At 65.1% G+C, this 112,108-nt stretch carries 110 protein-coding genes, 2 tRNA genes, 1 other RNA gene and 1 pseudogene (2 of these 114 running past the window's edge); 31 read left to right on the top strand and 83 right to left on the bottom strand.

Annotation, left to right across the window (positions count from 1 at the left end; genetic code table 11):
• Positions 1-1,127, bottom strand: the 5' portion of a protein-coding gene (locus tag NUH86_RS01710; RefSeq protein ID WP_267250978.1) for a phage portal protein. The gene continues 553 nt to the left of window position 1, outside the view; the window shows 1,127 of its 1,680 coding nt (coding positions 1-1,127); the start codon lies at positions 1,125-1,127; the stop codon falls past the left edge of the window.
• A gap of 16 nt (positions 1,128-1,143) precedes the next feature.
• Positions 1,144-1,383 carry a hypothetical protein gene (locus NUH86_RS01705; protein WP_267250977.1) on the bottom strand — a complete coding sequence of 80 codons (240 nt, stop codon included), beginning with the start codon at positions 1,381-1,383 and terminating at the stop codon, positions 1,144-1,146.
• Positions 1,384-1,701: 318 nt separating this feature from the next.
• Between NUH86_RS01705 and NUH86_RS01700 the strand changes: the two genes are divergently transcribed.
• A complete protein-coding gene (locus NUH86_RS01700) occupies positions 1,702-1,986 on the top strand; it encodes a zinc ribbon domain-containing protein (RefSeq protein WP_267250976.1) in 285 nt (94 codons plus the stop codon).
• Here the strand turns inward: NUH86_RS01700 and NUH86_RS01695 are convergent.
• The 19 genes from NUH86_RS01695 to NUH86_RS01605 form a co-directional block, all read right to left on the bottom strand.
• Positions 1,983-4,124: a terminase gpA endonuclease subunit gene (locus tag NUH86_RS01695; protein WP_267250975.1), complete on the bottom strand. Its 2,142-nt coding sequence runs from the start codon at positions 4,122-4,124 to the stop codon at positions 1,983-1,985. The genes NUH86_RS01700 and NUH86_RS01695 overlap by 4 nt on opposite strands.
• The gene (locus NUH86_RS01690) at positions 4,117-4,716 is read right to left on the bottom strand and encodes a hypothetical protein (protein WP_267250974.1); all 600 of its coding nucleotides are present in this window, start codon (positions 4,714-4,716) and stop codon (positions 4,117-4,119) included. Before NUH86_RS01690 ends, NUH86_RS01695 begins: the two co-directional genes overlap by 8 nt.
• 204 nt (positions 4,717-4,920) lie before the next feature.
• Entirely contained in the window at positions 4,921-5,601 is a 681-nt protein-coding gene (locus NUH86_RS01685) for a hypothetical protein (RefSeq protein ID WP_267250973.1), read from the bottom strand.
• Positions 5,602-5,898: 297 nt separating this feature from the next.
• Positions 5,899-9,150 carry a DNA primase gene (gene dnaG / locus NUH86_RS01680; RefSeq protein ID WP_267250972.1) on the bottom strand — a complete coding sequence of 1,084 codons (3,252 nt, stop codon included), beginning with the start codon at positions 9,148-9,150 and terminating at the stop codon, positions 5,899-5,901.
• Positions 9,147-9,710, bottom strand: coding sequence for a DUF1643 domain-containing protein (locus tag NUH86_RS01675; RefSeq protein WP_267250971.1), 564 nt, complete (start codon positions 9,708-9,710; stop codon positions 9,147-9,149). Before NUH86_RS01675 ends, dnaG begins: the two co-directional genes overlap by 4 nt.
• Before the next feature lie 71 nt (positions 9,711-9,781).
• Positions 9,782-10,219 (bottom strand): hypothetical protein, encoded by a 438-nt coding sequence (locus NUH86_RS01670; protein ID WP_267250970.1) that lies wholly within the window; start codon positions 10,217-10,219, stop codon positions 9,782-9,784.
• Positions 10,216-11,568, bottom strand: a complete 1,353-nt coding sequence (locus tag NUH86_RS01665; protein ID WP_267250969.1) for a DNA-methyltransferase — start codon at positions 11,566-11,568, stop codon at positions 10,216-10,218. Before NUH86_RS01665 ends, NUH86_RS01670 begins: the two co-directional genes overlap by 4 nt.
• Entirely contained in the window at positions 11,565-11,771 is a 207-nt protein-coding gene (locus NUH86_RS01660) for a hypothetical protein (protein WP_267250968.1), read from the bottom strand. Before NUH86_RS01660 ends, NUH86_RS01665 begins: the two co-directional genes overlap by 4 nt.
• Entirely contained in the window at positions 11,771-12,088 is a 318-nt protein-coding gene (locus tag NUH86_RS01655; RefSeq protein WP_267250967.1) for a hypothetical protein, read from the bottom strand. Before NUH86_RS01655 ends, NUH86_RS01660 begins: the two co-directional genes overlap by 1 nt.
• Positions 12,089-12,090: 2 nt before the next feature.
• The gene (dnaN, locus tag NUH86_RS01650) at positions 12,091-13,299 is read right to left on the bottom strand and encodes a DNA polymerase III subunit beta (RefSeq protein WP_267250966.1); all 1,209 of its coding nucleotides are present in this window, start codon (positions 13,297-13,299) and stop codon (positions 12,091-12,093) included.
• Positions 13,299-13,601, bottom strand: a complete 303-nt coding sequence (locus tag NUH86_RS01645; protein ID WP_267250965.1) for a hypothetical protein — start codon at positions 13,599-13,601, stop codon at positions 13,299-13,301. Before NUH86_RS01645 ends, dnaN begins: the two co-directional genes overlap by 1 nt.
• Complete coding sequence (locus NUH86_RS01640) at positions 13,598-14,506, bottom strand: hypothetical protein (protein ID WP_267250964.1); 909 nt, start codon at positions 14,504-14,506, stop codon at positions 13,598-13,600. Before NUH86_RS01640 ends, NUH86_RS01645 begins: the two co-directional genes overlap by 4 nt.
• Positions 14,503-16,533, bottom strand: coding sequence for a DNA cytosine methyltransferase (locus NUH86_RS01635; protein WP_267250963.1), 2,031 nt, complete (start codon positions 16,531-16,533; stop codon positions 14,503-14,505). The genes NUH86_RS01640 and NUH86_RS01635 overlap by 4 nt, the downstream gene beginning before the upstream one ends.
• Positions 16,530-16,883, bottom strand: a complete 354-nt coding sequence (locus tag NUH86_RS01630) for an acyl carrier protein (protein WP_267250962.1) — start codon at positions 16,881-16,883, stop codon at positions 16,530-16,532. Before NUH86_RS01630 ends, NUH86_RS01635 begins: the two co-directional genes overlap by 4 nt.
• Entirely contained in the window at positions 16,880-17,218 is a 339-nt protein-coding gene (locus NUH86_RS01625; RefSeq protein ID WP_267250961.1) for a hypothetical protein, read from the bottom strand. The genes NUH86_RS01630 and NUH86_RS01625 overlap by 4 nt, the downstream gene beginning before the upstream one ends.
• Positions 17,219-17,403: 185 nt before the next feature.
• Positions 17,404-17,685: a hypothetical protein gene (locus NUH86_RS01620; RefSeq protein WP_267250960.1), complete on the bottom strand. Its 282-nt coding sequence runs from the start codon at positions 17,683-17,685 to the stop codon at positions 17,404-17,406.
• Positions 17,686-17,687: 2 nt separating this feature from the next.
• Positions 17,688-18,164 (bottom strand): phage regulatory CII family protein, encoded by a 477-nt coding sequence (locus tag NUH86_RS01615; protein ID WP_267250959.1) that lies wholly within the window; start codon positions 18,162-18,164, stop codon positions 17,688-17,690.
• Positions 18,157-18,345, bottom strand: a complete 189-nt coding sequence (locus tag NUH86_RS01610; RefSeq protein WP_267250958.1) for a hypothetical protein — start codon at positions 18,343-18,345, stop codon at positions 18,157-18,159. Before NUH86_RS01610 ends, NUH86_RS01615 begins: the two co-directional genes overlap by 8 nt.
• Positions 18,342-18,623: a hypothetical protein gene (locus NUH86_RS01605; RefSeq protein WP_267250957.1), complete on the bottom strand. Its 282-nt coding sequence runs from the start codon at positions 18,621-18,623 to the stop codon at positions 18,342-18,344. The genes NUH86_RS01610 and NUH86_RS01605 overlap by 4 nt, the downstream gene beginning before the upstream one ends.
• Between NUH86_RS01605 and NUH86_RS01600 the strand changes: the two genes are divergently transcribed.
• Entirely contained in the window at positions 18,612-19,331 is a 720-nt protein-coding gene (locus NUH86_RS01600; RefSeq protein ID WP_267250956.1) for a helix-turn-helix domain-containing protein, read from the top strand. The two genes, NUH86_RS01605 and NUH86_RS01600, sit on opposite strands and share 12 nt — an antisense overlap.
• On the opposite strand, the gene NUH86_RS01595 is transcribed toward NUH86_RS01600, so the two are convergent.
• The gene (locus NUH86_RS01595) at positions 19,328-19,552 is read right to left on the bottom strand and encodes a hypothetical protein (protein WP_267250955.1); all 225 of its coding nucleotides are present in this window, start codon (positions 19,550-19,552) and stop codon (positions 19,328-19,330) included. The two genes, NUH86_RS01600 and NUH86_RS01595, sit on opposite strands and share 4 nt — an antisense overlap.
• A 151-nt stretch (positions 19,553-19,703) precedes the next feature.
• Between NUH86_RS01595 and NUH86_RS01590 the strand changes: the two genes are divergently transcribed.
• From NUH86_RS01590 to NUH86_RS24795, 11 genes and pseudogenes are all read left to right on the top strand, one after another.
• Positions 19,704-20,150: a hypothetical protein gene (locus tag NUH86_RS01590; RefSeq protein WP_267250954.1), complete on the top strand. Its 447-nt coding sequence runs from the start codon at positions 19,704-19,706 to the stop codon at positions 20,148-20,150.
• Positions 20,147-20,329 (top strand): hypothetical protein, encoded by a 183-nt coding sequence (locus tag NUH86_RS01585; RefSeq protein WP_267250953.1) that lies wholly within the window; start codon positions 20,147-20,149, stop codon positions 20,327-20,329. Before NUH86_RS01590 ends, NUH86_RS01585 begins: the two co-directional genes overlap by 4 nt.
• Positions 20,326-20,799 (top strand): hypothetical protein, encoded by a 474-nt coding sequence (locus NUH86_RS01580; RefSeq protein ID WP_267250952.1) that lies wholly within the window; start codon positions 20,326-20,328, stop codon positions 20,797-20,799. The genes NUH86_RS01585 and NUH86_RS01580 overlap by 4 nt, the downstream gene beginning before the upstream one ends.
• Entirely contained in the window at positions 20,799-20,945 is a 147-nt protein-coding gene (locus NUH86_RS01575) for a hypothetical protein (RefSeq protein WP_267250951.1), read from the top strand. The genes NUH86_RS01580 and NUH86_RS01575 overlap by 1 nt, the downstream gene beginning before the upstream one ends.
• Positions 20,938-21,219 carry a DUF4326 domain-containing protein gene (locus NUH86_RS01570; protein WP_267250950.1) on the top strand — a complete coding sequence of 94 codons (282 nt, stop codon included), beginning with the start codon at positions 20,938-20,940 and terminating at the stop codon, positions 21,217-21,219. The genes NUH86_RS01575 and NUH86_RS01570 overlap by 8 nt, the downstream gene beginning before the upstream one ends.
• Positions 21,212-21,838 carry a hypothetical protein gene (locus NUH86_RS01565; protein ID WP_267250949.1) on the top strand — a complete coding sequence of 209 codons (627 nt, stop codon included), beginning with the start codon at positions 21,212-21,214 and terminating at the stop codon, positions 21,836-21,838. Before NUH86_RS01570 ends, NUH86_RS01565 begins: the two co-directional genes overlap by 8 nt.
• Positions 21,831-22,811: a phage Gp37/Gp68 family protein gene (locus tag NUH86_RS01560; protein ID WP_267250948.1), complete on the top strand. Its 981-nt coding sequence runs from the start codon at positions 21,831-21,833 to the stop codon at positions 22,809-22,811. Before NUH86_RS01565 ends, NUH86_RS01560 begins: the two co-directional genes overlap by 8 nt.
• Complete coding sequence (locus tag NUH86_RS01555) at positions 22,808-23,224, top strand: hypothetical protein (RefSeq protein WP_267250947.1); 417 nt, start codon at positions 22,808-22,810, stop codon at positions 23,222-23,224. The genes NUH86_RS01560 and NUH86_RS01555 overlap by 4 nt, the downstream gene beginning before the upstream one ends.
• Entirely contained in the window at positions 23,221-23,586 is a 366-nt protein-coding gene (locus NUH86_RS01550) for a hypothetical protein (RefSeq protein ID WP_267250946.1), read from the top strand. Before NUH86_RS01555 ends, NUH86_RS01550 begins: the two co-directional genes overlap by 4 nt.
• A complete protein-coding gene (locus NUH86_RS01545) occupies positions 23,583-24,707 on the top strand; it encodes a Nin-like protein (protein WP_267250945.1) in 1,125 nt (374 codons plus the stop codon). Before NUH86_RS01550 ends, NUH86_RS01545 begins: the two co-directional genes overlap by 4 nt.
• A gap of 96 nt (positions 24,708-24,803) precedes the next feature.
• Positions 24,804-25,874: pseudogene (locus NUH86_RS24795) on the top strand (recombinase family protein); the annotation flags it as partial.
• Positions 25,875-26,009: 135 nt separating this feature from the next.
• Here the strand turns inward: NUH86_RS24795 and NUH86_RS01535 are convergent.
• From NUH86_RS01535 to ssrA, 17 genes are all read right to left on the bottom strand, one after another.
• A complete protein-coding gene (locus tag NUH86_RS01535; RefSeq protein WP_267250943.1) occupies positions 26,010-26,222 on the bottom strand; it encodes a hypothetical protein in 213 nt (70 codons plus the stop codon).
• 172 nt (positions 26,223-26,394) lie between these two features.
• A tRNA-Met gene (locus tag NUH86_RS01530) sits at positions 26,395-26,471 on the bottom strand.
• Between the two features lie 107 nt (positions 26,472-26,578).
• The gene (locus NUH86_RS01525; RefSeq protein ID WP_267250942.1) at positions 26,579-27,340 is read right to left on the bottom strand and encodes a prepilin peptidase; all 762 of its coding nucleotides are present in this window, start codon (positions 27,338-27,340) and stop codon (positions 26,579-26,581) included.
• Positions 27,337-28,059, bottom strand: coding sequence for a type II secretion system protein N (gene gspN / locus NUH86_RS01520; protein WP_267250941.1), 723 nt, complete (start codon positions 28,057-28,059; stop codon positions 27,337-27,339). The genes NUH86_RS01525 and gspN overlap by 4 nt, the downstream gene beginning before the upstream one ends.
• Positions 28,056-28,544 (bottom strand): type II secretion system protein M, encoded by a 489-nt coding sequence (locus NUH86_RS01515; RefSeq protein ID WP_267250940.1) that lies wholly within the window; start codon positions 28,542-28,544, stop codon positions 28,056-28,058. Before NUH86_RS01515 ends, gspN begins: the two co-directional genes overlap by 4 nt.
• On the bottom strand, positions 28,541-29,653 hold the full coding sequence (gene gspL, locus NUH86_RS01510; RefSeq protein ID WP_267250939.1) for a type II secretion system protein GspL: 1,113 nt from the start codon (positions 29,651-29,653) through the stop codon (positions 28,541-28,543). Before gspL ends, NUH86_RS01515 begins: the two co-directional genes overlap by 4 nt.
• Positions 29,650-30,639, bottom strand: a complete 990-nt coding sequence (gene gspK / locus NUH86_RS01505) for a type II secretion system minor pseudopilin GspK (RefSeq protein WP_267250938.1) — start codon at positions 30,637-30,639, stop codon at positions 29,650-29,652. The genes gspL and gspK overlap by 4 nt, the downstream gene beginning before the upstream one ends.
• Positions 30,632-31,270 carry a type II secretion system minor pseudopilin GspJ gene (gene gspJ / locus NUH86_RS01500; protein WP_267250937.1) on the bottom strand — a complete coding sequence of 213 codons (639 nt, stop codon included), beginning with the start codon at positions 31,268-31,270 and terminating at the stop codon, positions 30,632-30,634. Before gspJ ends, gspK begins: the two co-directional genes overlap by 8 nt.
• Positions 31,267-31,650 (bottom strand): type II secretion system minor pseudopilin GspI, encoded by a 384-nt coding sequence (gene gspI, locus NUH86_RS01495; RefSeq protein WP_267250936.1) that lies wholly within the window; start codon positions 31,648-31,650, stop codon positions 31,267-31,269. The genes gspJ and gspI overlap by 4 nt, the downstream gene beginning before the upstream one ends.
• Positions 31,643-32,050, bottom strand: coding sequence for a GspH/FimT family pseudopilin (locus NUH86_RS01490; protein ID WP_416365352.1), 408 nt, complete (start codon positions 32,048-32,050; stop codon positions 31,643-31,645). The genes gspI and NUH86_RS01490 overlap by 8 nt, the downstream gene beginning before the upstream one ends.
• A 133-nt stretch (positions 32,051-32,183) precedes the next feature.
• On the bottom strand, positions 32,184-32,657 hold the full coding sequence (gspG, locus tag NUH86_RS01485) for a type II secretion system major pseudopilin GspG (protein WP_267250934.1): 474 nt from the start codon (positions 32,655-32,657) through the stop codon (positions 32,184-32,186).
• 10 nt (positions 32,658-32,667) lie between these two features.
• Positions 32,668-33,885: a type II secretion system inner membrane protein GspF gene (gspF, locus tag NUH86_RS01480; RefSeq protein WP_267250933.1), complete on the bottom strand. Its 1,218-nt coding sequence runs from the start codon at positions 33,883-33,885 to the stop codon at positions 32,668-32,670.
• A complete protein-coding gene (gspE, locus tag NUH86_RS01475) occupies positions 33,878-35,416 on the bottom strand; it encodes a type II secretion system ATPase GspE (RefSeq protein ID WP_267250932.1) in 1,539 nt (512 codons plus the stop codon). The genes gspF and gspE overlap by 8 nt, the downstream gene beginning before the upstream one ends.
• A 120-nt stretch (positions 35,417-35,536) precedes the next feature.
• The gene (gspD, locus tag NUH86_RS01470) at positions 35,537-37,720 is read right to left on the bottom strand and encodes a type II secretion system secretin GspD (RefSeq protein WP_267250931.1); all 2,184 of its coding nucleotides are present in this window, start codon (positions 37,718-37,720) and stop codon (positions 35,537-35,539) included.
• On the bottom strand, positions 37,717-38,532 hold the full coding sequence (locus NUH86_RS01465) for a type II secretion system protein N (protein ID WP_267250930.1): 816 nt from the start codon (positions 38,530-38,532) through the stop codon (positions 37,717-37,719). Before NUH86_RS01465 ends, gspD begins: the two co-directional genes overlap by 4 nt.
• A 189-nt stretch (positions 38,533-38,721) precedes the next feature.
• Positions 38,722-40,164 carry a CHAD domain-containing protein gene (locus NUH86_RS01460; RefSeq protein WP_267250929.1) on the bottom strand — a complete coding sequence of 481 codons (1,443 nt, stop codon included), beginning with the start codon at positions 40,162-40,164 and terminating at the stop codon, positions 38,722-38,724.
• Positions 40,165-40,363: 199 nt separating this feature from the next.
• Positions 40,364-40,709, bottom strand: a transfer-messenger RNA (tmRNA) gene (gene ssrA / locus NUH86_RS01455).
• Positions 40,710-40,732: 23 nt separating this feature from the next.
• Between ssrA and NUH86_RS01450 the strand changes: the two genes are divergently transcribed.
• The gene (locus NUH86_RS01450) at positions 40,733-41,503 is read left to right on the top strand and encodes an NRDE family protein (protein ID WP_267250928.1); all 771 of its coding nucleotides are present in this window, start codon (positions 40,733-40,735) and stop codon (positions 41,501-41,503) included.
• Positions 41,504-41,523: 20 nt separating this feature from the next.
• On the opposite strand, the gene NUH86_RS01445 is transcribed toward NUH86_RS01450, so the two are convergent.
• The 4 genes from NUH86_RS01445 to NUH86_RS01430 form a co-directional block, all read right to left on the bottom strand.
• Positions 41,524-42,906 (bottom strand): sensor histidine kinase, encoded by a 1,383-nt coding sequence (locus NUH86_RS01445; RefSeq protein ID WP_267250927.1) that lies wholly within the window; start codon positions 42,904-42,906, stop codon positions 41,524-41,526.
• Positions 42,906-44,003 (bottom strand): DUF2336 domain-containing protein, encoded by a 1,098-nt coding sequence (locus tag NUH86_RS01440; protein ID WP_323748998.1) that lies wholly within the window; start codon positions 44,001-44,003, stop codon positions 42,906-42,908. Before NUH86_RS01440 ends, NUH86_RS01445 begins: the two co-directional genes overlap by 1 nt.
• 89 nt (positions 44,004-44,092) lie before the next feature.
• Positions 44,093-45,259: a hypothetical protein gene (locus tag NUH86_RS01435; protein ID WP_267250925.1), complete on the bottom strand. Its 1,167-nt coding sequence runs from the start codon at positions 45,257-45,259 to the stop codon at positions 44,093-44,095.
• A gap of 71 nt (positions 45,260-45,330) precedes the next feature.
• Positions 45,331-45,639 carry an Hpt domain-containing protein gene (locus tag NUH86_RS01430; RefSeq protein WP_267250924.1) on the bottom strand — a complete coding sequence of 103 codons (309 nt, stop codon included), beginning with the start codon at positions 45,637-45,639 and terminating at the stop codon, positions 45,331-45,333.
• A gap of 81 nt (positions 45,640-45,720) precedes the next feature.
• Here NUH86_RS01430 and NUH86_RS01425 point away from each other — a divergent pair, with 81 nt between their 5' ends.
• Positions 45,721-48,393 (top strand): hypothetical protein, encoded by a 2,673-nt coding sequence (locus tag NUH86_RS01425; protein WP_267250923.1) that lies wholly within the window; start codon positions 45,721-45,723, stop codon positions 48,391-48,393.
• Positions 48,394-48,830: 437 nt separating this feature from the next.
• On the top strand, positions 48,831-49,214 hold the full coding sequence (locus tag NUH86_RS01420) for a VOC family protein (protein ID WP_267250922.1): 384 nt from the start codon (positions 48,831-48,833) through the stop codon (positions 49,212-49,214).
• A 125-nt stretch (positions 49,215-49,339) separates the two neighbouring features.
• Here NUH86_RS01420 and groL read toward each other — a convergent pair whose 3' ends face one another.
• Both groL and groES read right to left on the bottom strand, forming a co-directional pair.
• The gene (gene groL, locus NUH86_RS01415; protein ID WP_267250921.1) at positions 49,340-50,986 is read right to left on the bottom strand and encodes a chaperonin GroEL; all 1,647 of its coding nucleotides are present in this window, start codon (positions 50,984-50,986) and stop codon (positions 49,340-49,342) included.
• A 112-nt stretch (positions 50,987-51,098) separates the two neighbouring features.
• The gene (groES, locus tag NUH86_RS01410; protein WP_066698138.1) at positions 51,099-51,386 is read right to left on the bottom strand and encodes a co-chaperone GroES; all 288 of its coding nucleotides are present in this window, start codon (positions 51,384-51,386) and stop codon (positions 51,099-51,101) included.
• A gap of 354 nt (positions 51,387-51,740) precedes the next feature.
• Between groES and yghU the strand changes: the two genes are divergently transcribed.
• Positions 51,741-52,610 (top strand): glutathione-dependent disulfide-bond oxidoreductase, encoded by an 870-nt coding sequence (gene yghU, locus NUH86_RS01405; protein ID WP_267250920.1) that lies wholly within the window; start codon positions 51,741-51,743, stop codon positions 52,608-52,610.
• A gap of 24 nt (positions 52,611-52,634) precedes the next feature.
• On the opposite strand, the gene NUH86_RS01400 is transcribed toward yghU, so the two are convergent.
• Complete coding sequence (locus NUH86_RS01400) at positions 52,635-53,405, bottom strand: NUDIX domain-containing protein (protein WP_267250919.1); 771 nt, start codon at positions 53,403-53,405, stop codon at positions 52,635-52,637.
• Between the two features lie 342 nt (positions 53,406-53,747).
• Between NUH86_RS01400 and NUH86_RS01395 the strand changes: the two genes are divergently transcribed.
• On the top strand, positions 53,748-54,623 hold the full coding sequence (locus NUH86_RS01395; RefSeq protein ID WP_267250918.1) for an OmpA family protein: 876 nt from the start codon (positions 53,748-53,750) through the stop codon (positions 54,621-54,623).
• 134 nt (positions 54,624-54,757) lie between these two features.
• On the opposite strand, the gene NUH86_RS01390 is transcribed toward NUH86_RS01395, so the two are convergent.
• Positions 54,758-55,351, bottom strand: a complete 594-nt coding sequence (locus NUH86_RS01390) for a YeiH family protein (protein ID WP_267250917.1) — start codon at positions 55,349-55,351, stop codon at positions 54,758-54,760.
• Between the two features lie 94 nt (positions 55,352-55,445).
• Here NUH86_RS01390 and NUH86_RS01385 point away from each other — a divergent pair, with 94 nt between their 5' ends.
• Both NUH86_RS01385 and NUH86_RS01380 read left to right on the top strand, forming a co-directional pair.
• Positions 55,446-55,610 (top strand): Lrp/AsnC family transcriptional regulator, encoded by a 165-nt coding sequence (locus tag NUH86_RS01385; RefSeq protein ID WP_267250916.1) that lies wholly within the window; start codon positions 55,446-55,448, stop codon positions 55,608-55,610.
• Positions 55,611-55,615: 5 nt separating this feature from the next.
• Positions 55,616-55,876 (top strand): Lrp/AsnC ligand binding domain-containing protein, encoded by a 261-nt coding sequence (locus NUH86_RS01380; protein WP_267252197.1) that lies wholly within the window; start codon positions 55,616-55,618, stop codon positions 55,874-55,876.
• Positions 55,877-55,928: 52 nt separating this feature from the next.
• Here the strand turns inward: NUH86_RS01380 and NUH86_RS01375 are convergent.
• From NUH86_RS01375 to NUH86_RS01355, 5 genes are all read right to left on the bottom strand, one after another.
• Positions 55,929-56,004: transfer RNA gene (locus NUH86_RS01375), tRNA-Ala, on the bottom strand.
• 53 nt (positions 56,005-56,057) lie between these two features.
• Positions 56,058-56,894: an HpcH/HpaI aldolase/citrate lyase family protein gene (locus tag NUH86_RS01370; protein WP_267250915.1), complete on the bottom strand. Its 837-nt coding sequence runs from the start codon at positions 56,892-56,894 to the stop codon at positions 56,058-56,060.
• Positions 56,891-57,343 carry a MaoC family dehydratase gene (locus NUH86_RS01365; protein ID WP_267250914.1) on the bottom strand — a complete coding sequence of 151 codons (453 nt, stop codon included), beginning with the start codon at positions 57,341-57,343 and terminating at the stop codon, positions 56,891-56,893. The genes NUH86_RS01370 and NUH86_RS01365 overlap by 4 nt, the downstream gene beginning before the upstream one ends.
• Positions 57,343-59,241 (bottom strand): acetyl/propionyl/methylcrotonyl-CoA carboxylase subunit alpha, encoded by a 1,899-nt coding sequence (locus tag NUH86_RS01360; protein WP_267250913.1) that lies wholly within the window; start codon positions 59,239-59,241, stop codon positions 57,343-57,345. Before NUH86_RS01360 ends, NUH86_RS01365 begins: the two co-directional genes overlap by 1 nt.
• Entirely contained in the window at positions 59,238-60,839 is a 1,602-nt protein-coding gene (locus NUH86_RS01355) for a carboxyl transferase domain-containing protein (RefSeq protein ID WP_267250911.1), read from the bottom strand. The genes NUH86_RS01360 and NUH86_RS01355 overlap by 4 nt, the downstream gene beginning before the upstream one ends.
• Before the next feature lie 45 nt (positions 60,840-60,884).
• Between NUH86_RS01355 and NUH86_RS01350 the strand changes: the two genes are divergently transcribed.
• The gene (locus tag NUH86_RS01350) at positions 60,885-61,223 is read left to right on the top strand and encodes a DMT family protein (RefSeq protein ID WP_267250910.1); all 339 of its coding nucleotides are present in this window, start codon (positions 60,885-60,887) and stop codon (positions 61,221-61,223) included.
• 10 nt (positions 61,224-61,233) lie between these two features.
• Here the strand turns inward: NUH86_RS01350 and NUH86_RS01345 are convergent, their stop codons facing one another.
• Entirely contained in the window at positions 61,234-62,379 is a 1,146-nt protein-coding gene (locus tag NUH86_RS01345) for an isovaleryl-CoA dehydrogenase (RefSeq protein WP_267250909.1), read from the bottom strand.
• An 87-nt stretch (positions 62,380-62,466) separates the two neighbouring features.
• Between NUH86_RS01345 and NUH86_RS01340 the strand changes: the two genes are divergently transcribed.
• Positions 62,467-63,330, top strand: a complete 864-nt coding sequence (locus NUH86_RS01340; protein ID WP_267250908.1) for a LysR family transcriptional regulator — start codon at positions 62,467-62,469, stop codon at positions 63,328-63,330.
• A 321-nt stretch (positions 63,331-63,651) separates the two neighbouring features.
• Positions 63,652-64,107 (top strand): IS630 transposase-related protein, encoded by a 456-nt coding sequence (locus tag NUH86_RS01335; RefSeq protein ID WP_267250907.1) that lies wholly within the window; start codon positions 63,652-63,654, stop codon positions 64,105-64,107.
• Here the strand turns inward: NUH86_RS01335 and NUH86_RS01330 are convergent.
• From NUH86_RS01330 to wecB, 4 genes are all read right to left on the bottom strand, one after another.
• On the bottom strand, positions 64,092-66,191 hold the full coding sequence (locus NUH86_RS01330) for a GumC family protein (protein WP_267250906.1): 2,100 nt from the start codon (positions 66,189-66,191) through the stop codon (positions 64,092-64,094). The two genes, NUH86_RS01335 and NUH86_RS01330, sit on opposite strands and share 16 nt — an antisense overlap.
• Positions 66,191-66,901: a polysaccharide biosynthesis/export family protein gene (locus tag NUH86_RS01325; protein WP_267250905.1), complete on the bottom strand. Its 711-nt coding sequence runs from the start codon at positions 66,899-66,901 to the stop codon at positions 66,191-66,193. The genes NUH86_RS01330 and NUH86_RS01325 overlap by 1 nt, the downstream gene beginning before the upstream one ends.
• A 135-nt stretch (positions 66,902-67,036) precedes the next feature.
• A complete protein-coding gene (gene wecC, locus NUH86_RS01320) occupies positions 67,037-68,332 on the bottom strand; it encodes a UDP-N-acetyl-D-mannosamine dehydrogenase (protein WP_267250904.1) in 1,296 nt (431 codons plus the stop codon).
• Between the two features lie 95 nt (positions 68,333-68,427).
• A complete protein-coding gene (gene wecB / locus NUH86_RS01315; RefSeq protein ID WP_267250903.1) occupies positions 68,428-69,570 on the bottom strand; it encodes a non-hydrolyzing UDP-N-acetylglucosamine 2-epimerase in 1,143 nt (380 codons plus the stop codon).
• 172 nt (positions 69,571-69,742) lie between these two features.
• Here wecB and NUH86_RS01310 point away from each other — a divergent pair, with 172 nt between their 5' ends.
• Together NUH86_RS01310 and NUH86_RS01305 are read left to right on the top strand one after the other, a co-directional pair.
• Positions 69,743-71,062, top strand: coding sequence for a UDP-glucose dehydrogenase family protein (locus tag NUH86_RS01310; protein ID WP_267250902.1), 1,320 nt, complete (start codon positions 69,743-69,745; stop codon positions 71,060-71,062).
• Positions 71,062-71,187 carry a hypothetical protein gene (locus NUH86_RS01305; protein ID WP_267250901.1) on the top strand — a complete coding sequence of 42 codons (126 nt, stop codon included), beginning with the start codon at positions 71,062-71,064 and terminating at the stop codon, positions 71,185-71,187. The genes NUH86_RS01310 and NUH86_RS01305 overlap by 1 nt, the downstream gene beginning before the upstream one ends.
• A 28-nt stretch (positions 71,188-71,215) precedes the next feature.
• Here NUH86_RS01305 and NUH86_RS01300 read toward each other — a convergent pair whose 3' ends face one another.
• Positions 71,216-72,064, bottom strand: coding sequence for an ABC transporter permease (locus NUH86_RS01300; protein WP_267250900.1), 849 nt, complete (start codon positions 72,062-72,064; stop codon positions 71,216-71,218).
• Positions 72,065-72,182: 118 nt separating this feature from the next.
• On the opposite strand from NUH86_RS01300, the gene NUH86_RS01295 reads away from it, so the two are divergent.
• Positions 72,183-72,857 carry a GcrA family cell cycle regulator gene (locus tag NUH86_RS01295; protein ID WP_267250899.1) on the top strand — a complete coding sequence of 225 codons (675 nt, stop codon included), beginning with the start codon at positions 72,183-72,185 and terminating at the stop codon, positions 72,855-72,857.
• Between the two features lie 68 nt (positions 72,858-72,925).
• On the opposite strand, the gene NUH86_RS01290 is transcribed toward NUH86_RS01295, so the two are convergent.
• A complete protein-coding gene (locus NUH86_RS01290; protein WP_267250898.1) occupies positions 72,926-73,351 on the bottom strand; it encodes an organic hydroperoxide resistance protein in 426 nt (141 codons plus the stop codon).
• Positions 73,352-73,485: 134 nt separating this feature from the next.
• Here NUH86_RS01290 and NUH86_RS01285 point away from each other — a divergent pair, with 134 nt between their 5' ends.
• From NUH86_RS01285 to NUH86_RS01275, 3 genes are all read left to right on the top strand, one after another.
• Positions 73,486-73,923 carry a MarR family winged helix-turn-helix transcriptional regulator gene (locus NUH86_RS01285; RefSeq protein ID WP_267250897.1) on the top strand — a complete coding sequence of 146 codons (438 nt, stop codon included), beginning with the start codon at positions 73,486-73,488 and terminating at the stop codon, positions 73,921-73,923.
• A gap of 60 nt (positions 73,924-73,983) precedes the next feature.
• The gene (parE, locus tag NUH86_RS01280; protein WP_267250896.1) at positions 73,984-75,960 is read left to right on the top strand and encodes a DNA topoisomerase IV subunit B; all 1,977 of its coding nucleotides are present in this window, start codon (positions 73,984-73,986) and stop codon (positions 75,958-75,960) included.
• A gap of 296 nt (positions 75,961-76,256) precedes the next feature.
• The gene (locus NUH86_RS01275; RefSeq protein ID WP_267250895.1) at positions 76,257-77,261 is read left to right on the top strand and encodes a transglutaminase-like cysteine peptidase; all 1,005 of its coding nucleotides are present in this window, start codon (positions 76,257-76,259) and stop codon (positions 77,259-77,261) included.
• A 29-nt stretch (positions 77,262-77,290) separates the two neighbouring features.
• Here the strand turns inward: NUH86_RS01275 and NUH86_RS01270 are convergent, their stop codons facing one another.
• From NUH86_RS01270 to recO, 12 genes are all read right to left on the bottom strand, one after another.
• Positions 77,291-78,565, bottom strand: a complete 1,275-nt coding sequence (locus tag NUH86_RS01270; RefSeq protein ID WP_267250894.1) for an HlyD family type I secretion periplasmic adaptor subunit — start codon at positions 78,563-78,565, stop codon at positions 77,291-77,293.
• Positions 78,562-79,560: a cell wall hydrolase gene (locus tag NUH86_RS01265; RefSeq protein WP_267250893.1), complete on the bottom strand. Its 999-nt coding sequence runs from the start codon at positions 79,558-79,560 to the stop codon at positions 78,562-78,564. Before NUH86_RS01265 ends, NUH86_RS01270 begins: the two co-directional genes overlap by 4 nt.
• Complete coding sequence (locus NUH86_RS01260) at positions 79,557-81,716, bottom strand: type I secretion system permease/ATPase (RefSeq protein WP_267250892.1); 2,160 nt, start codon at positions 81,714-81,716, stop codon at positions 79,557-79,559. The genes NUH86_RS01265 and NUH86_RS01260 overlap by 4 nt, the downstream gene beginning before the upstream one ends.
• A gap of 53 nt (positions 81,717-81,769) precedes the next feature.
• Positions 81,770-83,164: a TolC family protein gene (locus NUH86_RS01255; RefSeq protein ID WP_267250891.1), complete on the bottom strand. Its 1,395-nt coding sequence runs from the start codon at positions 83,162-83,164 to the stop codon at positions 81,770-81,772.
• 12 nt (positions 83,165-83,176) lie between these two features.
• A complete protein-coding gene (locus tag NUH86_RS01250; protein ID WP_267250890.1) occupies positions 83,177-83,884 on the bottom strand; it encodes an OmpA family protein in 708 nt (235 codons plus the stop codon).
• Between the two features lie 52 nt (positions 83,885-83,936).
• Positions 83,937-93,617 carry an Ig-like domain-containing protein gene (locus NUH86_RS01245; protein ID WP_267250889.1) on the bottom strand — a complete coding sequence of 3,227 codons (9,681 nt, stop codon included), beginning with the start codon at positions 93,615-93,617 and terminating at the stop codon, positions 83,937-83,939.
• Positions 93,618-94,344: 727 nt separating this feature from the next.
• Positions 94,345-95,034, bottom strand: a complete 690-nt coding sequence (locus NUH86_RS01240) for a tetratricopeptide repeat protein (protein ID WP_267250888.1) — start codon at positions 95,032-95,034, stop codon at positions 94,345-94,347.
• A gap of 70 nt (positions 95,035-95,104) precedes the next feature.
• Positions 95,105-95,896, bottom strand: a complete 792-nt coding sequence (locus NUH86_RS01235; RefSeq protein ID WP_267250887.1) for a LysR family transcriptional regulator — start codon at positions 95,894-95,896, stop codon at positions 95,105-95,107.
• Positions 95,893-96,291, bottom strand: coding sequence for a Co2+/Mg2+ efflux protein ApaG (apaG, locus tag NUH86_RS01230; protein ID WP_013846339.1), 399 nt, complete (start codon positions 96,289-96,291; stop codon positions 95,893-95,895). The genes NUH86_RS01235 and apaG overlap by 4 nt, the downstream gene beginning before the upstream one ends.
• 33 nt (positions 96,292-96,324) lie before the next feature.
• Positions 96,325-97,533 carry a trans-sulfuration enzyme family protein gene (locus NUH86_RS01225; RefSeq protein ID WP_267250886.1) on the bottom strand — a complete coding sequence of 403 codons (1,209 nt, stop codon included), beginning with the start codon at positions 97,531-97,533 and terminating at the stop codon, positions 96,325-96,327.
• A 10-nt stretch (positions 97,534-97,543) separates the two neighbouring features.
• Entirely contained in the window at positions 97,544-98,590 is a 1,047-nt protein-coding gene (gene leuB, locus NUH86_RS01220; protein ID WP_267250885.1) for a 3-isopropylmalate dehydrogenase, read from the bottom strand.
• A gap of 61 nt (positions 98,591-98,651) precedes the next feature.
• The gene (gene recO, locus NUH86_RS01215; protein ID WP_267250884.1) at positions 98,652-99,386 is read right to left on the bottom strand and encodes a DNA repair protein RecO; all 735 of its coding nucleotides are present in this window, start codon (positions 99,384-99,386) and stop codon (positions 98,652-98,654) included.
• A gap of 186 nt (positions 99,387-99,572) precedes the next feature.
• Between recO and NUH86_RS01210 the strand changes: the two genes are divergently transcribed.
• Positions 99,573-101,282, top strand: coding sequence for a sensor histidine kinase (locus tag NUH86_RS01210; protein ID WP_267252196.1), 1,710 nt, complete (start codon positions 99,573-99,575; stop codon positions 101,280-101,282).
• On the top strand, positions 101,279-101,938 hold the full coding sequence (locus NUH86_RS01205) for a response regulator (protein ID WP_267250883.1): 660 nt from the start codon (positions 101,279-101,281) through the stop codon (positions 101,936-101,938). The genes NUH86_RS01210 and NUH86_RS01205 overlap by 4 nt, the downstream gene beginning before the upstream one ends.
• A gap of 238 nt (positions 101,939-102,176) precedes the next feature.
• Here the strand turns inward: NUH86_RS01205 and NUH86_RS01200 are convergent, their stop codons facing one another.
• The 12 genes in view from NUH86_RS01200 to NUH86_RS01145 are tightly spaced (at most 22 nt apart) and all read right to left on the bottom strand, a layout consistent with a single transcriptional unit that may run on beyond the window.
• Positions 102,177-102,701: an A24 family peptidase gene (locus tag NUH86_RS01200; RefSeq protein WP_267250882.1), complete on the bottom strand. Its 525-nt coding sequence runs from the start codon at positions 102,699-102,701 to the stop codon at positions 102,177-102,179.
• Complete coding sequence (locus NUH86_RS01195) at positions 102,698-103,525, bottom strand: tetratricopeptide repeat protein (RefSeq protein ID WP_267250881.1); 828 nt, start codon at positions 103,523-103,525, stop codon at positions 102,698-102,700. Before NUH86_RS01195 ends, NUH86_RS01200 begins: the two co-directional genes overlap by 4 nt.
• Positions 103,522-104,304, bottom strand: a complete 783-nt coding sequence (locus NUH86_RS01190; protein WP_267250880.1) for a tetratricopeptide repeat protein — start codon at positions 104,302-104,304, stop codon at positions 103,522-103,524. The genes NUH86_RS01195 and NUH86_RS01190 overlap by 4 nt, the downstream gene beginning before the upstream one ends.
• 17 nt (positions 104,305-104,321) lie before the next feature.
• Positions 104,322-105,290, bottom strand: coding sequence for a type II secretion system F family protein (locus NUH86_RS01185; RefSeq protein ID WP_267250879.1), 969 nt, complete (start codon positions 105,288-105,290; stop codon positions 104,322-104,324).
• Between the two features lie 4 nt (positions 105,291-105,294).
• Positions 105,295-106,296, bottom strand: a complete 1,002-nt coding sequence (locus NUH86_RS01180; RefSeq protein ID WP_267250878.1) for a type II secretion system F family protein — start codon at positions 106,294-106,296, stop codon at positions 105,295-105,297.
• On the bottom strand, positions 106,296-107,657 hold the full coding sequence (locus NUH86_RS01175; RefSeq protein ID WP_267250877.1) for a CpaF family protein: 1,362 nt from the start codon (positions 107,655-107,657) through the stop codon (positions 106,296-106,298). Before NUH86_RS01175 ends, NUH86_RS01180 begins: the two co-directional genes overlap by 1 nt.
• Positions 107,657-108,868, bottom strand: coding sequence for an AAA family ATPase (locus NUH86_RS01170; protein WP_267250876.1), 1,212 nt, complete (start codon positions 108,866-108,868; stop codon positions 107,657-107,659). Before NUH86_RS01170 ends, NUH86_RS01175 begins: the two co-directional genes overlap by 1 nt.
• Positions 108,869-108,888: 20 nt before the next feature.
• Positions 108,889-109,506, bottom strand: coding sequence for a TadE/TadG family type IV pilus assembly protein (locus NUH86_RS01165; protein WP_267250875.1), 618 nt, complete (start codon positions 109,504-109,506; stop codon positions 108,889-108,891).
• Positions 109,503-110,030: a TadE/TadG family type IV pilus assembly protein gene (locus NUH86_RS01160; protein WP_267250874.1), complete on the bottom strand. Its 528-nt coding sequence runs from the start codon at positions 110,028-110,030 to the stop codon at positions 109,503-109,505. The genes NUH86_RS01165 and NUH86_RS01160 overlap by 4 nt, the downstream gene beginning before the upstream one ends.
• A gap of 9 nt (positions 110,031-110,039) precedes the next feature.
• Positions 110,040-111,605, bottom strand: coding sequence for a pilus assembly protein TadG-related protein (locus tag NUH86_RS01155; RefSeq protein WP_267250873.1), 1,566 nt, complete (start codon positions 111,603-111,605; stop codon positions 110,040-110,042).
• 22 nt (positions 111,606-111,627) lie between these two features.
• Positions 111,628-111,903, bottom strand: coding sequence for a hypothetical protein (locus NUH86_RS01150; protein WP_267250872.1), 276 nt, complete (start codon positions 111,901-111,903; stop codon positions 111,628-111,630).
• A gap of 14 nt (positions 111,904-111,917) precedes the next feature.
• Positions 111,918-112,108: the end of a type II and III secretion system protein family protein gene (locus NUH86_RS01145; RefSeq protein ID WP_267250871.1), read on the bottom strand. 1,318 nt of this gene lie beyond the right edge of the window; the window shows 191 of its 1,509 coding nt (coding positions 1,319-1,509); the start codon falls outside the window, past its right edge; the stop codon is at positions 111,918-111,920.

Below are 112,108 nucleotides of genomic sequence, written 5' to 3'. Positions count from 1 at the left end.
GGCGATTTGACATCGACTTCGGAGTCGGTGTCGATCTCCAGGACTTGCCCTGCCTCCATGCGAATATTGCTTTGCGGCTTCCTCGGCATGTCGAGACCGTCAAGCCGTCCATTTCCTTCCTCGTCGCCATAGTCGACTTCGGGCATGGAGGATGCCCCAGGCGACTTGTAGACGATCGCCAGCATCGCGGTCATGACCGCCGCGAACAGCTCCGCTTCCGTCAGGTCCGACACCTGACGCAGGATTTCGATCACCGGAGCGAGGACGGGAATGCCCCGCGTCTGCCCCGGTCGCCGCTTCGACTTCACCAGAACGACGGTGGGAAGACCGCTTCTCTCGCCCCACAAGGGCACCCGCACCGTATCCCCGCTCCGCCGGTTGAACCGGCCCGCGGAAGCGCCGTCGGGTGCCTTCCTCAGCACATGCACGGCGATAGGGGCGTTGTACCCATCGACCTCGACGCCATCGGATACGATATTGCCGGTCCCGTTTAGCGCCGTCCCTTCAATATGGCCGTGCGGAGAGACGATCCAATCCGCCTCGACGAGCTTCCACGCCGTGAAGTGATTCCGGCCCGCCTGGTCATCGGCCCAGCATCGGAACGCGGCGATGTCGCCGGATTCCAGCACACCGCGCATGACGATTTCCTGCAGGCCGTATCCGGTCGCCCCCCGCTCCGCGTCGGGATCGGTGGACGACATATAGTCGTCATAGTCCTTGGCGAGCTGCCGATTGAGCGCAGCGGCGGCTTCATCGTTCAGTCCGACTTCGCTCGCGACAATCTCAGGAATTGCCATCAGGCCCGAACCGACCGTGAAGTCGATCGGGCGCTCGATCGCCGCCGTCGCCAGCGGCATGTTCATCGCTGATTCGCGCGAACGGGCGATCAGGTCATCGCGCTTGGCCGCATCCTGATTCGGCGTGCGCAAGCGGGCGCGCCACCCCTGCGTCTGCCGCCGATTGGTCTGGCCGCCATAATAGCCGCCCTGCCCCGTTACCTTGCCACCCGGCGCAACGGGCGAGCCGCTGGCCATCATGGTCCCGGCAGAGAGCGCCGCACGCATCACCATGCGCCGCGCGCCCCGCTCCGGCGAAACCGCCGCTACCACGCGGTCGACCAGGTTCATGCGGACATCCATTGCCTCACTGCCCCATGATCACGCCGCGCCGCATGCGACCGCGCACGATTGGCGCGCCGCTGGCGTTCGCGATCTCATTGCGCAGCCCATCGATTGCCTTCCGAATCGTGTCGAGCGAAGCGCGGGTGAGTTCGCGCCCGTCGGGCATCTTGTAGGACTGGTTGCGCAGCACGGCCTTTTCGGCTTCGTAATAAGCGTCGAGCCGGTCCTGCAACCGTTCAAGCTCTGCCTGCGATAAGGCCATGACGATCTCCGGAAGCCAGCGGCACAAAAAACCCGCCGCCGGAATTCCGGGGCGGGTCGATCATGCACAACTCTTCTGACCTTCCGGCCTATGTCAAATAAACTAATCAGCCGTCAAGTTGGAGGCTGCGCACCGGGGTAATGTCGCATCATGCAAAGTTCTTGCTGATGATGCGACTAATAATTCGTCCATTTTTATGAGTTAACAGGCCTTAGCTCCAACCCGGCGGAAATGCCGGTCAGGACACCAGCGAGAAGGCTATGGACCAGTCCGGAGGAGCGGCATACATTAGGCGGCATTGGGGCTTGGGGGTAAATTATGGGTTTGTTGGTCTTTCTCGCCATCTGGATCGGCTTGATTGTGCTGTGCGCGAAAATGGCGAAGAAGCGGAATCGCGATGCTGCGCTTTGGGGCTTCCTCGGCGCGCTATTGGGAATTTTCGCGGTGCTGATCTTGCTGATCGCCGGAGAGGCTGATCCCGCACGCGCCGCCCAGCGCGGCAACCTGACCATGCGTAAATGCCCGCATTGCGCCGAGATGATCAAGGCCGAGGCGATCAAGTGCCGCTACTGCGGCAGCGAGCTGGAGCATGTCGCGGCTTAGCCTCGCGACACCCTGACGGATCGCCGTGGACGTTGCATGCGCGATGCCGCGCGCGCTGGGGCTGGTGGCCGCGGCGGCGCTGTTTCGGCGCCAATATCCTCCGCATCGGGTTGCGGTTCCGGCGTCAGTTGGCGTGGCGCATCCTTGGGCGGACGCGCCCAAACCGGCACCCAGGCGAAGCTGGCGTCATTCCCGCCGAAGCGCGTGACGACGGCGCAGGCCTGAATGTAAAGGTCCCATGTCTCGTTTGCGCGATGCGGCTCGCGGACCCACTGACCGTTGACGTTATGTTCGGCGCGCAGTTCCGCCAGATAGGGGAACGACCCGTCATCGGCCTGGGGAAGATTGTTCGGAAAGGCGATGTAACCGGGCCCTTCGTCGCTGCGTTTCAGCCTGACATCGGCAATGTCCTTGTATCGGTTGACATTGGGCATGAACAGCTCGGCTTGAGGGGCGCCCTTGATCTGGCGCTTGGCATCAACCGTCGGCGGCGGCAGCAGTCGGCCCTTGGGATTATTGCCACCTTTGAGAAGAGTGATGGCCGTCGCCGGCAGTGGCGGGCGTCCGGAGCCGACATCACCGGAGACCATCGCATGCCACCAGGCAAAGGCGTTGTCGGTCGCGCCATCCATGCCGCCCGTGTCGACCGAGGTGTTCATGATCTTCATCCGAAGGTGCGGCGCGCCCGCCATGGGATAGCTGCGAGACAGCACACGAGCATGAAGAACGGACCAGTCCTCCGGCCGATTGAACGGCTTCAACGGGCGCTCCCGCCCATTGTCCATGGTCGTCAACACGGCAAAGCGGTCGATCAGCCAGCAACGAAAGCCCGCGCCGAAGCCCCACACCGCAACCTCGAAGCGGTTGCCTTGCTGGTCAATCGTGGCGATCAGACACAGGACGCCAGGCGGGACCTCGCCCATGCGGTAATAGCTGTTGCGCGCCCGCGTGTAGAGCGCATCCTCTGTCACCGCTGGCTCGCCGTCTTCGCGCGGCACATAGTTGCGGCCGATGATGGTATTGTCGAACGACACCAGCGGCGCAGGATCCTGCTCGATCGCAAAGGCGATTTCAGCCTCCCGCGCCAGCTTTGCGATTTGCGCCCAAGGACGGAAGCCCATCAATCCTTCCAGGCGGAAGGTGGCGCGATCGGTTCGGATCAGCTCGCCGATTTTGCCGATATTGCTTTCGCGCAATGACACCGCGCGCTCACCACGTCCGACCCAGCGCCCCGTCGACATGATCATGCGCTTTTCGGACTGACGGTGGACGCCGCCACATTCGAGGCACATAACTGCAGCGCTCGCGGCGGCATCCTCCGGTGTGCCAGTCTTGTCATAGTCCAGGTGATCGAAGCTCAGGCGGAACGGGGTCGAACATTCGAGACAATCGACATACCAGCGCTCATCTGTTCCGCTGGCGACCAGCGCCTCGATCCCCTTGGTCCGGCCCAGCATCGGGCTTGAGTTGGCGTAGATCTTCGTTCGACCGTAGGCCGCGAAGCTGCCCATGCGGCCTTCCATCAAGCCCAGCGCGCTACCTTGATCGGCAACGTCCTTCGCGAACTCATCATAGTCGTCCATGCGTCCGCGGGGGAACGGCTTGGCGCGGAAGGTGGGACCGCCAGGCCAGAGGAAATGGAAGTCGCAGCCCAGGAAGCGCTTGAGATTGATATTGTCCGCCGACACGCCGCCGAGCTGGCGGTCGCGCAATATTCCCGCCTTGCCATCGGTATAAACGGCTAAGTCCAGCATCTTGTCGAACTGCGTCGTCACATAGACATTGGTCAGGTCGCGCGTCGGCGCCACGAACAGCAGATCGGCCTGGTCATAAAGGACGGTGTGAAGCTGCCAGTTATTGCCGATCTCCGACTTGCCCGTCTGGCTCGGCCCCATGACGCCCACGACACTGTACGGAGAATCGCCGTGCAGGCAGTCCATAGGGCGGTCGAGGCAACGCATGTCATGCGGGCTCTCATCCCATGGGCCGGAATAGGCGCCGGGGTTCATCAGGACACGGTGCCGGCGCGCAGCTTCGGAGATCGAGACCTTTTCGGGAAAGCGTAGCGCCTCCAGTGCATTCGCCAGCACCGCGCGGGCGTCGGCAAGCGATGGAGGCGGTAACGCGGCTTCAAGCATCGGCTTCGGAATCCCCTGCTGCAATTATCTCGATCTTCGTTCCTTCGGCAATGGCGCGTAGAAAATCATCGACGGCGCGCCCCAACATGCCCTCCAGAGGTGTGACGCTCTGCGGAGACAGTCCTTCCCGTATCGCGAATTCGCCGGGGACTTGCAGCAGGCGACGGCGAAGGGTCGCTGCTGCCGATGACAACTCATGAACCATTTCGTTTCGGTCGATGAGATCGCCCATCATCTTGCGATATTTGAGCGCGGCTTCGCCGGCAGCGTACTCCTCGCGCCGCTGCTTGCCCGACATGCCAAGCTGCGCCGGCTGTTCGATCTGATCGCCAACCAGGTCGAGGCGCAATTGCGCGAGCTGGGCACGCCGCTCAGCACTCTGCTGTTCCTCTTCATCCCGCTTGGCCCGCCACCACGCCACGCCCCCGCGCGCTTCGATCTTGTATCCGCGCCCACGGTCGCCCCGCTCCAGCAACCATGCCGGCTCGCCTTCAACGACCTTCAGGTGCGCGCGCATCGTCTCGCCCGTCACGCCGCACAGGTCAGCGAACTCTTCCAGATTGACGATCAGTTCCTGCGGTTGCTCAGCCATGCCCATGCCCTAGTCGCGCAATTTTCTTTCGTTCAGTCCAAAACACCAATCAAAAACCCAAGCATTTCCGCCATTTCTGCTCCCCGCGCCGACTGCGCTGCCGCACCGCAATCGCGGCGAATCGGCCGGGAGGACCCAAGGGGGTGGGGGTCGAGGGGGTCAGGCCGCGGTCAATCGAAATCGGAGGGTTGCGAACCGATTGCATCAGGCATCCCCCTCGCCTTCGACTTCCCACGGCGCCTGCGGGGCCGAGGGGCGGCGCACGGTGAAGCCCATCGACCGCATCGACAGCCTCCACGCCAGTTGATCGAGCGCGGCCCACCAGTTGAGATAGGTCAGTCGACGCCGTGCCAGTTCCTCGCGGGTGATCGTCGGGATCACACTGCAAAAGGTGGGCGAGGTGCCCCGGCCCGTGCGCTCCGTCTGCGCTTCCCGCCAGGGCTTCACCCATACCGTCGCCCGATACCAGTGCGTCGGCTCCTCCCACCCGTCGGGTCGACCGCCAAGGCGCGCATGGAAGGCGACGAGGCGACCATGATCGATGTCGGCCAGCACCGACGCCACGATCTCGGCGGCACGATGCACGCTGTCCTTCACCATGCGGCCCGAATAGTCGATCCGGCATCCCATGTGGTTGATATCGGCAATCGCCGCGCATCCATCGGCAGAGCGCCCTCCGGCCTCCATCCCCGACGCCTCTATCTCGATCGCGTGCAGGCCCGTAGTGGCGAACCTGTCCACCTTCTGGTCCCGATAGGCCCATATCGCCAGTTGCTCGACATCGACCGAACCGGTGCGTTCCCAGGGGCGGGCCATAGGCGCGACGCCCTGTTCCCGCGTGGCCCTATGTTTGGGCAGAGAGCCCGAACGAATGACCGTCACCATGCGCCGCGCTCCCTTCCAGCGGTGGAAGGAAGGAGGAAGCGTGCGACGCCCCATCCTTCCTTTGCCAAGCCTTTGTTATTTCCCATTTCTTCTATCCTCATTCGATCATTTGGAAGGATTGGAAGGGTTATTGATATTCTTCTTTCGCACATGCCTGCGCACGCACGCGCATGTGCGCGGTGCCGTTTCGTCAATCCTTCCAATCCTTCCAAACCCGCACGACTCCGCCCTTTCTGCCTTCCGGCGATGCTTCCGCCACCCTTCCAAATGGAAGCATCGTCAACCTTCGCTCTCCGGTCAGAAGGGCACGAAATTGTCATCGTCATCGGGAGGCGGTCGCCCCGCGTCCGCATCGGTCGAAGGACCGTCGTCGCGGAAGGTGACGACCTCGCCCTTGTCGTCGACGAAATCATGCTTCTGCTTGACCAGTTTCAGCCCCAGCCAGTGGATGCCGTTCGACTGTTTGTTGGTGAACCCACGATCCTTCATCGCGCGGGTGAAGCCCTTCTGCTTCCACTCCGCCTCGCCAGCGGCCTTCGCCCATGCGCAGAAGACCTCATAGAGGTGGGACGACTGCACCCGCCCCGCATGGTCCTCGACCGTGCACATGCGCAGGAAGCTGGCCAGCGGGTCGCTGTCATCGCGATAGGCTTCGGACTGGAGCTTGACGTCCTCCGGCTCCACGAAGCCGTTCTCCATCCAGTCGATCAGTCCGCGCACCATCCAGGCAAGGATGCCGGGATATTCCTTCTTGAGCCGATTGGGTAAATCCCGATCCTTCTGATGCTCCTCCAGATGCGACTCCCACAGCAGCACCTTGACGCGCCGCCATATGCCCTCAGTCCCCTGCGGAATGTCGGGCTTGGCGTTGCACCAGAGCGTCCATTTGAAGGACGGCGTGAACCGGAAGAAGGAGCGGAAATTGTCGCGCGCCAGCATCGGATCGCCGCCCGTGACGCTGTTGATCAACGGCTCGTTGATCTTCGCCCCCTTGGCCGGTTCGCCGGAGGTGAGGAAGCGGACGCCCGGCAGGCGCACGATGTCGGGCGTCGCCTGGTCGCCGCGCTTCTTCTGCCCTTCGTCGAGAAAGGTCTCGACATTGGTGATGTCGCCATAATCCCCGGCGGCCTCGCGCATCGCGTTGCCGACGGTCGACTTGCCGTTCGCGGCCGTCGGGCCCCACCAGATATGGAAAATCTGCTCCCCCATATCGCCGGTCAGGTTATAGCCGCCCCACTGGCGTAGATAGCGGCGCCGATCCTTGTTCGGCTGCGCCCAGCGGACCAGCTTCTGCCATTCCGGCGCGGGCGCGTCCGGATCATAGTCGCAGGCCGCCATCTTCGTCAGCAGGTCGGCGCGATCATGCGGGCGCAGCTCGACCCGCGCCGGCCCTTCGTCGTCCGCGCGCAGGAAATGCAGCGTGCCGTTGCGACAGTTGAAGATCATCGGATTGGTGTCGAACGACGTGATCTCGACCGTCAGCCATCGCTTGGCGAGATTGGCGATGCAGCCGAGCCGCCCCGACGCCTCCGAAGCCCGACCCCATCGCCCGATCAGGTCGGACAGCAGGACCGGCCCCTTATTCTTGATGTCGACGATCATGTCGCGGCCATGATCGGGCCGCCCCTGCTGCTGCCAGAGGTTCCATTGCAACTGGTCGATCTTGGAAGCCGTCTCTTCCAGCCCGTCGAGGATGTCCGGACGCCGCACGCCGCTGTCGCGGATGAAGGCGGCCTCGCGCTGGATACCGCGCACCGTTTCGAAGACCGCCGCCTGCACCTCCGCCGGGGTCACGTCCTTTTCCTGGTTGAGCACCTGATAGCGGCGCCCGTCCCACCCCAGCCAGCCCTTGGCCGTCGTGTACAGATAGTCGCGCCCGAAGCGCGCCTCGAACCGCTCCGCATTGCCAAGATCGGTCCGCTCGAACCCGGAGCAGCGCAGGTCGAGCAGCATCGGCGCCAGATCGAAGCCCTTGCGATCCCCCGCGTCCCACGCCGCGCTGATGTCCTCGGCCTTCGCGTCCGGGCAGTTTTCACGCACCCGCGTCAGGGCATTCTGTCCCGCGAAAAAGTCGATCAGGCCCGCGCCGACACGCCGCCCGATGCTCCATGCGAAGCGGCAGACCTCCGCCGGGGTCGGGCCGGTCATGCGGCCGACCTCGCGCTCCATCCACGCCTCCGACACGCGGATGAGCGCCGATCGCTCCCCTTCCCCCAACGCCGAAAGATTGGCCGCCACGGTTCCAATCGGAAGCATGTCTTCTTCCGACAACCCCGGGGGCGGCGGGGGGAAGGCCTGCGCGTAGCGGGCATCCCATTCCACGCGATATTGGGCGCGCGTCTCTTCGTCCTGGATGCCGCCCGCCAGCAGCCCGAGCCGACGGCGCAGCGCGCTGCGGCCCTCCGGCGTCGACGTGTCAGCCGCCGCCAGCTCGACGTCCCACAGATATTCGAACATGGGCCGGGCAGCGTCGAGCACCGCCTCGATCGCAGCGCGCCCGCCTTCGCGCTCCAGATCGTCCGGATCCTGCCCCGCCGGCAACAGCGCGACCGTCAGTTCGCGGCCCCAGCCCACCAGCGGCAGTGCGCGTTCGCAGGCCTTGTGCGCCGCCTTTCGGCCGGCGGCATCGCCATCGAACAGCAGCACCGGCCGGTGATGGATGCGCCAGGCGCGTTCGAGCTGCGCCTCTGTCAGCGCCGTGCCCATCGGCGCGACGCATTCAGCTATCTCCGCCCGGTCCATGGCGATCACGTCGAAATAGCCCTCGACGATCACCAGACGGCGCGCCATGCGCGCGGCCGGCGCGGCGCGGTGATGGTTGAACAGCAGCCGCCCCTTGTCGAAGGTCTCGCTGTCGGCGCTGTTCAGATATTTGGGTTCGGGCGTTTCGCCATCGCGATTCGGCAGCGCCCGCGCGCCGAAGCCGACGACGCGCCCGCGCGCATCGTGAATCGGCACCATCAGCCGCCCGCGGAAACTGTCGCGGTACAGGCCCGCCGCCTGCCCCTGCTCCTCGCGCAGCAAGCCCACCGCCAGCAGCGCGTCGATCGGAGCGCCGCAGGCCGTGACCGATGTGCGGAAGGATGACAGGCCAAGGCCGAACGCCTCCGCCTGGGCCAGCGTCACGCCCCGGTCGATCAGCCATTGCCGGATCGCCGGCGACCGGCCGAGCTGTTCGGCGTACCAACGCGCCGCCGAGCCCAGCACATCGCTGGCGCTGGCTGCCCGCTCCTGTCGCTGCGCGACCTCCGGCGTCGGTGCCGGCACGTCCAGGCCCGCCTTGTCCGCCAGTTCCTTGACCGCATCGATGAAGCCCAGGCCGCGATGGTCGATCAGCCAGCGAATGGCGTCGCCATGCGCGCCGCATCCGAAGCAGTGATAGAATCCCTTTTCATCGTTGATCGTGAAGCTGGGCGTCTTTTCCCCATGGAACGGGCAGCAGGCCTTGAACTCGCGCCCGGCCTTTTCCAGCTTGAGCGACCCGCCGATCAGCGCGGACAGCGTCGTCCGGTCGCGAAGCTGGTCAAGAAATTGCGGCGACAGGCTCATTCGTCGATCCCGACAGGACGGCGGTAGATGATAGGCTGCTGGTCACGCGGGATCCGATGCGCGCCCCGCGCCATGGGATGCTTCGGCTTCCATCTATTGGTAGTGCCGAGGCAGATCAGGGTGAGTTGGTATTGCCGCAGCGCGCGGGCGCAGAACCATTCCGCCCGATCATCATGATCGCCACCATTGCCCCACGCTACGAGCAACTGCCCGCCATGGGCTGCAGCATATTGCATCGCTGACAGGATATATCGGCCATTTTCCGGGCCAAATGCGTCCGCCCGCGCCATCATCTCCGCGGGGCAACTGCTCCGGAAGGCGAAGAGGTTGACGACCAACAGACCGCCAAAGCCCCACAGCTTCGCGAAGTGGATCAGGGCGAGGATCGTCGGATCATTGATCCGATGGTCCGCTGTCGATGGATTCAGCATGCAAACGACGAGGAGCGGGCACCGATCATCCCAAATCCGCCGCAATTCATAGCGCCAGGTGCCGCACGGACTGATGACCGCCGCGCTTCGCATCGCCTGAAAACCGAAAAGATCGTCACCGAAGGACACGAACACCCACCCCGAAAATCAGGCAAACAAACGACATTTCGACAAGTCGCGGCCGTCAGGCCGACGGCCCGCTATTCCCCATCATGCTCGATCAGCATGGCCGCGATGTCGGCGCGGTCGCCCGTCAGAAACATCCATGGATGGCGATCTACAGCCGCCACCACGTCGCCGGGCGGCATCAACAAGACCGCCGCCACCTCCCCTACCGTGTAGTCAGCATGGCGCAGCCCGGTGAGAACCTGAATTGCATCTGGCACGTCGGCAATGCTTTCCTCCCCCATCGCATCCTCAGCCAGATGCAAGGGAAGATTGAACACGGACGCGACGACCTCCGCCGTGGGCTGCACCGGCTGCGCCGCCGCCCAAAACGCCACGGCCTCGCGAACCATGGTACGTCCCGGCATGTTGCTGCCGTCGCTGTCCTCATCATCTTCCGGATCATGAATGTTCCAACTGTCCGGATCAGCGCCCCAACGCGTCACCCATGGACCGTTCGTCTCTCCGATCACGCCGCCTCTCCCCTCATGATGTCGACCATGTCGCCCACGGCCTTGTGGACCGGCGCCAGTTCGCTTTCGACGCGCACCATGGCGGCGCGCAGCCGGTCCTGCGCGATCCGCGCATAATCGTGATTGAGTTCGATCAGGATGGCGTCGCGGCCGAGCCGTTCGGCAACCATCCCCGTCGTGCCCGCGCCGCCAAAGGGATCGAGCACCATGCCGCCTGCAGGGCAGCCCGCAAGGACGCAGGGCACCACCAGCGCCGGCGGAAAGGTCGCGAAATGCGCGCCGGAAAAGCCCTGTATGGCGATCTCCCAGGCCATGACGTCAGGCGGCACCATCTCCGCGACGTCGCTTTCGAAGTTGCGCAGCAAACGGCCTGATCTAACGCGGCCATCAGCCTCCATCGAATCCCACCTTGCATTGAAACCATTCATCCGCCGACCGCTGCTGCCACCTGCCCGATTAGCACTCGACGCAGTCAAATCCTGTTTCCGCTTGCCCTTCTCGCGCCCGCCGCGATGAAAGGCGCCATGCCCGCCGGGACCGGTGTCCCATCCATCCGGCTGCTTTCCATCGCTCGCCGTCGTGCGGGCAAGCATCACGGCATCGGCATCGAAATATGCCCCAAGGCGCACCCATCGCGGGCCGAGCTGCTGCGGCTTCGTGATCAGCGGACAACGTTCCGAAAGGTCGGGCGCGAAGCTGATTTCGCCGCTATCGCGGGCACGCCAGACATCGCCGTCGCCGGATTTTGTGAGAAGGAAGATTTTCTCATGCGAGACCGATGGCCGATAATTGCCGCTGCTGTCCGGCATCGCGTTGGGCTTGCCCCACACGATTTCCGACCGCACCCACCATCCCGCGTCCTGCAGCGCGATGGCGAGCCGGTTCGGCAGCATGCACAAATCCTTGGGCTTGAGGTATCCGCCAGCAGCAATTCGCCCTTGGGGCGCTGCCATATTCGGCCGCTTGCTGTCGCCGCGATAGCCGCCTTTGCCGTGCACCGCTTCATAGACCGGCCCGACCGTGCTGAAAGGCTTGTCCCGGAATGTCCGGTCGTCATTGCCCGCCGCCTTGGTATCCGCCGCGCTGCGCCCATTGGGCGCGGTCGCATAGCAATCGCCATAATTGACCCAGCAGGTTCCCGTCGGCTTGAGAACGCGCCGGACCTCCTCGAATATTTCGACCATCACCGCCAGATGCTCGCCCAGCGTCGGCTCCATGCCGATCTGTCCCTCGACATCATAGTCGCGCAGCCCCCAATAAGGCGGCGACGTGACGCAGCAGTCCACGCTATCGGCGGGAAGCCCGCGAAGAACCTGCAGCGCATCGCCCGTCAGCAGCCTGACCGTCATTCCTGTTCCCCCGGCCCGGCGATCGCCCCGATCTCGGCCATGATGCGCGTCGCCCGCGCCACATCCCGGCACCGCGCCCCGGCGCCGGTGCAGTCCATCACGATGCGCGCCAGCTCCTCGACCTTCCGCGCGCGCCGATACAACTCGCTGGCGGGCAGCAAGGCAGGCCCGTCGGCGGGTTCGAAGGAGCCGGCGACGCCCATCAGTTACGTACCCCGGCGTCGATCATCTCGGCAGTCTTGATAAGATTCACCGCAAGCTGCCGCATCAGATTGGCAGACATCGCATGATGCACGGACTGCTGCCCGATCCGCAAAGCTATAAGACCATAGGTGAGTCTGTCGTCCGCGCCAGTCGCGCAATACATGACCTCTTCCGCAGGGATACTCATCACCCTGGCATCACCCGCGTGGAACGGAATGAACTGGATCGAGGATGGGATCACGTCTTCCCCTTCCTCGACTTTCGACCAGTCAATCGAATATTCGCCGGCGCGATCTCTGACCTTTTTGAAAACCATCGTCACACCCGCATCGGCATAAGGACATAGAAGGCGGGCGCGTCGTCATCGGTCCGCCAGAGAGTCGGCCCCGCCTGGTCGCTCATCAGCACTTCGGCCGTGGTGCCTTTCAGATGCTCCAAGATCGCCAGCAGATAGCCGCCGTTGAAGCCGATCGTCAGGTCGTCGCCGTCATGTTCGACCGGCAGTTCCTCGGTGCCCCTGCCATTTTCCGGGCTGGCCGCCTCCAGCAGCACCGTCGCCGCCTTGAAATCCGCCTTCACCAGCCGGGTCTTTTCGGAACTGACCACCGTCACGCGGTCGACCGCCTCATGCAGCAGCGCGGGCGTGAAGGTGCAGCGCCTGTCCGTGGCCGACGGAATAACGCGGCCATAGTTCGGATATTCGGCGTCGATCAGCTTGGTCGTCAGCGTGACCGTCCCGAAATCGAACCGCGCCTTCGCGCCGTCGGTCGCGAACTCGACCGGCGGCGACACCCCGTCGTCGCCGGGCTTGAGTTCGTCCAGCATCTTGGCGACGATGCCGACCGCCTTCCGGCCGATGATGATTGGGCTCAGCCCGCCGCCGCCATCCGGCATGTCCATCCGGAACACCGCCAGGCGATGCCCATCGGTCGCCGCCGCGCCCAGCTTCCCGCCGTCGGTCTCATGCAGGTAGATGCCGTTCAGATAATAGCGGTTTTCGTCATTCGCCATGGCGAAGCGCACCGCATCCAGCATGCGGGTCCAGTCGGACGCGGGGCTTTCGAATTCATGCTGCCAGTCCGGCGAGCCCATGATCGGAAAGTCGGTGACAGGCAGCGTCGGCACGCGGAAACGGGCGCGCCCTGCGCTGACGATCAGTTGCGAACCATCCATGACCATCGTCACCAGCGCTTCGGCCGGCAGCTTCTTCGCGATGTCCTCCAGCAGCTTGCCGGAGACGGTTACGGCGATGCCCCGCGCCTTCTGCGCCTCCACCGTCGCTTCGATCATCATGTCGAGGTCGGTGGCGATCAGCGTCAGCCGCCGCCCATCGCAATTGATCAGCACATTGGCCAGGATCGGGATGGTGTTGCGCGCCTCGATCGCTTCGGTCACCCCCTTCATCGCCGCGCGGAGCTGCTTCACCCCGACTTCGATGATCGGCGGATTGACCGGTTCGCGCGGCGCCCTGGCCGGAACGCCTTCCTTGTCCTGCGCGGGCGCTTCGGGTGCACTGGCCTTCGCCATCAACGGGTCTCCTGCTTGATGCCCAGCCCTTCCTCGAACCGGTCGAGGAATTCAGCGATCGGGCGCGTGAATTTGAGGCGCGACATGGCGTTGAGGCAGTAAACCGCCACCAGATCGTTGCCGCTTTCGGTATGGGCCAGCGCCAGCAACTGGTAGGAAGCGCCGCTGCCGCGATGGATGAAGTTCTTGCCGACCAGCCGCTGATGCTCGCGATAGTCGGCCAGCAACTGTTCCATGGACTTGCGCTGTTGCGATTTCTGCGCGGTCGTCGGCTCATCCCGCAGATCGATATTCGTCGTCATGCCGATGCTTCCTCCCGATCCAGCCGCTCGACCCACAGCCCCGCTTCGATCAGGCGGCGCATGGCCTGCACCGGCCGCTCGCCGGCGGCGACGGCGCTGTCGCAAAGCCGCGCCCACAGATCGCTCCATTGGGTGCGGGCGAGCTGCGCCGCCGCGACCTGGTCGTCGGAGAGGGCGGCATGCTGGATTTTCCCGCCGATCGTCAGGCCGGTGACGGCCGCATCGACCTGACCGGCGCGCATGCCGATGGTGCGCGCCGCCTGGCGGTTCGCGCCCATGGCCTCCGCTTCGGCCTTCACGGAAATGGCGACCGGCAGCGCGGGCGCCAACGCGATCGAACGCTCGCGCATGGCCCCCGCCTCAATCGCGAGCACCGCCGCCCGTGCCGCCGCAACGTCTTCCTCAGCCATGCCGTCCGGCCAGCGCGCCATCATGGCGCGCACCATGGCGGCGGGCACTGCCCTGACGGTCAGCCGCTTGCGCAGCAGCGCGACGAAGCCGGGATGACGGAACAGCCAATGCCCGATCTCCACCTCGGCCATGATGTTGCGCACGCACCACCGCTCGATCTCCGCGAGCAGCGCCGCCGCCTCATCCCGCGACAGCGCCGCGCCCCTGCCGGCGGCAAGACAACGATCGGCGTGAAGAAAGGCGTCACCAGCCAGCAGCGAGGGAATATCCCCCGAAACCGCGCCGCTATCCGCCTCGGGATCCTGCTCCAGCATGGAGGGCGACAGTTCGAAGCCCGCGAACGCCACCTTGCCGCTGTTGCGCAGCCCGCGCAGCGCATCCTGGAAGCTAGCCTTGTCGAGTCCGGTTGCGACGCGCAGCGTCGATGCGGTCCATCCGCCATGCGGCTGCTGTTTCCGCAGCACCGACACGATTTGCGCCTGGGCCGGATTCATGCTGCCACCTGAGCGGCGGCAGCTATTGCCGGGAACTGCGCGCGGACCAAGGCTTCGGCGATGGGCGGGCAGACGCTGTTGCCGCACTTGGCGACCTGGGCTGATTTGGTGATGGGCAGGCCCTGCGCGTCCTGCTCGATGATGTAATCGGGCGGGAAGCCCTGCGCGTTGAACAGTTCGCGCGGCGTCAGCATCCGCATGCCGATGTCAACGATCACATATTCTTCGCCTTCGACCATGACTGTGACCAGACCGAAGCGGTCCTGAACCGTGACGGTGCCGAGAGGGCTGGAAAGCCCGTGGCCGTCCTGTTCATTGCCATAATATTTGATGAGGAACGCGCGGACCTCCGCAGCGTGAATGCCGCCCGCGCTGATCGTGCCCAGGGGTTCCTCTACCGCTGCGCCGCTATTCTCGACATGCTGGTCGCTGGTCCCGCGCAGCTTGATCAGGTTCGACGTTACGAGACGCTGCTGCGATCCGGACGTCGCCACGGTCGAGAGAGGATCATCTGCCGCTCGCCCGGCAAGGTTCTCGTTGTTCGGCCCACCGTTCGCTTGCTCCAGGTGCGCGCAAACGACGGCATGCCGCGGCGCGCCCGCCATCACCGTGTGCAGTGGTTCGGTCGGATCGACACCTTTGCCGTTCTCCGCAAATTTCTGCATGAACGCGGTAACGGCGCAGGCATCGGCTTTCGTGGTGACGGTAGGGAACGGCTGTAGCGGTCCAACTGGCCCGCTTTGACCGCGGCGCCCACCGCAGCCGACGATTGCGGGTGACATGACCGCCTGCACGACGCAGTTCTGATCCTTGTTTGACGCCGTGACGGTATGATGCGGATCGTCCACCGATCGATTGCCGCCACCTTGCTGCGCATAGGTAGCGAAGGGCGCGATAGCTGCCGCGACCACGCCCAGCGGAGCCGAGCCGCCGGGGCGCTTCACAAAGCTGTTGGCGGTGACCGTATGCAGCGGTTCGTCCACGCCGTGGCCGATCGCTCCAGCGCGGAACTTCGTGATATGTGGCACGATCAGCGCGCTATCGCCCGATTGGGTGACGGTCGGGAAAGGATCTTCCGGACCATGGCACGGCTGCCCGCGACGCTTGCCGTTTCGATCCATGTCGCCATGGGCTGTGCGGGCGAAATAAGGCGATACCAGCGCCATTTCACCTCGGTTCGCGCCCGTCACGGTATGGAGGGGGTCGGACAGGCCATAGGACCGCATGTCGCTGCCGTAATGGGTGAGCGGCACGATGAACGGTGCCGGATTGTTGACGACGAACTTCATGATGCCGTGCGCGATCCGGCGCAGGGTCTTTTCAGCCAGCGGCTTCTTGCGGTCGAAAATCGACGGGCAGGGAATGGACCAGTCGATAATCTCGGCCGCCGTGCGCCACGGCTTCAGCTTGCCGCTTTTCACTTCGGCGGAGTCTGGCTTGCCATGGGTCGGCGCGGGCCAGACAATGGGCTTGCCATCGGCGCGGGCGATCATGAAGAAGCGCTTGCGAATGGTCGGGGCCCCATAGTCGCAGGCGCGCAGTTCCTTCCACTGGATTTTGTATCCGGCCTTCCGCAGTTCGCGCTGCCACTTGTCGAACGTCTCCCCGGCCCGTTCCTTGATCGGCTGGCCTTCTCCGTCCAGCGGTCCCCAAGTCCGGAACTCCTCGACATTCTCCAGCAGGATCACATCAGGCTTCACCCGCTGCGCCCAGAGAACGACGACCCATGCGAGATCGCGGATGGACTTCTCGCGCGGCTTGCCGCCCTTCGCCTTGCTGAAATGCTTGCAGTCGGGACTAAACCAGGCAAGCTGGACATGGCGACCGGCGGTGACCTCGCGCGGGTCGATCTGCCAGATGTTGTTGCGGATATGGCGCGTGCCGGGGTGGTTGGCCTCATGCATGCGGATGGCTTGCTCATCATGGTTGATGGCGAGGTCCACTGAGCGGCCCAGCGCAGCCTCGATCCCGGTTGACGCACCGCCCCCGCCCGCAAAGTTGTCGACGATGATGCCAAGTGCGTTCATGCCGATGCTCCGTTCGGAAAGAGGGGGTCGGCGGGAGCCGATGCGACCCGAAGGGCGGCTCCCGCCGTGCCGGGTGGGGTAAGTGGGGCCCCGGCAGAAAAGTCAGAAATCTTCTCGATGATGAGCGCGCGGAGATCACCGACCGTCACGAGCGCCAGCAGTTCGTCATCACCGACCGCGACGCCGAAGCCGTCCTCGATCTCCAGTGCCAGCGTCATCAGGTCGATCTGGTCCAGGTGCAGGTCGCGGATCAGGCGCTTGTCCCGGTCCCGCGCATCCTCGTCGGAGATATGCACGCCCTTGATGCGGCACAGGATCGCCGCGACTTGGTCGGACAGCGACCCCGTCATGTGGCTTCTCCGGCCAGCCGACCGGCCAGCGAGCGGTCATCGAGCGCGCCGCCGATCGCCGCCACCAGCGCTTCGGCATCCGCCTCCGACAGTGTCGCCATGCCGTCCGGCGTGGCGATCAGCACCTCGCGCGAGGCCGGCCGATACAGCGCGATGATCGCGCCGGGCATTCGCCAGCGCTGCTGGCGGGGCAATTGCGCCGTGGCGCGGAACATCTCCATCTTGCCCGCGGCGATGCAATTGGCGCAGAACAACGCCAGATCGTCGCCCGGAACGAACAGCGCGTCCCATCCTTCGGGAAGCGAGCAGGCCGGGACGCCCTGCTCCATTGCCATACAGGTTGAGCATTGGACGATGTCACCGGTATCGGACAGAGTGCAAGCGGGTGAACACCGACTCGGCCTGGTAGGCGGAGGCGCATCTTCTGGGCGAGGCGGCGGCGCCAGTGGAATTGGGCTCGCGCATTCGCCTGCCGACGGCTGCGCCACGGGATCAGCCGCGATGGGGAAGCCTTCGCCGCTCACGCTTTCACCTGCCTGCTGCTGCGCTGCGCGATATAGTCGTGGCTGTGGCGGCCCAGCTCCGGCTTGCCGTGGAACAGGTAAATATAACCCTGCGATTCCAGCTTCAGCAGTTCGGCGTTGAATTCTTCGCTGGCGATATGGGTGGCATGCTCGCCATGCCCGTAGCACAGGCGGGCGCCGGGCTGCGCCGCCAACACCCATTCGATCAGCTCCTCGCGGCTCATCTGCCGCTTGGCCGGGCCTTTCCTGACGCCCTGCTCTACCCCGCCCCCATGCATGCCTATTCCCCTTCCGCTTGCAGCGCAGCCACCAGTTCGGCCACCTGATCCTGAAGCTGGCGCGCCTCGCAGAGCGCCTTCGCCCGCGCGGCGGGCGCCAACCGGTGATCGGTCATGGCGGCCTTCATCGCGCCCATCACGTCGGACGCTTCTCCGACCATGTCGGCCAGATGCTCGCCCAGCGACCGTCGGTCGCGAGCATCGCCGCCCTCGGGCACCAGCAGGAATCCCGCCTGCCGGGCGAGCGCGCGGGTGATGCGGGGATGGCCCGGCTTGCCGACGGTCAGTTGCTCCAGCTCCGCGACCAGGTCGATCGGCATGAATTCGTCGCGGTTCGACGAGCAGTAATGCGACACGCGCGCCTGCGACCGGCCGAGCAGCTTGGCGACCTTCTCCTGCCCGCTGACGTCGTCGACGGCGGCGCGGGTCTCCTTCTTGAGGTGGAGCTGGTCAGTGGAAAGGGTGACGCCATTAGCCACGGCGGTGGCTCCACAGCGCGACCGGCCAGGCCAGCACGGCGAAGAGGCAGCACAGCACGAAGGTCGACCGGTCGACCGCGCCGAAAAATTCCCTGATTTCGGCGCACTTCGCGGGGACGACGGACACGGCGACAAGGACGCCGACCGCCAGCCAGGCGACAAGCCAGTCAAACCACATCATGCTGCGGCTCCCAGGTCGGCGCCGCTCATATCGGCGGCGTCACTATGAGATGACGCAGTGGCAGCCTCGACCTTATCCTCCAGCGGATGAAGACCGTAGAAGTCGTTGGGCGTCACCTCGCGATTCGTCACCCAGAAGATTCTGGTCATCATGGCGCGACCGGGGATCACGAGCCCCTTGGCATAGCGCTCTGCGGTGCTCGGGAACCTGGCCCCGATCAGCGCGGCGAAAGCGGTGTAGCTAAGCCCTTCCCGCACGAGATAGTCTTGCAGCGTCATGCCGCATTTTTAGCTACAACAGCTAAAAGCCGTCAAGCTAAATTAGCTAAGGCCAGCCAAGACGCATTTAGCCGGATCGGCTATGGCTCAATTATGACCGCTGAACCCAATATGATCCGGGAAATTCGCAGGCGTAAGGGTCTGACGCTGGAGCAGCTCGGCGCGCTGACAACGAACCCAACAACGGGTTTTCCAACCGACCTTGCCACGATCCAGAAACTGGAGACGGGCAAGCGCGCGCTCAAGACGGACTGGCGAATCGCCATCGCCGAAGCGCTGAGCGTTCATCCCGACGATCTGGTCGGCGCCACCGTTCCGCGCACGCCGGTTCGGCGCGTGCCGCTGGTCGGAAAGATACCGCAGGGCGATTGGCGACTCGCGGTAGAGGACGCGACGGACCTCATTCCCTGCACGTCGGGCGGCCCGAACACCTTTGCGCTGAAGCCCGAGGGCGACAGCATGGACAAGGTGCTCAAGCACGATGATGCCGTAGTTTTCTGCGACCCCGACGACATCGAGCTACGGCATGAAAAGCTCTATGCGATGATGAAGCAGAATGACGGGGAAGTGACCTTCAAACAGTATCTGGACAATCCCCCGCGCCTCGCGCCGCTTTCATCGAACCCGAAGCACAAGGAAATCCTGCTCGGCCAGGAACCGCTGGTGACGATCGGGCGAATCATCGGAATGCACGTCGACTTTTTCTAGGGATAGACCGGTGCGATCCAGGTCAGCGGTTCCATGAAGACCTGACCATATTGAAAGTCGACTCGCGCTTCGCCTGCTTCGACCGCGTCCTGCACCGCCTCTTCCTTGGTCAATCGCAACGGCCCCTTCACCTGCATATGCACCATGAAGACCCATCCAACCGGGTCCTTCCGACCCTCTGCCACACGAATTGACCGTTCAATAGCCGCTGGATAACCCATCCCCAACTCTCCTTTCCGGAGAACATAATACGAACAAAAGTTGAGAAAGAGTCAATGCAGATTAGCAACTTAGCTATCTTGGCTAATTTCACCGTTGACATTTTTTAGCCGTTCTAGCTAATTCTGCTTCCGTTCAGTAACGGAGGCACCCATGCTTCAGACACCCACCGAATTCCCCCATGTCGGCAGCTATGCCGTCTTCCGTGGTGCGAAGGTGCGCATCCAGCGCGTCAACCCGAACGGCACCCGCCTGGTGATCGGCCAGACCGACCGCCGCAAGCAGGTGACGGCGACTGTCACGCTGGACCAGTTGACCGCATGGTCGACGCCCGAGGACGCGGTCGACCTTTGGGCCTCCGCGCGGATCGTGTCAGTCAGCGATGACGCCTTCACGACCGCCGACGACACATGGGCCGATTTCTTCGCCTGGCACAGCGCCGTCTATCAGCGGGAACCGGGCATCGACAAAGCTGCGCTGGCCCGCCGCCTGACCGATCGCGGCTTCCGCGCCAAGCATGGTCGTAAGCTCTACACCAGCGGCATCCGCAAGGGCTTCGGTTTCCTCCTGATCGCCGCACCGGCCGAGGCGGCGGCGTGATCAACCTAGCGCCCGCCGCCGCCGTGCTGCTGTTCGGCAGCTTCTGGCTGGCCCTCGCCGTCATCTGCGGGATGCTGGTCGACTATCGCGACCGCATCGTCGCGGCCCTGCTGATGGAGCAGGCGCCCGACGACCAGCGCTTCCACGAAGGCCAGCCCGTGAAGAGGAAGCGTCCATGAGCGCCGTCGTCCATGACGCCGACTGTGTCTCCTTCAACAGCGCCTCGCCGGGGCCGTGCGATTGCAGCGCCAGTCAGTCGACAGTAGGGATCAGCATGATTCTTGAGGGATGGAAACCTCTCAATCACATGCCGATTGGCGATCACAGATTCATCGTCGTCGAATATCTTGGTTCGGAAGGCCAGACCGGCTTTGGCTATTGGTCGGGCGAAATCTACGCCAAAGCTCCGGTGAATCATGGGGAGCACGAACCCCTCGGGTTCAAGCCAGTCGCCCTGCGCCATGTCGATCAGGAGGAACCGGCCCCGCCTGCGCCGATCGCATGGCTTCTGCGCGAAACCAAGCTGGGCCGGTCCCTCATCATGCCGGGCCATTGCTTCAAGTCGGCCGAGCGCGCCGCATCTGCGGCGGTTCGGATGACCGGCAAGTGGCGGACCGTGACGGTCGTCCCGGTTCGGGAGATTCGGTGATGGACCGCATGGCCGCCTTCTTCGCCGCCCTGGTCGCGGTCTTCGTGCTGCTTCTGCTCGGCACGATGGACTTCGGCAAACTGCCCTTCACCACCGGCCGTCGCCTCGACTGCGGCGACCCGCCCATGGAGGCGCTTCATGGATAAGCCTGCACGAGTCCAGCTTTCCCGCGCGAAAGGATGGCGGATGCCGCCCGACACGGTCAAGGTCGACCGCTCGACCAAATGGGGGAACCCCTATCCGGTCGACGCCAAACGCACCGCGCCGATGGCCGTCGCCGCCTTCCGCCTCCACATCCTCGCCTGCCCTGCCCTCCGCGAAATGGCCAGCAGGGAATTACGAGGGAAGAACCTCGCCTGCTGGTGCCAGCCGGGCGAACCCTGTCACGCCGACGTCCTGCTGGAGATCGCCAATGGCTGACGCAGACAGCAACGCCGTCGCTGCTGAGCAGCATGTAAAACGCATCGTCGGCCCGACGATCCTGATGGGTGATGGTGCATATTTCGATTTCGAACAGCCGGATGCCACCGGGATGACGATCGAAGATTATGCTTGGAGTCTGGCAGGCAGCAACCGCTTCAGGGGACAAAATCGACTGCCGTCCGGCAAGCGGTGCCTGTTCAATGTCGCTCAGCATTGCGTGCTTCTTGCGTGGATGATGGAGACCGACGGTCATTCTGCGCAGGCCGTTTTTGAAGGCCTGATGCACGAAAGTGATGAGGTGGCGTGGGGAGACTTTCCTGGCCCGGCCAAGTCGCTGCTGCCGCCTGAGGTGAAGGCTCTCATCAAGCGCGCTGGCGATGCAATCGACCGTCATTTCGGCGTCACCAGCCAGTTCAAGGACTTGGTGAAGCAATACGACATCCGGATGCTAGCCACCGAAAAGCGGGATTTGATGCCGCATTCGGGCGCCGATCAATGGTCATGGACCCGCGGATACGAACCCTTTCGCTTCCGGATAGAGCCATGGACCGCCGAGACGTCGGCCGATCAGTTCATCAGGGCCTATCGCGATTATCGGAACGCCGCCCATGGCTGAAAACAGCAAGATCGAGTGGACCGACCACACCTTCAACCCATGGATCGGCTGTACGCAGGTCGGACCGGGCTGCGACGGCTGTTATGCCAAGGCCCTGTCAGAAGCCCGGCTGGGCGTCCTGTTCGGGCCGGGGCAACCTCGGCGCCGCACCGCCGCCTCGACATGGAATCAGCCGCGCGCATGGAACAGAAAGGCCGCCAGGCTCGGCATCCGCTATCGCGTCTTCTGCGCGTCGCTGGCCGACGTCTTCGACAATGAAGTGCCGCCGGAGTGGCGGGCCGACCTGTTCCAGCTGATCCGCGAAACGCCGCACCTCGACTGGCTGCTGGTGACGAAGCGCATCGGCAATGTCTACAAGATGGCAGAGGCGGCTGGTCGCCTGCCGGATAATGTGTGGCTCGGCATCACGGTCGTCAACCAGCAGGAAGCCGATCGGGACATTCCGAAGCTGCGCAACCTGCGCCAGCTCTATGAAATCCCGGTCGCCTTCCTGTCAATTGAGCCGATGCTGGAGCCGATCGATCTCAGGCTCCTGTTCTATCACCACTGCCCGAACTGGCTGGACGACGACGGCTATCCGCCAATCATGGATATGTCGACCGGGATGCAGGAATGTTGCAGCACATGCGACTTCACCGGGATCAGTGACGAACTGGCCATCAACTGGGTGATCGTCGGTGGTGAGAGCGGCCCCAAAGCACGCCCGATGCATCCCGATTGGGCACGAAGCCTGCGCGATCAATGCGCGGAGGCGGGTGTCCCGTTCCTGTTCAAGCAATGGGGCGAATATGGCCCATATAATATGGAACCGGGCGTGGCTGGCTTTTGGTTCGACCCTGATGGCCATGTATATCAAGGTTCTACCCACTGGCCGCCAGCGCAGGATGAATCCCGCGCCTATATGATCCGATGGGGCAAGAAGCGCGCCGGCCGCCTGCTCGACGGCGTCCGGCATGATGGAATGCCGTCATGAGCGCCTATCTCGGCGGCCCGCCGATGCCGCCGGCCGAACTGCAAAAGGCCGCCGAGCAAGAACGCGCCCGCCGCGCCGCCGCGACGAAAGCATCGATCCAGGCGGGCAGGGTATCGCAGGAGCGCGCCGACTATGACGATGTGATCTGGTCGAACATCGTCCACTTCTTCCGGCGCTGGTCGGGCGATCAACGCTCGCCGCAGGGATGGCTGCCCGCCGACCGGGAGATCATGGCCAAGAGCGCCCGCGCCACCCTGGCCTTCATGGTCAGGCAGTTCGACGGCAGCACCAAGGCCGCCGAAATCGCCAAGCTACGCCAGTTGCGGGACATAACCTATGCGCTGGAATTCCCACTGCTCTATTCGCGGGATTATCCGATGCCGCTCCGGCCGCAGCGGAGGGCAGCGGCATGATTCCCGCCTGCATGCGCATCGTCGTGGCCGCCCGCATCGCGGAGAAGCAGCGCGTGCTGATCGGCTCGCGCAACGGCCTGCCGAAACCCTGCCGCCTGTGGACCGGCGCGCAGTCGAAGGGCGGGAAGCGGCCGAGCAGCGGTCCCTATGGCTCCATCTGGATTCCGGGCTTCAATGCCGTGCGCGTGCATGTCGCGGTCGCATGGGTGGCAGGGATCATCCCGACCCCGCGCGTGCCGCAGGGCATGAACCTTGATCACCGCTGCGAGCGGACGCTCTGCATCGAGGAGACGCATTACGCGCTGATCCCGGCCGAGACGAACCAGGCGCTCCGATGGAGCCGCAGGAAGCGGGCAGCATGATCCGTCCATCACCTACTTTGATCGAGGATACTGATGTGCCGGGCCTCACCGGCTATTGGCCTACGCCTGACCCGACCAGCCCCTACTTCTGCCACGGCCCTACGCTGATCTCGTTCAGCGGCGGCCGAACCAGCGCTTACATGCTGTGGAAGGTGCTTTGCGCGCACGGCGGCTCTCTGCCGCCCTATGTGTTCGTAGTATTCTGCAACACCGGCAAGGAGCGGATAGAGACGCTGCGCTTCGTCTATGACTGCGGTGTCCGATGGGGCGTCCATATCTGGTGGCTGGAATGGCGCGACCGCGCGAGCAACGCCGTCAAACCTGATGATCGCTTCGAGGTGGTCGGCTTCAACCAGGCAGCGCGCAATGGCGAACCGTTCCTCGCGCTTATCCGCCGCAAGGGCTACCTGCCGAACGCCGTGACCCGCTTCTGCACGGCAGAGCTGAAGATCGACACGATGAAGCAGTTCATGATGTCGATGGGGTTCGAGACGTGGACCAACATGGTCGGCCTGCGCGCGGACGAACGGAAGCGCGTCATGAAGCAGGTTCTCCGCAACCAGTCGGGGAAGGAGCGGTGGAACAGCTATTGCCCACTCGCGCTGTGCGGTGTGGTCGAACGGATCGTCTGGCGCTTCTGGCTGGGTCGGAACAACGACCCACGGAAGATCGAATATTATCTGCCGCAGGGCTTCGATCTTGGGCTGCGCCGGTATGAGGGGAATTGCGACGGCTGTTTCCTGAAGGGCTACGACATCCTCTGCCAGTCGGAGCGCGAGCAGCCGGGCGTGCTGGGCTGGTGGGCAGAGGCAGAGGCAGAGGTCACGCTTCTGAAAGCCAAGGCAAGCGGCGCACGATTCGTCACGGAATATAGCTATGCCCAGCTAGGCGACATCGCTAGCCGCACGCCGCTGATCGCTGACCTAGACTCTCTTCGTCCAGTCGGAGACTGCACCTCCGCGTGCGCGGTGGACGATAGCGATGAGCCGGAACCTGACGATCAGGCGATGGCCTGGCTACTCAGCTACATGGAGCGCCTCTGGCGAGAAGGTCCGCCAAAACTGACCGCAGCGATGAAGCAAGACTATGCAATCGCCGACCTCTTCGGAGACGAAGGTTGAACAGCTTCAGCATCCTCGACCTCGCCTTGGCCATTGCCGAGGACATGGCGGCGGAGGATGCTGCACGCGAATTCGAATCGCAGAGAGGTTTGACGAATGAGCTGGGCACCGGAAGGGCGCCGCGTCGCAATCTACGCCCGCTTCAGCACCGACATGCAAAATGCGCTGTCGGCGGAAGACCAGATCAGGCTGTGCCGGGCCTACGCTGAACGCCAGGGCTGGGACGTCGTCGACGCATTTTCCGACGCGGCCATCACCGGACAGAACAAGCACCGCCCCGGCCTCAACGCCATGCTGGCCGCCGCCGATCGGCGCGACTTCGACATCATCCTTGCCGAATCGCTTGACCGCATTGCCCGCGACCTGGGCGACACGGCCGAGGTGTATCGCCGCCTCGAATTCGCCCGCGTCGCACTGTTCACCTGCGCCGACAACCGCATTACCGAACTGCACATCGGCTTCATCGGCACGATGAGCGCGCTCTATGTGAAGGAACTGGGCAGCAAGATCCGGCGCGGCGGCAAGGGGCAGGTCGGGCGCGGACGAATCCCAGGCGGACGCTGCTACGGCTATGACGTCACCCCGCGCATCGGCCCCGACGGATCGGTCGAATTCGGTCATCGGACCGTCAAAGAGGAAGAGGCTGCCGTCATCCGCCGCATCTTTGCCGAATATGTCGCCGGGGACGCGCCACGCGCTATCGCCCAGCGGCTGAATGCCGAAGGCATCCCCTCCCCGCGCGGCACCGAATGGCGGGCCAGCACCATCAACGGCTCAGCCGCCCGCGACTATGGCATCCTGCGCAACTCCATCTATGTCGGCCGCATCAGATACGGCCGGGTCCGGATGGTTCGCGATCCCAACAGCAGAAAGCGCCTGTCGCGCGTCGACACCAGCCCTGACATTGTCGAGGGTCAGGCCCCGCACCTGCGCATCGTTGAAGATGATCTATGGGCGGCCGCGCAGGCCCGCAAGGAAGAGAATGCGCATGTGCCATACAAGCTCCAGCGCAAGCCCAGGCACGTCCTGAGCGGTCTCATCAAGTGCGAGTGCGGCGGGAACTACAGCATCGTCACCAAGGATCGCTGGGCCTGCACGCGCCACCGGGAGGCAGGCACCTGCGACAATGGCCGGCGCATATCGACCGCCAGGCTGGAAGAGCGAATCATGTCCGGCCTTCAAAACTCCCTGCTGGAGCCGGATGTCGTCAGCGCCGTCGTGAAGCGCTACCACGACAGCAGGACCGAGCAGCGGGCCAGGTTGCAATCGTCCCGCTTCCGCGCCGAACAACGGGTCGATCAGCTAAAGGACGAAATCCGCAACCTGGTCAATGCGATTGCCGCCGGCGCGGATATGGCAGAGATCAAGGACGCGCTGCAGGATCGGAAGGATGCCCTGAAAGCGGCTGAGGCAGCCCTGGCGGAACATGAGGCCGTGCCGGCGATCATCCTGCACCCGCAGATTGTGGAGGCCTATCGCCGCCGCATCCGCCAGCTCGGCACCGCCCTCGCGCAAGGGGAAAAAGCCCAACGTTATCTTCCGATGATTCGGGGGCTTATCGAAGCCGTCATCGTCAGGGACGACGAAAGCCAGCCCGACAAGGCATCGCTGGAAGTGATCGGGAACCTGGCATCTGTGCTGGCAATCGCCACGGGAAACCCTGTTCCCGCCAAAGCGACTGTTCAAGTGGTAGCGGAGGAGGGACTTGAACCCCCGACACGCGGATTATGATTCCGCTGCTCTAACCAGCTGAGCTACTCCGCCCCATGGGCATTCCGCCGGGCCATGCCCTGCGGTGAGGCGGCGCTATAAGCAGAGCGGGCTTATGGGTCAACGGGGTTTCACCGCATCCTGAAAATTCTCTGCACGGGTCATGTCCCGGCCCCGGTGGCCAGCACCGAGAGCCACCATCCCGGCACCGCCGCCAAGGCGAGAAAACTACCCAGCGGCACCCGCGTCGCGCCATGGACGGCTCGCCCCATCGCCATCGCCGCCAGAATGGCCAGCAGCCCCAGGCTCGCCGCCAGCAACAGAATGAAGGGCAAGGCCTGCCAGCCGAACCATGCGCCCAGCGCGCCCAGCAGCTTCGCATCGCCCAGCCCCAGCCCGTCCCGCCCCCGCAACCGCCGATAGCCCAGCGCCACGAACAGCAGCGCCAGATAACCCGCCACGGCGCCGATCACGCGGTCCGCCATGCTCGCATCGGTGGTCCAAAGCCCGATGGTGAAGCCCAGAAAGGCCAGCGGCAGGGTCAGCGCATCGGGCAGCCAGAAATGGCGCTTGTCCAGCACCGCCAGCGTCAACAGCAGCCAGCCGAGCAACGCCCAGCCGATGCCGCCCGGATCGGGCGCGAAGCCCAGGGCAAGCGCGCCCACGATCGCGCAACCCGCTTCGACCCGCCCATGCAGCGGATCGATCACCGCGCCGCAGGTCCGGCAACGCCCGCGCTGCACCAAAGCGCTGATCATGGGGACAAGGTCGGTCGCGCCCAGAACCCGCCCGCACCCGTCACAGGACGACCGCCCGCGCGCGATCCCGCGCCCCTGCGGCCAGCGCAGGATCAGCGTGGCGAGGAAACTCCCCGCAATGGCGCCCGATATGCCGCCCAGCAAGGCGGGAAAGGCGTGGATCACAGCGTCCCTTCGACCTTCAGCACGCGCACGCCCCCGGCATCGGCGAAACCCGCCCTGGCCAGCGCGTCGCCCAGGGTCGCATCCGCCGTCTCCACGCGCATCTCCGCCACATAGCGGCCTGAGCGCCAGAGACGCAGATTGACCTTCTCCAGCCCCGACTGGCTCACCAGCGGCAGCAGCAGCGCTTCGCCATCGCAGATCGCCACGCCTGAAAGGCCCTGGGTCAGGTTAAGCCCCGGAAACTGCCCCGTCATCTGTGCCCGCACCCGTCCTTCGGCATGGCCGCAGCGGTCGCCCGAAAACCAGGCCGACACATCCTCCATGACGAAGCTGCTGACCGGCAGCGGCGCGAATGTCCGCCCCAGCGGCACGACGCCCGTCACGTCGTCGATCCCGATCCGCCCGAACCCGACGGTCAGCGCCCCGCTCAAATCGTCCGCCGCCCCGTTGCGCCGCCAGATGTCGAACCGCGCCCGGCCGACCAGCAAGGAAATGGGCGACAGACCGGCATGGACCGACCCCAGCGAGGTCGTCCCCAGCATCAGCCCGTCGATCCCGCCGCTCCACACCGTGCCCCGCACTTCCCGCGCCGCGGTGCCCAGCCGATCCAGCCCCGTCATGCCCAGCGCGATCCGCATCGGCAGGAAAAGGATGAAACCCACGACAAAGAACAGGATCAAGGCCATGCGCATCCGGCGCGAGAGCGACAAGCCCATCATTGCCCCCCGCCCCGCACCAGCACCGCCTGCACCGACACGCTGCCCGCCGTGGGGGACGGCCGGGCGCTCATCGTTTCGACCCGCGCGCCCTGCGCCTCCAGCGCCGCCAGCCAGGAAAACAGCGCCACCGGCCGTACCGAAGCGATCGCGATGTCCAGCCGGTCCGTTCCCTGCGCCTGTGCCCGTTCCAGCGTCAGTCCGGCCTCGCCCGCGCTCTGCCCGATGAACTGGTCCAGCGGCACGCCCGCATCGGCGGCCCCGGTCACGCGGGGCAAGGATTTCAACAGCTTCACCCTGGCCCGGATCGCCGCATTGCGGTCCGTCGCCTCGCGCAGCGCATCGCGGGCCGAACGCTGCGCCGCATCGAGCGGCCGCAACAGCCCCAGCCACAATATCACCACCGCCAGCAGCGCGAACATCAGGCCCAGCATCCACTGCTCACGCGGGGACCGCTCGTCCCAAAGGCGTTTCAGACGTTCCATCATGACCGCACCGTAATGTCTGCCAGCATCCGCCCGCCGGGTTCCTGCGAAGGCGTCGCCGTGATCGTGAAGCCCGCCGCCTGCAAAGCCAGCAACACGCTGTTGATATCCTCCATCTTCGCGGCCGCCAGCGTCGCCCGCACCATCCCGTCCGGGTCGCGGGACAGGGCGGTCAGCGCCACGCCCGGCACATGCTGCATCGCGTCCAGCACCCCCGCGACCGGCGCGGTGAAGGCATGCCCCCCTGCCCCACGGGCCGCGAGCTGACGGTTCATCTCCGCCTCCGCCTGGACCAGGTCGGTCGCGCCGGGCACGATCTGCCGTGCCTGCGTCAGGCTGTCGGCGTCCAGCCCGCTCGCCGCGAAATGCTGCTTCGTCAGGCTCACCAGCGCGATCGACAGGCTCACCAGCAGGATCAGCCCGCTCCACAGCACGATCCGTCCCAGCGTCCGCCTGTCGAACGAGCGGCGCATCCGTTTCGCGAAATCGCCCTGCCTCAGGTCCAGCGGCGGCGCGTCCAGCGCGGCGATGGCCCGCGCATCGATCTGCTCATGCGGCACATCCCGCACCGCCGCATCGCCGATCAGTTCCGGCAGCGCCAGGTCACCGGCCAGCGCCATATCCGTGCCCCGCAACACCGGCGCGCCGCCAATGATCCCGCGCAGGAAACCTTCCCGCGGTTCCGGCAACAGCAATGGCGCAGGGACGATGATGTCCGGGTCCAGCCCATGATGCTGCGCCCAGAGCAGCCAATGCTGCATATCGGCCCGCGCCGCCACGGCGACCAGATGCGGCCTTGCGGGATCGTCATTCTCATTGGCGGCCGCAAAAAGCTGATCGGCGGGCACGATCGCCCCGGCCAAAGCCGCCAGCCGCGCCGCCGCCCGCCCCTGCCGCGCGGGCAGGTCCGGATAGCTTCCCTCATGCAGCGTCACCAGAGCGGCAGGGGGCACCAGCATCACCACCATATCGTCCGGCAGGGCCGTCAGCCCGCATGCCGCCAGCCAGTTCGCGCCCGCGCCGGTCTGCACGACGGCGCCGTTCGCCACCCGCATCCACGACGGCTCCACACCGGGCGTCTCGGCCAGAACGACGATCAGCCCTTCGTTCACGCACCCGTCCCCCAATTACGGCCTATCAGCACGGCCGGGCTTTGCCGCGCATCGATCAGCGCCCGTTCGACCACCTGCGTTCCCCCGACATCCACCGACACTTCCACCCTGAAAAATCCCGTCGTCAACTTGACCTGGTTCGCCACTTCTTCCAGCGGGTTCAACCCTGCCAGAGCGGGCACGGCCCAGAAGGCCACGGTGCTGCCGTAACCGCCCGCCGGCCGCTGCGCCAGCAATTGCCGCGCCTGCGGGACGCTCAACCGCCCCTGCATCAGCATGGCGAAAAGCGGCGCCTGACCGGGCAGCAGGGTATTGATGTTGATCGGCGACAAATCCGCCGTCGGCAACGCGCACACCCAGGGCCGCGCCAGATCGTAGATCGCGGGCGTCACCCCGTTCACCGCCCGCAACTCGCTGAGGTCGACCATGAAGCGGTTCGCCGTGCGATAGGGCCGGGCCGCCCGCGCATAGGTCTCATCCTCCGCCCCGCCCGGCTGGGGGCTGCTGTCGGTGTCGATCCAGTCGGCCAGCGACGCAGCCGCCACCTGCGCCTGCCGCGCGTCGACGCCCAGTGCCTGCAACAGCGCCTGGAATTGCGAGACGCCCACGGGCCGGACCTTCAGGTCGGCCTCATTCTCGCCAGCGACCACGCTGTTGAGGTTGAAGCAATTGCCGCCGTCCGTCACCCGCGCCGTCGCCATCCCGCCCGGCATCGCGATGGATTGAGGCGTCCCCATCCAGTTCCCGGCCAGAGTCATCTTGCCCGGATTGGCCGCCACCAGATCGCCGATCCGCAGGCGCGCAATCTCCGTTCCCGCATCGGCAAAGGCCCGCGCCTGATCGACCGCGCCGCCATTGCCCGTCATCCGCGTCGCCAGCGCCAGCCGTTCCAGCGCGGTCGCTGCGACCACCGCCATCACCGCCACCAGCAGCAGCACCGTCAGCAGCGCCGCGCCGCGCTCGCTCGTCTTTCGGGGATCAGCCACCTAACGCCTCCCCTTCCAGCTTCTCCAACGGACCCGGCCCGACCAGAAAGCGCAACGTCACGGGTGGCTCGCCCGTCCGCCTCACGCTCATCTCCACGGCGCGCGGCATCAGGTCGGGCTGGGTCGGCGCCCAATCGTCCCGCCAGTCGCCCCTGGCGTCGCGAAAGCGCAGCGCGACATCCTCCACATGATCCAGCAGCGCCGCCGGCTCGTCCCCCGCCGCGCCGTCGATCTGCGCATAGGTCCGCCGTTCCAGCCGCCCCTGCCGCACCCAATATTCGACCTTCTGCAAGGAAGGCCGTGGCAGGTCGCCCAGATTGTCCCACCCGCCGCGCACGAACTGAAGCACGGGCAGGCTCTCACCCTCCCGATGCGACCAGAAGGCCGGGGCCAGCGTCCCCGCTTCCGTGCGGCTGATGCGCGGCACCGCCTGCCCCAGATCGGCCGCCAGAGCACCGCCCGCCCGCTGCACCGCCGCCATATCGTCCAGCCGCAGCTTGATCTGCGCCTGCGCCGAGACGCTGTTGCCCAGCAACAGCACGCCCGCCGCCGCGAGCATGGCGAAGATCGTCAGGGCGACGAGCAACTCTATCAGCGTGAAACCAGCCTCTGTGGAAGGCGTCTGCCTCATGGCGCCACCCGCACGAAGCTCAGCACCACGGGGGACGATCCGGCCTGCCCGTCGACGGTCAGGTCCACCTGCAACAGCCGCTTGTCGTCGGTGGCCTTGACCTGCCGCGTCCAGTGCCAGCGGCGGCCGCCATTATCGACATCGCCTTCTTCATTGCCCAGCGACGGCGGCGCGGGATCGGTCTGCACCTCCACCATCAGGTTGCGGGCGACGATCTGTCCCATGGCCTTGCTATCGAGGTCGGCCGCGGTATGCAGCGTCACCCCCTGCAAACGCACCAAAGCCAGCGCCGCCAGACTGAACACGGCGAGCGCGACGAGCATTTCGAGGAGAGTGAAGCCTCGTTCCGGGGCACGGTCAGAAACGCAGGGACTATCCACCGACCATGACCTTCCCGGCCATGTCGACCGTTACGGCCACCCGCTCGCCATCACGCGCCAATGTCACCGTCATGGGATCGGTCGGCAGGCCGGTGCCGTCGAAGCCGATCTGTTGCCGCCCATCCTTGCCGACCAGCGCCCGCGTTCCCCCCTTCCAGTTGGCGGTGACGAAGGGCTTGTCCTCCAGCGGCGTCCATTGCGCGCCCTCGCGGCGCTGGAACCCATAGCCGGACGCCGAAACCCACACCCCCATGGGGCGCGCGGTGACGACCGCTTCGTCGCGCGCGGCGGCAACGCGCGCGGCGAAGCGGTCGGCATCCTCGATCACCCGTACACGCGGATCGGGGATCGCCAGCACCACCGCAGCCGAAAGGAAGCCGATGATCGTCAGCACGACCATCAGCTCGATCAAAGTGAAGCCGTGTTCGGCGGAACGTGTCAAAGACGTGAAGCCGTGTTCGGCGGAACGTCTCAAGGACTTAAAGCCCTGTTCGGCGGAACGTTTCAAGGACTTCAATCCTGACGGCGAGCGATCAAAGCTCGCTGGAAGTGATGTCGGCATTCTCATTCTCGCCGCCTGGCTGGCCGTCCGCGCCCAGCGAACGGATGTCGAACGCGCCCTTCCGGCCCGGCACCGCATAAATATAGGGCCGCCCCCAGGGATCGTTCGGCAGTTTCTTGATATAGCCTCCGCGCCGGTAGCGCTGGGGCTGGGCCAGCGAAGCGGGCGGGCTGATCAACGCCTGCAATCCGTCGTTCCCCGCCGGATAGGTCAGGTTATCCAGCCGATATTGCTCCAGCGCCTGTTCGATGGTGGAAATGTCGGCCTTGGCCTTTTCGACCCGCGCCGTGTCGGTCGCCGGGATGACGTTGATCGCCACGATCGTCGCCAGCAGGCCGATGATGACGATGACGACCATCAGTTCGACAAGGGTAAAGCCGCTTTCGCCGTCCTTTTCGTCATTCCCGCGAAGGCGGGACTGACGGAGAGAGAGGAAGTCACGCATAAATACTCCTTCAGGCCCCGGTCAGGCTCTGCAATTGCAGGATCGGCAGCAGGATGGACAGGATGATGACCGCCACGACGCCGCCCATCAATATGATGATCACCGGCTCCAGCATGGCGAGCGCGGTGGAGGTGAAGCTGTCGAATTCCCGCTCCAGATATTCCGCCGCCCGCTCCAGCATCGTATCCAGCCGCCCCGCGCTCTCCCCGCTTGCCGCCAGATAGACCAGCAGCGGCGGAAACACGCCCGCCCGCCGCAGCGCCGCCGACAGGCTGCCGCCGCCGCGAATGGCCTCTACAATCTCTTCCGAAGCCTGGCGCAGCACGCGGTTGTGCACGGTCTGGGTGGTCAGCGACAGCCCCTCCATCAACGGCAGGCGGCTCGCCACCATGGTCGACAGGGTCCGCGCCATCCGCGCCGCATGAAGATCGCGAATCAACCGCCCCAACAGCGGCAGGCGCAACAGCATGGCATCGAAGCGATAGCGAAAACCCTCTATCTTCAACGCCTGCCAGAAGCCGAAACCAGCGATACCGATCAGGATCAGCAGCAACCACCAATAACCGGCAAGGAAAGCCGAAACCCCCATCACCATCCGCGTCAGCAGCGGCAATTGCTGCCCCACCGTATCGAACTGCTCGACCACCTTGGGCACGACGAAGATCATCAGCGCCGCGACCACGCACACGGCGAAGGCCGCCAGCACGCTGGGATAGGCAATGGCGGTCAGCACCTTCGACCGGATCACCGCCTGCCGCTCCATCAAATCGGACAGCCGATCCATGATCGTGGGCAGGCTGCCCGAACTCTCGCCCGCGGAGACCATCGCGCGATAGAGCGCCGGAAAACTTTTCGGCTCCGCCCCCAGGGCATCGGCCAACCGCCGCCCCTCCAGCACGCCGGAATGCACCCTGGCGACGATGGCGCGCACATGCGGCTGCTCGCTCTGCCGCCCGATGGTGCGCAGCGATTCCTCCAGCGGACTGACCTGGATCAGCGTCGACAATTGCCGCGTGAACAGCGTCAATTCCTTGGCCGAGAGACGCGGCGTCCGCAGCGGCAATCCCGCCCTTTTGCCCGCCTTTTCCACCGCTCCCGGTTCGATCCGCACGATGTACAGCTTGCGCGCATCCAGCCGGGCGCGGGCATCGTCCATCGTATCGGCCTTGACCCGCCCCAGGCGTTCCTTCCCTGCGGGATCGATGGCGATATAGTCGAATTCAGCCATCGGCGATGGTTTCCGCCTCCGCCGCATCGCGCCGCGACACGCGGATCGCCTCCTCCGCCGTGGTCTGTCCGTCGCACACCAAGGCCCGCGCCGCCGACCCCAGATTGGGCGCGTTCAGGAAAGCATGGCGCGCAATCAGTGATTCATCACCGCCATCGTTGATCAGCCGCCGGATGGTGTCATCCACCCGGATCGCCTCGAACACGCCGATCCGGCCCTTGTAGCCGGACCCGTTGCATTCGTCGCATCCCCGCGCCCGGTAGATGATCGTGCCCGGATCGAAACCCAGCAGCGCGCTGGCCGACTTGTCCGCCTGCACCGGTTCCCGGCAATGCTGGCAAAGCCGCCGCACCAGCCGCTGCGCGATCACGGCGCGCAGGGTCGAGGCGAGCAGGAACGGCTCCACCCGCATGTCGCGCATCCGGGTGATCGCGCCTACCGCATCGTTGGTATGGACGGTCGACAGCACCAGATGCCCCGTCAGCGAAGCCTGCACCGCTATCTCCGCCGTCTCCCGGTCACGGATTTCACCGACCATCACCACATCGGGGTCTTGCCGCAAGATCGCCCGCAGCCCCGCCGCGAAGGTCAGCCCCACCTTGGCATTCACCTGCGTCTGCCCGACGCCCTCGATCGCATATTCGACCGGATCCTCGACGGTCAGTATATTGCGCGTCCCGTCATTCAACTGCCGCAGGCCCGCATAAAGCGTCGTCGTCTTGCCCGACCCGGTAGGCCCGGTGACGAGGATGATGCCGTTCGGCTCCCGCAAGCCTTCCCGGAAAATCCGGTCCGCCGCGCCCGCCATGCCCAGCAGATCGAGATTCATGCCCGCATTCTCCTTGTCGAGAATACGCAGCACCACCCGCTCCCCCGCCCGGCTGGGCAGGGTCGACACGCGCACGTCGAGCAGCTTGCCCCCCAGCGTCAGCCCGATCCGCCCATCCTGCGGCACGCGCCGTTCGGCAATGTCGAGCCGCGCCATCACCTTGATGCGGCTCACCACCACAGGTGCGACATGCGGCGGCATGCGCAATGTCTCTCGCAGCACGCCATCGACGCGCATCCGCACGATCAGCCCGGTCTCATAAGGCTCTATATGAATATCCGACACGCCCTGCCGCGCGGCTTCGGCGATGATGCCGTTGATCAGGCGGATCGCGGGCGCGTCATCGGCGCTGTCCAGCAGATCGTCGGCGGTCGGAATGTCGGCAGCGAGAATGTCCAGTTCGTCCGCGCCGACCTCCAGCGACCCCGCCATGGCCGCCGCGCTGCCCTCCATCGCATAATGATCCGACAGGTGCCGGTCGAACTGCGACCCATCGACGAAACGGACGTCGAAGCTGCGCGCCAGATGCCGCCTTACCTCCAGCAACACGCGGGGATCGCTGCCCTTGCGCACGGCGACGGTCAGCCGCTCGCCATCAAGGGGCAGCATGACGACGCCATGCTTGCGCGCGAAGACATAGGGTATGTCGATGGCGCGGGGCGGGATGTGCGGGGGAACCGTCTCGCTCACCGGCTCATTCACATCCGCCTCCGTTCGGGCGGAGCGCAGTCGAAACCTTCAGTCGAGCGGAGCGAAGCCCCCTCCCTTCGGTCGGGCGAGCCCTTCGACTGCGCTCAGGGCGAACGGGGTTCATCACGATCCTCACCGTTTCTCTCCGCTGGCCGGGATTTCGACAGGCCGCACGACGCCGCTCGACTGGCGGGCGGTCGGTTCGATGATCTCGGCGGGCGGCTGCACCACCGCATCGCCCGGTTGCGGGACGGCGGCGGGCGGCGTCGCGCCCATATAGTCGCGCACCAGTTCGTCGATGCTCGGTTCCTGATCCGGATTGCGCTGCAACTGCATGCCGCGAATATAGCCGTAGCGCTGCTGCGTCAGCTTCTGCGCATCCTCCTTCGACCGCAGGATCGTGGGGCGGATGAAGACCATGAGGTTCGTCTTGGTCCGGCTCTTGCTGCGCGACTTGAACAGTTCGCCGATGCCCGGAATGTCGGACAGCAGCGGAATCCGCTCGATCGTCTTGCGCTCATTGTCGTCCAGCAAGCCGCCCAGCGCCAATATCTCGCCATCGTCGACCGTCACGGTCGTCTCGATCTCACGCTTGTTGATGATGAGGTCGCTGTTGCCGTTGGAAACCGGCCCGGCGACGCTGGACACTTCCTGTTTCAGGAACAGCTTGATCGCGCCGCCCGTGTTGATCTGGGGCTTGACCTCCAGCTTGATGCCGACATCCTGACGCTGGACGGTGCGGAACTGGTTGTCGAAATTCTGGCTGAGCGCCTCGCCCGTCGTCACCGGCACCTGCTGGCCGACCAGGATCGACGCCTTCTGGTTGTCCAGCGTCATCACCGAAGGCGTGGACAGGATATTGCTGTCGGTATCGGATTTGACGGCGTTGATGATCGCCCCGAAAATCCCGTTCCGGCCCAGCGAAGTCGCCACCCCGCCGAAACCACCCGTCGCGTTCATGATGCTGTCGACCGCCGCCTGTTGCAGCCTGTCGGACAATTCGCTGTTCTGGCGGGTTTCAGTGATGGTCCGCGTCTGATCGGGGGCGATCGTCGTGGTCGTGGTCATGCCCAACTCATTCGCGCCGATTGCTCCCGCCAGCGTCAATATATTGGGCGAAGCGTTGGAATAGTTGGTCGCGGCAAAGCCCGTCTTGGTGCTGCCGATCAGGAATTGCACGCCCAGCTTCTTGGCGGCGGCGTCGCTGATCTCCACGATGATCGCCTCCACCAGCACCTGTTCGCGCCGCGTGTCGATCTGGCGGATCGTCTCGCCCAGCATCCGCTGCACGTCGCTGTTGGCCGCGACGATGATCGCATTGGCGCCCTCATAGCGGGTGACGATGGCAGGCCCCCGCGACGAAATCCCGTTGCCGCCCGACCCCGAACCCGCCACCAGGGATGACGCGGCGGCAGGCATGGCGGAAGCCGCGGTTCCGGCCGCCGGGGTGGAGGCCGTCACCGGCGAACCGGTCGCCTGCCCCACCAATTGCTGCAACACCGGCAACAGCTTCTCCGCATCGGCATGTTCCAGCCAGTAGACGCGAATTTCCGTCCCGCTCGCCGCCTGGCGGTCCAGCTCCCGCGCCATCTGCGCCAGCCGCGCCACGGTGCCTGCATCGCCCCGGATCGCGACGGCGTTGCTGCTGTCGACCGGCACGATGGTCGCGGGCTTGGCCGCCCCTTCCCCGCCGGTCGTCACCAGAGCCTGCAAGGAAGTCGCGATCTCCCGCGCTCCGGCATTTTTCAGCACGACCGTGGTGGTGGAGGCCGTATCCCGGTCGATCCGAGCGATCACTTGCCGGATGCGCCCGATATTGTCGGCATAATCCGCCACGACCACGCTGTTCCCGGCCCGATTCGCCGTCACGGAGCCATCCTTGCTGACCAGAGGTCGCAACGTTTCCAGCGCGCTCGCCGCATCGATGGAGCGCAGCCGGAATACCTCCGTCACGAACTGGTTGCGATTGGCGGCCCGCCCCACGGCGCTGGGCTGGCCCGCCGCGCCGTCCGCGGGCTGGATGCGATAGGCCCCGCCCGGCGCAGGCACCGCCACCAGCCCGTTCGCCCGCAGGGTCGACAGGAAAATCTCGAAATATTCGGATCGCGACAGGGGCCGGTCGGTCACGACCGACACCTTCCCCGTCACGCGATTGTCGATGATGAAGGTCCGCCCCGTCACCCGCGCCGCATCCTGGATGAAGGCCCGGATATCGGCGTCGCGCACGTTCAGCGTCTGTTGCGCCATGACCGGCGAAGCGATGGGCGCCGCCAGCGCGAGGGCCATGGCGGCGGAAAGAAGCAGTTTTCTGGTCATTGGCCTTGCAGGATGAGGTTGATCGTCGCGAAGGAAGCGCCGCGCTCGACCGTCAGGGAAATACGCGCGCCGGGCAAGACCTTGCCTTGCAGCGCCTGAAGATCGCTCACCGATCCGACCGGCTGGCCGTCAATCTGGGTGACGATGTCGCCGGGCCGGAAACCGGCATTCTGGAAACCCGGCCCCTTGGCCGTCAGGATCAGGCCGGTCACGCGCCCATTCTGCATCCGGGGGGTAAAGCCGATGTCCTGCTTCACCATGTCGGCGGTCGGATTGTCCATCCCCGCCACGGGCGGCGGCGGACCACCCTGCGGCACGGCTGTCGGCGCGGGCTGCGACTGGTCGAGGAAGACCTGCTCCTCCACGCCGCCGCGATCGATGCTGATATGGTCGAAGGCCACCGCCTTGAGCACCACGCCGGGCATGATCTCCTCACCCACGGCGAAGCTGTTCTGCACCCCGTCAGGCCCGGCCACGATGGCCGAGCCCTGGCCCGATCCCTCATTCAACCTTATTCCATAGACCGTCAGCGCCAGGGAGGTCACGACACCCCCGCCCGCCTGTTGCGGCCCGCCGCGATAAAAGGGATCGAAGCCGGAAAACAGCGCCTGCCGTTCCGCAACGGACAGCAGGCGCGCCTGACGCCCTTCCCAGCGACCGAAACTGCCGACCGGCGTCAGCACCGCCCACACCAGCCACGCGCATTGCAGCGCAAGCAGTATAAGCAGCAGCTTCTCCACCGCCGACAACCAGTCGACAGGCCGCAGTCGCCCGCTCATGGTCCGAATATTATCGCCGAAAGCCACACGCATGCGCGTCGTCGATCCCCCTTGATACCGGCGCCTGCTAGGAAACTGGCCTTACAATCGAATGACATTATTGTGACGCTTTGATGACATTCGCAACGCCGGAAACGGCAGTGCTTGCATTTCAAGCGGTCAGCGATTGCGACTGGGCCGATTTCGCACGCTTTTGCCATCGTCGGCGCTGCGGGAGGCATGTCATCGCCAAAATCGCTTCACGTCCACCAGCGCTTCATAAGCCTCTGCCGCCGCAATAATCAGCTTTCGCTTGTGCTTCGGCCTGATCTGTATGTCTTGTTCCGCGCCCAATCCATATTCCGCCAACAGGCCCGGCACGGCGACCAGATCGTTCAATTCACCCAGGGCAGTCTGCACCTCTTCCAGCGCCGCGATGAACTTCGCCTGCCGCCGACGCCCCTTCCCGTGCGCGAACAGCCCGGCGAAAAATTCGGAGGCATAGCGCAGCTTCTTCGCATCCTTGCGCACTTCATGCCGCGCCCCGTCAGTCAGCTTCGCGAAATGCGCGCCCCGCTTCGCAATCCGCTCGTGCAGCCGCTGCAACCGCCGCGCCGCGAAATCCCCGGCAGGCAACATCCGCCGGTCGTCCCCCGCCTGTCCCGCGCCCAGGGTCAGCCATTCGACCAAATCGATCGACAACGCGCGAACCCGCGCCGATTCCAGCCATTGCCCGACCCGGCCATGCGCCTCCGCCCGCACCGTGTGCAGCCGGTCGCCCAACGCGCCCGCATCGGGCCGTTCCGCCAGCACGTCCAGATTGCGCGCCTCGCCCAATATGGCCGCCAGCCATTTCAATTCGCCCTGGAAGCGGGCGACATCCGCCGCCTCCAGAATCGGCTGGAACAGCCAGAAGGCCGACCGCAACCGCCGGATCGCAACCCGCGCCTGGTGCAGCGCCTTGACCTCATAATGGTCCAGCAACAGCGCCTCGTTCAGCCGGTAATGCCGAATACAGTTTCCGGCGATCCGTAAAAACGCCTCTTCCGCCGTCAGGGACGGATCGAGCGCCACAGGCTCCGCCTTCACCCAGGCAGCGGCGGCATCGCGCAGCCCATATCCCCTCTCGGCCTTGGTCAGCACGCCGGGCCGCACCGGAATGTCGGCATCGATTCGCCGCGCCAGAAGGAAGAGGGCATCGGGCGCACCCGATTTCAATTCCAGTTCGACTTCGCAGATCGCCGCCTGCCGCCCGCCCGCGCTGACCTGTCCCCGATCCAGCGCCAGTTCGATGACGGCCGTATCTTCCTCCACGATCCACCTGCGCCGCTCGACATCGACATGGAATGCGGGTTCGATGGCATCCACCGCCTTCCCCAGCAGCGCCGCGACCGGCGTGCGCGCATCCAGCACCGGCACGTCGTCCGCGACCGGCATTTCCCACTCCGCCCGCGCAAACAATCCCGCCCCGCCATGCCCGTCGGCCTTGATCGTCTGGACCCGGCGGCCTTCGGACTGCCGGATGCGAAGGCTGATGCCATGTTCCGCCAATTTTCTATCGGCCGTGTCGAAATAGATTGCCCGCAACTGCGCCACGTCGCTGTCCGGCGGGAGAAACGCCAAGCGCCCGAATGCTTCCGCCGCATCGGGGGCCAATTCCAGCTTCAGTTCGACTTCCCGTTCCACGCGCCGTCTCTATCATGAACCGGCCGCTCAGGCGAATTCGGCATGAGGGCGAATGGAATCCAATCGCGCCGGATAAAGCAGGGGCGCCACCCTTCAGGATGACGCCCCCTCTCCCTGCACCCAGGGCTTTCGCCACGCGATTTCGACGCATGGCGTATAGGTCCGGAGGGTTCTGTTGCCCGGCCCCTCCGGAAGCCGCTGAATTCCCTTCTGTTGCCCGGTGGGTTCAACCGCGTTCTTTTTGAGTAATGTCCGGCCGTGAGGCCATCAATTACGCAGCAAGAGCAAGAGCCTCGTTATCGTTGGCACTTACGTGTTTTGAACATTTTTACGGCGTACTCAGGCCGGGTGAAGACATCGCTTTTCAACACACGTCGATCCTAGTTCGGCCCCGTCAGACACCCCCTGCGAAAGGGGATATGTGGTGGAGCCGCCGGGTACCGCCCCCGGGTCCGCTGTGCCTATTGCACGACACGATTTATCACCATAGCCGGGCGAACCCGGCACCGGCCTATATGGAGAGGCGCGGACCGTTTATCAAGCCGTCCCGGACCAGGAGGATGAAGGCATGTGCATCATGGCAATGGCGTGGAACGCGCATCCGCGCTGGCGGCTGATCCTGATCGGCAATCGCGACGAACTGCACGCCCGCCCCGCCGCGCCGCTCGCCCGATGGGATCGGCCCGGTCATCTTGTCGCGGGCCGCGACCTGCTGTCGGGCGGAACCTGGATGGGCGTGTCCGAACAGGGCCGCGCCGCCATCGTCACCAATTTGCGCGGCTATGGCGACCCCCGGCCCGACCGCGCCTCCCGCGGCGCGCTGGTGACGGACCTGCTGGCGGGCCGCGAAACCGCCGCGCTGGACGATTTCAACCCCTTCAACCTCATATCGATAGAGGGCGAGCGCGCCCATTTCCTCACCAACCGCCCCACGCCTTTGCGCACGGAGCTTGCTCCCGGTCTCTACGGCCTTTCCAACGGCGCGCTGGACGCGCCATGGCCCAAGACGCTGGCGCTGAAATCCGCCCTGCTCGACTGGCTGGTCGCCGGAGCCGCCAACCCCCTCACCCTCTTCGGCGCCCTGCGCTCGGAAAGCCTGCCTCAAACCGGCATCGCGCCCGACACCCCCTCCGACGTTCCGGCAGAAGCGCTGATATCGCCCATCTTCATCCGCGATCCGGTCTATGGCACGCGCTGCGGCACGATCATCGCCATCGATGCGCAGGGCCAGGGCACGATCACCGAACGCCGGTTCGACGCGGACGGCACGCAAACGGGGGAAAGCAGCATTCCATTCGCATGGCCGATGGCGGGCGGCGCGCCCCCACCCCTCCCCTAAAAGGAGGGGCCTGACATTCGCTATTCCCCCAGGGCAGGAAGGAAAAGCGTGAACCGCGCCCCCCCTTCGGGCGCGTCGTCGATGCGGATTTCCCCCTCCATCGCCTGGGCCAGACGCCGCGATATATAAAGGCCAAGGCCACTGCCCCCCGCATCGCCCCGGCCCAATCGTTCGAACTTGTCGAAGATGCGCTCGCGATTTTCGACCGGAACGCCGTCGCCCTGGTCCAGCACCGCGATCCACGCCTGTCCGGCCTCCCGCCCCGTCTCGACCCGCACGGTCGATCCTTCGGGCGCGTAGCGGACCGCATTGCCGACCAGGTTCATCAATATTTGCAGGACACGGCGAAATTCCCCGATAGCAGGCGCCTTCACCTCCATCGGGGGAGCCACCACGCACATCCCGCGGTCCAGCGCCTTGACCATGAACAGCCCCGCCGCCCGCCGCCCTATATCGGCCAGGTCCAGTTCCTCCGCGACCACGGTGAAATCCGGCCGGTCGACCGCCTGCAAATCGGCCAGATCGTCGACCAGCGCCATCAGATGCCGCCCCGCCGTCGAAATATCATGGGCGTAGCCGACATAATCGGGCCGCAGCGGCCCTTCCAACTGCGCGCCGATCGAATCCGCATTGGCGATGATGCGGCCCAGGGGCTGGCGCAAGGACCGGTCCAGCCTTTTGCCGAACTCGGCGGGATAGAATGGCACAGGCTCGGGCGCGGCAAGCGGCGCCGTCACCGCCTGGTCGAGCGGCAGCGCCTTTCCCCGATAGCCCACCAATTGCCCGGTCAGGTCGAACATCGGGAAACCCGACAGCGTGAAACGCCGCGCCGCGTCGCTGGTCAGCGCTGCGACCTGATCGCGAAAGGCGCGCCGCTGGGCAAAACCGCGCAGGATCGACAGATCGCCGTCCGCATCCGGCCGCAATTCGAAATAGCTGGTGAAGCGGCTGCCCGGCACGGGCGGCGCCGTAGGCAGCGCCCCCTGGCCGCCAAATCCCTCCAGCACCATCTGGAACCGCAATTGCGTGTCGATCTGCCATGTCCAGCCGTCCGACAGGGCGGCGATGTCGCTTTCCCGCCGCGCCGGATCGACCGGCGCGATGGCCGGTTGCCGTTCATGCCAGTCGATGACGGCGATATGGATCAGGTCCGCTTCCCGCTTGGCGCGCACCCACATGTCGATGTCGCCGCGCTCCGCCGCCGCGACCACGGGCCGGGACAGCGCAATCCCCAAATGTCCGGCCAGCCGCGCCATCGCCGCCAGTTGCGGGATCGCCAGCACGCTTCCCAAATCCCCCCCCGCCTCCTGTTGCAGGGCGAGCAAAGGCGCGTCCGCGCTGAGCAGCCGGCCGTCCGTGGCGACCGTCGCACGGACGATGGCAGGATGCGCCGGCATGTTCATCAACCGCTGATCCGCCGCAGATGGTCCAGCCTGGCCCGCAGCGCCGCCGGAGCACGCAGGGCGCTCACGACGATATCGGCCTGCGCCATCGTCAGATCCTGATAGCGCATCGCCTCTCCGACGATCGCCGCATCGGACAAGGACGGCCGCACCGGCCGCAACGCCAGCAGCAGATGCCGGTAATCCGCATCCGATCCGCCCAGCGCGCGGCAGAGCGTGGCGACCTGCGCGATCGGTCCCGTCACCAATATGTCGGCGACCTGCGCGCTGTCCATCCGCAGCCGCCGCCCGGCCAGCGCGGCGAACAGCAGGAACTGCCTCTGCCCCAGGGCGGCGCCCATCAATTCCGGCGCATCGGCCCCCGCGCCCAACTGGCGGACCAGCCGGTCGGCCGCCGCGACCGGCCCGGAAGCCTCATCATGCCGCATGAGCAGCCGCTGCGCCGCCGCCTCCACCAGTGGCACCACCGCATCGGGTTCGATCAGGCCGCTCCGCTGGACGATCGCAGCCAGGCTGGCGGCGGCCGTCCACAACAGCTCGGAAAAGAAGTGCGCGGGCAGGTCTGGCTGCATCGGCTGATCGTCCGCCCCGGTCATCAGCCATCGCCCCTCGGCCAGCATCAGGGCGGCCCAGGCATCGCCCAGCACCGGGTCGTCGGCGGGGAACAGCGATTCCGCTTCCGATTCGCCGCCGGGATTGCCATCCGGCCCGCCATATTGGCGCAGCATCAGGCTGATCCCGCCCCGCATCCGCATATGGGCGAGCAACGCCGGTCCCAACAGGGTCGGCTGCGCGCACAGGGTCGGCCAGCAGACCGGATGCGGCCATTGCGCCAGCGCCGCCGCGATTTCCGGCGTTTCCTCCAGCGCCAGCCGCAATCCGATCTCGATCGCGGTCAGGCATCCGCCCAGATGCCGCCGGGTTTCCGCCACCAGCGCATCGTGCCGATCCAGCCCTTCATCGGGAAAGAAAAACGCCAGATCAATGGCATGGCCGACGGGAACGGCGGACATGCCCGCCATGACTCGCGCCATCGGCCAGCTATCCGCCTGGGTCGGTCCGATCGGGGACGAAAAGGCGCTCATATCGGCCAGCATAAGGGCACGTCGTTAAAATGCACTAAACCGTAACGGGCAAAATCGCCTGGAGCGGTTTTCGGTCCGATCGAACCGATGACTGGAAATCGCTAACCCCGGCGCGACAGGATCATCGTTCCGGCGGACGCGATGGCGCACAGCATAGCCAGTTCGATCATCGGCGCCAGCGCCCCGGCAAGCGATGCCGCCAGCAACGGAAGCAGCGCGCTGGCGGGCGTGAAGATCATCCACGCCCGCGCCGCGCCCACCCTGTCCCAACGGTCCGCCAACTGGATGATCGCCAGCATCAGCGCCAGATAGGCCGGGGTCGATCCTCCCCCCGCCAGGGCTATCCCGCCCACCGCGAAAGCCGGCGCGACAAAGGCCAGCCAACCTGCAGGCAGCGGCCGCAAAGCCATCTCGTCCAGCCGGTCGGCGGTTTCCGCCATCAACAGCGACAGCAGCAACAGGCAAAAGCCCGCCCCGGTCCAGAACAGTTCGATCGGCACCAGCGCGATCGCCCCCAGCGCCATCGCCGCGATCCGCACCTGCATGGCGGGAACCTGCATGCGCATCAGCGCCGGGCTGATCAGCCGCGCCGCCGGGGCCAGCAGATAATGTTCCGCCGCGCCGCGCACCCGCCGTTGCCGCGGGCCGTGGGAAAGCACCGCCTGCGCCGCCAGATCGGCCTGTTCCTGCGTTTCGACCAGCGCAACCCGGCCTTCCAGCAGATCGTCCTGCGGCACGGTGACGCGCCGCGCCCCGGCCTGCACCGCGGCGCGCACCAGGGTCAGCGCCAGATCCCAGTCGCCGATCATGTCGAGCGTGCTGAACAGCAGGTCCGGGGTGACCCGCGCCAGCCCCGCCCAGCGCTGACCGGCATCGATCCGTTCGAACGGCGCGCTGGCCCGGCTGTCGTCCGCCACCAGAAGGGCGTTGCCATCCTGCCCGGCCAGCGCATCGAAACAGCCCTGTCCGATGATCGCGCCATCGGCCACCAGCAGCGTATCGGCGTCGCGCGGCGCATCGCGCACCATGGACACCATGTCGCGCACCAGGGCAACGGCGATGCCGTCCGCCGACAGCCGGTCGACCGCCTGCGACAGAGCCGGGGTGATGGTGCTGACCAGGATCATGACGCGGTCCGCCCCGGCGCGCACCGCCTGCCGCGCCTGATATTCCACCAGCGTCTGCCCCGCGAAATGCAGGCTGGCGCGCAACGTTCCGCCGGAATCGCCGCTCGCCCGGTTGGCGCTGAGAATTGCCGCAAAAGTCATGCGTGATGAAACCGACCCGATTATTGTTCGATCCACCTTGTTACAAGGCGGCAGCGATCACGCAAGCAGCGTCACGCATTGCCCTGCGTCAGGTCGTCGAGCATCGCCCGCAACCGCCGCAGGATGCGCGGGTCGCCGGGCGCGGCATCGGCCGCTTCATCGGCCGTCGCCATCAGGCCGGTCAGGCCGAAACTCGCCGCCAGCCCCTTCAGCCGCCAGGCGGCGAGTTGCCAATTGGCGTCGCAACGGGCGCGCCCGAGCAGATCGACCTGCCGCTTCGCGCTTTCCATGAAGACGGCGCGCAGCTCCTCAATCAACAATCTGTCGTCACCGACAGCAGCGGCAAGAGCCGCGTTCAGGGCGCCTGGATCATAGGACATGGGGTCGAACGCTATCTGGCTTGCGTTAAGTTTTGGTAACAGGGCATTTTCGTGCGCGGAAAAGCTGCTAGGATAGGAAGCATGAACGGGGGCAGCACAATCGTCGAATTCTGGCGCAACGCCGAAACATCGGCGCAGGACGCATCGCAAGCGGATGACACCTTGCTACTGAAACAGGCCGTTCTGGATCTGGATGAGGAAAGCGGCTTCGCGGATCGGCAGGGCCATGGCATGCACGGCACGCAGTGGGCGCTGCTTGCCGCCGGTCTCGCCTGGATCGGCTTTGCCGGCTGGGCCACGCTGTCGTCCGGGCAATGGCGTGCCGGTCCCGCGGCGTGGCCGGGCCTGGTCGCGACCATCCTCGTGCCGCTCATCCTGCTTGGCGTCTGCTATCTGCTGCTGCTGCGGAACAGCCGGGGCGAAGCGCGCCGCTATCTCGACACTGCGCGGGCCTTGCGGACGGAAGCGGAACTGCTGGAACTGCGGCTGGGCCGAATCGCCGGGCAGTTGGAAACAGCCCGCCAGACGATGCAGGATCAGGCCGAACTGCTCGACAGCTATGGCGCCGCCGCCAGCAGCAATATGGAAGCGTCGGCGGAACTGATCGCGAGCCGCGCCGACAGCACCGCCGAACGCGCCGAAGCCGCCGAACGCGCCGGCATTGCCCTGGTCCAGCGGATGGAGGCTCTGGTCGCCTCCATCCCGGAACTGGAGGATCGCGCCACCCGCATGTCGGCGCAGATCGTCGACAACGGCCATGCCCTGTCGGAACGCATCGACACGCTGGAGGCGCGGCTGCGTGCGCTGGGCGAATTGTCGGACGATGCCCGCGCCCGCACCCTTTCCGCGACCAAGAGCCTGTCAGGCCAGCTCACCGAGATTCAGGAAGTCACCCGTTCCGCCACGCAGGAGGTGACCGGCATGGCGGACGTGGCGTCGGGCCGGATCGAGGCGACGGCGCAGAGCGCGCGCAAGGCGATGGAGGAAAGCGTCCTCGATATCGAGCAGAAGTCGCTCGCGCTGAGCGGCCTGACCGATCGCACGAAGGCGGACATCGCGGAAACGACCCAGTCGGTCATCGCCCTGCTGACTCAGGAATTGAACCGCGTCGAAATAGACGTGCTGCATCGCCTGGAAACCACCCATGGCAGGGCGCAGGAAACCATGGCGGCGGTCGACGCGAACCTGACCGCCCAGGCCCTGTCGCTCAAATCGCTGATCGAGGGCGCGCAGGCCGGGATCGCCGCGACCAGCCAATCCGCGCTCTCCATCCTGTCGCGTGACGCCGAAACCGTCGAAGCCGAACTGCGTCAGCGGGTGGAAGCGGCCATCGCGCAGACGCAGGAAGGCATCAGGCTGACGGACGATAGCGTCGCCCGGCACAGCGAGGCGCTGGAGGCGCTGATCGCCCGCTCGCGCAGCAGCATAGAGGCGATTGGCGATGAAACCGTCACCAATCTGGGGGATCAGGTGGGCGAGATCGAAAGCCGCCTGCATCAGATCAACGATCTGGTCGAAGGGCAGCGGGCGCTTGTCTCCGGCCTTCAGGGCAGTCTGGATGACGCGCTCGATTCCGCGCAATCCCGTTTCGCGGCGATGGAACAATCCGCGCTGGCCCGCAACGAGCGGCTGACCGACGCTCTTTCCCGACTGACGACCGAGACGCAGCGCATCGATTCGGCGCTGGCGGCTGGTGGGTTGACCGCCGAAAAGCTGATCGGCAGCGCCGAGACGCTGATGGTGGCGCTCGATTCCAGCGTGCGGGAACTGGACGAAACCTTCCCCGCCGCGCTCCAGCGGTTCAACGGACGGATCGAGACCAGCCGCACTTTGCTGGACAGCGCCGCGCCGGAAATGGAGCGGCTGGAGGCGATCTCCGAAGCGCTGCTCGGCCGCACGCAGGAGGCGGAGGAACTGCTGCGCGGACAGGGCCGCCGCCTGACCGAGTGGCTGGAAAGCACGCAGAGCGGCGTCGACGCCAATCGCGAACTGGTGGAAAAGCTGCGCACCGCGCTCGACAATGCGCATCAGGACGCCACCCGCATCACCGAGGGAGCGGGTCCGCTGCTGGTCACCGCCCTGCTGCGCGTCAAGGATACCGCCGACCAGGCCGCCGAGCGCGCTCGCCAGGCATTGAGCCGCGCCATTCCCGAAGCGGCTCAATCGCTGGCCGACGCCAGCGAAGAGGCGATGCAGCGCGTCATTGGCGAAAAGGTCGCCGCGCAGATCGAGATGATCGCCAAGGTAGCCGAGGAGGCGGTGAAGGCGGCGCACCAGGCATCCGACCGCCTGACCCGCCAGCTTCTGACCATCGCGGACACCAGCGCCAGCGTCGAGGCGCGGATCGAGGAGGCCGAACGCGCCGCCGAGGATCGCGATCGCGACCATTTCGCCCGCCGCTCCGCGCTGATCATCGAATCGCTGAACAGCACGGCGATCGACGTTTCGAAAATCCTGTCCAACGATGTGACGGATTCGGCCTGGTCGGCGTATCTGAAGGGCGACCGCGGCGTGTTCACGCGCCGGGCGGTGAAGCTGCTGGATGCAGGCGAATCCCGCGAAATTGCGCTGCATTACGACAATGACCCTGAATTTCAGGATCATGTGAACCGATATATCCACGATTTCGAATCGATGCTGCGGATCATCCTGTCGGCCCGCGACGGCAACGCGCTGGGGGTTGCGATCCTGTCGTCGGATATGGGCAAGCTCTATGTGGCGCTTGCCCAGGCGATTGAGAGGCTGCGCCAGTAAGCAGGGGCGGGACTTTCGGGATGCCGCCGAATTTCAGCTAACGGCCATTTTACGTCGAAGTTCACAGTGTACGCGCGCGCGCCTGCGCGCGCGTATATGCATGGTGACGATGTGTCGGACGTTTCAAAGAAGGATGCGGATTAGACCCGTTGGCGCGAAATAGGACAGGCACAATCCTGCCCAATCGGCGGAATAGGATGTTTTTCTGAATCCTGTAGCCATTGGGCAACGCATATCCTTAGCCAGTCCTCCACGTTCGGGGTCGGATGATTGAAAGGAGGTCTGAAAGCGACCAATGGCGGACGGTTCTTTCCGCCTTAATCCCTCGCTACCAAGGCCCGGCAACCGTTTGGATCGACACTCCGTCCAGTTTGATGCATCCAGTGGTAAGGCGGAGCAGATCGGCATTCCGTCATATGTAGCAGGAGAGACAAGCTGTGTTCAGTCATATCATGGTTGGTGCGAATGATGTTGAGGCTTCGAAGAAGTTCTACGATGCGACGCTTGGCGCCATTGGTGTTCCGGCTGGTAACGCGGATGACAAGGGCCGCATCTTCTATTTCACCAATTCAGGCATTTTTGCCATAACTAAGCCGATAAACGGGGAGGAGGCCACCCCTGCAAACGGAGGAACTATCGGCTTTGCAGTCGCGTCGCCTGAGCAGGCAAATGCCTGGCATGCCGCTGGTCTGGCCGCAGGTGGCACGACTTGCGAAGACGCCCCGGGCGTCCGCGATATGGGAGTAGCGGGAAAGCTTTACCTTGCTTACTTGCGTGACCCCGCTGGCAACAAGCTTTGCGCGCTTCACCGTTCCGCCTAATCGAACTTAGTTCGGAGCCCTTCACGCAGGGCGCTCCGAATGTCGGCTTTCCACCCAAAACGTCCAAAACAAAAAGGCCGGCGGAGCAATCCGCCGGCCTTTTCTGTTTCGCTTGAGGGCAGGACTTAGAAGTCCATGCCGCCCATGCCGCCCATGCCGCCGCCGGGCATGCCCATCGGCGCCTTGTCGTCGGCGGGCAGTTCGGCGATGGTCGCCTCGGTCGTGATCAGCAAGCCGGCCACCGAAGCGGCGTCCTGCAGCGCGGCGCGGACGACCTTGGTCGGGTCGATCACGCCAGCGGCGACGAGGTTCTCATAAGTGTCGGTCGCGGCGTTGAAGCCCCGGGTCTCGTCATTTTCGCGCAGCAGGTTGCCGGCGACGACAGCACCGTCGACGCCCGCATTCTGGGCGATCTGGCGCAGCGGCGCTTCGATGGCCTTGCGGATGATGTCGATACCGCGGGTCTGGTCGTCGTTCGCGCCCTTCAGGTCCTTGAGGGCCTTGGTCGCGTACAGCAGAGCCGTGCCGCCACCGGGGACGATGCCTTCTTCAACGGCTGCGCGGGTCGCGTGCAGCGCGTCGTCGACGCGGTCCTTGCGCTCCTTGACTTCCACTTCGGTCGCGCCGCCGACCTTGATGACGGCCACGCCGCCAGCCAGCTTCGCCAGACGCTCCTGGAGCTTCTCACGATCATAATCGGACGTGGTCGACTCGATCTGAGCGCGGATCTGCTCGGTACGGCCCTTGATCGCTTCGCTGTCGCCAGCGCCATCGACGATGGTGGTGTTGTCCTTGTCGATGGTGACGCGCTTGGCGGTGCCGAGCATGCCGAGGGTGACGTTCTCCAGCTTGATGCCGAGGTCTTCGGAGATCACTTCGCCCTTGGTCAGGACGGCGATGTCTTCCAGCATGGCCTTGCGGCGGTCGCCGAAGCCAGGCGCCTTGACCGCAGCGACCTTCAGGCCACCGCGCAGCTTGTTGACGACCAGGGTCGCCAGCGCTTCGCCTTCAATATCCTCGGCGATGATGAGGAGCGGACGGCCCGACTGAACCACGGCTTCGAGGATCGGCAGGATCGACTGCAGGTTCGACAGCTTCTTTTCGTGGATCAGGATGTACGGATCAGCCAGCTCGACAGCCATCTTTTCCGGGTTGGTGATGAAGTAGGGCGACAGGTAGCCGCGGTCGAACTGCATGCCTTCCACGACGTCCAGTTCGAAGTCGAGACCCTTGGCCTCTTCCACGGTGATGACGCCTTCCTTGCCGACCTTTTCCATCGCTTCGGCGATCTTCTGGCCGACTTCGACGTCGCCATTGGCCGAGATGATGCCGACCTGGGCGACTTCCTGCGAACCGGAAACCGGCTTCGAGCGAGCCTTGACGTCCTCGACGACCTTGGCGACGGCGAGGTCGATGCCGCGCTTCAGATCCATCGGGTTCATGCCGGCGGCAACCGACTTCATGCCTTCGCGAACGATGGCCTGGGCCAGGACGGTCGCGGTGGTGGTGCCGTCACCGGCGATGTCGTTGGTCTTCGAAGCGACTTCGCGGACCATCTGGGCGCCCATATTCTCGAACTTGTCCTTCAGTTCGATTTCCTTGGCGACGCTGACGCCGTCCTTGGTGATGCGGGGGGCGCCGAAGCTCTTGTCGATGACGACGTTGCGGCCCTTGGGGCCCAGGGTCACCTTGACCGCGTCGGCCAGGATGTCGACGCCGCGCAGGATGCGCTCACGAGCGTCGCGGGAGAATTTTACTTCTTTTGCAGCCATGTTTCTATTCCTTTGTCCGTCACCCCGGCGAAAGCCGGGATCTGGTGCGGCTTTACGCCGCGCTTAAAGGTCTGAGATCCTGACTTTCGTCAGGATGACATCAGCGATCGGTTTAGGCGACGACGCCCAGAATGTCCGATTCCTTCATGATCAGCAGGTCTTCACCGTCGACCTTGACCTCGGTGCCCGACCATTTGCCGAACAGGACGCGGTCGCCCGCCTTGACGTCCAGCGGAGTGACCTTGCCGTCTTCGGCCTTGGAACCGGTGCCGACGGCGACGATTTCGCCTTCCTGCGGCTTTTCCTTGGCGGTGTCGGGGATGATGATGCCGCCGGCAGTCTTCTCTTCCGCTTCCACGCGGCGGACGAGAACGCGGTCATGCAACGGACGAAATGCCATGTTGAGTGCCTTTCCCTCTTTACGACGTTAAATGGGATGGGGTGGAACCGCCATGGACGACGACTCCGGCTCCTTCTCCCGATGAACTCGTGTCTGTTAGCACTCCAGTCTGGGGAGTGCTAGCGCCCATTTATATGGACGGACCGATCCGGCGATCAAGAGCCGCCCGCCAAATTTTTTCGGACCCAGCTATTTCCGGAAGGCGGCGCGAAAGGGCGGCCTCCCCCTGGGCCGTTCATTTTTTATGCGCGCAGGTTTGTATCGGGTGCGGACGGTCATTACCTAGCCATGCCGGTGGAAAGCCCTATGCCCGCCCACCGACCTTGTTCGAAGTCTTCAAAGGGGACCGCCTGCATGACCGACAAAAGCTATATTCCGCCGCGGGTCTGGACCTGGGACAAGGAAAGCGGCGGCGCGTTCGCCAACATCAACCGCCCGATCGCGGGTCCGACCCATGACAGGGCGCTGCCGGTCGGCAAGCATCCGCTGCAACTTTATTCGCTCGCCACGCCCAATGGGCAGAAGGTGACGATCATGCTGGAAGAGTTGCTGGAGGCGGGCAAGGATGCCGAATATGACGCCTGGCTGATCCGCACCAACGCAGGCGACCAGTTCGGCAGCGGCTTCGTTTCGGTGAATCCCAACAGCAAGATTCCCGCGCTGATGGACCATGGCGCGTCGCCGCCGCGCCGGGTTTTCGAATCCGGATCGATCCTGGTCTATCTGGCCGAAAAGTTCGGCGCTTTCCTGCCCGCCGATCCCGCCAGGCGGACGGAGACGCTGAACTGGCTGTTCTGGCAGATGGGCAGCGCGCCGCTGCTGGGCGGGGGCTTCGGTCATTTCTACGCCTATGCGCCGGAGAAGTTCGAATATGCGATCAACCGCTATGCGATGGAGGCGAAGCGGCAGTTGGACGTGCTGGACCGGCAACTGGCGGAGCATGAATATATCGCCGGGGATGAATATACGATCGCGGACATGGCGATCTGGCCCTGGTATGGCGGGATCGCGCTGGGCCGGACCTATGACGCGGCGGAGTTTCTGGACGTCGGCAGCTACAGGAATGTGATGCGCTGGGTGGAGCAGATCGATGCGCGGCCCGCGGTGAAGCGCGGGCGGATGGTCAACAAGGTGAACGGGCCGCTGGAGGGGCAGCTCCATGAGCGCCATGACGCGGGCGATTTCGCGACGCGGACGCAGGACAAGCTGGAAGGTGCGGGATAGGATTGAGTTAACCCTGCGCGCGCTTCAGGCGCGCCGGGCGGTGGCGATCGGTTCCGATGTGACAGGATAGCCGAGATGGCCGGGTATGCAGAGATGCGTCTCCCCATCTCTCTCCTCCTGCCAGGGCGTCACCTTTTCGACCGGGATCGACAGGGCATGCGCCGCCAGATCGTCGAAGCTGCCAAATTGCGCCAGCCGTTCCAGATTGCGCCGGGTCGGGAAGATGATCTGCCCTTCCCCCCGGTCGCAACGCGCCAGCGTGTCCGCCGCGCCGCTCCAGAAAAGCTGGACATTTTCGGTTTCATCGACGCTCGCCGCCTGGCCTTCCGGCGCCTGGACGAGGTAGAAGCGGGTGTCGAACACGCGCCGCACCCGCTCCAGGCGGGCTGGGTGCCAGCGGGCGAAGGGCACCAGCGCGTCCAGCGCGACCTCCAGCCCATGCGCGCTCAACATGTCGCCAAGCCCCGCCCCCTCCACCAACGTTCGTCGCATCGCCGCGATCCGATCCGTTTCCAGCGGCCGGGTGAAGGCGATGGCGAGGCCGCTTTCCTCCAACGTCTCGCGGATCGCGGCGATGCGCGCAGCCGCTTCGTCCAACGGCAGGCCGCCGGCGATCTTCGCGGCCAGGGCATGATCGCTCTCATCCACGGCGCCGCCCGGAAAGACCAGCGCGCCCGCCGCGAAGGCCATGCTGGACGCCCGTTCCATCATCAGGATTTCCGGGGCCGCGCGGGGGCGATTGCGCAAAATCACCACTGTCGCCGCGGCGCGGCTCTCTGGAACATCTTCTGTCATGGATCCGCAATAGGCCTTGCAATCGCCAGCGGTAAAGTCCCTTCGCCCAATCGCTGCGCCATCGCCTGGCCCGCTGCCTTCGGGAAATGTCCCGCCTCCATTCGTCGCACGATGCACTCCGGTCGGCTGCGCCAGCATAAGCGCGATGCGATTGTTCATGTGCGGGCAAGGTTAATCTGAACAGGCAGAATGTCCATGGCGCTCATCCGCTGCGTCATGCTGGACATTTGCGAATATCGAAGGAGGGGTTCTGACAGCTGAACACGCCATCACGCGGGCGGCAGTCGGACGAGAAGCTGCAAACATGCAGGCCCGACTGACCAATTTTGAAGGAGTAGCGTGATGCCTGTCATTTCAAAAAGCCCGAAATATCTTTTGATGATCGCCCTGCTTTCCGGCGCCGCGCCGGGCAGCCTGGCCGCACAGACGCAGGACCAGCCGGCGGCCCCGTCCGCCGACGTGGCGGCGACCGCATATCTGCCCCCTGAAAAGACCGCAGGACCGGAAATCAAGGGCATCATTTCGGCGCGCAGCGGCGACAAGATGCAGGTCACCGCCGCCGACGGCAGCAAATCCGTCATCGTCATCGACGACGCCACCCGAATCAGCGCGAGCAAGGGCCTGTTCGGCCTCAACCGCAGCAGGCTGGCCGCGACATCGCTGCTCAACGGCCTGCCGGTCACGGTGAAGACGTGGCAGACGGGCGGCGGCCTGTTGGCGAGCCAGATCAATCTTCAGAACAAGGATCTGAAGACCGCGTCGATGATCCACAACGGCACGGCACAGGGCTTTGAGGAACAAACCGCGGCGACGGCGGCGCTGCGCGGCCGCATGGGCGAGATCGACCAATATAATGTGAAGGGCACGACGAACGTCAATTTCGACACCGGCAAGGCGGTGCTGTCGGCCCAGGCGAAAAACGACCTTTGCGCGGCGGCTGCCTCTGCCGAGGGGATGAGCAATGCCCTGCTGCTGGTCGTGGGGTACACCGATTCCACGGGTGACGAAGAATTCAACCAGGAATTGAGCGAAAAGCGCGCCGGTCGCGTCGTCAATTATCTTCAGCAGGCCTGCGGCTGGAAACCCTATCGCATGCTGACGCCCACGGGCATGGCCGAAGCGGACCCGCTGGCGAGCAACGACACCGTCGAGGGCAAGGCGCAGAACCGCCGCGTCGCGGTGAACATCCTCGTCAGCAAGGGTCTGGACGGGCTGTAAGATGCGTGGGGTGGGTTCGCCCACCCCCGCCAGAGCGGCTCAGCGGATCGCGACCAGCGCCGCGAGCAGGGACAATGCGAAGGCGATGATCGTCGCCGCCAGGATGACCAGCAAAGGCCTGGTCCCCGTCTTCATCAGGCTGGCCAATGGAGAGGGATGGCGGTGGCGGTGACAGCCGCGGCAAGGAAGGCGCTGGCCGCCTTGGCCGACAGACCGGCGGCGACCGGCGGAATAAGCCCCAGCGAATTGACGCCGGCGAGGCAGAAAAAGCCCAGCACGAACCATGGGACGCCGATGCTTTCGCGCCTGTCGTCGCGCAGGAAGAGGGTGATGATCGCCAGGATCGCGGGGAGGAGCGCGACCCGGCTGAGCTTGACGATCGCGGCGACCTGTCCCGCGCCGACCGAATAGGCGTAGCCCGCGCCCAACGCCTGGGCGACATCGTGGATGGATGCCCCCAGCAGGAAGCCGGCCTGCATATCCGAGAGGCCGAGCATATGCGCGGCTATCGGATAGAGCATCATCGCCGCCGCGCTCATGGCCGAGATGCCGACCAGCACCAGGGACAGGCTTGCGTCGTTCACCCGGCGCGAACCCAGCGTGGTGGCAAGGGCCATCGCGGCGCTGGCCCCGCAAATGGCGACCGATCCACCCGCGAGCAGCCCGAAATTCCTGTCCAGTTTCAGCCAGCGGGCAGCCAGCACGCCGGACCCGATGGTCAGCGCCACGATTTATCTCTCATTTTCCGCTACTGGAGCATTTCGATCTTTATAGGAGCCGAATTCGGAGAACATTTCTCTCGATCCCATTGACCGGCGGATTTTGGCGATTCGTCAGCAGGATGCCACCACTCCTATTTCGGAAATCGCCGAGCGCGTGGGTCTGTCGCAGACGCCGTGCTGGAAGCGAATCAAACGCTATGAACGCGAAGGCCTGATCGAACGGCGCATGACCATCCTGAATCGAGAACGGCTGGGCTGGACGTGACGGTGATGGTGGCGGTCCGGACGGCGCAGCACACCGACGAATGGCTCCAGGCCTTTGCTGACGGCATCGCCCGCATCCCGGAGGTGGTCGAATTTTATCGCATGAGCGGCGAGATCGACTATCTGTTGAAGGTGGTCGCGCGCGACATCGGCGATTACGACCGCATCTACCGCAAGCTGATCCACGTCGCGCCGCTGCATGACGTCAGCTCGTCCTTCGCCATGCAGGAGATCAAGTCGACGACCGCGCTGCCGCTCGCCGATTGAGCGGCCTTCCCCGCGTCGGGGAATTTATCCAGCAAAACCAATGGGAAGGAAATGGTGGAGCCGAGGGGGATCGAACCCCTGACCTCGTCATTGCGAACGACGCGCTCTCCCAGCTGAGCTACGGCCCCTTGAAGGAGCGCTGCCTATAAGCGAGCGTTTGCGGCCATGCAACGGTCTTTTTTCATTCCGCCGCGGCCAATATGCGCTGTGCCTGAACGAGGTGGGGCCGGTCGATCATCTTGCCGTCCAGTTTGAGCACGCCCGCGCCCGGATTGGCCCGGAATGCGGCGACCACGGCCCTGGCCCGCGCGATTTCCGCGTCGGTCGGGGTGAAGCCTTCGTTGATGGCGGCGACCTGAACCGGGTGGATCGCCATCATGCCGGTAAAGCCGTCGCGCCGCGCCCGGCCGATATAGGCCCTGAGTTCGTCCATCGCCTCTATCCGGGGGAAGACCGTGTCGATGGCCGGGACTCCCGCGGCATGGGCGGCGAACAGCGTCAGGCTGCGCGCCATTTCGTAGGGCGCGGTGTAGCCGCCATCCTCCTCGCGGGAGGTGGACGCGCCGATCGATGCGGGCAGATCCTCCGCCCCCCAGGTCAGGCCCGCCAGCCTGTCGCCGACCTGGCGATAGCTGCCCAGTTCGAAGATGGCGGCGGGCGTCTCCGTCGCGATGGGCAGGATCGGCGGCACGTTCGCGCCGTCGGCAAGCGCGAGCAGCGTGTGGATGCTTGCCGCCCCCTCCGCCTTTGGCAGCATGATCCCATCGGGCGCGGCGGGAAGGACGGCGGAAAGGTCGGCGCGGGTGTGATCGCCGTCCAGCGGATTGACCCGGACGAAGGCCGTGCAATAGCGAGGCGTGGCCAGCCATTCCGCAATCGCATCCCGCCCGAAGGCCTTGCGTTCCGGAGCGACCGAATCCTCCAGGTCCAGGATGATCGCGTCGGCGCCGCTGGCGGCCGCCTTGGCGAAGCGTTCGGGGCGGTCGGCGGGAACGAACAATAGCGAGCGCAGCTTCATGACGGCCTCTTCTTGAGCAGCGCCATGCGCAGGCATTGGCAGACGATCTCGTCCCGCTGGTTGATCAGGCGGTGGGTGAACGTCACGATCCCCGCTTCGGGGCGGGATCGGCTTTCCTTGAGGTCGGCCACTTCGCTGTCCGCGCGCATCGTGTCGCCGATGAAGACGGGCTTGGGCATGATCAGCTTGTCATAGCCGAGATTGGCGACCAGCGTGCCCAAAGTCGTATCCCCCACCGACAGCCCCACCATCAGCGCGAAGGTGAAGGTGCCGTTGACCAGGATCTGGCCGAATTCGGACGCTTTCGCGGCTTCGGCGTCCAGGTGCAGCGGCTGGGGATTATGGGTCATGGTCGAGAAGAGCAGATTGTCCGTTTCCGTCACCGTGCGGCGGATTTCATGCTCGATCCGGTCGCCGACAGTCCATTCGTCATAATAGCGGCCCGCCATCAGCCTTCCTCCCGTTCCACCAGCACCAGCAGCGTGCCCTCGCTCACCTGTCCGCCTTCGCTGGCGTCCAGTTCCGCCACCACGCCGTCGAAGGGCGCGACCAGGCTGTGTTCCATCTTCATCGCCTCCAGCGTGACCAGCTTCTGGCCCTTGGCGACCCTGTCGCCCTTCGCCACGGCGACCGCGATGATGCGGCCCGGCATGGGGGAGAGGATCGCGCCGTCCGATGCCGCCGCGCCGCCCGCCTTGACGGGTGGGGTCTGGCTGAAGAGCCAGCTTTGCCCGGCCTCCGTGACGATGATCGCGCCGTCCTGCTCCATGTCGGAGCTAAGGCCCGTGCGCAGGTCGCCGGATTTCGCGTCCGCCAGGACATGGCGGCCATCCACGAACAGGTCGACCTGTGTCTTGGGCGGTCCATTGAGGCGGAAGCCGAACAGGCCATCCCGGAACGGCCTTTCATTCCAGTCGCCTTGATCCAACCAGTCCCTGCGGAAACGCTGTCCGGCGGCGGCGATCACGCGGTCGGACGGGCCGTCGATGGCCGTCAGCGCCTCCCCCTGCCGCTCGATCAGGCCGGTATCGAGGCTGCCCTCTGCGAAGTCGGGCATGGCGAGGCAGGCGTGCAGGAAAGGCTTGTTGGTGTGCAGCGGGCCGACGAAGCTGCCGTCCAGCCAGCGGAGCAGGTCGCCCCGCGCTTCCTCCCGATCCTTGCCGTGGGAGATGACCTTGGCGATCATCGGGTCGTAGAAGGAACTGACGGTATCGCCCTGCTCCACCCCCGTTTCCACGCGGGCGCGGCTGGCGAACAGCAGCCGGTCGATGCGGCCCGGACTGGGCAGGAAGCCCTTGGCCGGGTCTTCGGCATAGAGGCGCGCCTCTATCGCATGGCCATTGATCGACAATTCCTCCTGCTTTTTGGGCAGCGGTTCGCCGCTCGCCACGCGCAGTTGCCATTCGACCAGATCGACGCCCGTGATCTCCTCCGTCACCGGATGCTCGACCTGGAGACGGGTGTTCATCTCCATGAACCAGATGCGGTCGGCGCGCAGGCCTTCGCTGGCGTCGGCGATGAATTCGATCGTGCCCGCGCCGACATAGTCCACGGCCTGCGCCGCCCGGACAGCCGCGCCGCAAATGGCTTGGCGGGTGGCTTCGTCCATGCCGGGCGCGGGGGCTTCCTCGATCACCTTCTGGTGGCGGCGCTGGAGCGAGCAGTCGCGTTCGAACAGGTGGACGACCTGGCCGTGGCTGTCGCCGAACACCTGCACTTCGATATGGCGGGGCGAGAGGATATATTTTTCGATCAGCACCTGATCGTTGCCGAAGCTGGAGGCCGCCTCCCGCTGGCAGGAGAGCAGCGCGTCGGCGAAATCCGCGGCGGCATCCACGCGCCGCATCCCCTTGCCGCCGCCGCCCGCGACCGCCTTGATCAGGACGGGATAGCCGATGGCGTCGGCTTCGGATTGCAGGCGGTCGGCGCTCTGGTCCTCGCCCAGATAGCCGGGGGTGACGGGGACGCCCGCTTCGGACATCAGCTTCTTGGCCGCGTCCTTCAGGCCCATGGCGGTGATGCTGGCGGGATTGGGGCCGACCCAGATCAAGCCTGCGTCGATCACCGCCTGCGCGAAGGCGGCATTTTCCGACAGGAAGCCGTAGCCGGGATGGATGGCCTGCGCGCCTGTGGCCTTGGCGGCGGCGATGATGCGGTCGCCGATGAGGTAGGATTCGCGCGCCGGGGATGGGCCGATATGCACGGCTTCGTCAGCTTGCCGGACGTGGAGCGCTTTAGCATCGGCGTCGGAATAGACTGCCACCGTGCGGATGCCGAGACGGCGGGCGGTGCGGATGATGCGGCAGGCGATTTCGCCGCGATTGGCTATGAGCAGGGACTGGATCACATGCGGAACACCCCGAAGCGGGGCGCCTCCTCGACTGGAGCGTTGAGCGTGGCGGCGAAGGCCAGGCCCAGCACGTCGCGGGTCTGGGCGGGGTCGATCACGCCATCGTCCCACAGCCGCGCCGTGGCGTGATAGGGGTTGCCCTCATCCTCATATTTGCGGCGGATGGGCGCCTTGAAGGCTTCGGCTTCCTCCGGGGTCCACTTGGCCGCGTCGCGGTGGACGGTCGCCAGCACGCTGGCCGCCTGTTCGCCGCCCATCACGGAGATGCGGCTATTGGGCCAGGTGAACAGGAAGCGCGGGCTGTAGGCCCGGCCGCACATGCCGTAATTGCCCGCGCCGAAGCTGCCGCCGATCAGCACCGTGATCTTGGGCACGCTGGCCGTCGCGACCGCCGTCACCAGCTTCGCGCCATGCTTGGCGATCCCCTCCGCTTCATATTTGCCGCCGACCATGAAGCCGGAGATATTCTGGAGGAACAGCAGCGGAATGCGCCGCTGGCAGGCCAGTTCGATGAAATGCGCGCCCTTCTGCGCGCTTTCGCTGAACAGCACGCCGTTATTGGCGAGAATCGCGACGGGCATGCCCCAGATATGCGCGAAGCCGCAGACGAGCGTCGTGCCGTAGAGCGATTTGAATTCGTGAAATTCGCTGCCGTCGACGATGCGGGCGATCACTTCCCGCACGTCATAGGGGGCGCGGACGTCCTGGGGGATGACGCCGTAAAGCTCCTCCGGATCATATTTCGGCGCTTTGGGTTCGCGCAGGTTGAGATCGATTCCCGGCGCGGGCTGGAGCGTCGAGACGATGTCGCGCACGATGGTCAGCGCATGTTCGTCATTTTCCGCGACATGATCGACCACGCCGGATCGGCGGCCGTGGACCTCCGCGCCGCCAAGGTCTTCGGCGGATATGACTTCGCCCGTGGCGGCCTGCACCAGCGGCGGCCCGGCCAGGAAGATCGTGCCCTGATTGCGCACGATCACCGTTTCGTCGGACATGGCGGGGACATAGGCGCCGCCCGCCGTGCAGCTTCCCATGACGCAGGCGATCTGGGGGATGCCCCGCGCCGACATTTGCGCCTGATTGTAGAAGATGCGGCCGAAATGCTCGCGGTCGGGGAAGACCTCCGCCTGATTGGGCAGGTTCGCGCCGCCGCTGTCGACCAGATAGACGCAGGGGAGACGGTTCTCCATCGCGATTTCCTGGGCGCGCAGATGCTTCTTCACCGTCAGCGGATAATAGGTGCCGCCCTTCACTGTGGCGTCGTTGCAGACGATCATCACCTGCCGTCCCGACACGCGCCCGATGCCCGCGATCATGCCCGCGCCGGGCACTTCGCCATGATACATGTCGTTGGCGTTGAGTTGGCCCACTTCCAGAAACGGGCTGCCCGGATCGAGCAGCCGCTCCACCCGATCGCGGGGGAGCAGCTTGCCGCGGGCGACATGCTTGGCCCGCGCCGCTTCGCTGCCGCCGAGCGCGGCGTGCGCGACCTTCGCGTGCAACTCGTCCCGCAAGGCGCGGTTATGCGCGGCGTTGGCCCGGAAAGCCTCGCCCTCCGCCGACAGCTTCGTGTCGAGAACAGGAGCACTCATGCCCTTGCGTTCCCTTGCCCTGCGGTTGCATATCGAAGGTCATTCATGCCGACTCTCCTGCTCCTCACCATTTCCAACCTGTTCATGACCGCCGCCTGGTATTGGCACCTGAAGGGCGGGATGAACAAACCCCTGTTCGCCGTCATCCTGATCAGTTGGGGCATCGCCTTCGTCGAATATTGCTTCGCCGTGCCCGCCAACCGCATCGGTTTCGCCAGCGGCTGGAGCGCAGGCCAGCTCAAGATCGCGCAGGAGGCCATCGCGCTGATCGTCTTCGGCGGATTCATGGTGACGGTGCTGGGCGAGCCGCTGCACTGGCGCCATCTGGCCGCTTTCCTGTGCATCATGGCGGCGGTGGGTTTCCTGTTCGTGGGGCGATCCTGAAAGATCACATTCACACGCCGATCAGTTCGCGGCCGATCAACATGCGGCGGATTTCATTCGTGCCAGCGCCGATGTCGAGCAGCTTGGCGTCGCGCATATAACGTTCGACCGGCCAATCCTTCGTATAACCCGCGCCGCCCAGCGCCTGCACCGCCTCAAGCGAGACCTTCATCGCATTTTCACTGGCCAGCAGGATCGCGCCCGCCGCGTCGAAGCGGGTCGTCCTGCCCCGGTCGCAGGCCTGCGCCACGGCATAGACATAGGCCCGCGCCGAATTGAGCGCGACATACATGTCCGCCACCTTGGCCTGCATCAACTGAAAGGCGCCGATGGGTTGGCCGAACTGTTTGCGTTCCCGCACATAGGGCAGGACCACGTCGAGACAGGCCTGCATGATGCCGAGCTGGATGCCGGAAAGCACCGCCCGCTCATAGTCGAGGCCCGACATCAGCACGCCGACGCCGCCGTTGAGCGTGCCCATGATATTTTCCTCCGGCACTTCGCAATCGTCGAACACCAGTTCGGCGGTGGGGGAACCGCGCATGCCGACCTTGTCGATCTTCTGGCCGATGGAGAAGCCCTTATACCCCTTTTCGATCAGGAAGGCGGTGATGCCGCGCGCGCCTTCGCCGGTCTTGGCATAGACGACCAGCGTGTCGGCATAGGTGGCGTTGGTGATCCAGAATTTCGTGCCGTTGAGGATATAGCGGTCGCCGCGCTTTTCGGCGCGCAGCTTCATCGAGACGACGTCCGACCCCGCGCCCGCTTCCGACATGGCGAGCGATCCTACATGCTCGCCGGAAATGAGTTTGGGCAGGTAGCGCGCCTTCTGCTCCGGCGTGGCCCAACGGCGGATCTGGTTGACGCAGAGATTGGAATGCGCGCCATAGCTGAGACCTATGGAAGCCGAGGCCCGCGCCACCTCTTCCTGCGCGACCACATGTTCCAGATAGCCGAGGCCCAGGCCCCCGTCCGCCTCATCCACGGTGACGCCGTGCAGGCCGAGCGCACCCATTTCGGGCCATAGTTCACGGGGGAACCAGTCCTTCGCGTCGATCTCCGCCGCCAGCGGGGCGATGCGGTCGGCGGCGAAGCGCGCCGTCGTGTCGCGGATCATCTCCGCATTCTCACTCAGGGCGAAATCGAAGTTGGACATGGCAAACTCTCCTTGGGCGGACATCCTAACGTGCAATGCCGTCAGAGAAAAATTGAAACGGCGCGGGATAGTGTATAGTTTCTGTCTATGATCGAACGCTATCTGCTCCGCTATTTCCTGGCCGTGGTGGACCATGGCAATTTTTCCCGCGCCGCCGCCCATTGCCTGGTGTCGCAACCGACGCTTTCGGTGGGCATCGCCAAGCTGGAACAAGCCGTCGGCGCGCCGCTGTTCCTGCGCAGCAACCAGCGGGTGGAACTGACCGAGGCGGGAGCGCGGCTGCTGACCCATGCCCGGCGGATCGAGCGGGAGTTCAACCTGGCCGAACTGGCGGGGGAAAAGGCGGAGCAGGCGCCCGTGCTGCGCATCGGCGTGCTGCTGAGCATAGCGGGGGAGAAAGTGGCCCGCGCCGTCGCGGAGTGCTCGCCCATCCGGGAGGGGCGGATCGAGTTCATTCCCGGCAGCGAGCGGGAATTGCTGGGGCGGCTGGATGCGGAGCGGATCGACGTGGCGCTGACGTTGATTCGGCCGGGCGTGGATCGCTTCGCGGCGCAGACAATTATAGAAGAGGGCTATGGCATCGCCATGTCGGACAGCCACCGGCTGGCGGGCAAGGCGATGGTCACGGCGGAGGAACTGGCGGCCGAAACCATGATCGTCCGCCGCCATTGCGAGGCGCTTTCGGCCACCAGCCGCTATTTCGTCGATCGCGGGGTGCGGCCCCATTTCGCCTTCCGGTCGACCAATGACGAGCGGGTGATGCAGATGGTCGCGGCGGGGCTGGGCATCACGGTCATGCCCGACAGCTATCGCTGGCCCGGCATGGCGCGGGTGGCGCTCAAGGATTTCGGCGAGCGGCGGCGCGTGGGATTTCTTTATGGCGCGCGGGCGGCGGGGTTGCGCGGGATGCCGGTGCTGGAGGCTTTGGCGGGGGCTTTGGCGGAGGCATGAGGCGGGAAATGGCCAGTCCAAGACATTCCCCTCCCGCAGGCGGGAGGGATTAGGGGTGGGCGCGAGCGAAGCGAGCTTCTACGTCAACCGTTGCAAAACAAGGCTGATGTCGCGCTAACCCACCCCCTAGAGCGGTTTTCGATCTGATTGAATCAGATCGACCGCTCTATTCCTTTGTTTTACCGCGATTTCTTAAACGTCAGATGATGCCATCTGACTGGAAATCGCTCTAGAGCCTTCGGTGAATAGATTGAATTGCGGGATTTCCAAGGCTGTTTGGATGTGATTCAAGCTGAGGGCTGGGTATGGAGGCCAGCCCTTATGCCACGATCCTATTCTCAAGATTTGCGAGATCGGGTGATCGACGCTGTGGTGCGGGGCGGCGAAAGCCGACGCTCGGCCTCACGCCGTTTTGGCGTGAGCGAGGCATCAGCGATCAAGTGGGTGCAGCGCTACGAGCGCGTTGGTGACCGGCGCTGTGCGGGAACGGGCGGGCATCGTCCATCGAAGGTGAAGCCCGAACGAGACTGGCTTCTGGCGGCGATCGCGACCGAGCCGGACATCACGCTGTCGGCCCTGTCAGCAAAGCTTTTGGTCGAGCGGGGGTCCGTGCGGACACGAGCATGCTATCGCGCTTCTTCATCGGCGAAGGTATCAGCTTCAAAAAAAAGCGTGCTGCCCAGCGAACAGGATCGGCGTGACGTTGCCCGCCGACGGGCGAGCTGGAAACGATCTAGCGAAGCCGTGCGGCGCGGCTTGGGTCAGCCGCCCCGGTGATAATCATATTCGAAAGCGCGGCCTTGCTGTTTGGTCAGGATCGCGCCGATGACCGCGCCGCCCGCCCGGCGCAGGCGGTCCACCGACACGCGCAGGCCGCCATGATGGTTGCGCCCCCATTCGACCACCAGCAACGTCACCTGCGCCTTCGCGGCGAGCAGGCAGGCATCCGGCAGGCCCAGTACCGGCGGGGCGTCGATCAGCACCGTGTCGTAGCGTTCGCGCACGGTCGCCAGCACGGAGTCCATCGCGGGCGTGACCAGCAGTTCGGCGGGACTGGGCGGGATCGCGCCGCAGGGGAGCAGGGACACGCCCGCCACGCCGCTGTCGACGATGACATCGTCCATCTTCGCCTGTCCCGTCATCAATTCGCTGATGCCGCGGGTGGGCGCAATGCCGAACAGGCTGTGCTGCTTGGGCCGCCGCATGTCGGCGTCGATCACCAGCACCCGCTTGTCCAGCTTCGCCAACGCCTTCGCCAGGGCATGAAGCGTCGATGACTTCCCCTCCCCCTCCTGCGCGCTGGTGACGAGGATGGAGCGCGGCAGGCCCGCCGCCGACCCCAGCAACAGCGAGGAGGCCATGGGCGCGAAAATCTCCGCCGCCGGTTTCTCGCCCGCCGGGACCGCGCCGAGCAGGGGCAGGTTCACCCGTTCCGCCAGCGTGTCGGCGGACGTCACCGCATCGTCGAAAATATGCCGCCCCGCCACCGCCAGCAGCCCAAGGATCAACCCGCCGAGCGACGCCAGCAACATGGTGACGCCGATATTGGGAGAGGAAGGCCGCGACGGCACCGCCGCCCGGTCGAGCGGCTGGATGCGACCCGCCTGGAAGCCCGCCTGCGATGCCATGTCGCGATAGCGCTGGAGCAGGCTGTCGTGCAGCAGGCGATACGTGTCGACCTGCCGTTCCAATATGCTCATCTGCACGCCGCGCCCGCGTTCGGCCAGGGCCTGCCGCTCGACCTTGGCGATTTCGGACTGGATCTGTTTTTCGCCATGGACGGCGACGTCGAACTGTTCCTTGAGCGAGGCGCGGATAGTGTTCGCCATCCCCTCCGCCTGATCGTCCAGCGCCGCCAGCCGGGCGCGGGCTTCGCGCATTTCGGGGTGGGCGTCCTTGCGGAACTGACGTTCCTGCACGACCTGCGCCCTCGCCTGCGCCCGCTCCGTCATGAGCTGCTGCATCGCGCCGTTGTTCAGCACTTCGGGCAGGGTTTCGACGCTCGACAGGCGGGCGCTTTCCCAGCGCTTCTGCGCGGCGATCCGGTCCGCCGTCGCCTGTGCGCGAAAACCATTGAGCTGCGCCAATCGGGTCGCCGTGGAGCCTTCGGGCGGCATATCGCCGCCTTCGCCATCCTTCGTTCCCGGGGGCGCCATGGCCCCTGCATTGGCGGCATAGACCGCCAGGTCGCGTTCCGCCCGTTCCAGATCGTGGCGCGCCCCATCCAGTTCGCCCAGCAGGAAGCGGCGGGCCTGAACCCCCGATTCGAAGCCGCGTTTCAGGTCGGCGCGGATCAGGCTGTCGGCATAGCTGTTGGCGACGCGGGCCGACAGCACGGCATTGGCGCTAGTGAAGCTGATGCGGATGACGCGGGACTTGCCCGGCAGTTCGACGTGCAGATTGTCGCGCAGCAGGTTCACGACCATTTCGGTTTCGACCTGCCGCTGGCTGAGCGAGCCTGCCCCCCGGTCCGGGCGGCGGACGTCCATGCCGTCGAAAAAGGTGCGGCTGCCGACCAGCGCCAGTTCGCGGGCCACATCCTCCGCCAAAGCGCGGCTGCGCAGCACTTCCAGTTCGGTCTGCATCAGCGCTTCATTGTCGGACGGCGTCGCCTGCCGTTGCGCGGCGGCGGAACCGGCGGCTCCGGCGGGAACATCCTCCACCTCGACGGAGGCGGTTGCCCGATAGTCGGGCGTGGAAAGCAGGATGAAGACCACGCCCGCCAGCACGCAAAGCGCCATGGTGACGAACAGGATGATGCGATGCCGCCGCACCGCCGTCCACGCGCCATTGGCGGCGGCGGTGAAGCGCGCGGGGCGGCCCTCCACGGCGGCGTCGATCAGCAGACCCGGCCCCGCCATCAGAGTCCTCCGTCCAGCGCGACGAAGCCCGCGCCCAACGTCGGCAGGGCGAGCAGCGCGCCGCCCAATATCGCCTTCGCCCGCGACAGGCCGACGATGATCGTATCGCCCGGCAGGATTTCGGGATCGGGCGCCTGTCCCTTCCGAATCGCGCCAAGGTCGAACATCGCCGCCTTGCGCTCGCCGTCCGATTGCCGGACCACGACGATCTGGCCCAGGCTGGCCAGACGGGTAGGCCCCTTGGCCAGGGCGACGGCCTGTTGCAGGCCGAGGCGGCCATCCAGCGGAAACAGGCCGGGTTCGCGGACTTCGCCATCCACGGTGATGCGGCGGCCCGTTGCCTTCTTCACGAATATCGTCACCTGCGGGGAAACGAGATAGCGGTCGCCCAGCCGCCCGGCGATGACGTCCGACGCTTCGCTGGCGGAAAGGCCCGCGACGGAGACGTCCCCGACCAACGGCATGCGCACCATGCCAGCCGCCGTCACCTGCGCATCCTCCAACGACAGGCCCGGCTCATGATAAACCTGAATGCGGAGAATATCGTCGGGGGAGATACGGTAATCCATGCCGACGGCGGGCGCGGCCGGGATGGCGGCATAGGCGGCCTCCCCCTTCGGCGCGTCCCCCACGGTCGAGCAGGCGCCGAGCAGCGCAGTGGCCACGATCATGGCCAACATCTGGTTCCTGCTGTCGGTCGGCCGGTTCATGCCGTTAAAAATCCCCGCAAATTCACTGGCCCCTTTCACCGGGCCTTTCACCGGGCACGCATGAAGCCTGCCATTGCGGGCGGGGTTAACGGCGCGGCGGGGACATGGCAACCATGGGCGCGCGGGCGCTGTCGATCAGATGGCGATCCGGGCCTGATCCGGGACGACTCGCCGGGGCTGATCCGGCCAGACGCCGCGCGTGTCGTAGACCGCCTTGTCGGCGCGCTCGTCCACCGGGACTGATTTGAAAACATCATGATCCACAAGAATGACGAAGACGCCGCATTGTTCCAGAGCCGTATCGAGATCGATCAGTTCGGCCCCGGTTCCGGCGAACTCCATCGGCAGGTCATGGGCATAGGGTTCGACCAGCCTGATGCGGCGGCCATAGCGTTTGGCGAGGCGCGCCGCGACCTTCACGGCGGGGCTTTCGCGGAAATCGTCGATATTGGGCTTGAAGGCGAGGCCCAGGCAGGCGATCTGTTCGCCCGGAAATTCGTCGATCAGGTCGGATGCCTTGGCCACGACATAATCGGTCTTGCCGTCGTTGACTTCGCGGGCGGTGCGGATGAGGCGGCTGTTTTCCGGGTCGCCATGGACGATGAACCAGGGGTCGACCGCGATGCAATGGCCGCCGACGCCAGGGCCGGGCTGCAATATGTTGACGCGGGGGTGCCGGTTGGCGAGGCGGATGACTTCCCACACGTCGATGTCCATGCGCTCGGCGATGACGGACAATTCGTTGGCGAAGGCGATGTTGACGTCGCGGAAGCTGTTTTCGACCAGCTTCACCATTTCGGCGGCACGGGCGCTGGTGGTGATGCAGGCGCCGCGCACGAACTGGCGATAGAAACCCAGCGCCTTGCGGGCGCAGCGGGGGGTGATGCCGCCGATGCAGCGGTCATTGTCGATCAGCTCGACCAGGATGCGCCCGGGAAGCACCCGCTCCGGACAATAGGCGATGGCGATGTCGCCAGCGACGCCCGGTTCGGGCATCTTCAGGTCGGGGCGAAGCTGGGCGAAGAGATCGCGCATGGCTTCGGTGGTTCCGACCGGGGATGTCGATTCGAGGATGACGGTGTCGCCCGCTTTCAGGACTTGCGCGACGGTGCGGGCGGCTTTCAGAACATGGCTGATGTCCGGGGCGCGGTCCTCGGCCACGGGCGTCGGGACGGCGATGATGAAGACGTCGCTGGGTTCGACTTCCAGGCTGGCGCGGAGGTTGCCGCGGGAAACGACGCCTTGCACCAGGCCGTCAAGGTCGACTTCCTCGATATGGACGCGGCCGCTATTGACCGTCTCCACCACATGGGCGCTGACGTCGACGCCGACCACCTGCGCGCCCCCTCGTGCGATCAGGGCGGCGGTCGGCAGGCCGATATAGCCCAGGCCGATGACGGAAACCTTCTGCTGGAGCTTTTCGAGTGGCATTGGAAGTCCTGGGGAAGCCTTTAGATTCCCGACGGTTTGTGACGGGAAATGCTGAAGATTTCGGTAACGGACCGCCTGTCCCCCATTCCTCGAGCTCAGGCCGCCTCTTCCATATCCTTGGATTTCGCGCTGGCGGCGACGATGTCCGCGATGCGTTCCGATGCGTGGCCGTCGCCAAAGGGATTATGGGCGCGGGACATGGCGGCATAGGCGACTTCATCATCCAGCAGGGCGAAGACCGACCGGACGATCATGGCGCGATCCGTGCCTACCAGTTTCGCCGTGCCTGCCGTGACGCCTTCCGGACGCTCGGTCGTTTCGCGCATCACCAGGACCGGCTTGCCGAGCGAAGGCGCCTCCTCCTGCACGCCGCCGCTGTCGGTCAGCACCAGTTCGCAGAGATCAAGCAGGCGGACGAAATGGGGGTAGTCCAGCGGCTCGATCATCGCGACGTTGGGAAGGCCGCCGAGCACCGCGTCCATAACCGGGCGCACATGGGGATTGGGGTGGACAGGAAAGATCACCGCGACATCGGGACGTGCCGCAATATCCGCGATGGAGCGGGCGATCGCTTCCATGCCGCCGCCGAAATTCTCCCGCCTGTGGCTGGTGACGGCGATGATCCGCTTGCCCGCGAAGCGTTGGGCGAGGTCGTCCAGCCCTGCGGCGAGGCCGGGTTCGGTCAGCACCCGCTGACGGGTAGCGAGCAGCGCGTCGATCACGGTGTTGCCGGTGATGTGAATGGTCGCCGGATCGCGATTTTCCGCCAGCAGCGCGTCGGCGGCGGCTTGCGTAGGCGCGAAGTTCATGTCCGCGATGCAGGCCACCACGCGGCGGTTCACTTCCTCCGGCCAGGGATGGTGGATGTCGCCGCTGCGCAGGCCCGCCTCGACATGGGCGACGGGAATCTTGCGATAATAGGCGGCAAGGCTGGCGACCATGGTGGTCAGCGTATCGCCATGCACGACCACGCGGTCCGGCTTTTCAGCGTCGAAGGCCTTGCCCAGTTCCACGATCAGCTTCGCCGTCAGGCCGTCCAGCGTCTGGTTCGGCGTCATCACGTCCAGGTCGATGTCGGGCGCGATCCCGGCAATCTCCAGCACCTGGTCCAGCAGGCCGCGATGCTGCGCGGTCACGATCACGCGGGCTTCCACATCCTTCCGCGCCCGCAGCGCGTGTATCACCGGAAACAGCTTGATCGCTTCGGGGCGCGTCCCGAACACCAGCGCAACCTTCATTCGTCATCCTTTGCCATTCCGGCCTTTTCAAGCCGTCTTTCGGATAAGGCCTTGGCAGAAAATGGTAACCATCCCCTGAACATGAGTACTCCCGACGCCCGCTTTCGCATTGGCGGACAGCTATGCTAGAGGCCAGCTAAACCATCTTCCCAATCGAGGGCTGAGTTATTTTATGAAGATCACGATGATCGGCACGGGCTATGTCGGGCTGGTGTCAGGCGCCTGCTTCGCCGATTTCGGCCATGACGTGGTGTGCGTGGACAAGGATGCGGGCAAGATCGCCGCCATCGAATCCGGGCGCATGCCGATTTTCGAGCCGGGGCTGGACCATCTGGTGGGCAGCAATGCGGCGGCCGGACGGCTGACCTTCACGACCGATCTGGCGGAAGGCGTGAAGGGCGCGGACGCGATCTTCATCGCCGTGGGCACGCCTTCGCGGCGCGGCGACGGGCATGCGGACCTGAGCTATGTCTATGCCGCTGCGAAGGAAATCGCGGAGTCGCTGGACGGTTCGACCGTCATCGTCACCAAGTCCACCGTTCCGGTCGGGACCGGCGACGAAGTCGAGCGGATCGTGCGGGAAGCGCGGCCCGACCTTGACATACAGGTCGTGTCCAACCCCGAATTCCTGCGTGAAGGCGCGGCGATCGGCGATTTCAAGCGGCCGGACCGCGTCGTCGTCGGCACGACGGGCAATGATCGGGCCATCGACGTGATGGCGCAGGTCTATCGCCCGCTCAACCTCAACCAGGCGCCGGTCATGTTCACCGGGCGGCGCACGGCCGAGCTGATCAAATATGCCGCCAATGCTTTCCTGGCGACCAAGATCACCTTCATCAACGAGATGGCGGACCTGTGCGAAGCGGTCGGGGCCGAAGTGCAGGACGTGTCGCGGGGCATCGGCCTGGATAACCGCATCGGGTCGAAATTCCTGCATGCCGGGCCGGGCTATGGCGGTTCCTGCTTCCCGAAGGATACGCTGGCGCTGGTGAAGACCGGCCAGGATTATGACACGCCGATCCGCATCGTGGAGACTGTCGTGCAGGTGAACGACCTGCGCAAACGGGCCATGGGACGCAAGATCGTGAAGGCGCTGGGCGGCGATGCGCGGGGGAAGACGGTCGCGCTGCTGGGCCTGACCTTCAAACCCAATACCGACGACATGCGCGATGCGCCCAGCCTGGCCATCGTGCAGGCGCTGGAGGATGCCGGGGCGAAGATCGTCGCCTATGATCCGGAGGGCATGGAGGTCGCCGCGCCGCTGATGCCGGGCGTGACCATGACGAAGGACGCCTATGAGGCGGCGACCGGGGCCGCCGCATTGGTGCTGGTGACCGAATGGGACGCATTCCGGGCGCTGGACCTGAAACGGCTGGCGGCGTCGATGAACGAACCCGTGCTGGTCGACCTGCGCAATATCTATCCGCGCCGCGAGGCTGAGGCGGCTGGATTCTCGCTCACCCGCGTCGGGGGCAAGGGCGTTTCGGTCTGATGCGCTTGAAACCAGAGGGAGGGCGCGACGAACGCGCCCTCCCCCGGCTGCATCATTGGATGATGGCGGCGGTTGCGTTGTGCGCGATCATGCTGGCCGTGCCGGTCATTGCGGGGTTGACCTGACCCCTGCGAACGGCGTGCCCCTCCACAATCAGGCCTTCAGCTTCCACCCACGCTTCAGCACCATATAGCAGATCACGCCCAGCGCGATATTCAGCGCCAACAGCACCAGGCTGCCCACCACCACATCGCCGTCCGCCGCCGCGACGAAGCCATAGCGGAAACCGGAAATGGCGTAGAAGAAGGGATTGGCATGGCTGATGGCGCGGAACGCGGGCGCCAGCCGGTCGATGGAATAGAAGGTTCCCGACAACAGCGTCATCGGCCCGATTATGAAATTGGAGATGGCGGCGGCATGGTCGAACTTTTCCGCCCAGATCGACGTCAGCACGCCGATAAAGGCGGTCAGACCCGCCCCCATCAGCCCGAACCAGAGGATCGCCCAGGGATGGGCGGGCGTCACATGCACGCCCGGCCACAACGCCATCGCCGCCCACAGCGCCAGACCCACGCAAAAGGCCCGCGTCACCGCCGCGCCCACCAGCGCCAGCAGCAATTCCCCGACCGACAGCGGCGGCATCAGATAATCGATCAGCGTCCCCTGCATCTTGCCCGCCAGCAGCGAGAAACTGCTGTTGGCGAAGGCGTTGTTCATCATGCCCATGATCATCAGGCCGGGCGCGATGAAGTCCGCGAAGGGCACGCCCAGCACATGCCGATTGGCCCCGCCCAGCGCCAGGGTGAAGATGACCAGGAACATCAGCGTCGTGACGGCGGGCGCCCAGATGGTCTGGAGCTGCACCTTCATGAAGCGCCGGATTTCCTTGCGATAAAGCGCGCGGGTGCCCGCCCAGTTGACGTTGCGGATGACCAGTTCGCCCGGTTCATGGAAAGGCGGCTGGTGCGACGGGGAGGCAGCAATTTTGGACTGGTCGTTCATGGTCGGATCGACTATCGGCTGAGAGGTTGTGCCGCAAGGGCGTTGTGCGCGGGAAATTGAACCCGCGCCCGGCGCTCCCCATATAGGGCGGCGATTTGAGATTTTGAGGAGTCATTCATTGTCCTGGACCGACGAGCGCATCGACCAGCTCAAGGCAATGTGGGAACGCGGCCTGACCGCCAGCCAGATCGCGGACGAACTGGGCGGGGTCAGCCGCAATGCGGTGATAGGCAAGGCGCATCGCCTGGGCCTGCAATCGCGCCCTTCCCCGGTAAAAGCCAACGAAGCGCCGAAAAAGGCCGCGCCGCCCGTGCGCAAGCCAGCGCAGGAAACCGAAGCGCCCAGACCGGCCGCTCCGGTGCAGCATGCCGCGCCCTCCCCGGCGCGGCCCGCCGCGCCAGCGCCCATCCCGGTTCCAGCCGCAGCCGCTCCGGAAACGGAAGCGCCCAAGCCGCAGCCGCGCATCATCTCCGTCGGACCCGGCGGCTTCCTGCGTCAGGGACCGGGCGACCAGCAGGCGCCGATTCCGCCCGCTCCGCCGCGCCGTCTGGTCCCGGCCAAGCCCAGCCCGGAAATCGCCGGCAAGACATCCCTGCTGGACCTGACGGAACGCATCTGCAAATGGCCGATGGGCCATCCGGGCGAACCGGACTTCCATTTCTGCGGTGAAACGGTGAACCCCGGCTTCCCCTATTGCGTCGAGCATTGCGGGCGCGCCTATCAGGCGCAGCTTCCACGCGGCACGCGCCGTCCGCCGCCGCCCCTGCCCTTTGGCGGGCCGCGGGTTCGCTGATCGTCCGACGCTCATGAAAAGGGCCGCCCCATCCAGGAGCGGCCCTTTTTGCTTGGCGCATGCGGCGATCAGGCGATGGTCAGCCCGACATTCACATTGTTGCGCGTGGCGTTGGAATAGGGGCAGATCTGATGCGCCGCCTCGACCAGCTTTTCCGCATCGTCCCGCTCCACGCCCGGCAGGCTGACCTCCAGATCGGCGGTGATGCCGAAGCCGCCCGCCGCGCGCGGGCCGATCCCGACCGTGGCGGTGACGCTGACATCCTGCGGCACGCGGATCTTCAACTGGCCGCCCGCGACCTTGAGAGCGCCGATGAAACAGGCCGAATATCCCGCTGCGAAAAGCTGTTCGGGGTTGGTGCCGTCGCCGCCGGGGCCGCCCAGTTCCTTGGGCGTCGACAGCTTGGCGGCGAAACGGCCGTCTTCCGAACGGGCTTCGCCATCGCGGCCTCCGGTGGCAGTGGCGCGGGTGACATATTGCACATCGATGGACATTGGCTTGCTCCTTTATATTCTGCGATAATATTTATCGCAATAAATATTAAATAAGCGAGTCGCGCCCTCTTGTCCAGCATTTATTTATCGCGATATATATTTTCATGCTATGGTACCGGGAAAGGAGACCAGCCATGCCCGCCGCCCTGCCGCTCGACGATCAACTCTGCTTCTCGCTCTATGCCGCCAGCATGGCCATCGGCCGCGCCTATAAGCCGATGCTGGACCGGCTGGGCATCACCTATCCGCAATATCTGGTGCTGCATGCCCTGTGGGAGCAGGACGGCCGCACCATCGGCCAGATCGCGGAGCGGCTGTCGCTCGAATCCAGCACGGTGACTCCGCTGGTCAAAAGGCTGGAGGCCGCCGGTTTCGTCACCCGCGCCCGCAGCACGGCTGACGAGCGGCGCGTCGACGTGCGCCTGACGGAGCGCGGCGCGGCCATGCGGGAGGAATGCGGCTGCCTGGGCGAAGCCCTGCTGGAACGATCGGGCATGGGCGGAGCGGAACTGGCGGACCTCAACGGGCGGGTGAAGCGATTGTGGGGCGCGTTGCGCGATCCCCTACCCTAACCTCCTGCCCTGACCAACGCGCGCTTGCGCCTGTCGCAGGCCTGCTTATAGCTTGTGCCCATGTCCGAAGACCTGTTCGCTGCCAATTCCTCCGCCACCCCGCAATATGACGCCTCCGCCATCGAAGTGCTGGAGGGGCTGGAGCCGGTGCGCCGCCGCCCCGGCATGTATATCGGCGGCACGGATGAGCGCGCGCTGCATCACCTCGCGTCCGAAGTGCTGGACAACAGCATGGACGAAGCGGTCGCGGGCCACGCCACGCGGATCGAGGTGCTGCTGGAACCGGGCAACAAGCTGACCGTCACCGACAATGGCCGCGGCATCCCGGTCGATCCGCACCCGAAATTTCCGGGCAAATCCGCGCTGGAAGTGATTCTGACCACGCTCCATTCGGGCGGCAAGTTCACCGACAAGGCCTATGCGACCTCCGGCGGCCTGCACGGCGTCGGCATCAGCGTGGTGAACGCGCTGTCGATCAGCACCGTGGTAGAGGTGGCGCGCAACAAGGAATTGTTCCGCCAGAGCTTCACCCAGGGCTTGCCCAGCAGTGACCTTCAGAAGGTCGGCTCGGCGCCGAACCGGCGCGGCACGTCGGTCAGCTTCGTCCCCGACACGGAGATTTTCGGGGAGCAGAAGTTCAAGCCATCCCGCCTCTACCGGCTGGCGCGGTCCAAGGCCTATCTGTTCGCAGGCGTCGAAATCCGCTGGAAATGCGCGAGCGAACTGATCAGCGACGATACCCCGGCCGAAGCGGTGTTCCAGTTCCCCGGCGGCCTGGCCGATCACCTGAAGGAACAGGTGGGCGACCGCGACTGCGCGACCAGCGCCTTCTTCTCCGGATCGCAGGATTTCCCTGACACCGCCGGGCGGGTCGAATGGGCGGTCGCCTGGCCGTTATGGTCGGACGGTTCCTATAGCTGGTATTGCAACACCATCCCGACGCCCGATGGCGGCACGCATGAGGCGGGTCTGCGCGCCGCGCTGGTGAAGGGCATTCGCGCCTTTGGCGAGCTGGTCGGGCAGAAGAAGGCGAAGGACATCACCGCCGACGATATCGTGACCTCTTCGGAGATCATGCTGTCGGTCTTCATCCGCGACCCGCAGTTCCAGAGCCAGACCAAGGACCGGCTCACCAGCCCGGAAGCGGCGAGGCTGGTCGAGAACGCCGTGCGCGACCATTTCGACCATTATCTGTCCGACCATATGGAGCGCGGCAAGGCGCTGCTTGCCTATGTGCTCGACCGGATGGACGAGCGGCTGAAGCGCAAGCAGGAGAAAGAGGTCAAGCGCAAGACCGCGACCAACTCGCGCAAGCTGCGCCTGCCGGGCAAGCTGACCGACTGTTCCAACGACGATCCGGAGGGCGCGGAGATTTTCCTGGTCGAGGGGGATTCGGCGGGCGGTTCGGCCAAGCAGGCGCGGGATCGCAAGACCCAGGCAATCCTGCCCCTGCGCGGCAAGATCTTGAACGTGGCGTCGGCCAACACCGCCAAGATCCTGGCCAATCAGGAGATTGCCGACATGATCCTGGCGCTGGGCTGCGGCACGCGCAAGGACTGCAACCCCGATCATCTGCGCTATGAACGCATCGTCATCATGACCGACGCCGACGTCGACGGCGCGCATATCGCGACGTTGCTGATGACCTTCTTCTTTCAGGAGATGCCGGAACTGGTGCGGCGCGGGCACCTCTATCTGGCGCAGCCGCCGCTCTATCGCCTCGTTGCCGGGGGCAAGAGCCTCTACGCCAAGGACGATGCGCATCGCGAAGAAATCCTGAGCAAGGAATTCAAGGGCAAGAAGGTCGAGGTCAGCCGCTTCAAGGGCCTGGGCGAGATGAATCCGGGGCAGCTCCGCGAAACGACCATGGACCCGAAGACGCGCAGCCTGATCCGCGTCACCCTGCCCGACGATATCGAGGACCGGCAGCAGGTGCGCGAACTGGTCGAGCGGCTGATGGGCACCAATCCGGCGCACCGCTTCGCCTTCATTCAGGAAAATGCCGCGACGGTGGATGAGGACAGCATCGACGCATAACGTGCGTGGGGTGTGGGTATGTAAATTGGGTGGAAGGCGGACATTCAATTTCCGTTCGCCCTGAGCCTGTCGAAGGGTCATGCTGAGCGAAGGCGAAGCGTAGGGGCCTCGCTCCGCTCAGCCTGAACGGATATCTCACGTCAGCAACTAGCCAGTTTCCGGCCTAACTTCCGGATAAGCCAAGTCGATTTCCCGGAAAACCACGCCGATCGCATAGCTGGGACAATTCATGCCTAGCGCCGCGTTAACCAGCGTGGCGCACCGGATGTTCAATTTTTGGCGCGATACGGGCAAGCATGTCAGGCTTCGCCCCGCTCTCTCGCCCGGCCCTATGCCGCATCGCGCTGCGCGCCACCCCTGCCCTGCTGCTGGCGACGGCGGGCGGCAATGCCCTGGCGCAGGCGCCCGCCGACCGCGTTTCCGCCAATCTTCTCGCAGGCGGCATGAGCCGTCTCGCGGCGATCAGCGCGCAGCAGGGCGGCACGGTCCTTCAAACGCCCTGGGTGGAACAACCGACCGCTCCGGACGCGATCGTCAACGACCGGCGCATCAACGGTTTCATCGGCAAGCTGCCGGGCTGGCGGTTGCAGGGCGTCCAGCTTTCCGTGGTGAGCTATCGCCAGCCGGAACTGGTGCCCGGCTTCATGCGCGGCTTTTTGCCAGCGCCGGCGGCGACCACCATCCCGCAGGCCAGCGCCTTCGTCATGCCGGCCCGTCCGGTTCCCGCTCTGTCGGGCCAGCCGCCGCGCAGTGGACAGCCCGACGTGTTCGGTTCGGTCGCCATGCCGATCTCCCGAACCTTGCTCGACGGCAAATGGGCTTCCGTTTCGGCGACCCTGCCCGGCAAGGGGGTCTGGAGCGGCGTCCTCAATGCCGCTCGCGGCTCCTCCAGCCAGCAGCAGGTCGAAGTCATCAATAGCTGGGTCAACCGGCGGCTGCGCTTCGTGGACGACCGGCAGGGCGGCGACAATTGGGCTTCGGCGGCGCGAACGCTGCAAAGCGGCGCGGGCGACTGCGAGGATTACGCCATCGCCAAGATGAAGCTGCTGGAAGCGGCGGGATTCGACCGGCGCGCGATGTTCCTGGTCATCGCCCGCGATCTGGTGCGGCAGGCCGACCACGCCGTTCTGGCGGTGCGGATCGGCGGGGAATTGATGATCCTCGACAATATGACCGACCGGGTGCTGCCGTCGTCCAGCGTCGGCGACTATCGGCCGATCATGAGCTTCAACGCCTTTGGCCGCTGGACCCACGGCTATCGGGTGACGACCCCGCAAAAGGTTCAGTTCGCGGCGCGATAGTCGCGGAAATACGGCGCGCCTGGGGGCGCCTACCGCTCCCTCAGCGCCTCCGACCGCGCCTTCATGATGGGTTTCAGCAGATAGGCCAGCACCGACTTGCGCCCGGTCATGATCTCCACGTCGCACACCATGCCCGGCGTGATCGGCAGCTTGTGCGCGCCAGTGCCCAGCCATGCGCGGTCCGTCTCCACGACCACGGTGAAATAGGCCTCCCGCGTCGCTTCGTCATAGACGCTGTCGGCCGAAACCTGCTGCACGGTCCCCGACAGCCCGCCATAGATGGAGAAGTCATAGGCCGTCACCTTCACCACCGCGCGGTCGCCGGTCTTGATGAAGGCGATGTCGTTGGGCTTCACCCGCGTCTCGACCAGCAATTTATCACCCACCGGCACGATCTGCATGATCTTCTGCCCCGGACTGACGAAGCCGCCGATGGTCGTCACCTGCACGTCATTGACCACGCCGTCGACGGGCGAACGGATTTCCGCCCGCTGCGCCCGGCCCTTCGCGCCGCGCAGAGACTCGCTGTTGACGGCGATCTTCGCCTCCAATTGGCTGCGTTCGTTGAGCGCGTCCTGACGGAACTGGAAATTCGCCTCGGAAAGCTGCGCCTGCGCCTCGCGGATCGCGGCGGAGGCCCGTGAAGCCTGTTGCTGGGCCGCGTTCAGCCGCCCCTGCGCATCCACCAGATCGCGACGGGCGTCCAGCAATTCGGTCTGCGGGATGATCGATTTTGCGGCGAGCGGTTCCAGCATCCCCACACGCTGGCGCGCCAGTTGCACGCTGCCGCCAAGGCTGTCGATGGTCGCCTGCGCCTCGCCCAGTTCGCGGCGGCGCTGGTCGACGGCGGCCGACATCGCATCCTGCTTGCTGCGCAGCGCGGACTGGCGGACGGCGGCGAGCGCCTGTTCCTGCGCGCATTCCGGCCCGCCGGTCGCGCAGGCCGCGCCGGTCCCGGTGCCTTCCTTCTCCAGACGCCCGGCGCGCGCCGTCAGGGAACGGGTCTCCGCCTGAATCTGTCCAAGCTCGGACGCCAGCATCGCATCGTCCAGACGCACCAGAAGCTGGCCCTTGCCCACCTTCTGCCCGGAACGGACCAGGATTTCCTCGATAGTGGTCGGTTCGGCGGACTGGATGACCTGCGCCTTGCTGGACGGGATCACCCTGCCCTGCCCGTGCGTCACTTCATCCACCGGCGCCAGGCTGGCCCACATCAGGAAGACCAGCATGCCGCCGCCGCTGTAGAGAATGACCTGCTTGTTGCCCGGTTGCCCCCGCAGCCAGCCTATCCAGCGCGAAATCATGGTTGCACCCCTTGAATATGATGGTCGTCCGCCGCCAGCGTGACCGGCGCGGCCTTTTGCTGGCGGGCGAGCATGTCGCCCAACGCGCCGGAGCTTGCCGAAGGATCGGGAATGGAGAGTTTCCACCCCTTGGTCGGGTCCATGCGGCCACCCACATCGTTGGACGCCCGGCGTTCGGGCAGGGCCGCTACGGGCGGATAGTCGATCGCGGGTTCGGCAACCGTGGCGAAGCGGGCCGGATCGAAGGCCGGAATTCGCTCACCGCCCGCATAGCGCCCGGTGAAAGCCCCCGGCAGGCCCCAGCCGCCCGGCCAGCGATAGAAGATATGCGCGCCGACCTGCGCCAACTTCGCCAGATGCGGCGCCCAGCGCGGGAAAACATAATCGGCATGATAATGGGTCGCGGTGCCCACCTCTTTCTCGACCCGCCCGGCCAGCGCGTCGGCGGCGATCCGCTTCGTCCGGCTCCAGAGGTCCGGCAGCGGGCGGCGCGCCAGCGAGCCGTCGCAGACGAAGCTGAACTGGCAGACCGAGGCATCGAAACGCTGGTAGACGACGCCGCATACCGTCTTGGCGAAGGCAGGGTGGCGGACGCGGTTCAGCACCACCTGCGCGACGGCGCGCTGGCCGCTTTCGGGTTCGCGGGCGGCTTCATAATAGACGGCTTGCGTCAGGCACTGGAGGGCGCGGTCATGGTCCTCGCTAGCGGTTGCAAGGGCCTGAAAGGGTTTGGCCGACGCGATGCTGCCAGAGAAGCCGAGACGCTGGTTTTCTTCGCGAGCCTTTTCGCCTTCCAATGCGCCGCCTTCCGCCGCCGGGTCGGCCTGCTCCGTCATCTGGACCAGGGCGAGATATTGGCGGGGGATCGCCGGAGCGGCCTCCACGATCTTGGCCTGCATGGTGGGGCGGGACTGTTCATGGTGCCAGAGTGCTGCCGTTGCGATGGCCAAGGCCACCGGCGCTGCGATGCCGACGCTGCGGGCCAGAACGCTCATTGCCCGGCCCCCCGCTGGAGCTGACCGATAATCTCGTCACGCGGCCCATCGGCCAGGACCACGCCCTGATCGATCACGATGAGGCGATCCACGATCCGCAGCAACGCATGGCGGTGAGTCGATACGATCAGCGTCTGATCCGGCTCCAGCGCCTTTTCCAGATGGTCGATGAACAGATTCTCGGTCTGATTGTCCATCGCGCCGGTCGGCTCGTCCAGGAAGAGCAGCTTCGCCGGTTCCACCAGCGCGCGCGCCATGACCAGGAAGCTGCGCTGCCCGCCCGAAAGGCGGCTGCCGCGCTCACCGATATGCAGGTCGAACCCCGCCGCATCGCGCCCGAAGAAACGCGACGCGCCTGAGCGCTCCAGCGCCTCCAGCAGCTTTTCGTCGCTGGCTTCGCGTGCGCCCAGCAGCAGATTTTCGCGCACCGAACCGCTGAACAGTTCGGCATCCTGCCCGACATAGCGGAAGGCCGAACGCAATTCATGCGGATGATATTGGCGGCTGTCGATTTCATCGATGGTCAGCAGGCCGCCAGTGGGCGGATAAAGGCCGCAGATCACCCGGCCCAGCGTCGACTTGCCCGACGCCACGCGCCCGATCAGGCCGATGCGCTCGCCCGGCTCGATCCGCAGGTCGATGCCGCGCAGGCTCGGCTGGCTGGCGCCGGGATAGGCGAACTCCAGCCCCTGCGCGACGATCGCGCCCTTGCGGACCTTGGGGATGATGCCGCGCGCGCCGTCCAGCCGCTCATCGGGCTGGTCGATGAGCGTCTGGAGGCTGTCGAGCGTCGTCATCGCCTGCCGCGCCCGCACGATCACGAAGGCAAGCTGCCCCACCGGCGCCAGCGAACGCCCGGCCAGCATGACGATGGCGATGATCGCGCCCATCGAAATGTCGCCCGCCGCGAACATGTAGAAGCCGCCGATGACTAATGCGATGCTCGTCACCTGCTGGCACAGGGCGGCCAGGGTCACGCTCTTCGAACTCAGGCGGCGCAGCTTTTCCTGGGTCGCCGCGCTCATCCGGGCATAGCGGCGCCAGCGTTCCAGCATCCGCCCTTCGGCCCGGCAGGCCTTCAGAGTCTCTATGCCGCCGATCGCTTCGACCAGCGCCGCGCTTTGCAGGCTGGAGTCCGCCTGAGCGTCACGCGACAGGCGGGCCATCGACCGTTGCAGGATCCAACCTGCGCTCGCCATGATCCCCATCATGACGACCGGTACGATGGCCAGCCAGCCCCCCAGAAGCGCGATGATGCCGACGAAGAAGAAGAGGAAGGCGATGTCCACCACCAGGACCACGGTGGTCGATGTGAAGAATTCCCGCACGGATTCGAATTCCGACACCCGCCGCGCCAGTGCGCCGGTGCTGCCGGATCGGCTTGCCAGCGGCGTGTTCAGCACCTTTTCGAACAGGCGTTGCGACAGGCGTTCGTCGATATCCCGCCCCGCCTCGTCCACCAGCCTTGCGCGGGCGATGCGCAGCGCGAAGTCGAGGGCGAAGGCCAGCATCACGCCGACGCCCAGCACCCACAGGCTGGACGCCGCCTTGTTCGGGATGATCCGGTCATAGACGTTCATCGTGAACAGCGGCAGCGCGAAGGCGAGCAGGTTGATGATCGCCGCGGCCAGCATCACATAGCCGAAGCCGCCGCGCGCGCGCCATACTTCCCGCCAGAACCAGTGTTGGCGCACCCGCTCGTCCCACGGGCGTTCCTCGGCCCGTTCGCGGCCATGATCGGCCATGACGACCAGCGCCTCGCCGGTGAAATGGCTGTCGAGATCGCTGAGAGGCGCCCAGACCGCTTCGCTCGCATGCGGAAGCTGGACCAGCGCGTCGCCGGACTTGATGTCCATCAGCAGCAGGAAGCGCCCGCCACGAAGCGGCAGGATGGCGGGCAGGTTGCCCGGCCGCCATTTGTCCAGCCGTCCCCGGACATGATCGCTCAACAGGCCGATCTGGTCGAGCGCGGATTCCGCCTGATGAAAGGGCAAGCGCCCGGATTCATCGACGGCAAGGCCAGCGCGGAGGCTGACGATCCCCGGCGAGCGGTCGAAATGCCGCGCCGCGTGGGCGATGCTCTCCACCAGCTCGTCGCCGGGCGTGCCTTGATGGTCCAGCCATTCGGCCAGACTGAGTGTGCTTCGTTCCAACATTGTTTACCCCGCGCCATCCCGGCTTGCGCCGGGATGACCCCCAATAATGAAACTCAGCCCGGATAGCGCCGCCGCTGCAATTCAGCGGGCGGCAGATCAGGGACATCATATTTCTTCCGCGCATAGGGGTTGGCGCCCGAAGGAGCCGCTATGCCCAGAGTATCGAGCAGCGTGTTGGTGGCGGCCAGGATCTGATATTGCGCGAAAATCTCGGAGAAACGCGCCGTCTCGGTCCGTACCTGCGTGTTGAAGCGGGTGTTCTGGCTGTCCAGAACGTCCAGCAGCGAGCGCCGCCCGACATTGAACTGCTCGCGATAGGACACCAGCAGCCCGTCGGACACCGTGCCCTGCCGCGACAGGTCGGTGACGCGCTTCTTTTCCGTATCCCAACGGTTCCAGGCGGTGCGGACATCTTCCTCCGCCTCGCGCTGGCGCTGGCTCAGGCGGAACCGCGCTTCGCTCGACCGGCGGGTCATTTCCTGGACCTTCGCCCGGTTGATGCCGCCATTGTAAAGCTGCCAGCGCACGACCACGCGGCCCTGGACGTCGTTGGTGCTGCCCTTGAAGCCGTCCACATCCTCGCCGACCCGGCCGATGCCTTCCAGCGATACCGTCGGCCCAAGCTCCGACTTGGCCTCATCCACCACGGCATGGGCCGCCTGGATATCGGCCTCCGCCTCGCGCACCAGCGGATTATGGGTGCGCGCCGCGGCAATGGCTTCGTCCAGCGTCGGCGGCACGGCGCTCGTCACCGGATCGGGCATGGTGACCTGATCGATGGAAAGGCCGGTCAGCGTGCGGAAGGAAATGGCCGCATTGGTCATGTCCTGCTCCGCCTCGCTCTTGCGGACGAGGGCGGCTTGCAGCCTTTCCTCGGCCTGCTGCTGGTCGGCGATGCTGATCGACCCCTTGGACACACCCTCGCCCAGATCGCCCAGAAGCTTGCGGTGGAAGGCGATATTGTCCTCCGACGCCGCCACGACCCGCTGCTGGAGCATATAGTCCAGATATTGGCGCGTGACGTTCAGCGCAACGAACTGCGAACGCTCACCGACGCGCAGGGCCGCGCCGTCGGTGCGGGCCGCCTGCCGCCGCTTTTCCGCGCTGCGATAGCCGGAGTCCCAGACGGTCTGTTCCGCCCGCACGCTGGCTTCCAGCGGCCAGAGCGTCTGGTCGTCCAGGTTAAGCGCGCGGCGGGTGGCGTTTTCCAGGCGGCGGACACCCGCCGATCCCTCTACGCTGACGCGGGGCAGGTAAAGGCCCTGCGCCTGTTCGCGTTCGAACTCGATCGCTTCCTTGTTCTGGATCGCCTGGTTGATCTCCGGATGGCTGTCGATCGCCGCGGCGATCGCGCTCTTGAGATCGGTGGTCTGGGTCCAGCCCGTGCTCACCATGGCCGCCGCACAAAGGGCGATCAGGCTGCCGCATGTCTTGCGCATGATCATCATGCCTTCCTCCCCTTAATTCGCGCTGGCGGTGATTTCGACCCGACGATTCATCGGTTCGCGCACACCATCGGCGGTTTCGATCTTCAATTGGGTTTCGCCCAGGCCATTGACGGTCATGGCGTCCGTGGCGATGCCGCCCTGGCTCATCAGGCTGGCGACATTCTGCGCCCGGCGCAGCGACAGGCCGTCATTATAGCGGGTGCCGCCCGACGTGTCGGTGTAGCCGGTGACGCCGAAGCGCTTCCACCCGCATTGCGCCGCCGTCTGCGTCAGCGTGCCGATGGTGCTCGCCCCTTCCGGCAACGGCGTGTCCATGTTCCAGTCGAAGAAGATGGACACCGCCGGCGCCGTGCAGTCCAGCGCGGGTGGGGCTGAAGCTGCCGGCACCGGCGGCGGTGGCGTCGCCGAAAGGCGGGCCACAAAGTCGTCGCACTTGTTGATGCTGTCCGCATCCTTCGTGCCGGATTTGATGAAACCGATGGCGATGCCGCACTGGTTCTTCGCCTCGACCGCATAGGTCCAGCGGCTGTCCTGCGCGGCGCGCACCGTCACGTCGCCCACCGCCTTGACGGCGGTGTCGTAACGGCTGGTCAGCGCGTCCCTCAGTTCGGACTTGCCCAGTTGCAGCAAGGGCGAAGCAGGCGCCGCCCAGGCCGCTGTCGTCGTCAGCATGGCGGTCGCCAGCCCGACAGCCGCCGCCTTTCCAACTGCATTTCGCATATTCACTCTCCCCAAAATTCCCCGCGAGAAAATTTCCATATCGGTCCCATGGTCAGGCATGACCGGCCGCCATCGCTTCATGCGCGACCATCGCCGCTTCGAAGATGGCGGTGGCCGCCGCCAGGTGCCCGCTGTCCACCGCCTCGCCCGCGACCGGGTTGAGGAGGAAGGGCGCGGCGACATGCTCGCCACCCGGCAGGGCGGCCAGCAGCGCGTCGATATTCGGCGCGTCATGGGCGCCAAGCGCTTCCTTCACGACATCGGCCGCATTCGCTGCCGGGCCTGCCTGCTGCGCCGCCAGCACCGCCGCCGCATTGCCGTCGAAGGCAGGCGGCAGGTCGATGGATTGCGCCAGCAGCCCCTGATGACCGCTAAGGTCAGGCTCAGGCGCTTCCTCCGTTTCGGCAGGAACATGCGCGTCGCCGCTGTCGGACAGGGTGGCATGCTCCGGAGCAGCCTCCTCGCCGCCATGGCCGGTCTGCGCAGGCTGCTCATCCGCCGCCTGATCGTCGTTCGCGGCGATCGTGGTCGACGCGCTTTCCTGAGTCGTGGTCGGCTCGGCAGTAACGGAAGCGGCCGGCGCGGTTTCCGTGACCGGCACGGCGCTTTCAGCGGCGTCCGGCGCGGGCTGCTGCTCGGTCGTCGGCTCGGTCGCGCCCGCCACCGCGACCAGGCTGGCCGCTACCAGCGCCTGGTTGAAGCCGCTGGCCGCGCTTTCCGTCTTGCTGGCGTCGCTTTCCTTGGCGCCGGTCGCGAACATGACGTCGCCAACGGTGCCCTTGGTGCCGTCGGTGCGGACGAAGCTCGCTTCGCCCAGCACGGTGACGTCGCCACCGGCGGCGGTATAGCTTTTGCCGTCGGCGTTCAGCTCGATGGCGGCGATCTTCGCATCGGCAAGTGACTTGAACTCGCCCGCATCGACCACGCCATTGGCGTTCGCATCCTGCCACACGCCGAACTCGGCAAATGCGGCGTCCTTCGCATCGAACAGGCCGTCGCCATTGCTGTCATAGGCAAGGCGCAGACCCTCCAGGTCGCTCTTCGCGCCGGGCGCATCGTCGGCAAAGACGATGTCGTAGCCGCCACCCGTCACATGGGCGAGCAGCCCGTCGTCGGAGGAGACCCAGGCCGTCGCCACCTCGCCCTGGCCATAATCATGGGTCACGCCCGCCGACAGCCCGACGAACTCCAGCCCGTCGCCGTCCAGGTCGATGGCGACCGGAGGAACGGCGACCGGGTTCAGCGTGACGCTGACCGAACTGTTGACGCTGTCGCCGTCGGCGTCCGAAGCGACGATGGCGTGGTTGATGAGGATCGGGGCGCCGCTGTTCAACGTTTCGACCGAGAAGACGCCAAGGTCGAAGCCGTTGTTGACGCTCGGCGATTCCACCAGCACCGCATCGAAGCCCTGGGCGCCGACAATTTCATATTTGTCGTTCACCTGCAGGCCAGAGATGGTGACGCTGCCTGCAACGAAAGTCACGCCGATGCTGCCCTGCGTGCCTGTGCCGGTGAAAGTGTAGATATTTCCCGTGCTCACATCGGTCACGATCACCTTGGCGATCGGCACGAAGCTTTCGCCCGCCTCCGGCGTCGTGGAGGAGAAGCCCAGAACCTGGTCGTTGTCGGCATCGATGGCCGTGACCTTGATCGATACGGTGTTGTTGGGATTGCCGGCGACCTGGGCAATGTTCTGCTCAAAGCTGATGACGCTCTGATGATCGGCATAGGCAAAGCCCGTGGTCGTGCCCGCGCTGGTGGTCAGCGTCTTCACCAGGTCGATGCGAACCGCCTCATCAGGATTGACCGATTGGTTGTCGATACCGATCGAGTCGCTGTCGGTATTGACCGACCCGCGAAGACCCGAAGCGCTGCGCCCGGAGAACAACACGTCGATGGCGTCGGTGGTATCGACCCCAAGGCCGCGATAATCGGTATTGCCCGCCTTCGCCGAACTGAAGCTGCTGATCGAAATCTCGCTGCCGTTGGTGATCGTGCCGTAGAGGTCGAACACATATTTGTCCGTCCCCGGCTGCAACGTGATGGTATAGCCGACATCGCCATCCGCCGTCCTCGCCGTCAGCACATTTGTGCCGTCGCCGAAGATGAACAGGTCTTCGCCGTTGAAGCGCAGCGTCGCGCCGCTGGTGTCCTTCGCCGGCGCGCCGTCGACGATGTTGAACAGGGCGTTGCCAACGCCGTCGGCCCCGGCCACGGCGGCGAAGTTCAGGTTGAACTCCGTCGCCGGGCTGTTGTTGTTCGCCACCGCTCCGGCGGCAGGCGTGAAGGCGCTGGGCATGTCGTCGTTGAAGACGATCCTGAGCTGGCCGACAGCCGAGGAGGTCGGGTTGGTCGTCGCGTCATAATCGCTGTCGGTCACCAGGAAATTGAGGTCGACCTGCGGCGCGTCGTTTTCATTGCCGCCCGCGGCGTGCAGCACATTGTCGAGCAATGTCACCGTATAGGCCCCGGTCGTCGGATTGACGACCACCTGGAACAGCGGCGTGCCGCGGCCGCCAACCGTCGTGATGGTCGCGGTCAACGTGTTGCTGGCGCCGTTCCAGCTATAGGAAACCGTGTCCGTGCCAACAGTGCCGGTCGTGCCGTTCAGATTGGCGAAGGTGACGCTGCCGCCGCCGTCCGCGCCGAAAGTGAAGGGCAAGGTGCCGCTATAGCTGGCCTCGCTTGGCCCCGCCGCGCCGTTATCGCCCACATTGGCGTCGACATCGCCGGTCGTGCTCAGCGGATTGCCGCCGGTCAGGCCGTCATCGTCCAGCTTGGCGGCGACGTTATCCGCCGTGGGCTTGTTCGCGTCACCCTGGAAAGTGAACTTCAGCGTTGCGCTGGCCGTGTCATTGTCGGCGTCGCGCATGACATAGGTGAAGCTGTCGAACGATCCCGAAGGGACCGATGCCTTGGGCGTGTAGGTGTAGCTGCCGTCGGAGAATAGCTGCAACGTGCCATAGGCGCCGTTGATCGTCTGGCTGCCGCCCGGCGCGATGGCGTTGCCGCCTATCGACACCACGGATCCCGGCGTGTCCGCGCCGACCTGGTCGTTCGTCAGTACGTTGCCGGTGGAAGCCAGCGCCTTTTCGATGGTCGTCACATTGTCGTCGGCGGCGATCGGGCTGTCATCTTCTATCGTGACGGCGATGCTGGTGGCGACCGTGGCGGTGCCGTCGCTGACATTTACGGGGACCGAGAAATTCTTCAGATCCTCGACATTGATGCCGCTGTGATCGACCGACTGGAGCAGGGTCACCGTATAGGCGCCGCCATTGGTGATGGTGATGGTGATCACCGGCACCACCCCGACCGAACCGGTCAGCGTCTGCGTGCCGACGCCGGTCCAGGTGACCGGCAGGCCGTCGGCGGTCAGCACCGCGCCCGGATCGCCCAGCGTCATGCCGATGCTGTCGCCATCGACGTCGGTCGCGGTGATCGTTCCATTGGCCACCGTCGCATTGGTGGTGTCGTTCGGCAGGCCGGGCGCGCTGTCGGCATTGGCGCCGGTCAGCCCCTCTTCCGAGACGACCGCGATACCGCTGCCGACCTGCGGCGCGTCATTGGTGCCCTGGATGGTGATGGTCAGGGTGGCGGTGGCGGTGTCGCCGTCGCCGTCCGTGATCGTATAGGTGAAGCTGTCGGCCAGCGTTTCGCCATCGTCCAGTTGCTGGACGGCGGCCAGGCCGTTGTTCAGCGTATAGGTATAGCCGCCCGATGCATTGAGGACGAGCGTGCCATAGCTGCCGACGGCATTACCGCCGATGGTGCCGCCGGTAACCGCCGTCACCGCGCCGCCCGCCGCCGGACCGTCCGCGCCCAGCGAGTCCGCGCCCGCCGGATTGCCGTCACTGCCTGCGCCGGTCAGCACATTGCCGCTGGCGGTCGGCGTGGCGTCTTCCTTGACGACATCGGTGTCGTTCGCGGCGACCGGCGTATCGTCGTCGACATTGATCGTCAGCGTGCCGGTAGCCGTATCATCGTCGGCGTCCGCGACCCGATAGGCGATATCGAAGCTGACGTTATTCTCGTCGCTGCCAAGCGGATGGACGATCGCGGCGTTCTGCACCACCGAATAGGTGCCTGCCACCGGATCGGTCAGCGTCACGGTCAGCACGGTGGCCCCGCCCTGCTTCACCAGCAGCACGGTACCGTTGCTTTCATAGGTGAAGCCGGAGGGCGCCCCAGTGCCGAGCAGGGTGATCCCGCCCGCGCCATCCGCGCGATAGTCATGCCCCAGCGTGCCGGTGGCGTTGACGCTGTTCGCATCGTCGCCCGTGCCGTTGGCGTTGCCGCCCAGCGCGTCGTCGTCCAGTTGCACCACCGGATTGGCGCTGACCACCGGCAGATCGTCGGACACGCTGACCGACACGGTGCCGGTGGCTGTATCGCCGTCGGTGTCCTGCGCGATCACCTGTACCGATCCCAGCGCGACCAGATCGTCCGCATTGACGCCCGGATGCGTGTCGTAATTGTCGTTGAGCGTGGCCATGACGGTCGCGACATTGCCGACGACCGACAGGTCCAGCGTCACCACCACGCCGCGCTCGTCGGAACCAGTGATCTGGTTGTCGGATACGCGCAGCCAGGTCAGGTCGCCGGTCAGCCCGCCGATACCGCCGAAGACGATGGAGGTGATCGCATCCGAACCGGGCGTGAAGGTGATGGTTCCGCCGGTCGAGTCCGGATTGCCCGCGCTGGTGCCGCCCGCCAGATTCTGGTCGTCCAGCGCCAGGCTGATCGGGCCGCTCGCGGTGGGGATCGCGCCGTCCGTGACGGTGATCGGCTGCACCGCGGTCGACTGGTCCCCGTCGCCATCGGTGATGACATAGGAGAAGCCCGCGCTGACGCCGCTCGCATTGTTGAGGTTGGTCGACGGGTTGAAGGTCCACGCCCCCGCCGCCGTGAAGGTGTAGGCGCCGAAGGCCGTGCCGACATTGGTCGTGCCCACCGCGTTGATCGCCGTCGTGACGCCGCCGATCGTGACCGACGTCAGGGTCGCGCCGTCCGCGCCCGGCGTGTCGTTGGTGAGGACATTGCCGCTAATGTCGGCGCCATCCTCCGCCACGGTGCGGGCGGTGTCGTCCGTCGCCGTCGGAACATCGTCCACCACGTCGATGGTGATCGTGCCGTTGGCGATATTGCCGGAGCCGTCGACCGCCTGATAGGTGAAGACCTCCGCGCCCGCGAAGGTCAACGGACCGTCATTGGCCGTCGGGCCGTCCACCGGCGAGGTCAGCGTGTAGGTATAGCTGCCGTTGGCGTTCAACTGGATCTGGCCATGGCTGCCGGTGGCGGAGCTGGTCAGCGTGTAGCTGACCGCGCCCACCACATTGAGCTGGCCCGTCGCCGTTTCCGTGGTCTGGCCCGGCGCGCTGCCGGTGACGCTGCCCGCAGCGATGTCGTCGCCGGTGATGCCGGTATCCAGCGCGGCTTCGAAAACCGTCTTCGTCTGATTGTCCGCTGCCAGCGCGACATTGGCGACGTCGATGGTCAGCGTCGTGGTCGCCAGATCGCCGTCCGCATCGCGGATGGTGTAGACGAACACATCCTGCTGATCGGCCGAGATGGCGTTGGGCGTCGCGTCATAGCGATAGCTGCCGTCGGCGAAGAGCGTCAGCGTGCCGTAATCGCCCGCGACCGCCGTGCCGACAGCTCCGCTGACGGGGCTGGACGGATCGCTGCCCTTGGCCACGCCGACCACGCCCGGCGCATAGCCGTCCGCGCCCGGCTGGTCATTGGTGAGCACGCCGGCGGCCGCGACGATCAGCGATCCGCCTTCGTCCACCGAACCGCTGTCGGCCGTCGCGATGGGCGCATCGTCCAGCACGGTCACGTTGATCGTATCGGCGGGCGAGACGTCCCCGTCGCTGTCGGTCACGCGCACCGCGAAGGCGTCGCCCGCCTTGGGGTCGGCCGCGCCGCTGATGCCGTCGCTGTCGCTGGTGACATTGTCGGGATGGGTCGGGTCGTTGACCGCCAGCGTATAGCTGTAGCTGTAATTCCCCGCCCCGTCGGATGTCACGGTCAGCGTACCCGCCGCACCCGCGACGACCACCGGCGTTCCCGCCGTCGCCGCCGTCACATCGATCCAGGCGCCGTTCTTGTCCTGCACCTCGACCTTGGTCAGCGTATCACCGCCGGTCGCTATGGTCATGGCGCCGGTCGCCGTCTCGCTGTTCCCCGCCGCCTGCGTGCCGCCGGGCAGGCCCGCTTCCGACACGGTCATGTCGGTCACGCTGACGGTCGGCGTCGAATCCTGAAGCAGGGTGATCGTCACCGTGGCGGTCGACTTGTCGCCGTCGCCGTCGGTGATGGTGTAGGTGAAGCTGTCGCTGCCCTCCGCGCCCGCATTGGGGGTGTAGAGGAACAGGCCATTGCCCTGATAGACGACGCTGCCCTTGGCCGCGCCGGTTTCCAGTACGATCCCGCCGGCAAGGTCGACGCCATCGGCCCCAGCCACGTCATTGGCGAAGACGTCGATCGTGACCGCCGCATTTTCGGTGAGCTGGCCCGCGCTGTCGTTCACCGCCGTCGGCACGTCGTCGACCACACGAATGTCCAGGCTGGCGCTGTCGGTCGACCCGTCGGTATCGGTGACGACGACCGCGAAACTGTCGGTCAGGCTGCCGTCATTCACGCCGCTGTGCAGCAGCGTATTGTCATTGAGGACATAGCTGTAGCTGACCGTCCCGCCGATCACGTCGCCATCCGCGCCCACCGTCGGCGTGAAGCCGGTGATGCTGAGCGTGCCATAGGCATTGGACAGGGTGACGCCGCCGATGAAGCCGCTCGCGCCGAAGATCGGCTGCCCGCCGACCGTGATCGTCGCCACGCCGTCCGGCGCGGACAGGGTGAAGCTGCCCGTCTGGGTCAGCGCCGCCGCATTTTCCGAACTGCCCCCCGGCAGGTCGTTTTCGAAGACGGTTTCCTCGGCGCCCTCGCCGTCCAGGCCGTTGACGGTGACGCCATCGTCGCTGCCCTGGATGGTGATGGTGATGGTCGCGCTGGCGTTGTCGCCGTCGCCATCGGTCAGCGTATAGGTGAAGGTCTCGGTCAGCGTCTGGTTCTTGTCCAGCCCCTGCACCACGCCATTTTCATTGTTCAGCGTATAGGCATAGCCGCCGCCCGCCTGGATCACGAGCGATCCGTACAGCCCGGCAATCGGCGCGCCGACGATCCCCGCTGCTGCCCCGAAGGCGATGCCGGTGACTTGCGCGCCATCAGCGCCCTGCACGTCGGCAATGCCGTCCGTGGCGTTGGCGTCCGCGCCGCCCGAACCGGTGATGACGTTGCCGTCCGCCACCAGCGGGCCATCCTCGCGAACCGAATCCGCGTCGTTGGTCGCGGTCGGCACGTCATCGACGATGGTGATGGTCAGCGTGTCGGTCGCGGTATCGCCATCCACATCGGTGACGGTGACCTGAAAACTGTCGGTCACGTCGTCGCCATTGGTGTTGGTGGTCAGCGTGTAGCTGTAATCGATGCTGCCGTTGCCGATGCCGGTGACCGTCAAAATGCCCTTGTCGGTGACGATCTGCTGCCCGACGCCGGTGATCACGACACCGTTGATGGTGACGGTCGCGGGACCGTCCGGCGCGGTATAGGTGATCGTGCCGTCGGTCGTCTCGATATCGGTGCCCGCTTCGGATCCGACCGGATTGTCGAGGCCGGCTTCGTCGACGATCGTGCCCTCGCCCACCTTGGGGATGGAGATGATCATGACATTGCTGTCGGCTATATCGATCCGAAGCGTCGCCGTGGAGGTGTCGCCGTCGCCGTCCCGCAGCGTATAGCTGAAACTGTCGCTGACCCCGCCCGGCGTGCCCGCGGCGCGGGCATAGCTGTAGCTGCCGTCCGCGCTCAGCGTCAACGTGCCGTAAGCGCCCTGGAACGTGCCCGCGGTCGACACCACGGCGCCGTCCGCGCCCTTGACGTCATTGGTCACGACATTGCCGGTGGCCGGGCCATAGGTGCCCGCGGCGATCGTCCCGACATCGTCATTGGCCGTGGGCACATCGTCGACGATCCGCACGTCGACGCTGGCATTGGCGGTCGATCCGTTGCGGTCGGTCGCCACGACGGCATAGCTTTGCAGGATGCTGTCAGCGCCCGATGCGTCGTGGCCCAGGCTGTTGTCGGTCAGCACGAAGCTGTAGGTGAAGGTTCCGGCGGTCGGCACGCCGCCCTGCGTGGCGGTCGCGGTGAAGCCGGTGATGGTAAGCGTGCCGACCGGCGTCGTCACCACCTGTCCGGCGACGAAGGCGCCATTGGCCAGCACCGAAACACCGCCGACCGTGACGCTCGACAGGCCGTCGGGACCGTTGACGCCGAAGGAACCGATCTTGGTGAGGCCCGCCGCATCGGGCGAGCTGCCGTTCGACAGGTCGTTTTCCAGCAGGATGACTTCGGCGCCCTCGATCCCCGGCGTGTCGTTCAGGCCCGTGATGGTGATGCCGTCGTCCGCGCCGTTGATGGTGATGGTCAGCGTCGCCGTGGACGTGTCGCCATCGGCATCGGTGATCGTGTAGCTGAAGCTGTCGGTCAGCGTCTGGCCGGGCACCAGGAACTGCACCGCCGCATTGCCGTTGGCCAGCGTATAGCTGTAGGCGCCCGACGCATTGAGCGTCAGCGTGCCATAGGCGCCCTGAAAAGTGCCGGTGGTCGACACGACGGCGCCGTCGGCGCCCTGAATGTCGGCGACGCCGTCGGTGGCGTTCGCGTCGGTCCCGCCGCTGCCGGTCAGGACATTGCCGTCCGCGACCAGCGGGCCGTCCTCGGTCACGCCGTCGGCGTCGTTGACGGCGGTCGGCGCATCGTCCGCGACGGAGATGGTCAGCGTCGCGCTCGCCTGATCGCCGTCATTGTCGGTGACGACCACGGTGAAGACCTCGGCGGGCGGCGCGCCGACGACATTGTCGCCCAGCACATAGCTGTAGCCGATGGCGCCTTGCGCGATCGAGGTGATGGTCAGCACGCCAAGCGGCGTCACGACCGTCTGCCCGACCGTCGTGATCGGAACGCCATTGATGGTCACGCTGGCCAGGCCGTCGCCGGCGGAAATGGCGATCGTGCCCGTGGTGCGCTCGCTGTCGCTGGCGGCGGCCGAACCGGCCGGCTCGTTGCCGCGCGCGGGAAGGCCCGCCTCGCTCACTCCAGCGGTGGCGGCGGTGGCGCCGGCAGGCTGATCGGGGGTGATGATGGTGACTTCCGGCTCATCATTTTCATCCGGCGCGATGGGCAGGATTTCCCGCGTTTCGGGCTGGGTGAACAGCAATTCGGTGGGCGGCAGCAGGTCGCCTAGGCCATGGGGATCGCCCACATCGCCGTCCGGGCCGATGAAATTGCCGCCGGAACTGCGCGGCGGACCCGCGGCAGGCTGCGGCTCTTCCCCGATCAGCAGGGCGGCCAGGTTGACCGAAGGAATTTCGACATCGCCCACGACAAGGCGCGGCATGACCACCGCGCCGTCCAGGATCACCAGGTCGGTGCCGTCGGGCAGATGGACGATCAGATTGCGCCCGGAAACCTCGATCCGGTTGATGTCGGTTCCGGCGGGCAGCAGGACGGTGCCGTCGGGATTGGGCGCGACCGTCCGAACGACGTCCGCGGGATGCATCTTGCCGGGATGGACCGCCTTGCCCTTCGCGGCCAGGGCAGCCGCTTCGGGATGAAGGGCCTGCTGATGGTCGGCGGTGTCTTTGCTGTTCCAGTCGCGCTCGAAATCCATGTCCATCCCACCTGTGCCGTGGGGCATGGCAGGAGCGCGCAGAAGGCCTCGCCCCGAATGCGCGATGCATACGGACCTGGTGCCTTCACCGACATTGCGGCAATCAGCGGATCAGCTATTGCCCCTAGTCAACGTTCTCCCGCCGGCAGGACTTTTATCAAAGTCGACTGCCGCCCCGGATTAACCATCTGCTTTTGTGTTTTTACTGACCCGATAGCCGATCTTATTCGCCGCCCCGCGAGATGAGTCACGCAGAATCAAGTTTTGTTAACCATTTTAACGCGATAGAGCCGAAAAAATAACTTAGGGATTATTACCAAGGATATAGTTTTCGGATTTTCGATATATCCTAACACCTATGCTCAATTCGAGTTTGGTTAATGAAAAAGGCTTAAGGGCATATACGACTCGGACGAGTCGACCCGTCTTTTGGCCGATCCGGACTGCGCCGATGGAAATGAAGCGCCCTGGCGCATGGGAAACGGGCGACCGGCTATGCAGCCAGCCGCCCGTCCGAATTGCGACCCATAGACTTATCTTGCGGAGCCATGCTTTTCTTCCCGGCCTCGTCCCAGTCAGCCTGCGACTGGCGATAAGCTATGGAAAATCAACCCCCTCCGACGAGAATCAGGAATAACCGTCACATTATTTTAATCAATTGTCCCGACGACTTATATCCATGGTTAATGCTTCAGGACGATAGGAAAAAAGACAAGGATATCCGCGCTCAAGGATGATTTTCACCTGTCGATTCACTTGTCGGGGACGGCATTTTTTCCACATTATCCCCCTGGTGCGCGGGTTCAGGCATGGGCGTCGCCGCCTGATCGGCGCTCTTCACCACCGCGCTTTCGGGCGGCGTCGGCATGGATGGAGCGGGCTTCGGCAGGGCGGCGATGATCTGTTCCATGCGCTGGCTGCGCGCGCTGCCCGAACCGGCGGTCCGGCGAAAGCTGCGCAACGCATAATCGGCCAGCGGTCCCGCCGCGTCATGGCGTTTGCGCGCCACATAGAAATCGACCAGATTTTCGACGGCAAGCTGGGTGTTGGGATCATCCTCCCCCCGTGTCCGCAAATAGCTGTCGAACACGCGCCGATACAGGCCTTCCGCCTCCCGATAATATCCCGCCGAATCCAGTTGCAGCGCCAGGTCGTTGGCGGAAATCAGGGTGCGGGGATCATCCGGGCCGAACAGTTCATCGGCCAGCGCCAGCCCCTTGCGCGCCGGGTCGATGCCGTCCGCATGCTTGCCGGACGCATAGGCCGCCTGGGACGCCGCCACCAGCTTGCGCCATGCCTTTTCCCGCGCCTCGGTGACGTCGGGCACATAGGGGGCCTGCGCGCCCAACGGCGCCGCGAGGCAGAGCAGCAAAGCCCCCCGCAATATCCAGCCCCTCTTGCCGCCGCCCAAGACCACTCTCCTATGCGATCCTCACTCGGTCGATGTTAAGCGCAACAGGCTTAAGAAAGTGCAAGCGCGCGGCTACTTACGCCGTCAACGCCTCGACCAGCGCCTTGACCTTCTTCTGCCGCCATTGCGGCAAAGGCGCGATCAGCCAATAGGCCAGCGGCGAAGGCGCCGCGTCACCGACCTGCCGGACCCGCCCCGCAGCAATGTCCGCCTGCGCCAGCAGGAAGGGCACGCAGGCATGGCCGAAGCCGTTGGCCGCCGCCTCGATCGCCAGCCCCGCATCGGCCACCCGGATCGTCGCAGGCGCGTCTCCCTTGGGACAGCCCGGCCATTCGATGCGATGGTCGGGGCCGCCTTGCGCCGCTTCGACGGTGACGAAGGACGCTTCGCCCAGCTTGACGCCTTCATTCTCGCCCGGCCCTTCGGCAAGGCGCAGGGCGATGTCCAGATTGGCTTCGGTGAAATCCAGCGTCTCGTCCGCCGCCACCAGCGCGAATTTAAGGTCGGACTGGCTCGCCGCATAGCCCGCGAGGCGCGGCTGCAACCATTTGGCGGTCAGGTCGCGCGGCGCCGCGATGGTGAGCGAACTACTGGACTGGCCCGCCTGCATGGCGCGCACCGCTTCCTCGAACTCCAGGAAACCGGCGCGCAGGGCCGCAAGACCCGCCTCGGTTTCGGGGGTCAATTCCAGCCCCTTGGGCGTGCGGCGGAACAGGACGACGCCCAGCAAATCTTCCAGGGCGCGGATCTGCTGCCCCACGGCGGCGGGCGTCACGGCCAGCTCATCGGCGGCGCGGGTGAAGGACAGATGCCGCGCCGCCGCATCCAGCACGCGCAGGCCGTTGAGCGGCAAATGGGTACGCTTCATTCAGCCACCGCCGGCGCGATCAGCGCGAAATGGGGGATGGCGATGTCGAACGTCTCGCCGCTGGCGCCGATCATGTGATAATGGCCCTTCATCGACCCGGTCGGCGTGTTGAGCGGGCATCCCGACACATAATCATAGCTTTTGCCCGGCTGCACCACTGGCTGTTCCCCCACGACGCCGTCTCCGTCGACCCGATGCTGCGTGCCCCGCCCATCGGTGATGATCCAGTGACGGGTCAGCAGTTGAATGGGCTGATTCCCGTCATTCTCTATGCGGATATGATAGGCCCAGAACCATCGGCCCCGGTCCGGCTCCGACTGTTCGGGCAGGAAGGTGACGGCCACATGCACGTTGATGTCGCGCGTGGTGGCATGGAAGGGGAAAAGTGCGTTCACGGGTTCAGAAATGCGCCTTTCACCCCTGTCCCGTCAACGGCCTATCGACTTCAGCGCGCGATCGAGATCCTCGATCACGTCGTCCGGGTCTTCCAGGCCGACGTTGAGGCGCAGCATATCCTCCGTAATGCCGACCTCCAGCCGCGCCGCTTCCGCCATGCCATAATGGGTGGTGGATGCCGGATGCGTCATCAGCGAACGGGAGTCACCGATATTATTGCTGATGTCGACCAGTTCCAGGCCGTTGAGTAGCCCATGCGCCTCCGCCCGGCCGCCGCCGACATAGAGGGAGAATATGGGACCGGCCATGTCCATCTGCTTGCACGCTAGGGCGTGTTGCGGATGGCTTTCAAGGCCCGGATAAAGCACCTTCGCCACCCGGCCTTCCAGGAATTTGGCGACCTTCAAGGCATTTTCGCTCTGACGGCGGATGCGCAGGTCCAGCGTCTCCAGACCCTTCAGCACCACCCAGGCATTGAACGCGCTCAGCGTCGGCCCGGTATTGCGGTGGAAGGGCAGCAGCGTGTTGATGATGAAATCTTCCGTGCCGCAGATCGCGCCCGCCAGCACGCGGCCCTGCCCGTCCATCATCTTGGTCGCGCTATAGGCCACCACGTCCGCGCCGAACTCCATCGGCCGCTGGAGCGCCGGCGTTGCAAAGGCATTGTCGACGACGCTGACGATGCCATGCGCCTTCGCGATACCACAAATCGTGGCTAGGTCCGCCACATCCATGGTCGGGTTGGCGGGCGTCTCGAAGAAGAAGACCTTGGTATTGGGACGGATCGCCGCTTCCCACGCCGCATTGTCGGTCGCGTCGACGGTGGTCGTCTCGATCCCGAATTTGGGCAGCAACGTGTCGGTCAGCCAGCGGCAGGAACCGAACAGCGCCTTGCCCGCGACCACATGGTCGCCCACCGACAACTGGCAGAGCAAAGCCGCCGTCATCGCCGCCATGCCCGTCGCGGTCGCGCGGCAGGCCTCCGCCCCTTCCAGCAAGGCGATGCGCTGTTCCAGCATCTCCACCGTGGGGTTCTGGAGGCGCGAATAGGTCATGCCCTGCTGCTCGCCGGCAAAGCGCGCCGCCGCGTCCTCCGCCCGGTCGTAGCTGTAGCCGCTGGTCAGGAACAGCGCCTCGGACGTCTCGCCATATTCGGTGCGGGCGCTGCCGCCACGCACCGCCAGAGTGGCGGGACGCCAGTTCCGGGTGATTTCGGGATTCTGCCCGCTCTTGCGCTTCATATTCCTGTCCTCAATCCAGCGCCGCCAGCACGGCATCGCCCATTTCGACCGTGCTCATCGTGCCGCCCAGATCGAAGCTGCGCGCTCCGTTAGCCAGAGCCTTGGCGACGGCGGCCTCGATGCGGTCGGCCTGTTCCGGCAGGTCCAGCGAGTAACGCAGCATCATCCCCGCCGACAGGACCGTTGCCAGCGGATTGGCCTTGCCCTGCCCGGCAATGTCGGGCGCGGAGCCGTGGATCGGTTCATAGAGGCCCTGGTTGCTGTCGTTGAGCGTGGCCGAAGCCAGCATGCCGATGGAACCGACGCACATGCTCGCCTGATCGGAGAGGATGTCGCCGAACATGTTGCCGGTGACGATCACGTCGAACTGGCCCGGATTGCGCACCAACTGCATCGCGGCATTGTCGACATACATGTGGCTCAATGCGACGTCGGGATAATCCGCCGACACTTCGATCATTACGTCGCGCCAGAGCTGGCTGGTTTCCAGCACATTGGCCTTGTCCACCGAGCAGAGCTTGCCCCGGCGGGCGCGGGCTGCCAGGAAGCCCTGATGCGCGATCTTGCGCACCTGCTCCTCATTATAGGACATGATGTCATAGCCCTCGCGCAGCCCTTCAGGCGTCTTGCGCATGCCCTTCTCGCCGAAATAGACGTCGCCATTGGTCTCGCGCACGATCAGCAGGTCGATGGCGCTGGCCACCTCCTGCTTGAGCGCGGAGGCGTCGGCCAGTTCGGGAAAAACCTTGGCCGGGCGCAGGTTGGAAAAGAGACCCAGTTCCTTGCGCAGACCCAATATCGCCTGCTCAGGACGCAGATGCCGCTCCAGCGAGTCGCAATCCGGATCGCCCACCGCGCCGAACAGGATCGCGTCGGCGCGCTTCGCCAGTTCCAGCGTCTCGGGCGGCAGCGGATGGCCCACCGCCTTATAGGCCGCGCCGCCGACCAGCCCTTCCTCATAGGTGATGCCGGGGATCGCCAGCGCATCCAGCACGCGCTTCGCCTGCGCGACGATCTCTGGACCGATACCGTCTCCGGGGAACAGGGCGATCAACATGGGGCAACTCCTTCAAAACCGTCGCCGCCCCTTATGAAGCCCCCGCCGCCAGCGCAAGCATTTAGGCGACGGCCCTTTTCAACCGGTCCACCAACCGCTCCCGCGCAGCGAGTATATCGATGCGCCAGTCGGTAAGCACTGACCGTTCCAGAAAGAAACCGGTCAACCGCAATCCGTCCAATATGGCAGGCCAATCCCCTGCCCCGCCCGCCAGCAGGAAAGCGGGCAAGGGCAGCAGCCGGTCCTCATAACCGGCGGCGCCCGCGCGGCTGACCGCCGCCGCGCTGCGCGGGCTGACATAGGCCAGATCGTCATTGCCGCCCGTCGCGGCACAGCGGCCAAGGTCCAGCCCGAAACCCAACTCCGCCAACAGCAGCAATTCATAACGGATCAGCGCCACCGCCCAGCCTCTTGCGGCGGGCGCCGCCTCCACCGCGCCCAGCACGCCGTCCAGCGCCTGATAGAGCGCCGGATAGGGCGTCCCCTCCGACAACGCGACCGCCGTCAGCGCGCAGGCCCAGTCGATCGCCGCCGCAGGCAAGGGTTCAGCCAGCAATGGCGCGCGGCTATGCTCCAGTTCGACGGTCAGCCCGGCCAGTTGTTCCTCCGTCCTGGCGCGGAATTCGGCCTTCACGATATTGCCCGGCAGCAGGACAGGCCGCATCCGGCGGGAACGCCCGCCCCGCACATAGCCTGGAAGCAGCCCATGATCGGGCGTCAACAGCCGCGCGATGGCGCCATGCTCGCCATGGGGCCGCACGGCGCAGACAAGGGCCGGGGTGATCAGCGTCGCCATGCCGCCCTCTTATCGACCAATGGATCGCCGCGCCATCCGCGCCTCTCTCAGGCCGAATTGTCCCGAAATCGTGCAGAATCGCCGCGCAATGGCCTTCTGCCCTTCGATATAGGTTGCTTTTCCATCAGGTCATGCGCACAATTATCGCCGGGGACTTGTCGGGGGACAAATTTCGCCATGTATGACATGCCCTTGGCGTCATCTTCCGCGATGGACCGCCTGGTGCTTTGGCTGGGACGTTCACCGACGCTGGGTTTCGCCATATCCCGCGTCGCCTTTTCGGCTGCCGCGACCTGGCAGGTCGAGGCGATGTTCAGCAACGAACCGGATTTCGCCCATACGGCCTTGCTGCTGAAGGCCGCCGTTTGGACCTGGACAGCAATCGCCATCGCGCAAAACTCGTTGACGCCGCCGCTGGGCCTGCTGCTGCGTCCCATTTTCCTGATAGTCGACCTTATCGCGTTCCTGACAGCCATCGTCCTGTGCGAACCGTTGCAGATCGCGGCGCTGGGATGCCTGTTCTTCGTCGCATGGTCCGCGTCAGACCGGTTCGGTCGCGGCGCCGTCCTCATATTGGGCATTTGCCTGATCTTCGCCTTCATCGCGCGGGGCTATTATGAAAGCTGGTCCACCGCTCGCCACGTGCCCGCCGTGAACCGCGCCATCGACAGCCTGACCATCGTCATCGGCTGCGTCATCGCGGCGTCCATGCTCAGCATGAACCTGTTGGAACGGCGGCTGATAGGCTGGTCGGAACGGTTGCAGGGCGTCGGCCTCTCCTTCCAGAAATCCCTGGCGCAATTCCTGGTCGAACAAGTTTCCCAATTGATGAACGCCCGCTATTGCGCGTTCGTCTGGGAAATGACGGACGACACCGCCGTCCACTGCGAATTGGGCGATGCGGACGGCGTGCGCCACCTCATCCTGCCGCAAAAGCAGATTGACGGCCTGTCGAACGTGACGCCGCGGGAAGCGCCCTTCCTCTATTCCACCCAGTCGCCCCGGCTGCTGCTGCGCAGCCGTCTGGGCATATTGCGGAACGAGCGCGCGCCGGACCTGACCGACAGCATATCGGACATGTTCGGTCCCGGTCAGGGCGCCAGCTTCCACATCCAGGCGGGGGAACTGCGCGGACGGCTGTTCATCGGGACCAGGCATGGCTGGTCGCCCGCCGTGCTGCTGCGGTGCATGCGCATACAGGAGGGGATCGACCTTTTCCTGGAGCGGCATTTCTTCTTCCTCGCCTGGCGGCAGCGGACCTTCGCCGAAGCGCGCCAGACGCTGAGCCGCGATCTGCACGACAGCGTGCTGCAAACGCTGGCGGCGCTGCGCGTCCGGCTGGCGACCACGATCCACGGCCTGTCGGACGCGGGCGTTCCGGACAAATTGGCGGAACTCAAGTCGATGGAGGAACTGGTGACGGCCGAACAGGCCCATCTGCGCCGCCTGCTGAGCCAGCAAAGCCCTGTTCCGGGGGAAGGCGATGTCGACCTGGGCCGGCAGGTCGAGCGCTGCTGCCGCTTCATCGCGCTGCAATGGGCGATAGACTGCCGCCTCAACCTGGTCGAACGGTCCATGACCGTATCGGCCGAAACGGCGGCGGAAGTCGAATTCCTGATCCGCGAAGCCGCCGCCAACGCGGTGAAGCACGCCAATGCGCGCCACATCACCGTATCGATCGCGCAGGTCGATGACGAGATATTGATCGCGCTGAAGGATAATGCGGGACCGCAGGCCGTCGCCAGGGAAAATTATACCGGCGACTTCGAACTTCAGTCGCAATCGATCATGACGCGGCTGGGCAAGATCGGCGGAACAGCCTATTTCCATAATTTGAGCATGAACTCCCTGATCTCGATCAGACTGCCCTCCTCTTTACCAAGGTCTCCGATATGATGACGCAGATTGCGATAGTGGACGATCATCCGATCTTCCTGGATGGCATGGCGCAGTTCCTGCACTCCCATGGCCATGACATATTATTCTGCGCCCGGTCGGTCGAAGAGGCGCTGGAACGGATGCAGGCGGGCGAACCGGACCTGCTGATCCTGGACGTCAGCATGAAGAGCGGGGGCGGCCTTGCGATCCTGTCCGCCCTCCGCAGCAGCGGCAGCACGGTGCCGGTCATCTTCATGACCGTGCATATCCGTCCGGAACAGACGCTGGAGGCGATCAAGCTCGGCGTCGACGGCGTGGTGCTGAAGGACAGCGACCCCAACGACCTGCTGTCCTGCATCCAGCAGGTCATGAGCGGCAACAAGAGCATCGCCCCCTTCGTCATGGAACAGGCGCTGGTGCACAGCATTTCCGCACCCGCCAGCGAGGCCAATGTACTGGCGGTGCTGACCGATCGCGAACTGGAAATCGCCGGGCTGATCCGGGCGGGGCTGCGCAATCGGGAGATTGCCGGGCGTTGCGGACTGACCGAGGGTACGGTGAAGGTGCACCTGCACAGCATCTTCCAGAAGCTCAACATCAAGTCGCGCTCGGAACTGATCATCATGATGATGTCGATGGACAGCGAAATGCCCGCCGTCGGGATGGAGCATTAAGCGGCTGTTCTTGGTTTAAAGTGGTGGAAGGCAGACATTCAATTTCCGTTCGCCCTGAGCCTGTCGAAGGGTCTTGCTGAGCGAAGGCGAAGCAAAAGGAGCCTCGCTTCGCTCGGCTAAGGGCTTCGACTTGCCGGAGGCAAGTTTATCCTGAGCGCCTGCCCTGGCAGGCAGTCGAAGGGCTCAGCCCGAACGGCTTTCTAATTTCCGCTTATGGCCATAACCCCGCCGAAAAGCCTCAGCGCAGCCCGCTAACGAAATCGGGCATATGCGCCGCCCCACTGGGATTCGGCCCCGCCATATACAGCGCCATGATCGTGCCGAGCGCGATCGCCACGCCATAGGGGATCGGCCCCTTCCTGTCGAACAGCGCGATGGACGAATCCTCCCGCATGCCCTGCGGCACGAGCCGCCGTCCGACCATGAGCAGCAGCGCCAGCACGCCGCCGCCGACCGTCACATAGACCAGCCAGGGAACGACCCCCAACCAATCGAACCAGAGCGCGCAGGCGCTCATCAGCTTGATGTCGCCGCCACCCATCCAGCGCAGGGCGAACAACCCGCAACCCATCGCGAACACCCCCAGGAAAACGGTGCCGTTGCGCCAGATATCATTCTCCCATCCCGCCACCGCGACCCAGACGGCGTAAAGCCCGACGACCAGCAACGGGAAGATATTGGATATGCGCAACCGCGCCATGTCCTCGACCGCCGCCGCGATCAGCACGAGCGAAACGGCCAGCAGAACGACGTCCTTCATCATTTCCCCGGAACCCCCATGGTGGCGAGCGCGGCGGCCGCGTCCGGCACGAAACCGTCCGCTTCCGTCATGGCGCGGCTGAGATAGGCCTGCGCCCTGGGCATATCGCCCATGCGCATCGCGACCTGCCCCGCATTGCTGAGCCGCCGTCCCCATTCATCGGCCGTGTCGGCGGGGCGGCGATGGATGTCCTGCCCCGACATCACATAGGCGGTATCGCCATTGGCGATGATCCGCACATCGTCAGGCGCGCGCTCGCGCGCCTTGTCGAAGATCACCGCCGCCTTGTCCGCCTTGCCCTGCTTCAGCAGCGAAAGGCCGTAATTGTTCAATATCTGCGCGGGCTTGTCCGTCAGTTGGAACGCCCGTTCATAGGCGGCGGCGCTCAGCGCCCAGGACTGCGCCTGATCATGGGCCACGCCCAGCGCATTCCACGCCCGCCACCGGTCGGCGCAGGCATCCACCGCTCGCCGCAACGGTTCCAGCGCCTCCTGCGACCGGCCAACCCGCAACAAGGCGATGCCCAACCCTTCATCCACCCGGCAATTTTTGACCCCGCTCCGGCCAAGGGCGGTGAAGCGCACCACCGCCTCCTCGTCGCGCCGCTTTTCCAGGGTCATGCGCGCGGTCGCGATCTCGATCGGCTGGAGGTCTGCGGGCAGCGCCTGTCCGCGCCACTGGGTCAGCATCGCCTCCGCCTGGATGATACGCCCGCCGTCCATCGCCTCATCCACCAGCCGGGCATAATCCAGCGGCTGCGAAGGCGGCAAAGCGGGCAGCCCCGCCGCGGAAGGGGCCGCCGCCGACAGAAGCAGCGCCCAGATCATCCCCGCACACCCTTCCGCCCGGCAGGACGCATGATGCTTTTCCAGAGCCGTTCGAACATGTCGTCGCTGGCTTGGGCATTGGGTCCAGCTTCCGCCATCCCGGCCAGCGTCGGCCGCGCATCGGTTTCGGGCCTGGCGACGGTGATGATCGGCGCCGTCAGTTCGCGCTCGCCCTGCGCATCCGCCACGGTCACGATCCGGGTCGTCAGTTGCGGCTTGATCCGCTCGGCCGGGGCCGGACCGTCCATCGTCCGCAGCCGCACCTCGCCCAGCGAAACCCGCTCCAGTTCCACGCCCGCCAATTGCGCCGGACGCGGGGTGGGAGCGGCGGAGGCCAATTGCGCCAATGTCGGACGCGCAACCACGGGCATGCCGGTCGTCGCCGCACCCGCCTGCGCCAGCAACGCCTCAGCCTCGCCTTTCAGGCCCTGCGCCGACAGGCTGCGGGCGAAGTTGCGGGCGATGCGCGCATCCTGCGGCGCGCGCGCCAGCGCCAGTTCGAAAAATTCGCGGGCCAGATCATGCCGCCCCATGGCCGCATAGCTGATCGCCACGCCGTTCAGGCCATGCGCGTCGGCGGGATCGTTGCGCACCGCCCGGCGAAAGGCGTCCAGCGCCAGCGCATATTCCCCCCGCGAAAACAGCAGGTCGCCACGGGCCAGCGCATCCTGCGCCGGGCCAAGCTGATTGACCGGCCTGATCGAAAGCACGCCCTTTTGCGGCGAAGCGCACGCCGCCGTCGCCATGATGAGAATGACTGCCACTACCCCTTTATTCACGGCCCCCTCCCCTTGTCCTAGCGCGTCATGACCGGCAAAATGTCGCGCACCACCCGCACCACGGCGGGCAGCATCAGCACGCCGATCATCACCGGCAACATGCAGGCGACCAGCGGCACCGACAGCAGCACCGGCAGGCGATGCGCCTTTTCCTCCGCACGCATCCGCCGCTTCTCGCGCATTTCCGCCGCATAGATGCGCAGCGTCTGACCCACGCTCGACCCCAGTTGGTCGGACTGGATCAGCAGCGTGGCGAAGGAGCGGATCTCATCCACGTCCACATCGTCCGCCATGCGCCGCAGCGCGTCCTGGCGGCTGCGCCCGGCGCGCAGTTCCAGCACCACCTTGCCCAGAGCCGCCGACACCAGCGGATGCGACAGGGCGAGTTCACGCCCGACCCGGTCCATCGCCGCCTCCAGCCCCAGCCCCGCCTCGACGCAGACCAGCATCAGGTCCAGCGCATCGGGAAAGCCGTGGACGATTGCCTCCTGCCGCCGGGACGCCTTCGCGGAAATGAAGAGATTAGGCAGATAAAGGCCCAGCACCGCCAGCAGCGACGCGATAACATAAAGTTTGAGCGCGCTCGGCGGCTCCGCCTTGCTCAGCGCCATGACGACGAAGACCGCAGGCAGGGCGAAGGTCAGCACCAGCCGGAAGAAGGTGAACAGCTTGGGCGCTTCCGGCGACATATAGCCCGCCGCGATCAGCCGCCGGCGCAGGCCCACATTGTTGGTGTCGACCAGGGATATGCCCATTTTCTCGATCCGGTCGACCAGCTTCTTCCATTCGCCGTCGTTCCGTTCGCCGCGCAGCGTCTGCCCCCCCTGCGCCGCTCCGCCCGCTTCCCCCACGATGTCGAGCCGGCTGCGGACCCTGGCGTTGCGCAGGATGATCTCCGACAGGCCGAAGACCAGCGCGACGATGGCGATGAACAGCAGCCCCAGGATGAAGGGCCGCAACTGGATCATGATTGCCGTGTTCAGCATCGCATCACACCTTCAGATCGACCATGCGGCGTATCGTGACGAAGCCGATGATGTAGAGAGTGATCAGGCCGACAAAGCCGACGATGAACATCTTCTCCTGCGCGACGTCCAGATAGAAGGCCGGATTGACCAGGAACAGGCCGACAAAGGCAAGGATGGGCAGCGCCGTCAGCATCACCGCCGTCATCCGCCCTTCCGAACTCAGCGCCCGCACCTTCATGAACAGGCTGGCCCGTTCGCGGATCACGGCCGAGAGGTTTTCGAGTATCTCGGCCAGATTGCCGCCCGTCTCGCTCTGCACCGACAGGGAGATGACGAACATGTGCATCTCATTCATGTCCCAGCGTTCCGCCATGCGCTGGAGAGCGTCGCGCAAGTCGGCGCCATAGGTGACTTCATCGACCACGATGCCGAATTCGCTGCCGATGGGATCGCGCATTTCCCTGGTGAGCAGGTCCAGCGCGGCGGCGATAGGATGTCCGGCGCGCAGACCCCGGACGAACGTGTCGAGCGCGACCGGAAACTGCTCCTCCATCTTCTTGCGCCGCCGCTGGGCAAGGCGCGTCAGCACCATCATCGGCAGCATGATGCCCAGCGCCGCGGCGAAAGCGGCGGCCATCACGATCATGCCCGCCGTCAGCGCATAGCCCGCCGTCATGGCGCCGACCATCACCAGCAGGAACAACAGGCCCGCCGCGATCAGCATCATCGTCAGCACCGTGCGCGCCGGGAATGTCAGCCCGGCGCCATGCAGCACCCGCATCACGCCCAGCCCGGCTCGCCCGAACAGGGTCGAACGGTCGAAACTCACCGCCTCGTCGCTCCGCCGCAGCTTGGAGAGGACGGTGCTGCGTTCGAAACCCGCGGCGATCATCTTCAACCGCCGGTTGACCACGCGGTCGGTCGTCGCCCTGGCGCGCAGCCAGCCCGCAATGCCCTCGATCAGCAGAAGCACCGCCGCGAACAGCAGGACCAGGACGAACAGGCGGATGTAGAGCGGGTTCATCAGTGGATCACCGCATCGGGGCGGAACAGTTCGGCCGGCAGCGTTATGCCCCGGTCGGCCAGTTCGCCCATGAATTTGGGACGAATGCCGGTCGCCTCGAAATGGCCGCGCACCATGTCGTTTTCGTCGCGCCCGGTCATCTTGAAGCGGAAGATTTCCTGCATGGTGATGACCTCCCCTTCCATGCCGGTGATTTCCGACAGGCTGAGCAGGCGGCGGCGCCCGTCGGCCAGACGGCCCACCTGCACGATCACGTTCAGCGCCGATGCGATCTGCGCCCGCGCCGAGCGGGGCGAGATGTCGATGCCGCTCATGCCGATCATCTGTTCCACGCGGGACAGCGCGTCGCGGGCGGTATTGGCGTGGACCGTGGTCATCGACCCGTCATGGCCGGTGTTCATCGCCTGGAGCATGTCGAACGCCTCCCCGGCGCGGACTTCGCCCACGATGATCCGGTCGGGCCGCATGCGCAGCGCATTCTTCACCAGATCGCGCTGGGTGACTTCGCCTCGCCCCTCTATATTGGGGGGGCGGGTTTCCAGCCGGGCGACATGGCGCTGCTGCAATTGCAATTCCGCCGAATCCTCGATCGTGACGATACGCTCATGCTCATCGATGGCCGCCGACATGGCGTTGAGCAAAGTCGTCTTGCCCGAACCCGTGCCGCCGGAGATCAGCACGTTGCGCCGCGCCGCCACCACGGCGGCAAGCACCTGCGCCATTGGCGCTGGCACGCTGCCCAATTCGGTGAGGCGCGCCATGCTGATCGGCACCTTGGCGAATTTGCGGATGGAGAGCAGCGACCCGTCGATCGCCAGCGGCGGCACCACCGCATTGACGCGGGAACCGTCGGCCAGACGCGCGTCGACAAAGGGCGAGGCTTCATCGATCCGCCTGCCGACCGCCGCCACGATCTTCTGGATGATGCGCAGCAGATGCTTCTCATCCTTGAACCGGGTCGCGGTTTCGACCAGGCGGCCGTTGCGTTCCACGAACACGACCTTGTGGCCGTTCACCAATATGTCGGTGATGCTGTGGTCCTTCAGCAGCGGCTCCAACGGCCCCAGCCCCAGCAGTTCGTCCAAAATGTCCGACACCAGCCGCCGCCGCTCTTCCAGATTGAGCGCATGTTTCTGGAGCGCCAGTTGCTCATGGACGATCTCGCCCACCTCGACCTCCACCTGCGCCCGCGACATGGTTTCCAGCGCGGAGAGGTTGATGAGGTCGAGCAGCTTCTGATGCAGCGCGACCTTCAGTTCGGTATGCCGGTCCTCTTCCCAGTGGACGATCTCCGTCTCGGTCGGTCCGACCTCGTCCCGCGCGTCACTCCGCCCGGCTTCGCCTTTTCGGATCTGCCACATCAGCTTTTCTCCGCCTGACGTTCGGCCTCGGCCGCCTGCGTGCAGCAATCGACGACATCCTGCAAATCCTTGCAGATGCGGCTGCGCGCCTTCAATTCCTGGATCAGCACGCCCTGGTCGAGCGCGGAACTGACCAGCGGGAAATCATTGGCGATGCTGAGCTTCACCGGATGATCCAACGCCGCCGCCGCATCCTCCAGACCGATGGCGCGGAAGAATTTCTTCTCGACGCGATTGGCGATGACATGGATGCGCGAAGGATCGATATCCTGGTCGCGCAGCAGCGAAATCTGCCGCCGCGCCTGACGCAGGCTGGCGATGGTCAGTTCGCACACCAGGAACACGACCTGCGACCGCGCCACCAGCGACATCGACCAGTTGGTCCAGTTGCCCGGCAGGTCCAGATAGACCGTGTCGAAATTGCGCTGCGCCAGTTCGACGATGCGGAAGATCTGATCGGCGTTCACCGCCTCGATCGGCATGATCTCCGGCGGAGCCATCACCAGGCGCAGGCCGGTGGCGGTTTCCAGGGTGACCGTCCGCAACAGTTCGTTATCGACGCGATTGCCCGCGTTCAGCAGGTCCGCCAGCGTCAGCGGCGAGGAGATGCCGAGGAAGGTGCCCGCATTGCCGAACTGGATATCCAGGTCGAACAGGCAGACTTCGGCGCCCTTCTGCTTCGCGGACCGGGCGTGGAGGCTGGCGGCCTGGGTCGCGATGGTGGTCGCGCCGACGCCGCCGACGCTCTTGATGATGGAGACGAGCTGCCCCGTCCGCACCTCATCCTGACGGGTCGCGGCGATGCGGCTCCTCAGATCGTCCAATATGGGCGAGAGGTCATGAACCCGCAGCGGCAGTTCGACGACGTCGTTGATCCCGCTGCGCAGCAGGGCGCGCACGACCGCGATCTGCGCATCGCGCACCGCCGCCACCAGCATCAGCTTGGGATGGGCCGCGCGCAATCCCGCGAGCCGCACCATGGAGGCTTCATTGTCGGGCTGCACCTCGATGATGATCGCCCTGGCCTCGGCGGCCAGTTGCGGCGGCACCGGCGCGCTCGCCGCCAGCATGGACAGGGTGAGCGACTGGCCGGTCAGCCGATCGCCCAATATGTCGGACGCCTGCACCTCCTGCTCGGACAGGATGAGGTGAAGCCCCTCATCCCCGATATTGAGGGTCCAGTTCTCGGCGGGTTCCGCTGTGTTTGTCACGATGCCCAAGATCTTGTCCCTCAATTTGATGCCGTACCCTGGCCGTCTTCCAGGGTGAGAGCGGCGCTAAAACTGGGTAGTGTAATCGATGCGTTGAAAAGCATGAGTGCGATAGGTCGAAAGGCCATGTTTTTGATTTTTACGGTTACCAAGGGCGCTATATCGGGGCCGTTCGGATCGCCCGAATAACCGATACCGGAATTACTATATTGAACTTCAACATTGGTCGCCCCGAGTTCTGGCAGGAATGCCCGCATCCGGTTCACTATGTTCGTAAAGGCCGTCGAGTTATACGGTGTGGTCAGCGAGTTGCATGCACTACCGCTGCACGGATCACAGCTTGTGGAACTGCATGTCATCGACGAAAAATAGGATGTGCCGATCGATGATCCCTGAGCGATACTGCTGGCGCCAGTGGCAAAACTGTATGTTGCAATACCGGTTGCCACCGGATCAGTCGAAACGGCATAGCGCACGCCCATCTGCGTCGCCTTTTCCGCGCGGTTCCAGGTCCACATCAAGCGCCCGACATCGATAATGCCTAGCAGAAAGATGAGCAGCAGCGGCAAGACAAGCGCAAACTCCGCCGCAGAAGAAGCCCTGCTGTCGCGGATCAAGCTGGCGATCAGCTTTTTCATAGCCCCATCACCGGCGATTGAGAGCTGGCATTCAGATAGAGAGCGCTGCTGTCGAAACCCAGCCTATTGAATAGCGATTGATATTGCAGACGATGGGCACTGCTGGTCGATGTTGCTACCTTCACGACGGGAATGAAGTTCATCCCTTCATAAATTCCCGAAGCGCTTACGCTGGCAGGATCGATGCAATCATAGGTGACGCTGATCGATTCCGGGTCCGTCCATCCATTAAGTCGGGCGCTGCCGCCTGTCAGTTGCCCCGTCCGCACCAGATTGCGCGTATCCGCTTCTACCGTCCCTCCCGGGACATTATCGGTCGACGCGACAGTGCAGGTGTAATTGGAAAAACTCAGCCGACCGGCATAGCGGGCGCCATCTCTTACGGCCTTGACCACAACATGTTCGCTCAGAAAATAATTGCCGAGTTCGAAGGCGCCGAACATCAGCGCGATGAGCAAAGGCGTCACGAGCGCCATTTCGGCGGCGGATGAACCGGATTGTTCCCTGAAGAGGCGCCCAAACATCGCTTCGCCTCACTCAATGAGGCGCGGAGTGTCGCGCCGCGTTATCTGTGGAGTGCCGCCACCTTCGCCGGTACCCGATGCGCCGATGACTTCAACGTAAACATCATTTCGGCTGGTGTAGGGCGTGGAACAGCCATTTTGATTGCCGTCGCATCTGGTGCGATCAATGCTTGGCTCGACCATGAAGACGTCGATATAACCTGCTACCGGGATCGTCTTCTTGCCGTTCAATTGTTTCTTCTGGTCAGCGAGACGGCAGTTGACGACGGCGGCGGTAAGGCGGCGCCTGTCGATATTGTTCGTGTTTGGTACAACCCCCGGATAATTGCACTGGCCCGCCTGGGGAGTGCTGTAGGCAGCCAGGCTCGCATTACCTTGGGTTACCTGCGTTGTCAGCCGGGTGGCCGGATCCGCAGCTTCCCACAAATAGGTTTGATAACGGGTGACGTTTGAACCCAGACCCGTGGTATTCTGCCAATCAACGCTAGGATGGTTCGACCGGAAATAAGCGGCCCTGTCCCACACGCCATTCCCGATGCGGGAAGTATAGTTGGTCCCGATGGAATGCATCAGGTCACGTGGAAACCCCATTATCTCTGGCGTAATGGAAGGATCGAGCGCGGTGGCGGTCGTTGGCCGGTAACGCTTGCTGGCGTAATTGGTGTTGTTGGCCGGGTTCTCCTGCCAAGAGCAGGTGGCGCCGCGCACCACGTCCTTGCGCACATTCGTGGACGGAGAACAGGGCGGGCTGGAGCATGCGGAATTGTTACCCGGCAGAAAATCGAACCGCATGTTAAGCGAGTCGCGTACTGCGTTCAGGAGGTTTCCCGTTTCCATCGTAACATTTTCGGTTGGCGCGCAGTTGCTGAACAATGCGTTCGAAGCCAGGGCCTCAGCAACGCTGCTTGCGCCTCTGCCCGCCTGATCGACAAAGCCGAAATTGCCCGGCCCCCATTGCGTCCCGCCTTCCGCCATCACAATGCCCGAACCGGATGGAATGGATACCGCATAATAGGGATCGATATTCCCAATGGGTTCGTCAGGGTTGCATATAAAGAAGGGCACCGCGCCGCAAATTGCCGATCCGACGCCCGCATAAGCGGTTCCCGAGATCGGCCCCGACGAAATCGCCGACACTATCGGTGTCAAGGCATAGAAGGCGGATTTAGTGGCAACTGTGATTTCGACGAAATTAGCCGTGGCATTGCTCGTGGCGGCCACCGACTTGTCCTTTGTCTCGTAAAAGCGGATCGATCCCGTCGCGTCGCAGTCGGGTTCGTTCGCAATCGTTATGCGGGGCGCCACGCCATCATTCGCGAAACGGCTATCATTGGCGATCAGGTTTCTCGCTGCATTGGCCGCCCGGCTGCACGCGCCGCTTGCCCCATCCAACTGGCTCGCCGCCGCCAGCGCAGCCTGGTCCGCTGCGCTTTGCAACTCCGTGTCCATCCCGGCAAGCCGCGCATAGTCAAACGCAATCCCACCAACCGCGATCAGCCCGAAAAGCGACAGCGCGACCGTCGGCGCAACCGCGCCATTGGTCGACTGCAACAAACTTTTCCGCCGGGCAGACATGGGATCACTCCTCCTCCCGCGCTCAGTTGGCGCCACCGCTGCCACCGCCACCACCGGTGCCGCTGGTCGTCCGGATAGACTCGGGTGGTTTCACCTTGTCGGTGCGATAGCGCTCCACCGCCGCGGCCGAGCGCTGGCCATCGCCTCCCTCGACCAGCGCGCCTTCATATTGCGGGTCGGGATCGATCACCTGCATCGCATAGTTGCTGCGCACCGCTCCGCCGAAAGTCGGGTCGTTCGCCGTGCAGCCCGCCAACAGCGGCAACATCAGGGCGCTCCCAAGAAAAACAACGCGCATCGTCAGCCTCCTGCTCACAGCTCATATCCGCTGGGCGCCTTGCCCGAAGCGGGCGCTTCCTTCGCCGGCGCGGGCGCGTTTTTGGGCGCTTCGGGCGGCATCGCATCGGGGTTGAGCGGGTTGATGCCCACCGCCTTGTCGGTCCGCCCCATCAGGAACAGGTCCAGTTCATGCGGCGGCTTCACCCGGTCGGTGGGCAAGACGA

It is taken from the genome of Sphingobium sp. JS3065 (assembly GCF_026427355.1).
Taxonomy (GTDB): domain Bacteria; phylum Pseudomonadota; class Alphaproteobacteria; order Sphingomonadales; family Sphingomonadaceae; genus Sphingobium.
Note: the sequence above shows the minus strand (reverse complement) of the source record. Positions and strands in the feature narration are given on the sequence as shown.

Excerpts from the sequence above, each read along its gene's own strand:
- NUH86_RS01705 (WP_267250977.1), bottom strand. The coding sequence starts at position 1,383 with ATGGCCTTATCGCAGGCAGAGCTTGAACGGTTGCAGGACCGGCTCGAC.
- NUH86_RS01700 (WP_267250976.1), top strand. The coding sequence starts at position 1,702 with ATGGGTTTGTTGGTCTTTCTCGCCATCTGGATCGGCTTGATTGTGCTG.
- NUH86_RS01695 (WP_267250975.1), bottom strand. The coding sequence starts at position 4,124 with ATGCTTGAAGCCGCGTTACCGCCTCCATCGCTTGCCGACGCCCGCGCG.
- NUH86_RS01690 (WP_267250974.1), bottom strand. The coding sequence starts at position 4,716 with ATGGCTGAGCAACCGCAGGAACTGATCGTCAATCTGGAAGAGTTCGCT.
- NUH86_RS01685 (WP_267250973.1), bottom strand. The coding sequence starts at position 5,601 with ATGGTGACGGTCATTCGTTCGGGCTCTCTGCCCAAACATAGGGCCACG.
- dnaG (WP_267250972.1), bottom strand. The coding sequence starts at position 9,150 with ATGAGCCTGTCGCCGCAATTTCTTGACCAGCTTCGCGACCGGACGACG.
- NUH86_RS01665 (WP_267250969.1), bottom strand. The coding sequence starts at position 11,568 with ATGACGGTCAGGCTGCTGACGGGCGATGCGCTGCAGGTTCTTCGCGGG.
- NUH86_RS01660 (WP_267250968.1), bottom strand. The coding sequence starts at position 11,771 with ATGGGCGTCGCCGGCTCCTTCGAACCCGCCGACGGGCCTGCCTTGCTG.
- NUH86_RS01655 (WP_267250967.1), bottom strand. The coding sequence starts at position 12,088 with ATGGTTTTCAAAAAGGTCAGAGATCGCGCCGGCGAATATTCGATTGAC.
- dnaN (WP_267250966.1), bottom strand. The coding sequence starts at position 13,299 with ATGGCGAAGGCCAGTGCACCCGAAGCGCCCGCGCAGGACAAGGAAGGC.
- NUH86_RS01645 (WP_267250965.1), bottom strand. The coding sequence starts at position 13,601 with ATGACGACGAATATCGATCTGCGGGATGAGCCGACGACCGCGCAGAAA.
- NUH86_RS01640 (WP_267250964.1), bottom strand. The coding sequence starts at position 14,506 with ATGAATCCGGCCCAGGCGCAAATCGTGTCGGTGCTGCGGAAACAGCAG.
- NUH86_RS01635 (WP_267250963.1), bottom strand. The coding sequence starts at position 16,533 with ATGAACGCACTTGGCATCATCGTCGACAACTTTGCGGGCGGGGGCGGT.
- NUH86_RS01630 (WP_267250962.1), bottom strand. The coding sequence starts at position 16,883 with ATGACGGGGTCGCTGTCCGACCAAGTCGCGGCGATCCTGTGCCGCATC.
- NUH86_RS01625 (WP_267250961.1), bottom strand. The coding sequence starts at position 17,218 with ATGGCAATGGAGCAGGGCGTCCCGGCCTGCTCGCTTCCCGAAGGATGG.
- NUH86_RS01620 (WP_267250960.1), bottom strand. The coding sequence starts at position 17,685 with ATGCATGGGGGCGGGGTAGAGCAGGGCGTCAGGAAAGGCCCGGCCAAG.
- NUH86_RS01610 (WP_267250958.1), bottom strand. The coding sequence starts at position 18,345 with ATGATGTGGTTTGACTGGCTTGTCGCCTGGCTGGCGGTCGGCGTCCTT.
- NUH86_RS01605 (WP_267250957.1), bottom strand. The coding sequence starts at position 18,623 with ATGACGCTGCAAGACTATCTCGTGCGGGAAGGGCTTAGCTACACCGCT.
- NUH86_RS01595 (WP_267250955.1), bottom strand. The coding sequence starts at position 19,552 with ATGGGTTATCCAGCGGCTATTGAACGGTCAATTCGTGTGGCAGAGGGT.
- NUH86_RS01590 (WP_267250954.1), top strand. The coding sequence starts at position 19,704 with ATGCTTCAGACACCCACCGAATTCCCCCATGTCGGCAGCTATGCCGTC.
- NUH86_RS01580 (WP_267250952.1), top strand. The coding sequence starts at position 20,326 with ATGAGCGCCGTCGTCCATGACGCCGACTGTGTCTCCTTCAACAGCGCC.
- NUH86_RS01575 (WP_267250951.1), top strand. The coding sequence starts at position 20,799 with ATGGACCGCATGGCCGCCTTCTTCGCCGCCCTGGTCGCGGTCTTCGTG.
- NUH86_RS01570 (WP_267250950.1), top strand. The coding sequence starts at position 20,938 with ATGGATAAGCCTGCACGAGTCCAGCTTTCCCGCGCGAAAGGATGGCGG.
- NUH86_RS01565 (WP_267250949.1), top strand. The coding sequence starts at position 21,212 with ATGGCTGACGCAGACAGCAACGCCGTCGCTGCTGAGCAGCATGTAAAA.
- NUH86_RS01560 (WP_267250948.1), top strand. The coding sequence starts at position 21,831 with ATGGCTGAAAACAGCAAGATCGAGTGGACCGACCACACCTTCAACCCA.
- NUH86_RS01555 (WP_267250947.1), top strand. The coding sequence starts at position 22,808 with ATGAGCGCCTATCTCGGCGGCCCGCCGATGCCGCCGGCCGAACTGCAA.
- NUH86_RS01550 (WP_267250946.1), top strand. The coding sequence starts at position 23,221 with ATGATTCCCGCCTGCATGCGCATCGTCGTGGCCGCCCGCATCGCGGAG.
- NUH86_RS01545 (WP_267250945.1), top strand. The coding sequence starts at position 23,583 with ATGATCCGTCCATCACCTACTTTGATCGAGGATACTGATGTGCCGGGC.
- gspN (WP_267250941.1), bottom strand. The coding sequence starts at position 28,059 with ATGATGGGCTTGTCGCTCTCGCGCCGGATGCGCATGGCCTTGATCCTG.
- NUH86_RS01515 (WP_267250940.1), bottom strand. The coding sequence starts at position 28,544 with ATGATGGAACGTCTGAAACGCCTTTGGGACGAGCGGTCCCCGCGTGAG.
- gspJ (WP_267250937.1), bottom strand. The coding sequence starts at position 31,270 with ATGAGGCAGACGCCTTCCACAGAGGCTGGTTTCACGCTGATAGAGTTG.
- NUH86_RS01490 (WP_416365352.1), bottom strand. The coding sequence starts at position 32,050 with ATGGTCGTGCTGACGATCATCGGCTTCCTTTCGGCTGCGGTGGTGCTG.
- gspG (WP_267250934.1), bottom strand. The coding sequence starts at position 32,657 with ATGCGTGACTTCCTCTCTCTCCGTCAGTCCCGCCTTCGCGGGAATGAC.
- gspF (WP_267250933.1), bottom strand. The coding sequence starts at position 33,885 with ATGGCTGAATTCGACTATATCGCCATCGATCCCGCAGGGAAGGAACGC.
- gspD (WP_267250931.1), bottom strand. The coding sequence starts at position 37,720 with ATGACCAGAAAACTGCTTCTTTCCGCCGCCATGGCCCTCGCGCTGGCG.
- NUH86_RS01465 (WP_267250930.1), bottom strand. The coding sequence starts at position 38,532 with ATGCGTGTGGCTTTCGGCGATAATATTCGGACCATGAGCGGGCGACTG.
- NUH86_RS01450 (WP_267250928.1), top strand. The coding sequence starts at position 40,733 with ATGTGCATCATGGCAATGGCGTGGAACGCGCATCCGCGCTGGCGGCTG.
- NUH86_RS01445 (WP_267250927.1), bottom strand. The coding sequence starts at position 42,906 with ATGAACATGCCGGCGCATCCTGCCATCGTCCGTGCGACGGTCGCCACG.
- NUH86_RS01440 (WP_323748998.1), bottom strand. The coding sequence starts at position 44,003 with ATGCTGGCCGATATGAGCGCCTTTTCGTCCCCGATCGGACCGACCCAG.
- NUH86_RS01435 (WP_267250925.1), bottom strand. The coding sequence starts at position 45,259 with ATGACTTTTGCGGCAATTCTCAGCGCCAACCGGGCGAGCGGCGATTCC.
- NUH86_RS01430 (WP_267250924.1), bottom strand. The coding sequence starts at position 45,639 with ATGTCCTATGATCCAGGCGCCCTGAACGCGGCTCTTGCCGCTGCTGTC.
- NUH86_RS01425 (WP_267250923.1), top strand. The coding sequence starts at position 45,721 with ATGAACGGGGGCAGCACAATCGTCGAATTCTGGCGCAACGCCGAAACA.
- groL (WP_267250921.1), bottom strand. The coding sequence starts at position 50,986 with ATGGCTGCAAAAGAAGTAAAATTCTCCCGCGACGCTCGTGAGCGCATC.
- groES (WP_066698138.1), bottom strand. The coding sequence starts at position 51,386 with ATGGCATTTCGTCCGTTGCATGACCGCGTTCTCGTCCGCCGCGTGGAA.
- yghU (WP_267250920.1), top strand. The coding sequence starts at position 51,741 with ATGACCGACAAAAGCTATATTCCGCCGCGGGTCTGGACCTGGGACAAG.
- NUH86_RS01400 (WP_267250919.1), bottom strand. The coding sequence starts at position 53,405 with ATGACAGAAGATGTTCCAGAGAGCCGCGCCGCGGCGACAGTGGTGATT.
- NUH86_RS01395 (WP_267250918.1), top strand. The coding sequence starts at position 53,748 with ATGCCTGTCATTTCAAAAAGCCCGAAATATCTTTTGATGATCGCCCTG.
- NUH86_RS01380 (WP_267252197.1), top strand. The coding sequence starts at position 55,616 with ATGGTGGCGGTCCGGACGGCGCAGCACACCGACGAATGGCTCCAGGCC.
- NUH86_RS01370 (WP_267250915.1), bottom strand. The coding sequence starts at position 56,894 with ATGAAGCTGCGCTCGCTATTGTTCGTTCCCGCCGACCGCCCCGAACGC.
- NUH86_RS01365 (WP_267250914.1), bottom strand. The coding sequence starts at position 57,343 with ATGGCGGGCCGCTATTATGACGAATGGACTGTCGGCGACCGGATCGAG.
- NUH86_RS01355 (WP_267250911.1), bottom strand. The coding sequence starts at position 60,839 with ATGAGTGCTCCTGTTCTCGACACGAAGCTGTCGGCGGAGGGCGAGGCT.
- NUH86_RS01350 (WP_267250910.1), top strand. The coding sequence starts at position 60,885 with ATGCCGACTCTCCTGCTCCTCACCATTTCCAACCTGTTCATGACCGCC.
- NUH86_RS01345 (WP_267250909.1), bottom strand. The coding sequence starts at position 62,379 with ATGTCCAACTTCGATTTCGCCCTGAGTGAGAATGCGGAGATGATCCGC.
- NUH86_RS01340 (WP_267250908.1), top strand. The coding sequence starts at position 62,467 with ATGATCGAACGCTATCTGCTCCGCTATTTCCTGGCCGTGGTGGACCAT.
- NUH86_RS01335 (WP_267250907.1), top strand. The coding sequence starts at position 63,652 with ATGCCACGATCCTATTCTCAAGATTTGCGAGATCGGGTGATCGACGCT.
- NUH86_RS01330 (WP_267250906.1), bottom strand. The coding sequence starts at position 66,191 with ATGGCGGGGCCGGGTCTGCTGATCGACGCCGCCGTGGAGGGCCGCCCC.
- NUH86_RS01325 (WP_267250905.1), bottom strand. The coding sequence starts at position 66,901 with ATGAACCGGCCGACCGACAGCAGGAACCAGATGTTGGCCATGATCGTG.
- wecC (WP_267250904.1), bottom strand. The coding sequence starts at position 68,332 with ATGCCACTCGAAAAGCTCCAGCAGAAGGTTTCCGTCATCGGCCTGGGC.
- wecB (WP_267250903.1), bottom strand. The coding sequence starts at position 69,570 with ATGAAGGTTGCGCTGGTGTTCGGGACGCGCCCCGAAGCGATCAAGCTG.
- NUH86_RS01310 (WP_267250902.1), top strand. The coding sequence starts at position 69,743 with ATGAAGATCACGATGATCGGCACGGGCTATGTCGGGCTGGTGTCAGGC.
- NUH86_RS01305 (WP_267250901.1), top strand. The coding sequence starts at position 71,062 with ATGCGCTTGAAACCAGAGGGAGGGCGCGACGAACGCGCCCTCCCCCGG.
- NUH86_RS01300 (WP_267250900.1), bottom strand. The coding sequence starts at position 72,064 with ATGAACGACCAGTCCAAAATTGCTGCCTCCCCGTCGCACCAGCCGCCT.
- NUH86_RS01290 (WP_267250898.1), bottom strand. The coding sequence starts at position 73,351 with ATGTCCATCGATGTGCAATATGTCACCCGCGCCACTGCCACCGGAGGC.
- NUH86_RS01285 (WP_267250897.1), top strand. The coding sequence starts at position 73,486 with ATGCCCGCCGCCCTGCCGCTCGACGATCAACTCTGCTTCTCGCTCTAT.
- parE (WP_267250896.1), top strand. The coding sequence starts at position 73,984 with ATGTCCGAAGACCTGTTCGCTGCCAATTCCTCCGCCACCCCGCAATAT.
- NUH86_RS01275 (WP_267250895.1), top strand. The coding sequence starts at position 76,257 with ATGTCAGGCTTCGCCCCGCTCTCTCGCCCGGCCCTATGCCGCATCGCG.
- NUH86_RS01270 (WP_267250894.1), bottom strand. The coding sequence starts at position 78,565 with ATGATTTCGCGCTGGATAGGCTGGCTGCGGGGGCAACCGGGCAACAAG.
- NUH86_RS01265 (WP_267250893.1), bottom strand. The coding sequence starts at position 79,560 with ATGAGCGTTCTGGCCCGCAGCGTCGGCATCGCAGCGCCGGTGGCCTTG.
- NUH86_RS01260 (WP_267250892.1), bottom strand. The coding sequence starts at position 81,716 with ATGTTGGAACGAAGCACACTCAGTCTGGCCGAATGGCTGGACCATCAA.
- NUH86_RS01255 (WP_267250891.1), bottom strand. The coding sequence starts at position 83,164 with ATGATGATCATGCGCAAGACATGCGGCAGCCTGATCGCCCTTTGTGCG.
- NUH86_RS01250 (WP_267250890.1), bottom strand. The coding sequence starts at position 83,884 with ATGCGAAATGCAGTTGGAAAGGCGGCGGCTGTCGGGCTGGCGACCGCC.
- NUH86_RS01245 (WP_267250889.1), bottom strand. The coding sequence starts at position 93,617 with ATGGATTTCGAGCGCGACTGGAACAGCAAAGACACCGCCGACCATCAG.
- NUH86_RS01235 (WP_267250887.1), bottom strand. The coding sequence starts at position 95,896 with ATGAAGCGTACCCATTTGCCGCTCAACGGCCTGCGCGTGCTGGATGCG.
- NUH86_RS01225 (WP_267250886.1), bottom strand. The coding sequence starts at position 97,533 with ATGAAGCGCAAGAGCGGGCAGAATCCCGAAATCACCCGGAACTGGCGT.
- leuB (WP_267250885.1), bottom strand. The coding sequence starts at position 98,590 with ATGTTGATCGCCCTGTTCCCCGGAGACGGTATCGGTCCAGAGATCGTC.
- recO (WP_267250884.1), bottom strand. The coding sequence starts at position 99,386 with ATGGCGACGCTGATCACCCCGGCCCTTGTCTGCGCCGTGCGGCCCCAT.
- NUH86_RS01210 (WP_267252196.1), top strand. The coding sequence starts at position 99,573 with ATGCCCTTGGCGTCATCTTCCGCGATGGACCGCCTGGTGCTTTGGCTG.
- NUH86_RS01205 (WP_267250883.1), top strand. The coding sequence starts at position 101,279 with ATGATGACGCAGATTGCGATAGTGGACGATCATCCGATCTTCCTGGAT.
- NUH86_RS01200 (WP_267250882.1), bottom strand. The coding sequence starts at position 102,701 with ATGATGAAGGACGTCGTTCTGCTGGCCGTTTCGCTCGTGCTGATCGCG.
- NUH86_RS01195 (WP_267250881.1), bottom strand. The coding sequence starts at position 103,525 with ATGATCTGGGCGCTGCTTCTGTCGGCGGCGGCCCCTTCCGCGGCGGGG.
- NUH86_RS01185 (WP_267250879.1), bottom strand. The coding sequence starts at position 105,290 with ATGCTGAACACGGCAATCATGATCCAGTTGCGGCCCTTCATCCTGGGG.
- NUH86_RS01180 (WP_267250878.1), bottom strand. The coding sequence starts at position 106,296 with ATGAACCCGCTCTACATCCGCCTGTTCGTCCTGGTCCTGCTGTTCGCG.
- NUH86_RS01175 (WP_267250877.1), bottom strand. The coding sequence starts at position 107,657 with ATGTGGCAGATCCGAAAAGGCGAAGCCGGGCGGAGTGACGCGCGGGAC.
- NUH86_RS01165 (WP_267250875.1), bottom strand. The coding sequence starts at position 109,506 with ATGAAAAAGCTGATCGCCAGCTTGATCCGCGACAGCAGGGCTTCTTCT.
- NUH86_RS01160 (WP_267250874.1), bottom strand. The coding sequence starts at position 110,030 with ATGTTTGGGCGCCTCTTCAGGGAACAATCCGGTTCATCCGCCGCCGAA.
- NUH86_RS01155 (WP_267250873.1), bottom strand. The coding sequence starts at position 111,605 with ATGTCTGCCCGGCGGAAAAGTTTGTTGCAGTCGACCAATGGCGCGGTT.
- NUH86_RS01150 (WP_267250872.1), bottom strand. The coding sequence starts at position 111,903 with ATGCGCGTTGTTTTTCTTGGGAGCGCCCTGATGTTGCCGCTGTTGGCG.